The organism is Streptomyces sp. NBC_00459 (genome assembly GCF_036013955.1).
Lineage (GTDB): Bacteria > Actinomycetota > Actinomycetes > Streptomycetales > Streptomycetaceae > Streptomyces.
Genome location: NZ_CP107903.1, coordinates 3,144,484 through 3,259,826 on the forward strand (window position 1 = coordinate 3,144,484; position 115,343 = coordinate 3,259,826).

At 69.5% G+C, this 115,343-nt stretch carries 86 protein-coding genes and 4 tRNA genes (2 of these 90 only partly in view); 25 read left to right on the forward strand and 65 right to left on the reverse strand.

Annotated elements, in window-relative coordinates:
• The 5 genes from OHN74_RS13685 to leuS all read right to left on the reverse strand — a co-directional run.
• Nucleotides 1–1,777 carry the 5' portion of a ComEC/Rec2 family competence protein gene (locus OHN74_RS13685; RefSeq protein WP_327700112.1) on the reverse strand. 764 nt of this gene lie to the left of the window's left edge, so 1,777 of the gene's 2,541 nt are visible here — the first part of the coding sequence; the start codon lies at nucleotides 1,775–1,777; its stop codon lies beyond the left edge, outside the window.
• Between the two features lie 131 nt (nucleotides 1,778–1,908).
• On the reverse strand, nucleotides 1,909–3,036 hold the full coding sequence (locus OHN74_RS13690) for a ComEA family DNA-binding protein (RefSeq protein WP_327694849.1): 1,128 nt from the start codon (nucleotides 3,034–3,036) through the stop codon (nucleotides 1,909–1,911).
• A gap of 168 nt (nucleotides 3,037–3,204) precedes the next feature.
• Nucleotides 3,205–4,050, reverse strand: a complete 846-nt coding sequence (locus tag OHN74_RS13695) for a DegV family protein (RefSeq protein ID WP_327694850.1) — start codon at nucleotides 4,048–4,050, stop codon at nucleotides 3,205–3,207.
• Nucleotides 4,051–4,131: 81 nt separating this feature from the next.
• Entirely contained in the window at nucleotides 4,132–4,905 is a 774-nt protein-coding gene (locus OHN74_RS13700) for a hypothetical protein (protein ID WP_327694851.1), read from the reverse strand.
• A gap of 204 nt (nucleotides 4,906–5,109) precedes the next feature.
• Complete coding sequence (leuS, locus tag OHN74_RS13705; protein ID WP_327694852.1) at nucleotides 5,110–7,989, reverse strand: leucine--tRNA ligase; 2,880 nt, start codon at nucleotides 7,987–7,989, stop codon at nucleotides 5,110–5,112.
• A 489-nt stretch (nucleotides 7,990–8,478) separates the two neighbouring features.
• Here leuS and OHN74_RS13710 point away from each other — a divergent pair, with 489 nt between their 5' ends.
• The gene (locus OHN74_RS13710; RefSeq protein WP_327694853.1) at nucleotides 8,479–9,777 is read left to right on the forward strand and encodes a ferric reductase-like transmembrane domain-containing protein; all 1,299 of its coding nucleotides are present in this window, start codon (nucleotides 8,479–8,481) and stop codon (nucleotides 9,775–9,777) included.
• Nucleotides 9,774–11,393, forward strand: a complete 1,620-nt coding sequence (locus OHN74_RS13715) for an NADH-ubiquinone oxidoreductase-F iron-sulfur binding region domain-containing protein (protein ID WP_327694854.1) — start codon at nucleotides 9,774–9,776, stop codon at nucleotides 11,391–11,393. Before OHN74_RS13710 ends, OHN74_RS13715 begins: the two co-directional genes overlap by 4 nt.
• 149 nt (nucleotides 11,394–11,542) lie before the next feature.
• Here OHN74_RS13715 and OHN74_RS13720 read toward each other — a convergent pair.
• The 9 genes from OHN74_RS13720 to OHN74_RS13765 form a co-directional block, all read right to left on the reverse strand.
• A tRNA-Ala gene (locus OHN74_RS13720) sits at nucleotides 11,543–11,615 on the reverse strand.
• 98 nt (nucleotides 11,616–11,713) lie between these two features.
• On the reverse strand, nucleotides 11,714–11,947 hold the full coding sequence (locus OHN74_RS13725) for a hypothetical protein (RefSeq protein ID WP_044472114.1): 234 nt from the start codon (nucleotides 11,945–11,947) through the stop codon (nucleotides 11,714–11,716).
• Between the two features lie 465 nt (nucleotides 11,948–12,412).
• Nucleotides 12,413–12,485 (reverse strand) — tRNA-Ala (locus OHN74_RS13735).
• Between the two features lie 107 nt (nucleotides 12,486–12,592).
• Nucleotides 12,593–13,267, reverse strand: a complete 675-nt coding sequence (locus OHN74_RS13740) for a histidine phosphatase family protein (RefSeq protein ID WP_327694855.1) — start codon at nucleotides 13,265–13,267, stop codon at nucleotides 12,593–12,595.
• Entirely contained in the window at nucleotides 13,264–13,707 is a 444-nt protein-coding gene (gene rsfS, locus OHN74_RS13745; RefSeq protein WP_327694856.1) for a ribosome silencing factor, read from the reverse strand. The genes OHN74_RS13740 and rsfS overlap by 4 nt, the downstream gene beginning before the upstream one ends.
• A gap of 139 nt (nucleotides 13,708–13,846) precedes the next feature.
• Nucleotides 13,847–15,571, reverse strand: a complete 1,725-nt coding sequence (locus tag OHN74_RS13750) for an LCP family protein (RefSeq protein ID WP_327694857.1) — start codon at nucleotides 15,569–15,571, stop codon at nucleotides 13,847–13,849.
• A gap of 16 nt (nucleotides 15,572–15,587) precedes the next feature.
• Complete coding sequence (gene nadD, locus OHN74_RS13755; protein WP_327694858.1) at nucleotides 15,588–16,292, reverse strand: nicotinate-nucleotide adenylyltransferase; 705 nt, start codon at nucleotides 16,290–16,292, stop codon at nucleotides 15,588–15,590.
• Between the two features lie 66 nt (nucleotides 16,293–16,358).
• A complete protein-coding gene (locus tag OHN74_RS13760; RefSeq protein ID WP_198655517.1) occupies nucleotides 16,359–16,523 on the reverse strand; it encodes a hypothetical protein in 165 nt (54 codons plus the stop codon).
• Nucleotides 16,524–16,655: 132 nt separating this feature from the next.
• The gene (locus OHN74_RS13765; protein WP_203688916.1) at nucleotides 16,656–16,817 is read right to left on the reverse strand and encodes a hypothetical protein; all 162 of its coding nucleotides are present in this window, start codon (nucleotides 16,815–16,817) and stop codon (nucleotides 16,656–16,658) included.
• A 101-nt stretch (nucleotides 16,818–16,918) separates the two neighbouring features.
• On the opposite strand from OHN74_RS13765, the gene OHN74_RS13770 reads away from it, so the two are divergent.
• Entirely contained in the window at nucleotides 16,919–18,037 is a 1,119-nt protein-coding gene (locus tag OHN74_RS13770; protein WP_327694859.1) for a M48 family metallopeptidase, read from the forward strand.
• A 100-nt stretch (nucleotides 18,038–18,137) separates the two neighbouring features.
• On the opposite strand, the gene OHN74_RS13775 is transcribed toward OHN74_RS13770, so the two are convergent.
• The 5 genes from OHN74_RS13775 to proB form a co-directional block, all read right to left on the reverse strand.
• Nucleotides 18,138–19,208: an SCO2583 family membrane protein gene (locus OHN74_RS13775; RefSeq protein ID WP_327694860.1), complete on the reverse strand. Its 1,071-nt coding sequence runs from the start codon at nucleotides 19,206–19,208 to the stop codon at nucleotides 18,138–18,140.
• Between the two features lie 101 nt (nucleotides 19,209–19,309).
• Entirely contained in the window at nucleotides 19,310–19,918 is a 609-nt protein-coding gene (locus OHN74_RS13780; protein WP_443060391.1) for an SCO2584 family spore wall biosynthesis protein, read from the reverse strand.
• Nucleotides 19,919–20,098: 180 nt separating this feature from the next.
• The gene (locus OHN74_RS13785) at nucleotides 20,099–21,385 is read right to left on the reverse strand and encodes a glutamate-5-semialdehyde dehydrogenase (protein WP_327694862.1); all 1,287 of its coding nucleotides are present in this window, start codon (nucleotides 21,383–21,385) and stop codon (nucleotides 20,099–20,101) included.
• A 111-nt stretch (nucleotides 21,386–21,496) separates the two neighbouring features.
• Nucleotides 21,497–21,961, reverse strand: coding sequence for a hypothetical protein (locus tag OHN74_RS13790; protein ID WP_327700113.1), 465 nt, complete (start codon nucleotides 21,959–21,961; stop codon nucleotides 21,497–21,499).
• Nucleotides 21,962–22,159: 198 nt separating this feature from the next.
• Nucleotides 22,160–23,287, reverse strand: a complete 1,128-nt coding sequence (gene proB / locus OHN74_RS13795; RefSeq protein WP_327694863.1) for a glutamate 5-kinase — start codon at nucleotides 23,285–23,287, stop codon at nucleotides 22,160–22,162.
• A gap of 280 nt (nucleotides 23,288–23,567) precedes the next feature.
• On the opposite strand from proB, the gene OHN74_RS13800 reads away from it, so the two are divergent.
• Nucleotides 23,568–24,842 carry a phospholipase D-like domain-containing protein gene (locus OHN74_RS13800; RefSeq protein ID WP_327694864.1) on the forward strand — a complete coding sequence of 425 codons (1,275 nt, stop codon included), beginning with the start codon at nucleotides 23,568–23,570 and terminating at the stop codon, nucleotides 24,840–24,842.
• A 66-nt stretch (nucleotides 24,843–24,908) separates the two neighbouring features.
• Here the strand turns inward: OHN74_RS13800 and OHN74_RS13805 are convergent, their stop codons facing one another.
• From OHN74_RS13805 to OHN74_RS13865, 13 genes are all read right to left on the reverse strand, one after another.
• The gene (locus OHN74_RS13805) at nucleotides 24,909–26,969 is read right to left on the reverse strand and encodes a hypothetical protein (RefSeq protein WP_327694865.1); all 2,061 of its coding nucleotides are present in this window, start codon (nucleotides 26,967–26,969) and stop codon (nucleotides 24,909–24,911) included.
• Nucleotides 26,970–27,070: 101 nt separating this feature from the next.
• Nucleotides 27,071–28,573 carry a bifunctional cytidylyltransferase/SDR family oxidoreductase gene (locus OHN74_RS13810; protein WP_327694866.1) on the reverse strand — a complete coding sequence of 501 codons (1,503 nt, stop codon included), beginning with the start codon at nucleotides 28,571–28,573 and terminating at the stop codon, nucleotides 27,071–27,073.
• Between the two features lie 287 nt (nucleotides 28,574–28,860).
• Nucleotides 28,861–30,411, reverse strand: a complete 1,551-nt coding sequence (locus tag OHN74_RS13815; RefSeq protein WP_327694867.1) for an alkaline phosphatase D family protein — start codon at nucleotides 30,409–30,411, stop codon at nucleotides 28,861–28,863.
• A gap of 335 nt (nucleotides 30,412–30,746) precedes the next feature.
• Nucleotides 30,747–32,183 carry a GTPase ObgE gene (gene obgE / locus OHN74_RS13820; protein ID WP_327694868.1) on the reverse strand — a complete coding sequence of 479 codons (1,437 nt, stop codon included), beginning with the start codon at nucleotides 32,181–32,183 and terminating at the stop codon, nucleotides 30,747–30,749.
• 129 nt (nucleotides 32,184–32,312) lie between these two features.
• Entirely contained in the window at nucleotides 32,313–32,567 is a 255-nt protein-coding gene (gene rpmA, locus OHN74_RS13825) for a 50S ribosomal protein L27 (RefSeq protein ID WP_006374707.1), read from the reverse strand.
• 14 nt (nucleotides 32,568–32,581) lie between these two features.
• Complete coding sequence (gene rplU, locus OHN74_RS13830; protein WP_006374708.1) at nucleotides 32,582–32,902, reverse strand: 50S ribosomal protein L21; 321 nt, start codon at nucleotides 32,900–32,902, stop codon at nucleotides 32,582–32,584.
• A 221-nt stretch (nucleotides 32,903–33,123) separates the two neighbouring features.
• The gene (locus OHN74_RS13835) at nucleotides 33,124–33,705 is read right to left on the reverse strand and encodes a hypothetical protein (protein ID WP_327694869.1); all 582 of its coding nucleotides are present in this window, start codon (nucleotides 33,703–33,705) and stop codon (nucleotides 33,124–33,126) included.
• A gap of 69 nt (nucleotides 33,706–33,774) precedes the next feature.
• A complete protein-coding gene (locus OHN74_RS13840) occupies nucleotides 33,775–40,659 on the reverse strand; it encodes a polymorphic toxin-type HINT domain-containing protein (RefSeq protein ID WP_327694870.1) in 6,885 nt (2,294 codons plus the stop codon).
• A gap of 146 nt (nucleotides 40,660–40,805) precedes the next feature.
• Complete coding sequence (locus OHN74_RS13845) at nucleotides 40,806–44,474, reverse strand: LamG domain-containing protein (protein ID WP_327694871.1); 3,669 nt, start codon at nucleotides 44,472–44,474, stop codon at nucleotides 40,806–40,808.
• A 237-nt stretch (nucleotides 44,475–44,711) separates the two neighbouring features.
• A complete protein-coding gene (locus tag OHN74_RS13850; protein ID WP_327694872.1) occupies nucleotides 44,712–46,247 on the reverse strand; it encodes a VCBS repeat-containing protein in 1,536 nt (511 codons plus the stop codon).
• A 341-nt stretch (nucleotides 46,248–46,588) separates the two neighbouring features.
• Complete coding sequence (locus OHN74_RS13855; RefSeq protein ID WP_327694873.1) at nucleotides 46,589–50,422, reverse strand: Rne/Rng family ribonuclease; 3,834 nt, start codon at nucleotides 50,420–50,422, stop codon at nucleotides 46,589–46,591.
• A gap of 265 nt (nucleotides 50,423–50,687) precedes the next feature.
• On the reverse strand, nucleotides 50,688–51,500 hold the full coding sequence (locus tag OHN74_RS13860) for a TIGR03936 family radical SAM-associated protein (RefSeq protein ID WP_327694874.1): 813 nt from the start codon (nucleotides 51,498–51,500) through the stop codon (nucleotides 50,688–50,690).
• Nucleotides 51,501–51,548: 48 nt separating this feature from the next.
• On the reverse strand, nucleotides 51,549–52,796 hold the full coding sequence (locus OHN74_RS13865) for a hypothetical protein (RefSeq protein WP_327700114.1): 1,248 nt from the start codon (nucleotides 52,794–52,796) through the stop codon (nucleotides 51,549–51,551).
• A 110-nt stretch (nucleotides 52,797–52,906) separates the two neighbouring features.
• Here OHN74_RS13865 and OHN74_RS13870 point away from each other — a divergent pair, with 110 nt between their 5' ends.
• The 3 genes from OHN74_RS13870 (at nucleotide 52,907) to OHN74_RS13880 (ending at nucleotide 56,282) form a co-directional block, all read left to right on the forward strand.
• Nucleotides 52,907–54,268, forward strand: coding sequence for a serine hydrolase domain-containing protein (locus OHN74_RS13870; RefSeq protein ID WP_327694875.1), 1,362 nt, complete (start codon nucleotides 52,907–52,909; stop codon nucleotides 54,266–54,268).
• A gap of 41 nt (nucleotides 54,269–54,309) precedes the next feature.
• Nucleotides 54,310–55,086 (forward strand): methyltransferase domain-containing protein, encoded by a 777-nt coding sequence (locus OHN74_RS13875; protein ID WP_327694876.1) that lies wholly within the window; start codon nucleotides 54,310–54,312, stop codon nucleotides 55,084–55,086.
• A 236-nt stretch (nucleotides 55,087–55,322) separates the two neighbouring features.
• A complete protein-coding gene (locus OHN74_RS13880; protein ID WP_327694877.1) occupies nucleotides 55,323–56,282 on the forward strand; it encodes a hypothetical protein in 960 nt (319 codons plus the stop codon).
• A gap of 69 nt (nucleotides 56,283–56,351) precedes the next feature.
• Here OHN74_RS13880 and OHN74_RS13885 read toward each other — a convergent pair whose 3' ends face one another.
• From OHN74_RS13885 to OHN74_RS13935, 11 genes are all read right to left on the reverse strand, one after another.
• The gene (locus tag OHN74_RS13885; RefSeq protein ID WP_327694878.1) at nucleotides 56,352–58,274 is read right to left on the reverse strand and encodes a TIGR03960 family B12-binding radical SAM protein; all 1,923 of its coding nucleotides are present in this window, start codon (nucleotides 58,272–58,274) and stop codon (nucleotides 56,352–56,354) included.
• A gap of 107 nt (nucleotides 58,275–58,381) precedes the next feature.
• Entirely contained in the window at nucleotides 58,382–59,884 is a 1,503-nt protein-coding gene (locus tag OHN74_RS13890; RefSeq protein ID WP_327694879.1) for a CYTH and CHAD domain-containing protein, read from the reverse strand.
• A gap of 72 nt (nucleotides 59,885–59,956) precedes the next feature.
• Nucleotides 59,957–61,156, reverse strand: a complete 1,200-nt coding sequence (gene rodA, locus OHN74_RS13895) for a rod shape-determining protein RodA (protein ID WP_327694880.1) — start codon at nucleotides 61,154–61,156, stop codon at nucleotides 59,957–59,959.
• Entirely contained in the window at nucleotides 61,153–63,393 is a 2,241-nt protein-coding gene (gene mrdA / locus OHN74_RS13900) for a penicillin-binding protein 2 (RefSeq protein ID WP_327694881.1), read from the reverse strand. The genes rodA and mrdA overlap by 4 nt, the downstream gene beginning before the upstream one ends.
• A 110-nt stretch (nucleotides 63,394–63,503) precedes the next feature.
• The gene (gene mreD, locus OHN74_RS13905; RefSeq protein ID WP_327694882.1) at nucleotides 63,504–64,175 is read right to left on the reverse strand and encodes a rod shape-determining protein MreD; all 672 of its coding nucleotides are present in this window, start codon (nucleotides 64,173–64,175) and stop codon (nucleotides 63,504–63,506) included.
• Nucleotides 64,176–64,190: 15 nt separating this feature from the next.
• Nucleotides 64,191–65,135, reverse strand: coding sequence for a rod shape-determining protein MreC (gene mreC, locus OHN74_RS13910; RefSeq protein ID WP_327694883.1), 945 nt, complete (start codon nucleotides 65,133–65,135; stop codon nucleotides 64,191–64,193).
• Nucleotides 65,136–65,307: 172 nt separating this feature from the next.
• A complete protein-coding gene (locus OHN74_RS13915; protein WP_327694884.1) occupies nucleotides 65,308–66,327 on the reverse strand; it encodes a rod shape-determining protein in 1,020 nt (339 codons plus the stop codon).
• A gap of 362 nt (nucleotides 66,328–66,689) precedes the next feature.
• Complete coding sequence (ndk, locus tag OHN74_RS13920; protein WP_327694885.1) at nucleotides 66,690–67,103, reverse strand: nucleoside-diphosphate kinase; 414 nt, start codon at nucleotides 67,101–67,103, stop codon at nucleotides 66,690–66,692.
• Nucleotides 67,104–67,170: 67 nt separating this feature from the next.
• Nucleotides 67,171–67,533 (reverse strand): DUF4233 domain-containing protein, encoded by a 363-nt coding sequence (locus tag OHN74_RS13925; protein ID WP_327694886.1) that lies wholly within the window; start codon nucleotides 67,531–67,533, stop codon nucleotides 67,171–67,173.
• A 6-nt stretch (nucleotides 67,534–67,539) separates the two neighbouring features.
• Nucleotides 67,540–69,030, reverse strand: a complete 1,491-nt coding sequence (gene folC, locus OHN74_RS13930; protein ID WP_327694887.1) for a bifunctional tetrahydrofolate synthase/dihydrofolate synthase — start codon at nucleotides 69,028–69,030, stop codon at nucleotides 67,540–67,542.
• Nucleotides 69,031–69,203: 173 nt separating this feature from the next.
• Nucleotides 69,204–71,828 (reverse strand): valine--tRNA ligase, encoded by a 2,625-nt coding sequence (locus OHN74_RS13935; protein ID WP_327694888.1) that lies wholly within the window; start codon nucleotides 71,826–71,828, stop codon nucleotides 69,204–69,206.
• Nucleotides 71,829–71,964: 136 nt separating this feature from the next.
• On the opposite strand from OHN74_RS13935, the gene OHN74_RS13940 reads away from it, so the two are divergent.
• Nucleotides 71,965–72,921 (forward strand): hypothetical protein, encoded by a 957-nt coding sequence (locus OHN74_RS13940; RefSeq protein WP_327694889.1) that lies wholly within the window; start codon nucleotides 71,965–71,967, stop codon nucleotides 72,919–72,921.
• A 94-nt stretch (nucleotides 72,922–73,015) separates the two neighbouring features.
• On the opposite strand, the gene clpX is transcribed toward OHN74_RS13940, so the two are convergent.
• From clpX to OHN74_RS13965, 5 genes are all read right to left on the reverse strand, one after another.
• The gene (clpX, locus tag OHN74_RS13945; protein ID WP_327694890.1) at nucleotides 73,016–74,302 is read right to left on the reverse strand and encodes an ATP-dependent Clp protease ATP-binding subunit ClpX; all 1,287 of its coding nucleotides are present in this window, start codon (nucleotides 74,300–74,302) and stop codon (nucleotides 73,016–73,018) included.
• Nucleotides 74,303–74,485: 183 nt separating this feature from the next.
• Nucleotides 74,486–75,184 carry an ATP-dependent Clp protease proteolytic subunit gene (locus OHN74_RS13950; protein WP_055534822.1) on the reverse strand — a complete coding sequence of 233 codons (699 nt, stop codon included), beginning with the start codon at nucleotides 75,182–75,184 and terminating at the stop codon, nucleotides 74,486–74,488.
• A gap of 49 nt (nucleotides 75,185–75,233) precedes the next feature.
• On the reverse strand, nucleotides 75,234–75,842 hold the full coding sequence (locus tag OHN74_RS13955) for an ATP-dependent Clp protease proteolytic subunit (protein ID WP_189149023.1): 609 nt from the start codon (nucleotides 75,840–75,842) through the stop codon (nucleotides 75,234–75,236).
• 453 nt (nucleotides 75,843–76,295) lie between these two features.
• On the reverse strand, nucleotides 76,296–77,708 hold the full coding sequence (gene tig, locus OHN74_RS13960) for a trigger factor (protein ID WP_327694891.1): 1,413 nt from the start codon (nucleotides 77,706–77,708) through the stop codon (nucleotides 76,296–76,298).
• A gap of 215 nt (nucleotides 77,709–77,923) precedes the next feature.
• Nucleotides 77,924–78,000 (reverse strand) — tRNA-Pro (locus OHN74_RS13965).
• A gap of 141 nt (nucleotides 78,001–78,141) precedes the next feature.
• Between OHN74_RS13965 and OHN74_RS13970 the strand changes: the two genes are divergently transcribed.
• A tRNA-Gly gene (locus OHN74_RS13970) sits at nucleotides 78,142–78,212 on the forward strand.
• Nucleotides 78,213–78,304: 92 nt separating this feature from the next.
• On the opposite strand, the gene OHN74_RS13975 is transcribed toward OHN74_RS13970, so the two are convergent.
• From OHN74_RS13975 to OHN74_RS13985, 3 genes are all read right to left on the reverse strand, one after another.
• Nucleotides 78,305–78,499 carry a hypothetical protein gene (locus tag OHN74_RS13975; protein ID WP_006383514.1) on the reverse strand — a complete coding sequence of 65 codons (195 nt, stop codon included), beginning with the start codon at nucleotides 78,497–78,499 and terminating at the stop codon, nucleotides 78,305–78,307.
• Nucleotides 78,500–78,703: 204 nt separating this feature from the next.
• Nucleotides 78,704–79,177: an HD domain-containing protein gene (locus tag OHN74_RS13980; RefSeq protein ID WP_327694892.1), complete on the reverse strand. Its 474-nt coding sequence runs from the start codon at nucleotides 79,175–79,177 to the stop codon at nucleotides 78,704–78,706.
• Nucleotides 79,178–79,372: 195 nt separating this feature from the next.
• Nucleotides 79,373–80,551: a PP2C family protein-serine/threonine phosphatase gene (locus OHN74_RS13985; RefSeq protein ID WP_327694893.1), complete on the reverse strand. Its 1,179-nt coding sequence runs from the start codon at nucleotides 80,549–80,551 to the stop codon at nucleotides 79,373–79,375.
• A gap of 162 nt (nucleotides 80,552–80,713) precedes the next feature.
• Here OHN74_RS13985 and OHN74_RS13990 point away from each other — a divergent pair, with 162 nt between their 5' ends.
• Nucleotides 80,714–81,964 carry a GNAT family N-acetyltransferase gene (locus tag OHN74_RS13990; RefSeq protein WP_327694894.1) on the forward strand — a complete coding sequence of 417 codons (1,251 nt, stop codon included), beginning with the start codon at nucleotides 80,714–80,716 and terminating at the stop codon, nucleotides 81,962–81,964.
• A gap of 31 nt (nucleotides 81,965–81,995) precedes the next feature.
• Here the strand turns inward: OHN74_RS13990 and OHN74_RS13995 are convergent, their stop codons facing one another.
• Nucleotides 81,996–82,805 carry an Fpg/Nei family DNA glycosylase gene (locus tag OHN74_RS13995; protein ID WP_327694895.1) on the reverse strand — a complete coding sequence of 270 codons (810 nt, stop codon included), beginning with the start codon at nucleotides 82,803–82,805 and terminating at the stop codon, nucleotides 81,996–81,998.
• A gap of 168 nt (nucleotides 82,806–82,973) precedes the next feature.
• Complete coding sequence (locus OHN74_RS14000; protein ID WP_327694896.1) at nucleotides 82,974–83,459, reverse strand: ribose-5-phosphate isomerase; 486 nt, start codon at nucleotides 83,457–83,459, stop codon at nucleotides 82,974–82,976.
• A gap of 212 nt (nucleotides 83,460–83,671) precedes the next feature.
• Here OHN74_RS14000 and OHN74_RS14005 point away from each other — a divergent pair, with 212 nt between their 5' ends.
• Complete coding sequence (locus tag OHN74_RS14005) at nucleotides 83,672–85,126, forward strand: amino acid permease (RefSeq protein WP_327694897.1); 1,455 nt, start codon at nucleotides 83,672–83,674, stop codon at nucleotides 85,124–85,126.
• Between the two features lie 77 nt (nucleotides 85,127–85,203).
• Here OHN74_RS14005 and OHN74_RS14010 read toward each other — a convergent pair whose 3' ends face one another.
• The gene (locus tag OHN74_RS14010; protein WP_327694898.1) at nucleotides 85,204–87,258 is read right to left on the reverse strand and encodes a serine/threonine-protein kinase; all 2,055 of its coding nucleotides are present in this window, start codon (nucleotides 87,256–87,258) and stop codon (nucleotides 85,204–85,206) included.
• 230 nt (nucleotides 87,259–87,488) lie between these two features.
• Between OHN74_RS14010 and OHN74_RS14015 the strand changes: the two genes are divergently transcribed.
• A complete protein-coding gene (locus OHN74_RS14015) occupies nucleotides 87,489–88,211 on the forward strand; it encodes a hypothetical protein (protein ID WP_327694899.1) in 723 nt (240 codons plus the stop codon).
• 79 nt (nucleotides 88,212–88,290) lie between these two features.
• On the opposite strand, the gene OHN74_RS14020 is transcribed toward OHN74_RS14015, so the two are convergent.
• A complete protein-coding gene (locus OHN74_RS14020; protein ID WP_327694900.1) occupies nucleotides 88,291–88,866 on the reverse strand; it encodes a biotin transporter BioY in 576 nt (191 codons plus the stop codon).
• Nucleotides 88,867–89,431: 565 nt separating this feature from the next.
• On the opposite strand from OHN74_RS14020, the gene OHN74_RS14025 reads away from it, so the two are divergent.
• From OHN74_RS14025 to OHN74_RS14060, 8 genes are all read left to right on the forward strand, one after another.
• A complete protein-coding gene (locus OHN74_RS14025; protein WP_327694901.1) occupies nucleotides 89,432–90,718 on the forward strand; it encodes an ROK family transcriptional regulator in 1,287 nt (428 codons plus the stop codon).
• A gap of 291 nt (nucleotides 90,719–91,009) precedes the next feature.
• Nucleotides 91,010–92,077, forward strand: coding sequence for an ABC transporter substrate-binding protein (locus OHN74_RS14030; protein WP_327694902.1), 1,068 nt, complete (start codon nucleotides 91,010–91,012; stop codon nucleotides 92,075–92,077).
• Nucleotides 92,074–92,949 (forward strand): ABC transporter permease, encoded by an 876-nt coding sequence (locus OHN74_RS14035; protein ID WP_327694903.1) that lies wholly within the window; start codon nucleotides 92,074–92,076, stop codon nucleotides 92,947–92,949. Before OHN74_RS14030 ends, OHN74_RS14035 begins: the two co-directional genes overlap by 4 nt.
• Nucleotides 92,925–93,638, forward strand: coding sequence for an ABC transporter ATP-binding protein (locus OHN74_RS14040; protein WP_327694904.1), 714 nt, complete (start codon nucleotides 92,925–92,927; stop codon nucleotides 93,636–93,638). The genes OHN74_RS14035 and OHN74_RS14040 overlap by 25 nt, the downstream gene beginning before the upstream one ends.
• Before the next feature lie 207 nt (nucleotides 93,639–93,845).
• Complete coding sequence (locus OHN74_RS14045; protein ID WP_327694905.1) at nucleotides 93,846–95,210, forward strand: LLM class flavin-dependent oxidoreductase; 1,365 nt, start codon at nucleotides 93,846–93,848, stop codon at nucleotides 95,208–95,210.
• 23 nt (nucleotides 95,211–95,233) lie between these two features.
• Nucleotides 95,234–96,130, forward strand: coding sequence for a TauD/TfdA dioxygenase family protein (locus tag OHN74_RS14050; RefSeq protein WP_327694906.1), 897 nt, complete (start codon nucleotides 95,234–95,236; stop codon nucleotides 96,128–96,130).
• 149 nt (nucleotides 96,131–96,279) lie between these two features.
• Nucleotides 96,280–96,921, forward strand: coding sequence for a superoxide dismutase (locus OHN74_RS14055; RefSeq protein ID WP_327694907.1), 642 nt, complete (start codon nucleotides 96,280–96,282; stop codon nucleotides 96,919–96,921).
• Between the two features lie 225 nt (nucleotides 96,922–97,146).
• Complete coding sequence (locus OHN74_RS14060; RefSeq protein WP_327694908.1) at nucleotides 97,147–97,383, forward strand: hypothetical protein; 237 nt, start codon at nucleotides 97,147–97,149, stop codon at nucleotides 97,381–97,383.
• 22 nt (nucleotides 97,384–97,405) lie between these two features.
• On the opposite strand, the gene OHN74_RS14065 is transcribed toward OHN74_RS14060, so the two are convergent.
• Nucleotides 97,406–98,062 (reverse strand): DsbA family protein, encoded by a 657-nt coding sequence (locus OHN74_RS14065; protein ID WP_327694909.1) that lies wholly within the window; start codon nucleotides 98,060–98,062, stop codon nucleotides 97,406–97,408.
• Between the two features lie 136 nt (nucleotides 98,063–98,198).
• Here OHN74_RS14065 and pepN (OHN74_RS14070) point away from each other — a divergent pair, with 136 nt between their 5' ends.
• Both pepN (OHN74_RS14070) and OHN74_RS14075 read left to right on the forward strand, forming a co-directional pair.
• Nucleotides 98,199–100,805, forward strand: a complete 2,607-nt coding sequence (gene pepN / locus OHN74_RS14070; protein WP_327694910.1) for an aminopeptidase N — start codon at nucleotides 98,199–98,201, stop codon at nucleotides 100,803–100,805.
• Between the two features lie 334 nt (nucleotides 100,806–101,139).
• The gene (locus OHN74_RS14075) at nucleotides 101,140–102,210 is read left to right on the forward strand and encodes a hypothetical protein (RefSeq protein ID WP_327694911.1); all 1,071 of its coding nucleotides are present in this window, start codon (nucleotides 101,140–101,142) and stop codon (nucleotides 102,208–102,210) included.
• A gap of 90 nt (nucleotides 102,211–102,300) precedes the next feature.
• Here the strand turns inward: OHN74_RS14075 and OHN74_RS14080 are convergent, their stop codons facing one another.
• The 4 genes from OHN74_RS14080 to OHN74_RS14095 form a co-directional block, all read right to left on the reverse strand.
• A complete protein-coding gene (locus OHN74_RS14080) occupies nucleotides 102,301–103,464 on the reverse strand; it encodes a serine hydrolase domain-containing protein (RefSeq protein ID WP_327694912.1) in 1,164 nt (387 codons plus the stop codon).
• Nucleotides 103,465–103,661: 197 nt separating this feature from the next.
• Nucleotides 103,662–104,030 carry a hypothetical protein gene (locus OHN74_RS14085; RefSeq protein ID WP_327694913.1) on the reverse strand — a complete coding sequence of 123 codons (369 nt, stop codon included), beginning with the start codon at nucleotides 104,028–104,030 and terminating at the stop codon, nucleotides 103,662–103,664.
• Nucleotides 104,031–104,132: 102 nt separating this feature from the next.
• Nucleotides 104,133–105,896 (reverse strand): TIGR03767 family metallophosphoesterase, encoded by a 1,764-nt coding sequence (locus OHN74_RS14090; protein WP_327694914.1) that lies wholly within the window; start codon nucleotides 105,894–105,896, stop codon nucleotides 104,133–104,135.
• A 231-nt stretch (nucleotides 105,897–106,127) separates the two neighbouring features.
• A complete protein-coding gene (locus OHN74_RS14095) occupies nucleotides 106,128–106,586 on the reverse strand; it encodes an NUDIX hydrolase (RefSeq protein WP_327694915.1) in 459 nt (152 codons plus the stop codon).
• A gap of 286 nt (nucleotides 106,587–106,872) precedes the next feature.
• Here OHN74_RS14095 and OHN74_RS14100 point away from each other — a divergent pair, with 286 nt between their 5' ends.
• Nucleotides 106,873–110,181 (forward strand): S8 family serine peptidase, encoded by a 3,309-nt coding sequence (locus OHN74_RS14100; RefSeq protein ID WP_327694916.1) that lies wholly within the window; start codon nucleotides 106,873–106,875, stop codon nucleotides 110,179–110,181.
• A 74-nt stretch (nucleotides 110,182–110,255) separates the two neighbouring features.
• Here OHN74_RS14100 and OHN74_RS14105 read toward each other — a convergent pair whose 3' ends face one another.
• Both OHN74_RS14105 and OHN74_RS14110 read right to left on the reverse strand, forming a co-directional pair.
• On the reverse strand, nucleotides 110,256–111,077 hold the full coding sequence (locus OHN74_RS14105; RefSeq protein WP_327694917.1) for a hypothetical protein: 822 nt from the start codon (nucleotides 111,075–111,077) through the stop codon (nucleotides 110,256–110,258).
• A 1-nt stretch (nucleotide 111,078) separates the two neighbouring features.
• Nucleotides 111,079–111,609, reverse strand: a complete 531-nt coding sequence (locus tag OHN74_RS14110) for a sigma-70 family RNA polymerase sigma factor (protein ID WP_327694918.1) — start codon at nucleotides 111,607–111,609, stop codon at nucleotides 111,079–111,081.
• 405 nt (nucleotides 111,610–112,014) lie between these two features.
• On the opposite strand from OHN74_RS14110, the gene OHN74_RS14115 reads away from it, so the two are divergent.
• The gene (locus OHN74_RS14115; RefSeq protein WP_327694919.1) at nucleotides 112,015–113,034 is read left to right on the forward strand and encodes an aspartate-semialdehyde dehydrogenase; all 1,020 of its coding nucleotides are present in this window, start codon (nucleotides 112,015–112,017) and stop codon (nucleotides 113,032–113,034) included.
• 92 nt (nucleotides 113,035–113,126) lie between these two features.
• Here the strand turns inward: OHN74_RS14115 and OHN74_RS14120 are convergent, their stop codons facing one another.
• From OHN74_RS14120 to OHN74_RS14130, 3 genes are all read right to left on the reverse strand, one after another.
• Nucleotides 113,127–113,474 carry a type II toxin-antitoxin system PemK/MazF family toxin gene (locus tag OHN74_RS14120; RefSeq protein ID WP_327694920.1) on the reverse strand — a complete coding sequence of 116 codons (348 nt, stop codon included), beginning with the start codon at nucleotides 113,472–113,474 and terminating at the stop codon, nucleotides 113,127–113,129.
• Complete coding sequence (locus tag OHN74_RS14125; RefSeq protein WP_053741841.1) at nucleotides 113,461–113,691, reverse strand: ribbon-helix-helix domain-containing protein; 231 nt, start codon at nucleotides 113,689–113,691, stop codon at nucleotides 113,461–113,463. Before OHN74_RS14125 ends, OHN74_RS14120 begins: the two co-directional genes overlap by 14 nt.
• 69 nt (nucleotides 113,692–113,760) lie before the next feature.
• Nucleotides 113,761–114,273 (reverse strand): DUF1203 domain-containing protein, encoded by a 513-nt coding sequence (locus OHN74_RS14130; protein WP_327694921.1) that lies wholly within the window; start codon nucleotides 114,271–114,273, stop codon nucleotides 113,761–113,763.
• Between the two features lie 111 nt (nucleotides 114,274–114,384).
• On the opposite strand from OHN74_RS14130, the gene pepN (OHN74_RS14135) reads away from it, so the two are divergent.
• A protein-coding gene (gene pepN / locus OHN74_RS14135; RefSeq protein WP_327694922.1) for an aminopeptidase N crosses the window boundary here: on the forward strand, nucleotides 114,385–115,343 show its beginning. Its footprint extends 1,624 nt past the window's final position; 959 of the gene's 2,583 nt are visible here — the first part of the coding sequence; its start codon is at nucleotides 114,385–114,387; the stop codon falls past the right edge of the window.

Below are 115,343 nucleotides of genomic sequence, written 5' to 3' on the forward strand. Positions count from 1 at the left end.
GCGGCGGCCATCCCGTGATCACCCTGGTCAGCGGCGTCGGCCGCATCACCACCAGGAGCAGCAGTACCCCGCAGACCGCGCACCACCATGGATGCTTCAGCAGGCGCGCGCCGACGAACACGACCAGCACCACGCACAGCCCCAGCAGCAGCGCGCCCGGCCAGCTGCCCGGCCAGTCCACTCCCCCGCCGGGCAGTTCCGCTCCCGTACGGGCGATGTCCACGATCCATCCCGCGGGCCAACTCGCGCCCCAGGCCAGCATCCTGGCCACCGGCATCGCCACCGGGGCGGTGGCCAGCGCCGCGAAGCCCAGCACGGTGGCCGGGGCGACGGCGAACTCCGCGAGCAGGTTGCACGGGACCGCCACCAGGCTCACCCGCGCCGACAGTACGGCCACGACGGGCGCGCACACGGCCTGCGCCGCACCGGCCGCTGCCAGTGCCTCGGCCAGCCGCGGCGGCACCCCGCGTCTGCGCAACGCCGGGCTCCAGCGGGGCGCGAGGGTGAGGAGTGCGCCGGTGGCGAGGACGGAGAGCAGGAAGCCGTAACTCCGTGCCAGCCAGGGGTCGTACAGCACCAGCAGCAGAACCGCTGTCGCCAGGGCCGGGACCAGTGACCGGCGGCGCCCGGTCGCGAGGGCGAGCAGCGCGACGGAGCCGCAGGCCGCGGCCCGCAGCACACTCGGGTCGGGTCTGCACACGACGACGAATCCCAGAGTGAGTGCGCCGCCGAGCAGCGCGGTCGCACGGAGGGAGATACCCAGACGGGGTGCGAGACCGCGCCGTTCGACCTGCTGGGCAAGCGCGGGCGGGCCGACGAGCAGGGCGAGGAGGATGGTGAAATTCGCCCCGCTGACAGCCATCAGATGTGTGAGGTCGGTCTCCTTGAACGCCTCGTCGAGCTCGGGTGTGACGCGTGAGGTGTCCCCGACGACCAGCCCGGGCAACAGCGCCCGCGCGTCCGCAGGCAGGTCCTCGGTGGCATCCCGCAAGCCCGCGCGCAGCCGCCCCGCGAACCGCTGTGCCGCCGACGGCTCCCTCACCACCTCCGGCGCCGCCCGGTCCCGTACCCGCAGCACGGCCGCGACCCGGTCACCGCCCGTCAACGCGGGCACGAGCCGTCCGGTCACCCGCAGCCGTGTGGACGGCAACAGCCCCAGCCAGGGCGAACGCTCCGGCCCGTCCACCGCTTTCGCCGCCGCCCGGCCGAACGGTCCCGTCCTCTTCGGATTCGCGCCCGCGTCGACGGTCACGAGCACAGGTGTCCGCGTCACCACCGAGCTCCCGTCCGTCTCCTCGACGCGTCGGACATCGGCGTCGAGCAGTACGGCGGTCGGCAGGGCATGGGCGCCCTGGACGCGGGGCCGGGTGAGCCTCGGATCGGAGGTGACCTCCAACTCGGCCGTCACATGGGCGTACTGGCGCGCCAACCCCGGCACCGGCCCCCGCCGCAGATCTGCCCCGTGCAGCCCGGCGGAGACGGCGGCCGCGGCGACACAGAGCAGCACTGCAGCCACGGAAAACCGGGACCAGGTGCCCCACCGGGGCTCTCCCGCCGACGGGAGACCGGGTCGTCCGGAAGAACGGCGGACGAGCAGGAGCAAGCCCGCCACGACCGAACAGACGGCCGCGAAACCGGTGGCCCGACCGGGCGAGGTGTCCAGCGCCAGTGCCGCCGTCGCCCAGGCTGCCAGTGCGGGCGGCACCAACCGCAGGTCCGTCGGCCCTTCCTGCCGGGGATGGGCATCCCCCAGCCGTTTCCCCGAGGCCGCGTGCACGGACCGCCGGGCGCGAGGTGCTCGACGGGCGGGGGTGATCCGGTCGTCGAGCGTGCGGGACTCTTCTCGCGCGGGCCCGGCCACCTCATGCCCGGGCGGGCCTTCGGATTCCGATGTGTGCGGAAGACGGCTCATGGCTGCACAAGGTTTCGCAGATCGGCGAAGCGACGGTCGCCGATGCCGTTCACGTCGCGCAGCTCGTCCACGGACCGGTATCCGCCGTGCTGGGTGCGGTAGTCGATGATGTGCTGCGCCAGCACAGGGCCGACACCCGGCAAGGTGTCGAGCTGATCCGTGGTGGCCGTGTTCAACGAAACAGGCGCCGCCGGGCCGGCCCCAGCCCCGCCCATGGAGCCGCCCGCGCCCCCGCCACCCGAGCCCGCCACACCGCCCACGACCGCCCCCGCCCCCGGTACGACGGGCACGGCCCCTCCGACCACCACCTGTTCGCCGTCCACGAGGAACCGCGCGCGGTTGAGCCCGTCGGTCTTCGTACCGGGACGCACCCCGCCCGCGGCTCGCAGGGCGTCGGCGACCCTGGATCCGGCCGGCAGCCGATGAACCCCCGGCTCACGCACCTTGCCGCTCACGTCCACCACGATCTGGGCCCCGGCTGTTCCCACGACGCCCCGGGGACCGGCCGCGCCACCCGCCCGCACCGCCTCGAACGGAGCCGCCGCCCGCACCACCTCCGGCGCCCGTACCGGCTGGGCACGACCGGTCCAGAAGTGCTGTGCGGCGAGCACCGCGGCAGCGACCAGAACCACCGTGAGCGCCACCACGCTCCGCCGCTCCAGACCGCACCGCACCTGCAACCACACCGGCATGCGCTCCCGCACCGCAAGCCCGGCCCGCTCCTGCCAGAGCCCGGCGGCCGGACCGCCCACGGCACCGACGTCAGCAGCGCTACCGCTGTCCACGAGAGCAGTCGCGACGACGGTGTCCCCGCCGATGTCCGCACCCTCACCGGAAACCCCACGCCCGGCCGCCGGCCTCGGGAAGCGCGCCCTCTCCCCTCCGGCCACCACCTCCGCATCCCGCTCACCGCCCGGTGGCCCCTTCCCCAACTCCCTTCGTTCCAGTGCTTGTTCACCGAAGAGCACCTCCGCTCGCCGGCGGATCTCGTCGGCCGACGCCTGATGCTGCCGGTCCCGGCTGCGGGGCCGCCGGCGGCCGTGGCGGACGCGGCCGTCGGACATCGGGCCACGGCCCGGGCCGCTGGTCGGAGTGGTCGTGTGTGAACGTGATCGAAGTGCCATGCGCCGAGGATGGGGCAATCCACCACACTCGCGATGATCTTGCTCAATTCCGGTGGACAACCGGCCGGTTGTGGATAACTCCGTCACCCACACGGGTTCTGCGCACAAGCAGAGTCCCGTCCCAAGAGCCCCACAGGGCCCATGGAGGCCACAGGCCCACAGGGCACCTCACCGAGGCGAGACAACCACTCCGAGCAGCCCAGGCCCCGTATGAGCCCCGATCACCGCCCCGATCTCGCTCACATGCAGCTCGGCCAGCCCCGGCACCCGTTCCCGCAACCGGTCCGCGAGCGCCGCTGCCCGGTCGGGGGCCGCCAGATGGTGAACGGCGATGTCGACCTGCGCGCCGCCCGCCTGCTCGGCGACGATCTCCTCCAGACGGGCGATGGCCTTGGACGCCGTCCGCACCTTCTCCCGCAGCTCGATACGGCCGCCGTCCAGCTGCAGCAGCGGCTTCACGGCGAGGGCCGAGCCGAGGAGGGCCTGCGCGGCGCCGATCCGGCCGCCCCGGCGCAGATAGTCGAGAGTGTCGACGTAGAAGTAGGCGGACGTGCTCGCGGCCCGCTTCTCCGCGGCGGTGACGGCCTCGTCCACCGTGCCGCCCGCTTCCGCCGCCTCGGCCGCGGCCAGTGCGCAGAACCCCAGAGCCATCGCCACCATGCCGGTGTCCACCACCCGTACGGGCACCGGCGCCTCACGGGCCGCCAGGACAGCCGCGTCGTACGTGCCCGAGAACTCGGCGGAGAGATGCAGCGAGACGATGCCGGTGGCGCCGGACTCGGCGACCTTGCGGTAGGTCTCCGCGAAGAGCTGGGGGCTGGGGCGCGAGGTGGTGACGGATCGGCGCTTCTGGAGTGCCTGGGCCAGGGACCGGGCCGAGATCTCGGTGCCCTCTTCGAATGCCCGGTCACCGATGACCACGGTCAGCGGCACCGCGATGATGCCGTGGCGCTCCATCGTCCGCGGCGGCAGGTAGGCCGTTGAATCGGTGACGATCGCGACATGGCGGGACATGAGCTGGAGGTTACCTGCCGTAGCTCGTGGGCGGCAGGCCGCCCCTTTCACCTGCGACGGGACCGGAGTCGGCCCGCCGGATCAAGTCGTGCTCTCGGGACGGGGTTTCTTCTGCCAGGGGTAGACGGGCTGCTGGACCGGCGGCGTGATGGCCGGCCGGGTCTGTTCGGCGGCCCGGCGCGCGTCGGGGTTGTCCGGCCAGGTCTGCTGCGCCGCGGCGCCGTCGGCGACCGGGGCCTCGGGCCACGGCGGCGGAGCGGGCGTGGCAGTGGGAGTCGGCTCGGGTGTCGTCGCCGCAGGTGAGGGCTCCACCGTCGTCCAGTGCCGCAGGGCGCCCGCCTCGACGTCTATCTGAGTCCTCAGGGCGTCCAGGTCGTCGTCCGCGAAACGGGTCGCCCGGTCCCGGGCCGCCCAGCGAAGCGAGTCGGCCGCGTGCGTGATCTGGTCGGTGCGCTCGCGCAGGGCGGGCAGTCGCGCGACGAGCGTCGCCCGGTCGGGCTCGGACTCCAGGCGCTTCAGTTCGGCGTCCAGCTCGTGGCCGTGCGCGCTGAGCCGCTCGAAGAGGCCGAGGGACTCCTTGAGGGACTCGTCCTCGCCCACGCCCGCGTGCAGCGCGTCCTGCGTGGCACGCATCGACGTACGAAGCTTGAGTCTGAGCTGGGCCAGCTCGCTGGCCGGGCCCGGCTGGGCGTAGGTCTTGGCGCGCAGCGTGGTGTCCTCGACCGTGCGGCGGGCCTGCGAGATCGTCCGGTCGACGCCTCTCTTGGCGGCGCCGACGACCTTCACGGTCGCGTACACGCCCAGCACCACGAACAGCAGGAAGAGCAGGGCGACAACTGCGACAGCGGCTTCCACGACGCTCCTCCTCCTACCGGTCGCGGCCTTCGAGCCGCTCTTCAACGGTAAACGCAAAGGGCAGGCCCGGAGTTCCAGAAGAACCCCGAACCTGCCCGTAGGGGACTACCCCGAGCAGCCCGGCGGACCGCCCACGCCCACACCTGCTACGACACCCGTGCCGGCGCCAGTGCCTGTGCCCGCACCGGCGTCCGTGAGCCGGCCCTAGGCCGTGACGATGTTGACCAGCTTCGGCGCCCGCACGATCACCTTGCGGATCCCCGCGCCGGCCAGCGCCTCCACCACCTTGTCGTCACCCAGTGCCACCTTCTCCAGCTCGTCGTCGGAGATCGACGGCGAGACCTCCAGGCGGGCCTTGACCTTGCCCTTGATCTGCACGACGCAGGTCACGCTCTCGTCCACGACGTACGCGGGGTCGGCGACCGGGAAGTCCTGGTGGACGACCGAGTCGGAGTGGCCCAGCCTGCGCCACAGCTCCTCGGCGATGTGCGGGGCCAGCGGCGCGACCAGCAGTACCAGGGCCTCGGCGACCGGGCGCGCGACCGGACCGCCCGCCTTGGTCAGGTAGTTGTTCAGCTCGGTGACCTTGGCGATGGCGGTGTTGAACCGCAGGCCCTCCAGGTCCTGGCGGACGCCGTCGATCGCCTTGTGCAGGGCACGCAGTGCCGCCTCGTCGGCCTCGGTGTCGACGACGGTGACCTCGCCGCTGTCCTCGTCGACGACGTTGCGCCACAGCCGCTGCAGCAGCCGGTACTGGCCCACCACCGCGCGCGTGTCCCACGGCCGCGACACGTCCAGGGGGCCCATCGCCATCTCGTACAGGCGCAGCGTGTCCGCCCCGTACTCGGCGCAGATCTCGTCCGGAGTGACCGCGTTCTTCAGGGACTTGCCCATCTTGCCCAGCAGCCGGGAGACCTTCTCGCCCTGGTAGAAGTAGGCGCCGTCGCGCTCCTCCACCTCGGCGGCCGGGACGGCGATGCCGCGGCTGTCGCGGTACACGAAGGCCTGGATCATGCCCTGGTTGAACAGCCGGTGGAACGGCTCGACCGAGGAGACGTGCCCCAGGTCGAACAGGACCTTGGACCAGAAGCGCGCGTACAGCAGGTGCAGTACTGCGTGCTCGGCGCCGCCGACGTACAGGTCGACACCCCCGTGGGGCTGTCCCTCGCGGGGGCCCATCCAGTACTGCTCGATAGCCGGGTCGACCAGCTTCTCGCTGTTGTGCGGGTCCAGGTAGCGCAGCTCGTACCAGCAGGAACCGGCCCAGTTGGGCATGGTGTTGGTCTCGCGGCGGTACTTCTGCGGGCCGCGCCCGTCGCCCAGGTCCAGGGTCACGTTGACCCAGTCCGCGTTGCGGGACAGCGGGGTCTCCGGGGACGTGTCCGCGTCGTCCGCGTCGAAGGTGCGCGGCGAGTAGTCCTCGACCTCGGGCAGCTCCAGGGGCAGCATCGACTCGGGCAGCGAGTGGGCGACACCGTCCTCGTCGTAGACGATCGGGAAGGGCTCGCCCCAGTAGCGCTGGCGGCTGAACAGCCAGTCGCGCAGCCGGAAGTTGACGGTGCCGCGGCCGATGCCCTTGTGCTCCAGCCACTCGGTGATGCGCGCCTTGGCGTCGACGACGGCCAGCCCGTCCAGCGAGATGTCGCCGTTGGCCGAGTTGATGATCTTCGCGTCGTACGCCCCGAAGGCGTTGTCCCATGTCGAGGTGTCGGTGCCGCGCCCGTCGGTCGGCTCGACGATGCAGTGGATCGGCAGTTCGAAGGCGCGCGCGAACTCGAAGTCGCGCTGGTCGCCGCAGGGGACGGCCATGATCGCGCCGGTGCCGTAGCCCATCAGGACGTAGTCGGCGATGAAGACGGGGATCCGCTCGCCGTTGGCGGGGTTGGTCGCGTACGAGCCGATGAAGACACCGGTCTTGTCCTTGGCCTCGGCCTGCCGCTCGACGTCCGACTTCGAGGCGGCCTGGGCGCGGTAGGCGGCGACAGCCTCGGCGGGTGTGGCGTGGCCGCCCGTCCAGACGTCGTGGGTGCCCTCGGGCCAGGCGGCCGGGACCAGCTTCTCGACCAGCGGGTGTTCGGGCGCCAGGACCATGTAACTGGCGCCGAACAGGGTGTCCGGGCGGGTGGTGAAGACCGTGATGGCCTCACCGTCCACGGGGAAGTCGACGCGGGCGCCCTCGGAGCGGCCGATCCAGTTGCGCTGCTGCAGCTTGATGGCCTCGGGCCAGTCCAGCGCGTCCAGGTCGTTCAGCAGCCGGTCGGCGTAGGCGGTGATGCGCATGTTCCACTGGCGCAGCTTGGCCTTGAAGACGGGGAAGTTGCCGCGCTCGGAACGGCCGTCCGCGGTGACCTCCTCGTTCGCCAGTACGGTGCCCAGTCCCGGACACCAGTTGACGGGCGCCTCGGAGGCGTACGCCAGGCGGTACTCGCTCAGCACGTCGGCGCGCTCGATGGCGGTCAGTTCGTTCCACGCGCGCGCGTGGTCACCCGGTACGGCGCGCTCACCGCTCTCGAACCGGGCGATCAGGTCGGCGATGGGTCGGGCCGCGTCCGCCTCCTCGTCGTACCAGGAGTTGAAGATCTGCAGGAAGATCCACTGGGTCCACTTGTAGTAGTCCGGGTCGATCGTGGCGAAGGACCGGCGCTTGTCGTGGCCCAGGCCCAGCCGGCGCAGCTGGACCTTCATGTTCTCGATGTTGGCCTCGGTGGACACCCGGGGGTGCGTGCCGGTCTGCACCGCGTACTGCTCGGCGGGCAGGCCGAAGGCGTCGAAGCCCAGGGTGTGCAGGACGTTGTGGCCGGTCATGCGCTGGAAACGCGCGAACACGTCGGTCGCGATGTAGCCCAGCGGGTGGCCGACGTGCAGCCCCGCACCGGACGGGTACGGGAACATGTCCATGATGAACTTCTTGGGCCTGGCGGCCAGCTCGGGGTCGCCCGCCAGGTCACCGCTCGGGTTGGGGGCGGCGTACGTGCCCTCGGCGTCCCAGAAGTCCTGCCAGCGTGCCTCGATGTCGGCCGCCATGGCAGCCGTGTAGCGGTGCGGCGCTGCGACCTCGGCGGCAGCGTGGTTCGTCTCGCTCATGGTCCTCAAAGCTCCATCGATCGTCTCTGCCAGCGGCTGGAAATGAAAAATCCCCTCGCACAGGAGGGGACGCCGCGCCGATGCCGACCACGATTCGTCAGTGGTCGGGACTGATCAGCGCGGCTCACTAAGCAGAAGGCGTACGGCACGCATGGCGTCAGGGTACCGCAGCCGTCGAGCGGACCGCGACGGAGTTCCGCCGCTCGCGGCACCGCGTGCCACACCCGGGAAGAGTCCCGGAAGTCCCCACAGGACCCCCACACGACACACTCACGGCCCCCTCGGACCTCAGGGGGAAACGTGAATCGCCACACAGCAAAACCTGAACCAGGTTCAAAAATTACTTCGCGTAACAACCCCTATGGGACATCACAACGGCCTCACAGCCCTTTGGTAACAACGCAATAACTCAAACCTCGTACTCCTCGGTATGTCTCGACTTAGAGTTCGACGCGGGACCGCCTTCCCGAACCACTCGGAGTTGCCCCCATGAACCCTCGTAGTAACAGTTCGCTTCCCGGGACCGGCCGTTCGGCCTCCGGGATGGCGACCGCTGCCATGCTGCTGCTCATCCCCGTGGTCGTGCTGGTCGGAGGTGACGCGGTCCAGGACTTCCTCAACTTCGGCGCCGGCGTGCTGTCACTGGTCGCCCTCTCCTGCTCCGTGATCTGGGGCCTGGTCGCGACCGACCGGGTCTTCCTGAACACCCGTCAGCGGCTGATCGCACAGGCCGTGCACCGGACGACCGCCGTCTCCTCGGTCGCCTTCCTGCTGCTGCACGTCTCGGTCAAGCTGGCCCTCGACCACGTCACACTGATCGCCGCGCTGATCCCCTTCAGCCTCGGCGTCAGCGGCACCTCAGGTCTCATCGGCATGGGCTCCATGGCCGGCCTGCTCATGATCTTCACGGCCGTCACCGGCGCGCTGCGCAGCCGGTTCGCCTCCCCGGCTCCGGTCGCCGCGCGCTGGCGGGCGATGCACATGCTGGCCTACCCGGCCTGGTGCTTCGCGCTGATCCACGGCCTGTACGCGGGCCGCCAGGCGAAGCCCGTCTTCACGATCATGTACGGCCTGTGCCTGGCCGCGGTCATCGCGGCCCTGGCGCTGCGCTCGGCGCCCCGCCCCTTCAAGCGCAGGGTGGCCGCCCAGATCATGGCGATCCTGGGCTCCCAGGAGCGACCGGGTCGCGAGGGCCTGGACGCGAGCCGGGCACGCCTCGGGGAGTCCACCCTGCCGGGCTACGAGAACCAGTCCGCGGGCAGGCCCGCGCGCGGGGACTCCGGGATCCCCCCGCAGCGCAGCGCGCCCTCCGCGTCGCCGCTCTACGACGTTCCGGCCAGCCGCACCATGACCCCCGAACCCGCGCAGGACGGGTTCGCGGCGGCCTACCGTGCCGTGACACCGCCGCGCACGCAGGACTCGTACATGGACCAGACCGCGCGCATGGACATCCAGTCCACCGAGGCGATGCCGCGGATGGACGGCAGCACGTCGGGCAGCTGGCCGATCCCGTCCCCGCCGCCCGTGGGCGAGGCGCCCGTGTCGGCGTACGACCCGATGGCCGACACCGGATACAACATCCCGACCTATGGCAATCCGGGCACCGCCGCGTACGGCACGAGTGATATGTACAACACCGGTGAGTCGAATGCCGCCTATGGCACGTACAACGCGAACGACACGTACAACAGCGGTCCCGCCACTGATACAAACCCCGGTGCGCCCTACGACTTCGACGCACCGGGCTCGGGCGAACCTTGGAACGCGCCTTCCGGAGGCTTTAAGTGAACGAGGCTCTGCCCGACGTACCCGAAGTCCGCGTGGTCGGGCTTCCCCAGCTCACGTCGGGTTTCGACCTTGTCGAACGACTGGACCTGCCCATGCACCTCAAGGTGCATGGACCGCTCGAACCGATGGGCGGCGAGCAGCTCGCGCAGCTCGCCGAACGTATTTCACTGAAGGGCCGCGGCGGCGCGGGCTTCCCTTTCCACAAGAAGCTGCGGTCGGTCGCCGAGACGGCGATCCGCCGCGGTGTGCGGCCGGTCGTCGTCGTCAACGCGAGCGAGGACGAGCCCGCCTGCCGCAAGGACACGGTGCTCGTCAACCGTGCCCCGCACCTCATCCTGGACGGCGCTCTGCTGTGCGCGGAGGCCATGGGCGCCCGCACCCTCGTCATCGGGGTGACACGTGAATCCACCCAGCGTTCCATGGAGGCGGCTCTCGCCGAGCGTGGCCTCAACAACGGCCGCCGATCGGCCCTCCGCGCGCGCGTGCAGCGCAATCCGATCCGGATGGTCACCGGCGCCGCGGCCTCACTGATCCGTTCCATCGACGGCGGCCCGGCGATCCCGCCCGGCCGCAAGATCAGCGCCTCACAGAGCGGCGTCGGCGGCGCACCCACCCTGCTGTCCAACGCCGAGACATACGCCCAACTGGCGATCGCCGCCCGCATCGGGGCCGAGCGCTACTGCAACACCGGCCTGTACGACGAGCCGGGCACCGTCATGCTCACGGTCTCCGGCGCTGTCGCCCGCCCCATGGTGATCGAGGTGCCGACGGGTGTGCCGCTGCGGTACGTCCTGCAGCTGGCCGGCGCCCCGCCGGTCCCGCAGGGTGTGCTGACCGGCGGCTACCACGGCAAGTGGATCGACGCGGCGACGGTCAACGAGGCGATCGTCTCCCGCAACTCCCTGGACGCGGTGGGCGGCGCACTCGGCGCCGGCGCGATCCTGCCGATCAGCCAGGACACCTGCCCGCTGGGCGAGTCGCTGCGCGTGGCCCAGTGGCTGGCCGAGGAGAGCGCCGGTCAGTGCGGCCCCTGCTACCTCGGTCTGCCCGCCGCGGCGCGCGGTATGGCGGACATCCTCAACGGCGGCGGGCCGGCCGCCCTCGAAGCCGTCAAGCAGGTCGCCAAGTCCGTGAAACGGCGCGGCGCGTGCTCGCACCCGGACGGCTCGGCGATGTTCCTGGAATCGACCATCAAGGCGTTCACGGACGACCTCGCCGCCCACGTCCTCGGAAACGGCTGCGGAAGGCCCGTAGAAGGCGTTCTGCCGCTCTTCGAGGGCGGCCAGACGCCCACGGGCATCCCGGGCGGCCAGGGGGAGGAGGAGAGCGGCCCCAGCCGCCAGAAGATCTACGTCGACTGGACCCTCTGCCGCGGTCACGGCCTGTGCGCCGACATCCTCCCGGAGGTCTTCGAACTGGGCGCCGACGGCTTCCCGACCGTCGCGCAGGCGAAGGTGCCCCGGTACGCGGAGGCGAAAGCACTGCGCGCGGTGCGCCGCTGCCCGGCGCTGGCGCTGCGCCTAGAGGAGGACACCAAGGCATCGGCCCCCGACCGCCTGCCGGTCCTGTCCCAGCGCGGCGGCCGGGGCCGCCGCGCCCTCGGCAGCGGTCGCTGAGACACGCGAGAACGACCACGGCGGGCCACTCGGATCGATCGAGTGGCCCGCCGTCCGCGTTCCCCGTACGTGTGTCCTCCGCAGGCGGCTTCCCTCGCACAACGTCGAAGGCGGGCCATCCTGTTCGGATGACCCGCCTTCGACTTCTGTGGAGCTAAGGAGAATTGAACTCCTGACCTCCTGCATGCCATGCAGGCGCTCTACCAACTGAGCTATAGCCCCGCGCGTTCCACCGGGTTTCCCCGGCGGCGACGCCAACATTACCGGTCCCCCGGTGCAGCACCAAATCGTTTCCGTCCGCCCCAGCAGGGGTACCGGGGTCAGGCCGTGACGAACGAGTAGAACCGTTTGAGAGTGCAGTGCTCTTCGAGGAGCCGACCGTAGATCGGCTCGCCCTCCAGCTCACGATAGGTCTCGATCGGGTCGCCTTTTATGATCAGCGCCCGCGCGCATTCCTCGCACCAGTACTGGTAGTCATGGTTCACCGGCTCCATGTCACGGACAATGGGCGTACCACTGCCGCACCAGTCGCATTTCCTCCTGTGTGCACCCATCGATCAGCTCCAGCTGTGGCCGCAGGCCGTGCACACGTAGGAAACGCCACCGTTGTCACCGAGCACCTGGGCGACATGGCCGGAACCGCAGGAAGGGCAGCTGAGACGGGTTCTCCTGCCCCGTATGACTGCCGCTTCAGGGAGGTGACCGACCTCCCTGAGGATGCTCGCAGGCATCGCAACTCCCTCCCGTCGGGCCGCGCCCCCTTCCGGCCGTTTGATTCTGCCACGGACGGACCAATACGGTCAGCGACGCCTTCGTACCAGTCCGGACACGGCACCCACCGCAGCCGTCGCGGCCAGCGCAAACATGCATGTAAGAAGAGCTTCCGCAGAGGTATACGCCTCCGGGGCCCCAAGTGACTCAAGCCGGTCCAGGAAGAGTCTGCCGAAGTGGCGGGTGAACGACCAGAGCCCCGCTCCCGGAGGGGAGCGAGGCTCTCGTCACACGATGTTCTTGACCTGTGGAGCTAAGGAGAATTGAACTCCTGACCTCCTGCATGCCATGCAGGCGCTCTACCAACTGAGCTATAGCCCCTCGCGTTCCGCCCGGACCCGCGGGGCGAACAAGAAGAACTTTAGCCTGCGACCAGCCGGAAAGTGAAATCCGGGTCCCGGTCCCTGACGGGGTGCGGGGAGGGGCGCTCAGTCGTCGTCGCCGAGGACCGGTTCGGGCAGTGTGCCGGCGTTGTGCTCGAGGAGGCGCCAGCCGCGGGCGCCCTCACCGAGGACGGACCAGCAGCAGTTGGAGAGACCGCCGAGGCTCTCCCAGTGGTGGGACTCCAGGCCGAGCAGGCGCCCGATGGTGGTCCGGATGGTGCCGCCGTGGCTGACCACCACGAGGGTGCCGTCCTCGGGGAGTTTCTCGGCGTGCCGCAGCACCACGGGGGCTGCGCGGTCGGCGACCTCGGTCTCCAGTTCGCCGCCACCGCGGCGGACCGGCTCACCGCGCTTCCACGCGGCGTACTCGTCGCCGTGGCGGGCGATGATCTCCTCGTGCGTCAGCCCTTGCCAGACGCCCGCGTACGTCTCGCGCAGGCCCTCGTCGTGCGCCACCGTGAGGCCGGTGAGCTCGGCGAGTTCGCGTGCTGTGTGCGCCGCGCGCTGGAGGTCCGAGGCGACGATCGCGTCGGGCTTCAGGGAGGCGAGCAGCCGGGCGGCGCGGCGGGCCTGCCCGATGCCGGTCTCGGTGAGTTCGACGTCCGTGGTGCCCTGGAAGCGGCGCTCCACGTTCCACGCCGTCTGGCCGTGGCGCCACAGGATGAGGCGACGGCCCGGGCCCGGCTTGCGTCGGGCCCCGGCGGGCGCGGGGGCGGTCACCGGAGGCCTCCGAAGTCGGCGGTGTCCTCCTCGGCCCGAAGCTTGGCGTGCTCGGCGGCCTTGCCGCGGGTGGCCTTGGCGTCGGCGGGCAGCTCCAGCTCGGGGCAGTCCTTCCAGAGCCGCTCCAGGGCGTAGAAGACGCGCTCCTCGCTGTGCTGGACGTGGACGACGATGTCGACGTAGTCGAGAAGCACCCAGCGGGCCTCCCGGTCGCCCTCGCGGCGGACCGGCTTGGTGCCGAGCTCCTTGCTGAGCCGCTCCTCGATCTCGTCGACGATCGACTTGACCTGGCGGTCGTTGGGTGCGGAAGCCAGCAGGAAGGCGTCCGTGATCGACAGCACGTCGCTGACGTCGTAGGCGATGATGTCGTGCGCGAGCTTGTCGGCAGCCGCCTGCGCGGCGGCGGAGATGAGCTCGATGGAACGGTCAGTGGCGGTCACTACAAGGCTTTCGGTCGGCGGTCGGGAACCCGTGCGGGTTACCCAAGGGTCTCACGGACCGCCGACACCACCCCACGTCATTACCGGATCACACCCCGGGCACCCGCTCCGGGCCCGGGGTGTGCGCTCCGTAGCGCCGTCAGGACGCCGGCTCGTAGTCCTGGCCGAGGACCACGGACACGTCGGCGTTCGAGGAGACCGTGCCCTTCTTCACCGAACTCGTGGGCAGGCCCAGCGTCTTGGCGGCCTCGGTGGCGTTCTCCTTGTCGGCCGCGTCGGCATAGGTGACCTGGGACGTGGCGCGGGCGGTGTCGGCCGTACCGGCCTCCAGGAAGGTGAAGCCGCCGTTGAGGAGGACGACGCGGGCCTTCTCGGTGTCGCCCTTGTCGCCGCTGGCGTTCTGTACGGAGACACGGACCGCGGCGCCCTTGTCGGGGCTCTTGGCGGTGCCGCCGAGGACGGTCCTGACGATCGAGGAGCTGGCCTCGGTGCTCAGGGTGCCGTCGCCCCGGACGGGCAGCAGCGCGGTTTTGTAGTCGCCGCCCTTGGCGAGGTCGGCGAGCCGGGCGAGGAAGCTGCCGAGGTCCTTGTCGGTCAGCGAGGGGTCGAGGATCTGGGCCAGCGTCTGCACGGTGACCGTCGCGGCCTGGCTGTCGGAGGACAGCTTGCGCAGCACTCCCTGCATGACCTGCCCGAACCGCTCCAGCTGGGCGTCCTGGGCCTCGCCCGGGGCGAGATAGGTGGCGTAGGCCACGGCCATCTTGCCGCTGAGGGTCTGGGCCTCGCCCTTCTTCACCAGGGGCGCCGTGCCCTTCTTCCTGGCGTCCGGGTCGGGTACGTCGGCGTTGGTGTCGATGTCGATGTTGCCGACCAGCTCGACGAGGTTCTGCAGGTAGGGGGTGTCGAGCCGCCAGGTGCCCTCGATGTCGGTGCCGAGGACGGTGTCGAGCGCGTCGCGTGTCCCGGAGGAGCCGTCGTCGTCGACGGACTTGGCGAGCGTGGTCGTGGTGCCGTCGTCGTCGGTCAGGGCGAGGGAGTTGGGCAGCAGGACGGTGGTGCCCTGCTTGGTGGTGGCGTTGTCGACGAGCAGGACCGTGGAGGTGCCGCCCTTCTTGGTGTTGTGCAGGTGGACGACGACGACGTCCCGTTTCTGGGCCCCCGAGGCGGTCGCACCGCCCGTCCTGGTGTCCGCGGAGGACGTCCCGGGCAGCTTCCCCGCGTACCAGAGATAGCCGACCCCGCCCACCGCCACCAGGGCGAGGACGACGGCCAGGGCGACGACACGACCGCGGGCGCGGCGCTTGGCCTCCTCGCGGCGCTCGGTGCGGTTCTCGGTGAAGTTCAGCCAGTCGATGACGTCCTCGGAGTCACCGGTGGGCTCCTCGACGAAGGCGAACTGCTGGGTGCTGTAGTCGCGTTCGCCCTCGCCCTGCGAGCCCTCCTGGGCCTGCGCGACGTCGCCCTCGACGGGGCCGCCCTGCTGCGGGACGTATGCGGTCTGTTCGGCCTGCGCGGTCCGTGCCGCCGGCACCGGGGGCGCAGACTGCTCGGCGACCAGGGGCTGCTGCCCACTGCTCGCCGCCTGCCCGTAGGGGTCGTAGCCGGTGGCCGGGTTCCCGGCGCCGTACGGGTCGTACGACGGGACGGGCTGTTGCTGCCCGGTCGCGTACGGGTCGTAGCCGTATCCCTCGTACCCCTGCGTCTGGGGGGTCGGCTGCGCGTAGGGGTCGTACGGCTGCTGTTGTTGCTGGTACTGCTGCTGTGGCGGCGGCACCTGCTGGTACACAGGCCGGCCGTAGTCGTCGTAGCCGACGAGCTCGTACTGCTGGTCGCCGTCGTACCCGGAGTCGTATGGGTCGTTCACCGGTGCCCCTCTCGGCTCACTCGCCGCGGTACAGCTCGCGCTTGTCGATGTAGCGCACCACACCGTCCGGCACCAGATACCAGACCGGGTCGCCCTTGGCGACCCTCGCACGGCAGTCTGTGGACGAGATGGCCAGGGCGGGAACCTCGACGAGCGAGACACCACCCTCAGGGAGTCCCGGGTCGGTCAGGGTGTGGCCGGGCCGGGTGACCCCGATGAAGTGCGCGAAGGAGAACAGTTCGTCCGCGTCGCGCCAGGTGAGGATCTGGCCGAGCGCGTCGGCGCCCGTGATGAAGAACAGGTCCGTGTCGGGGTTGAGCGCGCGCAGGTCGCGCAGGGTGTCCGTCGTGTACGTCGGGCCACCGCGGTCGAGGTCGATGCGGCTGACCGAGAACTGGGGGTTCTCGGCGGTCGCGATGACCGTCATCAGGTAGCGGTCCTCGGCCGGCGACACCTTGCGGTCCGTCTTCTGCCACGGCTGTCCGGTCGGTACGAACACCACCTCGTCGAGGTGGAACTGCGCGGCGACCTCGCTGGCCGCCACGAGGTGTCCGTGGTGGATCGGATCGAATGTTCCGCCCATGACGCCGAGTCGGCGCTTGCCCGGGTTCGACGGGCCGTTGCCGGGCACGCGCCGGAGTCCCGGACGGTTCTCCGCGTCGCGCGCCGGACGGTCGCCGGCGCTGTTCGCCGGACCGGTAGGCATGTCCTGCTCTCCCATGCGGCAGACCCTACCGGCCCGACCTGAGGGCACCGGCCACAGCCTCCGGCCCCTTCGGGACCGGAATCAGCGGTCGCGGTTGAAGCGGGTGGTGATCCACAGCAGGAGCATCAGGATGAAGAAGGCGCCGCCACCTGTGAGGTAGGGGCTGAGGCTCTCGTGGTTGCCGCCGTGCTCCTCGCCCTCGGCTGCGAGGGTGACCAACTGGGCTGCGGTGCTGTGGAAGCTCATCTTCGGCAGGACCTATCCGGTGAGGGCGGGATAAAGACGTCGGCTCATCGTAAGCGTGCCCGTCGACGGGGATCACGCCGACTCCGCCGACAAGTCCGCGGGGAGGCGGGCAGGGGGAACTTCCGGCCCGTCTCAGTCGTCCTTCTGCCTGTACCCCCGCAGCAGGAACCACGCGGTCAGGATGCAGCCGAAGAACATGACGATCAGCACGACCCGGAGCAGATCGCCGGATCCCTGTTTCTCGGCGGCGCTCGCGGCCTCGTTGATCCAGTCGGTTACGGGGGTGTGGTCCATCGGATCGCTCCTTACGGTGTGCTGCCCCGCCACGGTATCTCCGCCTAGGCTGGGCCCCGCTCCGGGGGGCACATAGGGCAATCAGACGCATGGGGGAACACATGTCCGACGACAGCCATGAGAGCAACGGGCACGGACCGGAAGGCGGTCCGGACGCCCACGAGAACGTGCCCAGCAGACAGCGCACCCGCTTCCCGGGGATCTCCTCGCGGACCTACGAGCACCCGGCCGACCGCTCCGCGCTGGTCGCCCTGCGCAAGCTCAGCGGGTTCGACACCGTCTTCAAGGCGCTCAGTGGACTCCTTCCCGAGCGCAGCCTGCGGCTGCTGTTCCTGTCCGACTCGGTGCGCGTCTCGGACCAGCAGTTCACCCACCTCAACGCCATGCTGCGCGACGCCTGCGACATCCTGGACCTGGAGAAGGTCCCGCCGATGTACGTCAACCAGGACCCGCAGCCCAACGCGATGTGCATCGGTCTGGACGAGCCGATCATCGTCGTCACCACCGGCCTCGTCGAACTGCTCGACGAGGAGGAGATGCGGGCCGTCGTCGGGCACGAGGTCGGACATGCCCTCTCGGGCCACTCCGTCTACCGGACCATCCTGCTCTTCCTGACCAACCTGGCCCTCCGCGTCGCCTGGATCCCGCTGGGCAACATCGCGATCATGGCGATCGTCACCGGCCTGCGGGAGTGGTTCCGCAAGTCGGAGCTGTCCGCCGACCGCGCGGGTCTGCTCGTCGGCCAGGACCTCAAGGCCTCGATGCGCGGTCTGATGAAGATCGCCGGCGGCAACCACCTGCACGAGATGAACGTGGACGCGTTCCTCGCCCAGGCCGAGGAGTACGAGGCGGGGGGCGACCTGCGCGACTCCGTGCTGAAGATCCTCAACGTCCTCCCGCGCACCCACCCCTTCACCACCGTGCGCGCCGCCGAGCTGAAGAAGTGGGCGGAGTCCCGCGACTTCCAGCGGATCATGGACGGCCACTACCCGCGCCGCACGGAGGACAAGGACACCTCGGTCACCGGCTCCTTCCGCGAGTCGGCGGCGAGCTACGCGAGCAACGTCAAGAACTCCAAGGACCCGCTGATGAAGCTGGTCTCCGACATCGCGGGCGGCGCGGGCGACCTGGGCGGCCGGGTACGTAGGGGCTTCGGCGGCTCCTCGAACCCGACACCACCGCAGGACACCCCGCCGAACAACACATCTCCGGACGCCTGACCCGACCCGGGGCGCGGGGCTGTTGTCGATCTGCGGCTCCGCCGCGCGGGCGCGACCGGCCCCCGCCGGGCCCGCACCCGACAAACGACCGCCGCCACCCTCACACCTTCGGCTGCGCCCCGGCCGCCAGCGTCCCGCACAACGCCGTGGCACTGCCCGTCGCAAAGGGGTCCGTCCCGGCGGGGCCGCCCGTCTTCGCGGTCTGGCCGGCCAGCAGCGGCCTCAGGTAGCCGACGGAGTCCTCCGCGCAGGACAGCGGTCCGGCCTGGACGTAGGAGACGACCAGGCGGGCCTGGTGCATCCGCAGGTCGTCGCGGTCGAAGCTGAAGTGCAGCTCGCGCCGGACGGTGAACAGGGACGCCTTCGCCCGCTCCCCGGCGCCGGTCGGCCGCAGCGCGTACACGAAGGTGTGGTCAGCGACGACCTCCAGGGTCGCCGAGTCGGTCTCGGTGGCCCGCAGCGTGCCCCGTACCCTGATCTTGTCGTCGGCCAGCTGGGCGCGGGCGGGGTCGAAGCGCACCAGCCATCCGGTGGGCGCGTGCCTGCCGTCGGCGGCCGGGCGGTCGAAGCTCGCGTCGAACTGGTCGAGTTGGTCCGGATCGAGCATCACCCGCACGGCCCTGACCTCGCTGCCGGCGAGCACCGCCGGATAGAGCGAGGACTCCACTATGTAGTCCTTGGCGGCGGTCAGGGCGCTGACGACCTGACTGTCCGAGAAGTGCGCGGTGCGCCGCGTGGCGGGCAGCGCGATGCCCTCGGCACCTATGGAGAACTGGGCCGCCGGACTGTGCGCGAACAGTTGTTCGGGGTCGATCGCGCCGGGCACGGCGCCCTGTGGCGCGAGCGGGATCACGGTCATCCGCAGCGGCTCGGGGGTCAGCTCGGCGACCGGGCTCTCGTAGGGATTCCGTACGCCCATGTAGATCACGGTGCCGAAGGCGAGAGCGATCAGCAGGACGAGGATCAGCGCCTGCCTGGACAGCCCCCGGTGCAGGGGCTGGCGACGGCGTACGGCGGGCGCGTGGTCGTCCAGGCGCTCCTGGGCGGAGAACTCCTGGAGCCGGGCAGCGCGGACGAACGACTCGTCGAAGACGACGGATCGGTACTCGTCCTCGCCGCCACCAGGGGTGGCCTCGGGTGTCCCCTCAGGTGGGTCTCCTGGTCCGCCCATACCTTCAGAGTAGGTCTCCGGAAGGCTCGATAAACGCCCCGCTGCACCACAACTTCTGACAGGTTCTCACCAGGAAGAAACAGGGCACGGACAGGTTTGGGTCAGGGAGTCCGCGGGATCACCGAGACGGCTGGCCGGGAGTAGTCGGCCGAGGCCGAAGGGCTCGCTCCGCCGCTCTGCCCGCTGCCCTGTTCAACACCGGTCGAGGCGGGCGGCGGCACCTGCTCCTGACGGCTGGAGGACGCCCCCCGGTAGACCGCCGTGAAAGCCAGCGCGACCATGCCGATCCCCATGACGAGGGCGAGCATCCAGGCGACCGGGCGGTGCCATCGGGAGACCTGCTTGCCGTGCGTGCCCGGAGCGCCGTAGCGGCTCTCCAGGAACCGGGTGTCGTCCAGGTCGTCGAGATCGGGATCGTGGCCGAAATAGGCGGGGTCGTCGGGCCCGAAGCCGTCTTCGTAGCGCTCGTCGTCCCCTCTCGGGCCTCTGGCGTGCGACCGGCGCGCCTCGGCCTCGGAGGCCTCCGCTCTCGCCTGCGCGGCGGCCAGGAGGCGTTCGACGGCGGTCGGCTCGTGCACCACGGCCGCCCGTACGAAGGCCTCGTCGAAGACCACGGAGGCGAACTCTTCGTCCGACACCCCGCGGTCGTGGTCGTCGTCGGGCTCCCAGCCGTCAGGGAAGAACGGCGTGCCCCCCACGTCCTCCGGCACGGATCCAGAGTAGACCGGGGGTGTCATTTTGGGCAGACGATAGGGAAATTCAGCTACCGGATGAGACGCGTTCGAATGCCGCCGACCGCCGGCGCCCGCCTCGGCCGCCGGGGGCACAGCGCCGGGCGTACGTCCGCCGTCCGCCGGGCGCCCCGGCGGACGGACCCGCGATCATGGCTCTCAGCGGCGGATATGCCCGTCGCCCGTGACGATGTACTTCGTGCTGGTCAGCTCCGGCAGCCCCATCGGCCCGCGTGCGTGCAGCTTCTGCGTCGAGATGCCGATCTCCGCGCCGAAACCGAACTGACCGCCGTCGGTGAACCGCGTCGAGGCGTTGACGGCGACCGTCGTCGAGTCGACCAGTTGGGTGAAGCGGCGGGCGGCCTGCTGCGAGGTCGTCACGATCGCCTCCGTGTGCCCGGAGGTCCACAGCCGGATGTGCTCGACGGCCTTGTCGAGGGAGTCGACCACAGCGGCGGCGATGTCGTAGGACAGGTACTCGGTGTCCCAGTCCTCCAGCGTGGCCTCGACGACGGTCGCCTTGGAGTCCTTCGCGTACGCCAGCACCCGCGGGTCGGCGTGCACGGTCACCCCGGCCTCGGCGAGGGCGTCCAGGGCGAGCGGCAGGAACTCGGCGGCGATGTCCTGGTGGACCAGGAGGGTCTCGGCGGAGTTGCAGACGCTGGGCCGCTGGGCCTTGGAGTTGATCAGGATGTCGACGGCCATGTCGAGGTCGGCCTGGGCGTCGACGTAGACGTGGCAGTTGCCGACGCCGGTCTCGATAACGGGGACCGTGGACTCGGTGACGACGGTCTGGATGAGGGAGGCGCCACCGCGCGGGATCAGTACGTCGACCAGGCCGCGGGCGCGCATCAGCTCCCGTACGGACTCGCGGCCCTCGCCGGGCACGAGCTGCACGGCGTCGGCGGGCAGGCCGGCCCCGCCGACGGCGTCGCGCAACACCCGTACCAGGGCGGTGTTCGACTCGAACGCGGAGGACGAGCCGCGCAGCAGCACCGCGTTGCCGGACTTCAGACAGAGGGCGGCGGCGTCGACCGTCACGTTCGGGCGGGCCTCGTAGATGATTCCGACGACGCCCAGCGGGACGCGGACCTGGCGCAGGTCGATGCCGTTGGGCAGCGTGGAGCCGCGGACGACCTCGCCGACCGGGTCGGGCAGCGCCACCACGTCCCGGACGTCGGAGGCGATCGCCCGCACCCGCTCCGGGGTGAGCGTCAGCCGGTCGATGACCGTCTCGCTGGTGCCGGCCTCGCGCGCGCGGGCGATGTCCTTGGCGTTGGCCTCGACGATTTCGCTCGTACGGACTTCCAGCGCGTCCGCGATGGCGAGCAGCGCGTCGTCCTTCTCGGCCCGCGGAAGGGGGGCGAGGTCGGCGGCGGCGGCCTTGGCGCGGTAGGCGGCCTGTGTGACCGGGGACATCGAGTCGTACGGCGAAAGCGTGGTCATGAGGGAAGCGTAGTGCGCCGGACGGAACCGTCCACCGGCTATCCCAAACCCCGAGACAGGCCCCTGAGACCCCGCAAAACGGGCCGCCTCGGCGGGGCAGCCCAGTGGTGGTCAGAAGGGGTGGACGCCAACCGGGGTCGCCGGCAGCGGGCCGAACCCCTCGGCGATGCGGTAGTGGTAGGTCTCGCGGTCGATGACCTCCAGGCCGACGATCTCCCAGGGCGGCAGCTTCGCGGTCTGGCGGTGCTCGCCCCAAAGACGCAGGGCGACGGCCGCGGCGTCGTGCAGATCGCGGGCCTCCTCCCAGTAACGGATCTCCGCGTGGTCGTTGGCGTATCTGCTGGTCAGCAGAAAGGGATGGTCGTGGGCGAGCTGCTCCAGACCGCGCCGGACCTCCTTCAGCGGGGCCTCGGCGCCGGAGACGCTCAGCGTGACGTGCCACAGACGCGGCACATCCTTCGGCTCCTCGTACACCTCTTCGAAGCGGGCGCCCGCCGCGACACTGGTCAGGGCTCGCTCCTCGCCCACCTTGCGGGAGGCGGTTCCACCGCGGGACGCCGCCGCCCCAGGGCGCACTCGTCTCACGACGGCCTCCTTTACCCGATGGTCGTGCGGAATCTCCCTGAAACAGAGAGAAGCAGGTACGCACGCTTCATGGGGCACTTTTGCGGAACGTCCACCTCACGGCGGGCGGATTTGCGGGGCGTTCCCCCTGTTTTCGGCCTTTGCGGGACCGAAGTCGAAGAGAGGGGTCCAGGTGACGAGCCGCAGGTCCTAGGGGTTCAGGACGACGAGGTCGTCCCGGTGCACGACCTCGCGCTCGTACGCGGGGCCCAGTTCGCGGGCCAGTTCGCGCGTGGAGCGGCCGATCAGCTGGGGGATCTCCTTGGCGTCGAAGTTGACGAGCCCGCGTGCGACGGCGTGGCCCGCGCTGTCACGCAGTTCGACCGGGTCGCCCGCGACGAACTCGCCCTCGACGGCGGCGATCCCGGCCGGCAGCAGCGACTTGCGGCCCTGGACGACCGCGCGCACAGCACCGTCGTCGAGGGTGAGTGAGCCCTGCGGGGTGGAGGCGTGCTGGAGCCACAGGAGGCGGTCGGCGGAGCGCCTGCCGGTGGCGTGGAAGTAGGTGCCCGTGTCCCGGCCCGCGAGGGCGTCGGCAGCGTGCACCGCGCTTGTCAGGACCACCGGGATACCGGCGGCGGCGGCGATCCGGGCGGCCTCGACCTTGGTGACCATGCCGCCGGTGCCGACACCGGCCTTGCCCGCGCTGCCGATGTCGACGTGGGCGAGGTCGGCGGGGCCCCGCACCTCGGCGATCCGTGACGTGCCGGGCTTGCTGGGATCGCCGTCGTACACGCCGTCGATGTCGGACAGCAGGACGAGGAGGTCGGCGCGCACCAGGTGGGCGACCAAGGCGGCGAGTCGGTCGTTGTCGCCGAAGCGGATCTCGTCCGTGGCGACGGTGTCGTTCTCGTTGACGACCGGGAGGGCGCCCATCGCGAGGAGCTTGTCGAGGGTGCGCGAGGCGTTGCGGTGGTGTGCGCGGCGGCTGGTGTCGTCGGAGGTCAGGAGCACCTGGCCGACGCGGATGCCGTGGCGGGCGCAGGAGGCGGTGTAACGGGCGACGAGAAGGCCCTGTCCGACGCTGGCGGCGGCCTGCTGGCGGGCCAGGTCCTTGGGACGCCGACGCAGACCGAGAGGGGCGAGACCTGCGGCGATGGCTCCGGAGGAGACGAGAACGATCTCCTTCTCACCCCCGCTGCGGCTCTTGGCGAGGACGTCGACGAGCGCGTCGACCCGGTCGGCGTCGAGGCCGCCGGCCGCGGTGGTCAGCGACGAGGAACCCACTTTGACGACGATCCTGTGAGCCTCTGCGACGGCCTGCCTTGCCCCTGCCACCTGCGTTCTGTCCCCTCGGGTCGGTCCGGCTGCGCTGTTCTGCAATCTACATCTACGCGAACAGGGGTCGAAGGTGCGCATTTGTCCAGTGGGCGGACGGCGGATCTCACCGTCGTCCAGTACGGGCCGGGGTCGGGGTACGGGTCCGGCCCTTGCCGCGCCGGTCGATGATCAACCCGGTAGTGTCCCACTGTTCTCTCTGACAACATCCCCTCGATAGACGTCAGTTCGACGGTTCGATCACCCGCCGAACTGATCAGCGCTCTTCTCAGGGGGACTTGTGAATCTCGCGCCTCGCGCGTCAGCCCGTGGATCCAGCCGTCTCGCCGCGATCCTCGCCTCACTCTCGCTCGCAGCCGGGCTCCAACTCGGCCTGGCCGACGACGCGTCCGCCGCCGTCACCGCCGGGCCGGTCTTCAACAACCCGACCGGAACCGTCGCCGAACAGCGGGCCATCCGCACCCGGCTCCTCGACTACATCGGCCAGTCGCAGTCGGGCTCGTCGATCAAGGCCTCGGTCTACCACCTCTGGGACGAGGGCCTCGCCCAGGCCCTCGCCGACGCCCGTGGCCGGGGCGTCGCCGTGCAGGTGATGCTGGACGAGAGTTCCGTCAGCGACAACGACGACGACCCCTCGTACCCCGTCCTGTCGTCGGCCCTCGGTACGGATCTCACCCAGGACTCGTTCGTCGGACTGTGCCCGGTCAACAAGTCGTGCCTGGGCCAGCCCGCCCAGGGCGCGTCGATCAACCACAACAAGTTCTGGCTGTTCTCGCGGCTCGACGGCGCGTCCAACGTCGTCGTGCAGTCCTCGGCGAACATGACTCCGTCCAGCTACAGCCGCTTCTGGAACGACGCGTACGTCCTGCCGAACAACACGGCGATCTACACCGCGTACAGCAACTACTTCACCGAGCTGGCCGGCAAGGACTGGGCGAACTGGCAGTACAGCTCCACCACGAGCAGCCCGTACAAGGCGTACTTCTTCCCGCGCCCCGCCAACGACCCCTCCCCGGGCGACACCATCACCGCCGTCCTCGACAACGTCACCTGCACCTACACCGAGAGCGGCACGACGAAGCACACCAAGGTACGGGTCGGGATGTTCAAGCTCACCCGGCTGGCCGTGGCCCAGAAGCTGGTCGCACTGCAGAAGGCCGGCTGCCAGGTCGACATCGTCTACTCGGAGACGGACAGCGGCAGTTCCAGCGGCACCTGGGAGACCCTGCACGCCTCCGGCGGCCCGGCCCTGCGCTGCTACAACTGGGACGACGACGGCAACGCGAACACCGCCGCGCGCATCATCCACTCCAAGTACCTGCTGATCGAGGGCAAGTACGACGGCACGGCGAGCCAGAAGGTCCTGTGGACCGGCAGCCACAACTACAGCGGCCCGGCGCTCACCAAGAACGACGAGGCGCTCCTGAAGGTCGACAGCAACACCGACCACGACGCCTACGTCACCGCGTTCAACGCGGCCAAGGCAGCGGCGGTCCCCGGCACGAGCGACAACACGAACGCCTGCAAGGGCGTGACCACCACGCCCGAGACCTGACCGGACACGTACGAGAGGCCCGTCCCGAGGAGCGATCCTCAGGACGGGCCCCACCACTGCGGACTCTCAGGTCCGGGCAGCCGCCGCCTGCCGCTTCTGTCCCGCGTTGCGTGCCTCGGCCTTCACCGCGAGGTCCGCCGTCGCGGTGTTGAACTGCTCGATGGAGGGCGGCTCGTCGGGCCCGAGCAGATACCGCTTGAGCTCCGCGCGCTCACCGGCCAGCGGATCGGCCGCCGGGTCGCGCACCGCGTCCAGCAACTGCCCCAGTTCCCCGGCGCTGTTGCCGAGGATCACGGCGGCACGTACAGCGGTGTTCTGCCGCTTGAACTCCTCCGCGCCCAGTGCCGCCGAGTCCGTCACGGCGTACGGCTTGCCGCTCGCGATGAAGTCGGAGACCACGCTGGAGATGTCGGAGACCATCGCGTCGGACACGTTGAAGCAGTCGTACAGTCGTGGTTCGGCCCCCGTGACGACCCGGTGCTCCCCGGCGCCGAACGAACGCCAGTACGCGTCGTTCCACTCGGCGCGCAGCTTCTCGGTCTCCTCGTGCCGCTCCATGTCGACGACCCCGTCCCGGGTCGCCTCCGCCTCGTCGCCCTTCTCACCGGCGGGCCCGGCCAGTTCGGCGAGGCGCGCCTCGATACGCGCGAGGTCGGCCTTGGCCCGCGCCTGCTCTTCGGGGTCGCCCGGGAAGCGCGGGTCGGCGGCCCGCTCGACCGCGGCCTTCTCCACCAGCGCGGTGATCCGCTCGTGGGCGGCCCTGGCCTCGTCGCTGCGGGTGCCCGTGAAGGGATGCGGCTTGTACAGCACGCGGACGGGCGGGTCGGCCGACACCAGCTCGCGCACGATGTTCTCGCCGGCGAGGAGGATGGAGGTGTTGCCGGGATCGTCGTCCCAGCCTTCCCAAGTGGGGGCGTACAGAACGGTCGGGCAGCGTGCATCGGCGGCTCCGCCGCGGGGACCGCCGTCGGGCGCTCCCCGCGACCCGCGGATGGGCGCCAGTTGGGGCCGCCCGACCTCGACGATGTCCTCGTCCCGGACACCCACATCGGCGATCGCGTACCGGTCGCGCCCGGCCCGCCCGGCGACCCACACCTCGTCGTAGGCCTTGCTGAACGGGTTCACGCTCGCGATCTTGTCGCTGTCGCCGTGCCCGATGAAGACGTGCTTCATGGTCGGTACGCGCAGCAGGTGGATGTTCTTGCCGACGTTCGCCGCGTAGAGCGCGACCCGGACCGTGCGCAGGTCCAGGTTCATCAAGTGGATCCCGCCGGGCACACAGATGACGGGCACGGTCGTGGGAGCGAGGTTCTGCAGGATGACGCGTTCACGAAGGACGATCAGCGGCCGGGTGTCCAGCTGCTCCATCGTCTCCAGCCACATGTTGACCTGGTACGCCGAGTCCTTGGAGCCGGAGAAGTACAGCACCGTCTGCGGCCGGTACTCGCGCAGCCACGCGTCCGTCGCCGCGAGCACCGTCTCCGCGTCCGGCGGGATGCGGCGCCCCCGGACGTAGGGCGCGAGGGCGACCACGTAGAGGAACGCCAGGCCGAGGGTGACGCCGACGCCGGTCATTCCGTACACCGCCGAGCCGGTCTCGACGGTGACCAGGATGCCGGTCAGCGCGGCCAGGTCGAGGTGGAGCATCTTCTCGGTGGAGCGGTCCAGCAGGAAGCGCGGCGGGGCGTCGGGGATGGGGATGCGCGAGGCCAGGTCGACGTTGCGGGTGGCGACCGGCATCCGGCGGCGGTTGCGGATCAGCGTGATCAGGGCACCGTGCGGGGCCTGGAAGCCGTAGAAGGCGATGAAGCAGGCGATCGCCGCGTAGAAGATCATGCTTCGGGAGAGGTCCGCGCGCGCCAGCAGCAACAGCACGAGCAGTTCCCGGACCAGGAACCGGATGGAGACACCCGCCCGCACCTTGCTGAGGCGGTTGACCAGATAGCTGCCCCGGTGGTGCAGATAGTGGTCCGCCAGGTAGGTCACTGCGGCGGCGACGGCGAAGGCGGGCACGCTCGGGAGGAGCGCGGCCAGCATGAGACAGGGGAAGCCCAGCATCATGAGGACCGCCGCGGCCAACTCGGCCGGGCTGCCCACCCGGGCGACGCGAATTGCAGTGGAAATCAAGGAGAACCTGTATCTGGGAAATTACCCGGGACCGATCTGGAAAATACCCGGGAATTGTCTGGGTGTCTGTCCGGTGGTTTTTGTGGATCTGGTGTGCGCTTTTATGCCAGGTCGTCGTTCTGACGGTCGAGGACACTGGCGAGCGCCTGTTCGAAGCCGGAGGCCCGGCCGGCCACGGCCGTCGGGTCCTGCTGGCGGACGTCGATGACATGCCCGGTCAGCTCGGACAGCAGCACGTCCAGCGAGGTACGGGCGACCGCCTCGGAGGACAGCAGCGAACCCGCGGGCTCCTGGCCGAAGGCCTTCGTACGCATCGGGGTGGCCGTGCGCTCCGGGTTGACGCAGTTGACGCGGACGCCGTCGCCCGCCCACTCGTCGGACAGGGCCTGGGTGAGGTTCACCATCGCGGCCTTGGTGGAGGAGTAGAGGCTGTACTCGGCCCGGCCGCGCGTGTAGCTGCTGGAGGTGTACAGCAGCAGCTGGCCCTTGGTCTCGGCGAGGTACTTGTAGGCCGAACGGGCGATCTGCACGGGGGCCAGGTAGTTGACCTTCAGCGCTTCCTCGATGGTCGCGTTGTCGGTCTCGGCGAGCTTGCCGATGCGCAGAACACCGGCCGTGTTGATGACGTAGTCGATGCGCCCGGTCTCGGAGTACGCCTTGGACAGCGCGTCGTCGACCTCCTCCGGGTTCTCTACGTGCGTGCCGGTGGTCGAACGCCCGAGGGCGTACACCTTGGCGCCGTATCCCTCGGCCAGTGCGGCGATGTCCTTGCCGATGCCGTAGGAGCCGCCGAAGACGACGAGTGTCCGGCCGGTGAGCAGCTCGCGGTAGGCCTCCTCGCTCATCTGCTCGGGAGTGGCGGCGGAGGCGAGCTGGAAGAGCTTGTCGGCGATGAAGACGTCGACGGGCTGGGTGACCTTCATGTTGTACTCGTCGCCCGCGACGACGTGGATCGGCACGTCCGGCAGATACCTGAGGACGACCGAACAGTCGTCCGTGGCCTGGAAGTTGGGGTCGCCCGCCGCCACCTCGTAGGCCCGCCGGATGGTCGACAGCTTGAACGCCTGGGGCGTCTGACCGCGCCGCAGCCTCGATCGGTCGGGAATCTCGGTGATGAACTCACCGTCCTCGCCGTGCGTGCGCGTCACGATGATCGTGTCGGCGGAGGGAATGGCCACGTCGACGGCCTGGTACCGCTCAAGGGCGATCACGCAGTCGTCGATGACCCGCTGGGACAGCAGCGGCCGTACGGCGTCGTGGAACAGGACGTTGCGGTCCTCACCCTCGGCCAGGCCCTCCCCCAGGGCTTCGATGGCCCGCTCGGTGGTGTCGTTGCGCGTGGCACCGCCCTCGATGATCCTGACGACCTTCTTGAAACCGGCCTTGGCGACGATCTTCTCGACGTCCGCCACATAGCCGGGCGCCATCAGCACGATGACGTCGTCGATCGAATCCGCGTGCTCGAAAGTGCTGAGGGTGTGCTCGATGACCGCCTTGCCCGCGATCTTCAGCAACTGCTTCGGAATCGACAGACCCACCCGCTGACCGGTGCCGCCCGCGAGGACGACGGCGGTGGTGCGGGGCTTGTCTTTGCGCTGGGACACTGGCGACCTACCTCGGGGCAACGGAGAACCCTGAAATCGTCCCACCTGCCGTTACCGCAGTGCAAGGTGAGCGCCCTCCGCCGCATATGCGTGCGCAACCTGTCATTCACCCGGCACCCGAGGTCGAAGAAGGGACGCCCGAAGACAACGGAAGAGAGTCGGGGCCGTCGGCGGGAATTTCTGTGAGTAAGGGCACAGAAGTTCCGGTGAAGTCCCGGCAAAGTCAGGTGAAGTTCCGGCGCGGAATTTCAGGGATTCTCCGGGTGTCCGCAAGAGCCACCCCGTCCTCAGACCTGTCGTACTCCCGGTCTCCCGGCCTCGACGTGGAGCTTGGCGAGGGTCCGGGCGGCGGAGGTGGGCTTGGTCACGGTGTCGACGACCCGGACCTGGGCGTCGATTCCGGCGCGCCTGATGTCGAAGAGGTGGTAGCCGCGGTGGTTGTCGATGACCTTCCAGTGCGGGTTGTCGCCCTTGAGCGGGTCCCACTGCTTGTGGAAGGCGACGGGGTCCTGATCGCCGGCGCTGGATATGGACGTACCGACGAACTCGGAACCGACGACCGCCGAGCCGGGGTCGGCGAAGTCGCGCTTGAGATCGCTGATCATGGTGAGGTGCCGGTCGCCGGAGAGGACGACGGGGTTGCGCACCTTCGCGAGCTCGGCGAGCAGGGCGTTGCGTTCGGCCTGGTAGCCGTCCCAGGCGTCGTAGTACCAGAGCTTGCCGTCGCCGATCTTGAGGTCGGTCTCGGCCATCATGATCTGCGAGGCTATGAGGTTCCACCGGGCCTGCGACCCGTGCAGGCTGTTGAGCAGCCACTGCTTCTGCGCGGCGCCGAGCATGGTCATCGCCGGGTCCTGGGCACCGGCCTGGCTGGTGGCCTGGTCGCTGCGGTACTGCCGGGTGTCGAGCACGTTGAGCCGCACCAGCCGCCCGAAGTCGAGCCGCCGGTGCATCCGTATGTGGGGCCCGTTGGGCACGGCCGTGGCGCGTACGGGCATGTGCTCGTAGTAGGCCTGGTAGGCGGCGGTGAGCCGCGCGGCGAACGCCTCGGGGGACTGCTTGTCGGGGTCCTGCGGCACGTCACCGGCGAAGTCGTTGTCGACCTCGTGGTCGTCGAAGGTGACGACGAAGGGCGCGGCGGCGTGCATCGCCTTGAGGTGCGGGTCGCTGTGGTACTGGGCGTACCGGTTGCGGTACTGGACGAGGCTGAACGGCTCGCCGGTGCCCTCGTGCTTGCGTACGCCGGTGATCGCGGACGTCGACTCGTATATGTAGTCGCCGACGAAGACGACGACGTCCGGGTCCTGGGCGAGCATGTCGGCGTACGGCGTGAAGTAGCCGTGCTGCCAGTTCTGGCAGGAGGCGAGCGCGAGCCGCAGATGACTGCCGGAGACGAGCTGACGGGGAGCGGTACGGGTGCGCCCCACCGGCGAGAGCTGCCCACTGGTCCGGAACCGGTACCAGTACTCCCGGTCGGGGAGCAGCCCCCGGACATCGGCGTGCACACTGTGCCCGAGCTCGGGCCGGGCCCAGGCGTACCCGCGCCGCAGCTTCCGCCGGAACCGGGAGTCCTCGGATATCTGCCACTCCACGACCACGGGCCGGTTGGGCATCCCGCCGCCGTGGAGCGGATCGGGGGCGAGCCGGGTCCAGAGGACGACACCGTCGGGCAGGGGGTCCCCGGAGGCGACCCCGAGGCTGAACACCCCGGCGGGCAACGGGGTTTGCGCGGCCCGGGCGGTCCCCGCAAGCAGAAGCTGCCCGGACGCGGCGGCGCCGACGGTGGCGGCGCCAGTGGTCAGAAACCGGCGTCTGCCGGGCGAAACAGCCCCACTCATCGTCGAACTCCGTTGCCTGGGAGGCCTCTTGGACCTACGGAAGCTCCCACGACACGGCGAACAGGAGACCCCTGAGGAATGAATCAGAGGGAGATCATAGGAAACGGAGTTCGCAGGGCGGCAGGCGGGGTGGGGTCCTGACCTTGCCTGCCGGGCCCCTTCAGCCCGGGCCCGGCCATTTCAGCCCGTCTGGGGGTCCCCCCTCTGGGGGAGTTCGAGGACGAGGCCCCTTCAGGACCGAAGCGGGGGTCTGGGGGCGGCAGCCCCCAGGAACGGGATGGGACGGGTAGGGGCGGCGGGGGCGAAACACACCCCGGCGCCCCCGCCCAAACCCCCTAGAACGGCTCGAAGTCGTCGAACTCCTGCTGCGCCTCGTCCCGCTCCGCCTGCTGATCACGCCGCCTCTGCGCAGCGGGCCGCGGCACGTCGAGACGGTGGTCCTCGCCACGCCGGCCCAGCATCTCCGCCCCCGCCATGACCGTCGGCTCCCAGTCGAACACCACGGCGTTGTCCTCGGGGCCGATGGCGACGCCGTCACCCGACCGGGCCCCGGCCTTCATCAACTTGTCCTCGACACCAAGGCGGTTGAGCCGGTCGGCGAGGTAACCGACGGCCTCGTCGTTGTTGAAGTCGGTCTGGCGTACCCAGCGTTCGGGCTTCTCGCCCCGCACCCGGAACAGCCCGTCCTCCTCCTGGACGACGGTGAAGCCCGCGTCGTCGACGGCCTTCGGCCGGATGACGATCCGGGTCGTCTCCTCCTTGGGCTTGGCGGCCCGCGCCTTGCCCACGACGTCGGCGAGCGCGAACGACAGCTCCTTCAGCCCGATGTGCGCGACGGCGGACACCTCGTACACCTGGTACCCGCGAGCCTCCAGCTCGGGCCGCACCATCTCGGCGAGATCCAGACCGTCCGGCACGTCGACCTTGTTGAGGACGACGATCCGCGGCCGGTTCCCCAGCCCGCCGTACTGCTTCAGCTCCTCCTCGATCATGTCGAGGTCGGAGACGGGGTCACGCTCGGACTCCAGCGTCGCCGTGTCGAGCACGTGCACGAGCACACTGCACCGCTCCACGTGCCGCAGGAACTCCAGCCCGAGCCCCTTGCCCTGGCTGGCTCCGGGAATGAGCCCGGGCACATCGGCGATGGTGTAGACGGTCGCGCCGGCGGTCACCACACCCAGGTTGGGCACGAGCGTCGTGAAGGGATAGTCGGCGATCTTCGGCTTGGCAGCGCTGAGCACCGAGATCAGCGACGACTTACCGGCGCTCGGGTACCCCACCAGCGCCACGTCGGCGACCGTCTTCAGCTCCAGGACGATGTCCTGCAGCCCTCCGGGCACCCCGAGCAGCGCGAACCCGGGCGCCTTGCGCCGGGCCGAGGACAGCGCTGCGTTGCCGAGCCCTCCGCGCCCGCCCTCCGCGGCCACGTACGAGGTCCCGTGCCCGACCATGTCGGCGAGCACGTTGCCCTCCTTGTCGAGAACGACGGTCCCGTCGGGCACCGGCAGAACCAGGTCCTGCCCGTCCTTGCCCGACCGGTTGCCGCCCTCGCCGGGCTTGCCGCTGGTGGCCTTGCGGTGCGGGGAGTGGTGGTAGTCGAGCAGCGTGGTGACGGACTGGTCGACGACGAGGATCACGTCACCGCCGCGTCCGCCGTTGCCGCCGTCGGGCCCGCCCAGCGGCTTGAACTTCTCACGGTGGACGGAGGCACAGCCGTGACCTCCGCTACCCGCGGCGACATGCAGCTCGACGCGGTCCACGAAGGTGGTCATGGGATGTGCCTCCAGTTACGTACGAAAGTCTTCGGGCAGAGAACTACGAGCTCTCCGCACAGGTGAAACACGCGAAAGGCGGACCCGCTTCCCGTGAGGGAAGTGAGGTCCGCCTCGCGAAAGAACCGATCAGGCGACCGGAACGATGTTCACGACCTTGCGACCACGGTGGGTACCGAACTCCACCGCACCGGCGGCCAGCGCGAACAGCGTGTCGTCCTTGCCACGGCCGACGCTCGCGCCGGGGTGGAAGTGGGTGCCACGCTGGCGGACCAGGATCTCACCGGCGTTGACGACCTGACCGCCGAAGCGCTTCACGCCGAGCCGCTGAGCATTTGAGTCGCGACCGTTCCGGGTGGACGATGCGCCCTTCTTGTGTGCCATCTCTCCTCAGTCCCTTACTTCGCAGCCGCGGGGATCTCAGTGACCTTGATCGCCGTGTACTGCTGGCGGTGGCCCTGACGACGGCGGTAGCCGGTCTTGTTCTTGTAGCGAAGGATGTCGATCTTGACGCCCTTGTGGTGATCCACGATCTCGGCCTGGACCTTGATGCCGGCCAGGACCCACGGGTCGCTGGTCACAGCGTCGCCGTCGACAACGAGCAGGGTCGAGAGCTCGACCGTGTCGCCAACCTTGGCAGTGGAAATCTTGTCAACCTCAACGATGTCGCCGACAGCAACCTTGTGCTGGCGACCACCGCTGCGCACGATGGCGTACACGCGGATCTCACTCTCTCGCTCGGGAACGGCATCCCCGCAGTCCAGCCGCCCGGGGAACGAAACACGGGCGGCCTCTCCCGACCACCGAGGTACCGGTACCCGGGAGGAAGAGGTTTACGGGGATGTGGCACATCAGTCGACACGCCGAGGGTCAAGGCTACGGGGCCCGGCTTGAGGGGTCAAACCGGGCCCCGGAAGACGTCGGACGTCGTCGAGCGGCCCTAGCCCTGCGCCGCGGCGCGGAGCTGTCCCATGAGGGACCAGTAGACGGACCGGTCCGAGTCCTCCAGGTTCGAGATCTCGCCGTGTCCGCCGAGGAACAAGGGAGCCTTGAAGCCCACGCACCGTCGAGGCGGTACGGGAACCGGCTGCTCGGCGGTCCATTCCGTGTAGAGGTCCGCTCCGAGGAACGTGTCCGGGTCCTCGATGAACTCCGCGTCGAGAAGCTCCGGCAGCCCGCAGTCGATCTCGAAAGCCTCCCCCGAACCGACCTCGAACAGGAGGAAGGAGGCCTGGTTCGCCGTGCTGCGCACGAGATCCACCGCGTACTGGCGTCCCAGCCAGTCCTGGGCCACCGGCGCGATACGGCCTCGGAACTCGGGAAAGGCCTCAAGAATCAGCTGTGAGACCTCTTCGGCCTCGTCCGGAGTGTGCACGTAGAGAATGCCGTTTCCGAAGGACGAGCCCGCGCCGACTTGCAGGAGTTCGGTGTACCCGTCGAGCGTGACGAGCCGCTCATCACGGGCGGCGACCGCGGAGGGAGTGTTGTCCGGCGGATACTCCCTGAGGAAATTCTCGTACAAAGCAACTCCTGGTCGTGTGGGCGCCCGCCGTCGGCCCCGGGCGTTTCCGGGACCGACGGCGGGCCTCAACTAAGTCGCGTCACAGATCGTGACGCTGCATATCCGGGTGCCCATCGGCAAGTTCTTGATCCTGGCTGCGATCTGTGCCCCGAGGCTGCTGTTCACACTTCCGTCGAGCGGTCCCATATTACCGAGCGTATCCGTGCCGCCCAACTGCAGATCTTGCAGGTGGTCACCGTGGTAGCCATCGGGGACGTCCGTGCCGGCCTTGCGGAGCCGGCCCGCCGCGGATCCCTTCTCGATACGCACCGACTTCGTCTTCACCAGCTTGCCTTCCTCGGCGAGCTGGTTCAGGTGGGCGACCTTCGCGTCGGCCTGGGCCCGCTGCGTATCGTCCCAGCCTTCCTTGTACACGAGCTCGAGCGTCTCGCAGTTGTGCACGAGTACCGGCGTCGAACCGACGGACACGTAGTAGGAGTGGATCCCCGTGACCGTGAGGTCGTGGGTGCGCTGGCGCTTCTCGAAGGAGCGCACGCCCGTCAGTTCGACCGTGGCTCCGGACGGAGTGCGCAGCGTCATGCCGGGCTCGAGGTCGCCCGCCTTGATCCACTCACCCTCCGACGCCACCCAGAACGGATGCGTCGTGGTCGCGATCAGAGCCTCCGGCTTACCGGAGGGGCCCTTGATCGTGAGGTCGGCGAAGGCCTTGTCGTCCTCCGTGACGATGGTGCCCGCGATCTCGCGGACCGTCGTCTCGCCGGTCTTCGGGTCGGTGACGACGACCTTGTCGCCGAGCTTCACCTTCTCGATGGCCTTGGTGGAGCCGTCGGCCAGCAGAACCTTGGTACCCGGCAGGAAGCTGTGGCACTCGGGTTCTTCGGTCTTCTTCCGTTTCTTGAGTGCCTCCGCGGCCTTCTTCCTGACGTCCGCCAGCTTCTCCGTCGCCTTGGACAGCCCGAGCTTCGCCCGGCCCACCGCCTTGTTGGCGTTCCACAGGCTCTTGGCGCCGCCGATCAGGTCCCCGACCAGGCCGGTGACCCGCTTGGCGAGTTTGATGCCCTTGGCCCAGTTCCACGGCGCCCCGTACTTGGCGAGGATCTTGCCGGCCAGGCCGCCCGCGAAGCTGCCCGCGATGTTGAGCAGGGTCTCGCCGCAGGAGCCGACGTCACCGGTGGAAATGCAGTCCAGGGCCGCGTCCACACCGAGGATGTCCCGGGCGATCTTGACCAGGGCCTTGCCCGCGGACTTGATGCGCTGCTTGGCGGCGGACTGCTGCTGTTGCGCCGCCCCCACGTCGCTGGACGCCTTGCTCACGTCCGACTGCGCCTTGGCGACCTCCGGGTCCGTGTTGGTGACGGGGACGCCACCACGGCACTCGATCAGACCTTCCCGGCATTCAGGGACGATCATGCCGCTGGGGTCGGCGTGCGTGACCGGGGAGTTGTTGGCGTAGGCATAGCCGTTGATCTGCTGCGGCTGGGTGTAGTCGATGATCGGGTCGACGGATATGAACTTGCCGATCGCCGAGTCGTACTCCCGCGCCCCCAGGTGGGTCAGGCCGGTCGAGGCGTCGATCGTGCCGCCGACGTAACCCTTCTCACCGGGCCAGGCCCCGGTCTTCTCGCCCCGGTCGACGCCGAAGGGGTCGAAGCGCCGCTGGGAGATCGCGCCCGTCGCGGAGTCGATCGCCACTTCGCCCGTGCCATGGTGGTCGGATGAGACGAAGGACGTCTTCGCCGCGGTACGCACCGCGACGGTCTGGCCCGCGTACTCGTAGTAGCGGGTGGCCTCCTTCTTGGTGCCGTCGGCCGACAGCTTCAGCTCGGTGCCGGGCAGGTAGACGGTCGTACCGGAGGGGTCCTTTCGCTGCACCCGGCTGCCGCCCGCGTCGTACAGGTAGGTCGTTTCCGAACCGCTCGCCTCGGTGACCTTGCTCAGCGCACCGGAGTCGTCCCAGACAAGGATCTGCGCGTCACCGCCGATGGTGCGCTTGGTGGTGTTGCCCATGGCGTCGTACTCGTACGACGACTGCTTCGCCCCGGTCGGGGTCTGCTCGGTGATCTTGGTGACCTGGTGCGGTCCGTCACCGAGCGCGCCCGCGCCGCCGTACTCGTAGCTGCGGGTGATGTTGTTCGCCGCGTTGAGCGAGGTGTCGTGGTTGATCTCGGAGGTGCGGTTGCCGATGGCGTCGGTCTCGTACGACTTCCAGTACGGAGCCGGACCGCCCAGCGCGCCCGAACCCGCGGCAGCGGTGCACGCCGAGGGGCCGGTGCCGTCCACCGGAGTCGTGGAACCACGGGTTCCGGAGCCCGCCGCGGTCGTCGCGGTGGCCGCCGGGGTCCAGGCGTCCTGCAAGCGCTGACGGCTGTCGTAGGCGAAGCACTGCAGGTCCGGCGAGGCGGAGTTCGCGGTGTCCGCGATCGACAGAACGTTGCCCGCCTGGTCGTAGGAGTAACGCGAGTCCTTCGCCGGGGCGGTCGCGCCGTAGACGTCGACCACCGAGCGGGTCAGCCGGTCGGTGCCCGTCTCATAGCTGTAGGTCTGCCAGACCTTCTTGCCGCTGCCGCCCGCGAACAGCTCCAACTGCTGGAGTTGGCTGTTCTTGCCGTAGACCGTGTTGGTGACGTACGAGTTGGCGGTGCCCGTCATCGTCATCGGACGCTGCAACGCGTCGTACGTGTAGGTCAGCGCCTCCGCCGGAAGGTCGCCGATGGCCGGCAGGCCAGTGGTCTGCAGCGTGCCGTCCCGGTTGTAGGTCTGCGAGTAGACGTACGTGCCGGCCAGGGACCCCTGGGATGCGGGGACCTGGTAGGCGGTCTTCAGCGGGCGGTAGAACTCGTCCATCGACTGGACGGCCGTGGCGAAGTACTCCGTCGGCGAGACGTAGCTGAGCGTGCCGTAGACCTGGCCCAGCCAGCCGGCCTTGTCGTACCTCGTCTCCGTCAGCTTCGTGCCCGTGTCGGCGTCGCCCAGCCAGGTCGTGCTGACGCGGCTGAGTTTGTCGTAGACCGTGGTCGACTTCTTGTCTCGGCCGTCATAGGTGACGACCGGCCGGTCCAGTTCGTCGTACTCCGTGCGCGACGTGCCCGCGTCCGGGTCGATCGACTTGGTCTTGCGGCCCAGCTGGTCGTACTCGTAACGCCACACGTTGCTCTTGGCGTCGGTGACCGTCTCCAGCAGACCGGCCACGTTGTACGTGTACTTCGTCGAGTCGTACGCCACACCCACGCCCGGCGAGGCGCCGCGGTAGTGGCGGATCTCGGCGAGGTTGCCCTGACCGTCGGTGACCGTCGTGGTGGGCACGCCGCCGACCGGCGGGTCGACATGCGTCAGCTCGCCGTCGTACGTGGTCGTGGTGCGCCACTGCTCGGCGCCGGAGACGGCGGAGATCTGGGCCGTGCTGCGGCCCAGGCCGTCGTACTCCAGCAGGCTCTGCGCGCCGACCTGGCTGTTGCTCACCAGCAGCAGTTCGTCGGACGCGGCGCCGGAGGCGTTGTAGGTCGTATTGGTCTTCTTGACGTTGCCCGTGCCGTCGAACCATGTGTCGGCGACCATGCGGGTGCCGTCCGGACCCTCGGTCTGGATCTGACGGGAGCGCAGCAGGCTGTCGTACAGCTGGTACTCGGCGCCGTAGGTTCCGTCGTTCTCGATCTTCTCCGTCTTGATCGCGGTGACCTTGTCCTTGCGGACGTTGTACGAGTACTTGATGCTCGGCGTCTGCGTCGAGGCCCGGTCCGGCAGCCACACCGAGGTCAGACGGCCCAGGGCGTCGTAGGCCAGGTCCGTCCGCTTGCCGTTCGGGTCCGTCTGGCCCGTCGACATGCCCCAGGCGGGGACGTAGTCGGTGATGGTGTTGTGCCCGAGGGCGTTGGTGACGGTCGTCCTGGTCAGCAGGCCGTTCGTCTCGGCGTAGACGGTCTTCGTCTGGTCCGACGTTCCGTACTGCTTGGCGTCCTTCTGTGTCAGCGGCCGACCGTAGGCGTCGTAGGTCGTGGCACCGGTGATCTGGTAGGTCGCCGTGGTGCCGTCGTGCGACGTCAGCCGCTCGGTCCTGGTCGCGTCGCCCTTGGTGGGCGCCGCGCCGAACGCGCCGTCGTCATAGGAGGTGCGTTCGTCGGCCAGGACCTGTGTCCTGCGGTCGGGCGTCGTGGCGCACTTGACGGACACGACCTCGCTGCGGGCAGGCAGCGACAGGATGTTCTTCGCCGTGTTGTCCGCGTAGGTGGTGCGGGTGCAGGTGTCGTCCTTCGTGGTGGAGACGTCGCCCTGGTCGTCGACGGTCAGGACGCGGCCGGTGCCGTTCGCCGTGTCGTACGTCGTGGTGGACTTCGTCTCGCTCCAGGTGCCGTCGGACTTCAGGCTGAAGCCGCGACCGGTCTGGGGACGCACGATGACCGCGTTGCTGGTTCCCCAACTCTGTTTCTGGGTCGCGGTGTTGTACTTGACGGGCGTACTGATCGTCTTTCCGACCAGCTTGGTGCCGTCGTAGGTGGCGACCTCCAGCTCCTGGCCGGTGAACTCCTCGGAGTCCGTGTACGACGCTCCCGTGGAGTCCTTGACCGTCACCGAGCGTGTGCCGCCGGCGGGATTCGCGTCACCGTCCATGCCCTGCATGAACGTGTAGTCGACCCGGGTCTTCTGCTGGTCGGCGGTGCCGCTGGTGACCTTGACCTTGCCGTAGCCCTGCCAGCCGCCCCAGGTCAGGTACTTGGTGTCGGTGATGCCGTCCGGCTTCGCCTTACGCCAGGCCGCGTCACCCTGGTAGTCGTAGCGGGTGACCATGCCGTCGCTGCCGCCGGTGCGGTCGGTCTCGATGACCGCGGAGACGACGTACTTGTGGAACCAGTCCGTGATCGGGTCGACGTAACCGGGCGGGGCCCACTTCACGGGGTAGCAGCGCTTGGTCGACTCGCCCGGTGTGGGCAGGGTGGCCTTGGTGCAGTCGGTCGCGGCGTAGGTGACGTCGAGCTGGGCGCCCGTCTCGCTGAGGACCATCGACAGGCGGAAACGGTGGAACGGCGCGATGTTGTCGCCGATCGCGTCCACCCGGTTGGCGAGCTGCTCGCCGAACAGGTCCACGGAGGGCAGCTTGATCGCCGTACCGGCGCGGCCCTCGTGCTCGATCTTCGACAGCCACAGCGTCTTGGAGTCGTCACCGTTGTCGGTGAACAGGTGGGTGAGTGTCCAGGCGTCCACGTCCGAGTAGGTCGTGGCGTCCTTGCGCATCTGCGTGACGACCGACGTCAACCGCTTGGTCGTGAAGAAGGTCTGGACCGGCGAGGTGCACTTCGTGCTCGCCTTGCACTCCTGGTCGACCGGGACGTCCGGCCACTGGGCGGCGTTCGCCTTGGTGCGCTTGCTCTCCGCGCAGTCGAAGTCAGCGGTGGGCAGGCAGCGTTCGGCGGTGTTGAGGACGATCCGCGCCGGGGCCTTGGCCGCGTAGACCTGACCGTCGCGCTGACCGTAGTCGATGCGCTTGAGGTAGCCACCGCGGTGGTACGCGGTGCCGTTGACGTCCGTCTTCCCGTTGAGCGCGTAGTAGTTGGTCTCACGCTCGTAGAAGTAGGACATCACGTTGCCGTGACTGTCCTTGACGTAGTCCAGGCTCCAGCGCCAGGCCTGCTGGCAGTGGGCGCTGGTGAAGGTGGCGTTGTAGCAGGGCTCACCGGAGTCGTCGCCGAAGACCGGGGCGGTCCAGACCGAGTTGGTCTCCTCGTTCCCCGTCGCCCAGCCCGGAAGGCGGTTCTGGCCGAAGTAGTACTCCGTGCCGTCCGAAGTGGTGATGCGCCAGTACTCACCGTCGTTGTCGCCGTTGGTGGCACTGGTCAGCTTCTCGACCTTGCTGCCGTCGTCGGACGACATGTGCCACTTGCCGGTGGTGTCGTCCTTGACGAGCTCGCCGGAGGAGCCGTTGAGCATGACCGTGGCGTTCTCGAACGCCCAGCACTGCTCACCGGAACCGTCGTGACCGTCCTCGGAACAGGGCTTGTAGCGGCGCTCGATGTAGCCGGGGTCGTAGGAGAAGCCCTCACCGATCCACGAGCCCTGGTTGTTGGTGGCCGAGGTCCGGCCGTCCGCCGACTGGGACGAGTAGCCGAGGCCCACGGTGGGCGTCAGACCGCCCGGGGTCGGCACCGACCGGAAGGGGTAGTTCCAGTTGAACGCGCCGGAGGAGGTGGCGACGCTCCAGCTCGACGAAGGCGCGAGGGCCGTGGCCTTGTACGTGCCCTGGGCGCTGGACGGTCCCGCGGCCACGGCGACCAGGGAGGTCGCCTCACCCGCCATGGTGGAGACGCCGTCGGCGGGCGCCGGGGCGGCGGTCACGTCGGCGGAGACGGTGCCCGTCTTCACGTCGTTGACGGTCGGCAGCACCTTGGGCTGCTCCGGGCACTCCTTGCTGCCCGGCACGGCCACCGTGGCACAGGCCGGCAGCTGGACCAGTCGGAGGCGGGAGGCGTAGGAGCCGCCGAAGCCCTCGGCGAACTCCGAGTAGTCCACGGTCAGCCGGACCTTGGCGGCCGTCTTCTCGCCGTCGGCACGCTCGACGCCGAGGAGAACACCGGCGCCGAGCTGCCCGGCCCGCTTCGGGTCGAGAACGTCGACGCGGACCTTGTCGGCGGCCTGCGCCGCCCTGACCTTGGCCTTGGCGCTGCCGACCTTGACCGGCAGGCCGCCCGCCTCGGTCGCGGCAGCCGCGCCTACGGCTATCTCGGCGCCGCCCTGCTCGGGCCACACCGCCTTGTCGAGGCCCTTGACCGCGGCCTTGCGCGCCGGGTCGGAGGGGCGGGACTTCGCTTTCGCGTCGGATCCCTTGGCGGGATCCCCGTCGTCCTGGACGCCGGGGCGGCTGGTGCGGCCCCGGTCGCCGTCGTCGAGCGCCAATGCCTGGACCGACGAAGCCGAAAGCGCGAGCGAAAGCCCGATCACTGTGGCGACGATCGTCTGTCTGGGCATACGGCGGCTCAGTGAGCGGCCACGGAAGAACATCCGGCAACTCCCTGATCGTAGGAAGGTCATGAAGGGAAGGTCATGAAAGGAAGAGGCGTTACGGGTGTGCCGGGCCTACGACAGGCCCGGCACACCACCTGTGTGACGGTCGGTCACATGTCGGTGACGGCCGTCAGCGCGGCCATCTGCTGCACCGCGACCGGGTCGGCCGCGCCGCTGTACACACGGACCTCGTCGATCGCGCCGGCGAAGTACTCGCTCGCCCCACGCAGCGAACGGCCCACCTGGAGACCGCCGGTGGCGGACCACAGGGTGTTGTCCGTGCCGTAGGCACCGGCGACGAGCTGGCCCTCCACGTACAGGCGGATCGAGTTGGCGAAGGCGTCGTAGACCACCGCCAGGTGCTGGCCGGAGCCGCCGGTGTCGGGCAGTTCCTGGTCGTCGGTGAAGGTGACGACCGAGGGGGCTGCCACGTCGGTCTTCGCCACGGCCAGCTCCCACTGGCCGGTGGTGGCCTGGTAGCGGACCTGGACGCGGTTGGTGTTGGCGCCCGGCAGGGACAGCACCGTCTGGGACTTCTCCGGGTCCAGCGAGGTGAGCTGGGCGCGGGCGGTGACGGTGAAGCTGGTGTTGCCGGTGACCGGGGCGGTCGCGGTGGACGCGTAGTCCCCGTCGCCGTCCAGGACGAGGTTGCCGTCGCCGACCAGGGCCGCGGTGTCGAACAGCGGGTCGGCCGGGCGGTAGATGGAGGCGTTGCCCGCGAGGGTCAGGGCCTGGCCGCCGCCGGTCTCGGTGACCGAGCCGTTGGTGGCCTGGTCCAGCTGCCAGTAGCCCTTGCGGTCCGGCTTCACGGTCATCAGCTCGGCGACCTGGGCCGTCGGCAGGACCCGGTCGAAGACGCGGACCTCGGCGAGGTCACCGGCGAAGTTGTCGCGGTAGCCGCTCTTGGCCGTGGACCGGCCGATCTGCAGCGGACCGTACGACTTCCAGGTGGAGCGCCGGGTGGTGGCGGCCTTCAGGTCCTTGTTGATGTAGAGCTGGAGCTGCGGGCCGCCGCTCTTCTGCGCGTCGTACACACCGGTCAGCAGGACCCACTGGTCCTTGACCACGGAGACCCCGGTGGAGACGGCCTTCCACTCGCCGAGCGAGTCCACGTCGGTGACCGGGACGGAGAACTTCCAGGTCTGCGCGGAGGCGTCGTAGCCGAGGGTGAAACCGGGCTCGCCGGTGCCGTCCTGGCTGATTACCGTCATGTTCCTGTCGAGCGCGGTGGGCCGCACCCAGGCGCTGACGCTGAAGCTCTTGGCGGAGTCGAGCACGGTCTCGCTGGTGTCGAGGTAGGACTCGGCGGTGCCGTCGAAGCGGGCCGCCTTGTCGGCCTTCCCGCCGGGGCCGTCCACACCGAAGGCGACCGTGGTACCGGCGGTCGCCGAGAACTCGCCGCTCTCGTCGTGCGCCTCGGTGTCACCGACCTGGTCGGCCAGGTTCCACTGGGCGACGACCGGCTTGCCCTCGCTCACCAGGAAGTCGTACGGCGTGCTGCTGGCGTGCGCCGCCTTGTCGATGGCGACCACCTCCAGCACCTGGCGTCCGGAACGGGTCGGCATCCACTGGACGGAGACCGAACCGCCCGCCGCGGCCGGGGTGAGCGTGGTCATCGCCGCGCCGTTGAAGGAGTACTGGTACTTGACGACGTCGTTGTCCGGGATGGCGTCGTTCGGGTTCGGCGAGAAGGTGAAGGTGCCGTAGGTGCCCACACCGTCGCGGTAGACGGTGTCGGACGGGTACTGCTTGGAGTGCACGAGCGGCTTGCCCGGCCACGTCTTGTCGTAGACGAACTCGCAGCGCTGGGCCGGGTCCCCGGCCGAACTCCACGGGCCGTCACCGTCACCGTCGTTGGCGCGTGCGCTCCAGTAGATGACGGTGTTCTGCGGGATCAGCGACTTGACGGTGTGCTCGAACTTGGTGTTCGCGGTCGGGGCGAGCGCTTCCTTGGTCGTGAAGAGGTACGAACCTGGTGTGGTCCCGCCCCACTCGACCTTGAACTCGACCCGCACCTTGTCGGTCTGGCCGTTGCCGTGGTCCGGGTCGCTCGCGATGGCCATGAGCTTCGGCGGCACGTCGGTGGTCGGACGGCTCGCGCCCCACTTGCAGACGCCACCGGGGTCCGTGGACATGTCCGACGTCTTGATCTGCCGCGGCAGGTTGTTGTACTTGATCGACAGATACGCGTTGCCGCAGATCCGCTTCCACTCGGCGAAGCGGGACTCGTCGGTCGCCCGCAGACCCAGCGTCATCGAGTTCCAGCCACCCGTGGCAGCCGCCTGGACCTCACTCGTCAGCTCGGGGTTCTTCTCCTTGCTGCTCTCGAAGTGCAGGTTGGCCTGGCTGGAGCAGGAGGTCGGGGAGATCGCCTTGTCGACCGTCCCGATGTGGTCGTCCCAGTCGTCCGAGGTGTTCGACCAGTTGCTCGACGAGTTGAGGCTGTAGTTCGCGCCGCCGATCCGGTAGAGCCTGATGGGCTCGGCGGTCGGCGTGGCACTGTAGATGTGCTCCACCCGCGCCGAGAACGTCGCGCCCAGGATCTGCTTCCCCTTGTAGAAGGCGAGCGGCATCGTGAACATCACGCGCCGGGTGCCGACCCCGTTGCAGGAGACCGGGTTGTAGTCCGTCGGGCACTTGCCCACGCCCGCACTGCCCGAGTACTTCCAGTCCTGCTCGGTGGGCATCCCCGACATGACACCGGTCCAGGAAGTGCGCGAAGTGGTGCGCTGGATCGGGTCGATGACGACCGGGAAGACCGTGCCCGCGCCCGTCAGGAGCTTCTGGTCGGGGACGAGGCTCAGCCTGCCCTTGCCGACCTCGACGCCCAGCGGGGCCACCCGGCCACCGCCACCGGGACCGTCGAGAGCGGGCTCGGGAGCCGCTTCCGGGCCGGCGACGGCGCCCGCATCAGGCGCACTCGCCGTCGCCGACTCCAGCGCACCCGCCGTCGCCGACTTCAGCGCCTTCGCGACCGCCTTCGGCCCCTGCTCGCGCGCGGCACTCTCCTCGACCGCGGCCGAGTCCCACATCGCGGGCTTGCCGGCCTGGAAGACGGTGCCGCCGACGACCGCGTCCTCCGCGAGGATCGCGCCGGTCGCGTCCTCGGCGACCTTCAGACCGTCGGTGGTCATGCCCAGGTCGAGCCGGGCCAGCCGGGAATCGGCCGCTGCCTCGGGCGTCTTGACGACGATCAGATGGCCGAAGCCGTCCGCCTCCGCCCGTACGGTCAGGTCGACGCCGGGCAGGACCTCGGCGTAGGTGGCGGTGTCGCCGTCGATGCTGGGCGCGGGCAGCTTGCCGTACGGCCAGGTCAGGGCGAACTCACGGCCCGCCCGCCGCATCGTGACGAACGGCTTGTCCGCTTCTCCGGCGGAGAACGCCAGGTCCACGGTGGCGGCCTTCGGCCCCCAGGTGCCGTCGGCACGCTTCACGAGCGCCGGGTCGACGGAGACCCACTTGCCGCCCTGGACGGTGCGGACGGGCTCGGTGTACTCGCGGGCGGTGAAGGTGCCGTCGGGCTCCGCGAAGATCTCCCGGCGCTCCGAGCGCAGTCCGATCACCTCGGCCCGCTTGCCGCTCTCCTTCGCGACCGCCATGGCCTGCTGCTCGGTGACCAGCGGCTGGTCGGCCGCGACCGGCGCCGGTGCCGATGCCTCCGGTGCGCCGCCCGGCAGGGCCGCCAGGGTCCCGGCCGTCACCGCGCCGGTGACGGCTGCCGCGACTGCGGCGCGCAGCACGAGGCCACGCCGTATCGGTTTGGGTCTGTCTGCGGACACGCGTCCACTCTCCCGTCGATTCATGTCTGTCTGGGAAGTCAAGGAACCGCAGGCACCGGGCCGTCACCACGAAGGGGAGGCCCTGCCATGAGAAGCCGTGCCTGGCGCGGCTGTTGAGGGTGCGGTGATGGCGCGGCGGCCGGCCGTCTCGAAGCCGGTCGCCCCTTCCGAGGCCGGTCGCCCCTTCCAAGGCCGGTCAGCCCTTTCGAAGCCGATCGGGCCGCCGCGCGGGCGTCGTCAGCGGACGGTCGTCCCGAAGGCCACGCCGGTCGCCGGGAGGCCGCCCTCGCCGGGCTTGATCGTCACCGTGGGTGCGCCGCCGGAGGCCACGTTCCAGGGGAAGCCGTGGACCCCGCGGGCCTCGGCGGGGCCGTAGGGCATGCCGACGTACAGCAGCGAGGGGGTGGCGCCCAGGGAGAGGCCGGCGAGCTGGCGCGAGGCGGGGGTGCCGGGAATGCCGTCGCCGGGCTCGATCCACTGGTCGGAGGCACCGGGCGCGCCGACCAGCGGGACGATCTGGACGCCGCCCTTCTCCGCGTGCTCCTCGGCCGACTCCTCGCCCGGAACGCCGATCGCGAGCCGGGTGGTGGTGGCGGTGGAGGTGGCGCTCGGGGAGGAGTTGACGGCGGCGAGCCGCTTGCCGAAGAAGTCACCGGCCTCGGACTCCTGGCCCACGTCGGCCGTGTTCTGGTCGATCCAGTCGGTCTCGGTGAAGGTGCCGTTGGCGGCGAGCTTGAACACCTGGACGGCGCCCGCGTCGACGGTGGTCGACAGGTCCTCGCCGGGCACACCGACCGCGATCAGCGACTCGGTGGTGGAGGTGGCGCCGGAGGCCCGGTACGGCACCATGGCGAGCGCGGCGCCGAACTGGTCGTCCACCTCGGGTGCGCCGGCGATCACGTCCTGGTCCTGGCCGAGGCCGCCGAGCGGCTTCGGGGAGTTGGAGGTGAGCGCGTGGCTGAAGAAGCCGACGCCTCCGGCAAAGGGGACGGTGCCGAGGGCCTCGCCGGGCGTGCCGACCGCGAAGTGGGTCGGCGTAGCGGCGAGCGTGCTGCCGAAGCGGTCGTCCTGCTCGGCCGTGCCGGACACGGCGCCCGCGGTCTCGGTGTTCTGGCTGACGAAGGCGACGGTCTGCGCGGTGCCGCCGACGTAGTAGAAGCCGCCCGCGTCCTCGACGGTGCCGATGGACTCGCCGGGGTCGCCGATCAGCAGATACGGCGCGCCGGCGGAGGTCTTGCCTGCGGCGAGCGAGTAGCCGACCCAGTCCTCGGTCTCGGTTCCGCCGCCCAGGGGCTTGTCGGTGCCCTGGTAGAACTCCTTCACCGGCTTGGTACCGGCGTTCAGCCCGCTCGTGGAGCCGTACAGGAGGTGGACGAACCCGGCGTCGGCCACGGTGCCCATGTCCTCGTACGGCGTACCGATCACCAGGTCGCTGCACCCGTCGAGGTCGGCGTCGTAGACGGCCAGCGCATAGCCGTACTGGTCGTTGACCTCGGGTGCGCCGGGCACGTTGTCCGGCTCCTGGGAGACGGTGAGGGTGCCCTTGCCGCCGCCGTAGACGACATGGACCTCACCGGCCTTCGCGGCCCCGCCGACGGTCGCCTCCGGGTCGGCGATCGCCGTGTCCCGGATGCCGTCCCCGTTGAAGTCCGACTCGACCCCGGACGGACACGCGACCGCGGCGACGGCCGGCGTGGCGGCGGCCCCGAGTCCCCAGACCAGCAGCGTCCCTGTCACTGCTGCGGCAGCGCTGTGCCGCCACCTTCCGCGCATGGTGAACACAGTTCTGCCCCCGCAGTAAAGAGTGCTTAAAGAAACGACACCAGATCATTGCCGCGCGTGACATGCCCACACAAGAGATCGCCTGACAGCTGGGTCATGACAAGAATCACGGGAATCGGAATGTCATTTCCATAGGCTCTGACATATGCCAAACGGGAGGGCTTCCGTCCGGTTCATCCAGGAACAGGCGTGTTTGCCAACGCCTCTCCGCCCCGGGCAGCAGCAACCGGAGGCACAACGAAGAGGCGCGGGACACGGGATCCAGTCGGATCCGGGTGTCCCGCGCCTCTTCGTTCGCAGCTCTCTCAGAGGCCGCGGCGGAAAGAACCGGGTCAGTCCTCCGTCGTGCCCGAGCCGGCGGGCGCCGACTGCTGCGCCGCCGCCGTCTTCTTCGACACCGTCTTCTTCGCCGTGACCTTCTTGGCGGCCGTCGTCGTCTTCTTGGCAGCCGTCTTCTTCACCGCGGCGGTCTTCTTCGCGACGGTCTTCTTGGCCGTGGTCGCCTTCTTGGCGGCGGTCTTGCGCGCCGTCTTCTTGGCGGGAACCGCGTCCTCGGCCTCGGCCGCTTCGGCAGGCGCCGGAGCCTCGGTGGCCGACGGGACGACCACGACGGCCGCCTCCGCGGACGAGGTGGGCGCGGTGGCCTTGCGCACGGCACGTCGCCGCGGCCGGGCCGGAGCCGCACTCTCGGTCGCCACGGCCACCGCGGTGTCCGCGGGGACCTCGACCGGAGCCGGAGCCGCCACGGGCTCCACAACCGGCTCGGCGACGATCGTCGTCACCACGGTCTCGGCCACAGCCTCGTCGGCCGCCTTCGGCGAACCGGCCGGAGCCGACACCTTGCGGGTGGCCCGCCGACGCGTACGTCCCTTGGGGGCCGCGTCGTCCTGCACCGCGACCGGAGCCTCGGCAACCGGTGCTCCGGCAACCGGCGTCTCGACGACCGGATCCTCGACAGCCACGGGCTCGGTGTGAGCCACGGCCTCGGGAACCGTGACCGGAACCGTGTCCGCGACCACCGAATCCTCGGCTGCGAGGTACTCGGCCGTACGGGCCTCGGCACCACGTCCGCGAGCGCCACGGGACTCGGTCCTGGGCGCCCCCGCCGGAGCAGAGGCCCGCCTGCCGGCACGCCGCCTCGAACGGCCGCCGCGGCCGGCCGCGGCCTCCGCCTCGGCAGCGCTGTTGTACAGCTCCTCGTCGGGCTCGTAGACGGGCGCCGACAGCGCGACGGGCGCAGCGACCTCGGCTGCGACCTCGGCCTCGGTCTCGATCTCCTCGATGACCTCGACTTCGTCCTCGGCCCCGTCCAGAAGCACATCGTGCTCGTGCGTGTGGTCGAGACCCTGCTCGTGCTCGGCGCCGCCGCGGCCGCGCTTCTTGCGCTTGCCGCCGCCTCCGCTGGAGGTCGGCTGCTCCATGTGCACGATGACACCGCGCCCGTTGCAGTGGACGCAGGTCTCGGAGAAGGACTCCAGGAGGCCCTGTCCGACCCGCTTACGGGTCATCTGGACCAGGCCCAGCGAGGTGACCTCCGCCACCTGGTGCTTCGTACGGTCGCGGCCCAGGCACTCCAGCAGGCGCCGCAGCACGAGATCCCGGTTCGACTCCAGGACCATGTCGATGAAGTCGATGACGACGATGCCGCCCAGGTCACGCAGCCGCAGCTGGCGCACGATCTCCTCGGCCGCCTCCAGGTTGTTCCTGGTGACCGTCTCCTCCAGGTTGCCGCCCTGGCCGGTGAACTTGCCGGTGTTGACGTCGACGACGATCATCGCCTCGGTCTTGTCGATCACCAGCGAACCACCGCTGGGCAGCCACACCTTGCGGTCCAGCGCCTTGGCGAGCTGCTCGTCGATGCGGTACGTCGCGAAGACGTCGACCTCGGAGGTCCACTTCGACAGCCGGTCGACCAGGTCCGGGGCCACGTGGGACACGTAACCCTGGATGGTCTGCCAGGCCTCGTCACCGCTGACGATGACCTTGGTGAAGTCCTCGTTGAAGATGTCGCGCACGACGCGGACGGTCATGTCCGGCTCGCCGTACAGCAGAGTCGGCGCGTTGCCGCTCTTCGACTTCTTCTGGATGTCCTCCCACTGCGCCTGGAGCCTCTCGACGTCACGGCGCAGCTCGTCCTCGCTCGCGCCCTCGGCGGCGGTGCGCACGATGACGCCCGCGTCCTCGGGGACGATCTTCTTGAGGATGGTCTTCAGACGCGCGCGCTCGGTGTCGGGCAGCTTGCGGCTGATACCGGTCATCGACCCCTCGGGGACGTAGACCAGGTAGCGGCCGGGAAGCGAGACCTGGCTCGTGAGGCGGGCGCCCTTGTGGCCGATCGGGTCCTTCGTGACCTGCACGAGCACCGGCTGGCCGGACTTCAGCGCGCTCTCGATGCGCCGCGGCCCGTGGGCCATGCCCAGCGCCTCGAAGTTGACCTCACCGGCGTACAGGACGGCGTTGCGCCCCTTGCCGATGTCGATGAACGCGGCCTCCATGGAGGGCAGCACGTTCTGGACCTTGCCCAGGTAGACGTTGCCGACGTAAGAGGTCGACTGCTCCTTGTTGACGTAGTGCTCGACGAGCACGTTGTCCTCAAGAACACCGATCTGGGTGCGGTCGCCGTACTGGCGTACGACCATCACGCGTTCGACGGCCTCGCGGCGGGCCAGGAACTCGGCCTCGGTGATGATCGGAACGCGTCGGCGCCCCTGCTCACGGCCTTCCCGGCGGCGCTGCTTCTTGGCCTCCAGGCGCGTGGAGCCCTTGATGGACTGCACCTCGTCGCTCGGGTGCTCGTCACGCTTGGCGCGCGGCTCACGGACCTTGACGATCGTGCGCTCGGGGTCGCCGTCGGCGAGCACCGGCTCGCTCTCGCCGGAGGAGTCACCGGCACGACGCCGGCGACGGCGCCGACGACGGCTGCTGGCGGAACCGGAACCGCCCTGCTCGTCGCGCTCGTCCTCCTCGGCGTCCTCGTCCACCTGGTCGGCGGCGTCCGCGGTGTCCTCTTCGGCTCGCGCGGCCTGCTCACCGGTGTAGTCGTCGTCACCCGAGTCGCTGTCGGAGTCGGCGGACTCGCCCCGGCGCCTACGACGGCCACCGCGGCGGCGGCGCCGGCGCGAACCGGGGCCCTCCTCGCCGTCGTCGTCATCGGTGTCGGCGTCGCCGGTGGACTCGTAGGCGTCGTCGACACCTTCGGCCTCCTCCGGCTCCTCGACCACGACGGGCGCGGCGGCCACGGGCTCCTCGTCGCCGCCCCGGCGACGGCGCCGACGGCGCGGCGCCTGCTCCTCGACGACGGTCTCGGCGACCGGAGCGGCCTCGACGGCCTCTTCCTGAATTTCTGCTTCTTCGACTTCGTCGGCCGCCTCGGCTGCAGCCGCTGCGGCGGCCCGCTCGGCGGTCTGGAACATCGGCTCGGTGAAGACGGGCGCCTGGAACACGGCGACCGCGGGACGCGCAGGACGCCGCCCACCCTCGCTCTCGCCGTTCTTGACGGCGGGCGCGGGCGCGGAGAACCCGACGGCGGCCTTACGGGCGACCCGGCGACGCCCACGACGCGGCGCGGCGTCCTCGGCGTCAGCGGTCTCAGGCTCAGCCGCCACCTCGGCCTCGGTGGTCTCCGCAACCTCTGCGACAGGCGCGGGTGCCTCTTCCACCGGGGCGGGAGCGGGAGCCTCCGGGGCGACGGCCTCGGTCTCGGCGGCGGGCGTGGCGACCCGGCGGGTGGCCCGACGACGGGCACGTGGAGCAGGCGCGGCCTCCTCCACGACGGCGGGGGCCTCGGCGGCCACACTCTCCTCGTCGCTCTTCTCGCCCTGCTCGCCGCTCTCCTCGGCAGTCGGGGCGGATACGGCGGTCGCGGCAGGCGCACCGGCGGGCGCGGACGCGCGTCGGGTGGCCCGACGACGCGTACGAGGAGCGGGCGCTGCCTCGTCCTCGGCGTTCCCGGCGGGCTGGTCGATCTCTGTGGCCCTGTCGGCCTCTGCGGCCGGTATGGCCGGCGCTGTGGTCTCGGCCACAGCGGCGGCATCGGCCCCGGCGACAGGCGGTCCCGCGGGGCGGGACGCCGCGCGGCGCCGACGGCGCGGCGGCAGGGTGTCGCTGGGGGTGTCGTGTGCGGAACCCTCAGTGGGCTCCGAAGCGGTCTCGGTCGGTTCGAGCATGCGGGCGGTTCTCCCGTCAGGCTCCCGGGCGCCGCGCACCTGGTCCGGCTTGGGTGCCGGTGACGTCCGCGGCTCGCGCACTGCGCGGTGCCGCCGTCCGGGGCGCGGGCGCCGCACGGGAGCTCTCTGTGTCCTGTCTCGCCGGTTCCGTAAGCCATGTTGCGTACGGCCTGGCGAAAGTCTTGTGGTCGGTGCGCTGCCCGACCCAGGTGGCTCCCGAGTCCGAGGGCGGCGCTACGACGTGCGTCCCTTCGCGGGACCTTCCTTACGCCGGTGCCTGCGACGCGGCGGCAGTCGGAGTGGCCATGGAGAGGGCCACCGCTGCCTCGCGGTCGGGCGCGAGCGGGTCGGTCACCGTGCCGGTCTCTTCATCGAACAGCCCCTGCGCCAGCCTGGTCACCCCTACGGGGACCGGCGGCGCCAGGTCGGCCACGGCGCGAAGACCGGACAGAACGTCGTCGGGTCGAACAGCAGGCGTCACGTGCCGAACAACCAGCCGCAGTATCGCACAGGGCTGGTCCGTCGGCCTATCAGCCTGTGGACTGTGCGTCTCAACACGTGTCTCCGCACCTGTCCCAACGCCTGCTTCACATGCCTCAAGGCCCTCGACCGGACCTCGGGCATCGAAGGTTCTCATGCCGTTCTTGGCGAGGCGCTGGACCTCGACGGTCTCGGCGGCGTTGAAGATGTCGACGGCGCGGCGCGCGTCCTCGGGCGCCACACCCTCCAGACGCAGCTCCCATACGGAAGCCGTGAGCCGGTCGGCGAGCCCGGAGGTCCGGGCCTCGACCGCGTCGACGATGTCGAGCCCGGTGGGCAGCGACTCGTCGAGCAGCTCACGCAGCTTGTCGGGATCGCGCGCTTCGGTGAGCGCGATCTCCAGGTACTCCGCCTCACTGCCCGTGCCGGTGGCTGCGGCATTGGCGTACGACACCTTCGGATGCGGCGTGAACCCCGCCGAGTACGCCATAGGCACCTCGGCACGGCGCAGGGCACGCTCGAAAGCGCGCTGGAAATCACGGTGGCTGGTGAACCGGAGGCGGCCACGCTTGGTGTAGCGCAGTCGGATGCGCTGCACCGCGGGTGCGGGCGGCGGGCCTTCGGGCTGTCGCTTGCCCAGTGTCGCTCAGTCCTTCGTGAGTACGGTCTTACTGCTACCAAGAGTACGTCCGTCGGCGCTTCCTGGTTCCCGCCGGGGCACCGGGACCGCTTGCGGACGCTCCTTGCCCGAGTCCCCGAAGAGCATCCGGCGGAAGTCGGCGCGCGCCTGCCGTGCCGAGTCGCGCGCCGCGGCCAGCGCCTGCCTGGTGACCCTGCCCACACTGCGCGCGGCCTCGGCGGCGGGCCGCAGAACGGCGTCCCGTACGACGTGGCCGACGGGCGTCAGCACGGACCGGTACGCCCAGCGCACGGGCTCCACGAAGATCCACCGAAGGAGGGTCCCCAGGAACCGTCCGACGGTGAGCGAGATGTGCCCGGCGATGCGCCAGGCATGCCCGAGCGCGGCACCGACCTCGCGCCCGATCACGACGAGGAGCCGTCCCACGGGCGTCAGGACCCAGCGCCACAGCGCGAGCGCCGGAAGCACGAGGAGCAGGCGCAGCACCCAGTGGAGAACGAACCCGATCCCGGTGATCACCATGGCGACCAGCCACCCGACCCCGGCGATCACCATGCCGCCGAGCCATCCGATCCCCCGGGCACACCAGGCGATCGCCCTCCCGACCGGCGTGAGGACCCACGCGTACAGCCACTGGGCGGGTACGACGACCAGGTACCGCACGAGCCACGCGACGACGCCGTACACCCCGAGCCCGACGGCGGCGATCGCCGCCCCGAGCCCCCTGAGCACCCACAGCACCCCGTGTCCCGCAGGCGTGAGCACGCGCGCGTAGATCCACCCGAGCCCGGCACCGATCCCCCGGAACACCCACAGCACCCCGTGCCCCACAGGCGTCAGCACGCGCGCGTAGATCCACCCGAGCCCGGCACCGATCCCCCGGAGCACCCAGACGATCCCCTGGCCGAGAGGCGTCAGTACATGCCGGAAGAGCCACACGAGCGGGACGACGACGAGGACGTTCCCGAGCCAGCCGAGCGCCTTGGCGAGGGGCACGACGACGTACCGCCACAGCCCGACGAACGGCCAGACGAAGACGGCCCGCGCGACCCAGGCCAGCGCCCGCCCGAGGGGTCGCAGCACGGCGTCCTTCAGAAGGCGCCCGCCGGCGACGAGCCCGTCCCACACCATGCGCACCGGCACGACCAGCACAAGCACCACGATGCGCACCGGGATGCGAATCGCGACGACGAGACACCCTTCGGGCTGCCGCTCGGGCTGCCGTGCCTCGGCGGCCGGTTTCTCCAGATCCATACCGACGTAGACGCACCAACCCCCTGTCCGGATGCGGTGTACCCGAAAAGTGATCAGGATGAGGGACATCGACCGTAAACCTACGACTTGAGTGCTGCCAGAATGCCCGGATGCCGAACGCGCTGAACGGGCTGGCCGAGTACTGCACTTCGACCCTGGACGAGCACGACTGCCCGTCCGTCTCGGTGGCCGTCGTCGAACACGGCGAAGTGGTCCTGGCCGAGGCATACGGCCTCGCGGACGTCACCGCGGCCCGCCCGGCCACCTCCGGAACGGCCTACGCCCTGGCCTCGATCACCAAGCCCATGACCGCGACGGCGATCTGCGTCGCGGCCGACGAGGGCCTGCTGGATCTGGACGCCCCCGTACCCGTACCGGACGACCACGGGTGGCCGGACCCGACCGTCCGCCAACTCCTCCGGCACCGTGGCGGCTTCGGTGCCCACTACGACTTCCACTACGACGTCCACTGTGCGGGCCCCGGGAGCGGCGACCGGATCGACGCGACCCCGTACGCGTTCCTTCACCGCCCCCCGGACACCGCCTTCGAGTACGCCAACCTCGGCTACCGGGCCCTGGGCCGGCTGCTGGAAGCGGCGACAGGCCGGGATCTCGCGGACTTCGTACGGGAGCGGGTGTTCGAGCCCCTGGATCTATCCGACCTCCACCTGGGCCCCGTCCACCCCGGCCCGGCTCCCCGGGCGACGCGCTACACGACCGACGGCCGCGCCTACCCGCCGTACTGCGACACCAGTCACCCCGGCGCGACCCTGGGCTGGGCCCCGGCCGCCCAACTGGCGCTCTTCGCCCAGTCGTACGACCGTCTGCTGAAACCGGAGACGGCGACGGCGGTCCGCGAGGCGAGTCCGGTCAACCCGAGCCTCGGATACGGGCTCGGCTGGTGCCTTTCGCGCGGTGCCGGTCCCCTGGTGCAGAGCCACGGCGGCGGTATGGGCGGAGTGGCGGCGATCGTCGTGACCGTGCCCGAGCAGCAGTTGTCGGTGTCGGTACTGACCAACAGCACCGACAAGACGGCCCGCGACAAGGTCACCCACCACATCCTCGACAGGCTCGTCCCCGGCTTCTCCCCCGAGTCGATCAACCCCTTCGCGGCCGACCCCGTACGCCCTCTGCGGCTCCCGACGCCCCACTGGCGGGGCTCGATCAACACCCCGGAGGGAGACATCCCGCTGTCGCTGACGCTCTCCCCGGAGGACGACCGGGCCCACCTGCACCTGAACGGCGAGAGCGCGGAAGCCCGGGCGAGCGCATCGAGGGCCTGGGCACTCCAGGCGACCTTCCCCCTGCAACTCCCCACCGCGGACGCCCGGATCAACAGCCCGGCCCTGTCATTCCACCTCCGCCACGACAACGGCGGCCTCACCGGCGTGGCGCGGGCCTGCAAGCCGGGTGACACGGATGGCCTGTTGGGCAACCTCCTCACGCACACCTGCCGACTGCAACCCCGCTGAACCCACTTGGCGCCCGGCGCGCGGCTGTTTGACTGACACCCATGTCGAACACTCTCGGTGTACCCACGCCCGACCAGGCGACCTACATGCTGCGCGCCGCGTCCGAGGACGCCGGCCGGACGTACAAGCGGCGACTGCTCGACCTACTGGACCTCCGCCCGGGCCACACCGTCCTCGATGTGGGCTGCGGCCCCGGCACCGACCTGCCCGCCCTCGCGGAACGGGTCGGCGCGAGCGGCCGGGTGATCGGGGTGGACCAGGACCCGACGATGCTGGCGACGGCCCGCGAACGCACCGCCGCCGTGGACACCGTGGAGATCCGGGAGGCGGACGCCCATGCCCTGCCCGTCGCCCCCGGGACAGTGGACCGCGCCAAGATCGACCGAGTCCTCATGCATGTGCGGTCCCCCGCCGACGTGCTGGCCCAACTGCACACCGCCACCCGCCCCGGTGCCCTGGTAGGCCTGGTGGAGCCCGACTGGGACACTCTGGCGGTGGACTCGGAGGACCTGGAGACGAGCCGCGCGTTCACCCGCTACACGACCGAGAGGGTGGTCCGTCACGCCACTGTCGGCCGCGGCCTCGCCCGCCTGGCGGTCCAGGCCGGCTTCCGCATCGAGACGACGATCACCAGCGCTCCGCTCTTCACCGACTTCGCGCACGGTGACCACACCCTGGGACTGGGTCGCAACATGCAGCAGGCCATCGCGGAGGGCCACATCGACCGGACGCGGGGCGAGGCATGGTTCGCCGGTCTCGCCCACGGGCCCTTCCACGCCTCGTTCACGCTCGTCATGGTGGTCTGCTCCCCACCTTGACGGCGGGCGGACGGCCCGGGGCACCACGGGGGCCCGTCCGCCAGCGGGTCTGCATTCACGGTGCCGACGTGTAACCCATCCGAATGCACCGATTAGTCCTATACGTTGATAAACGCACGACTTTCCGTCCGCACTGCGGCTCCGCGCACCCCACTCCGGTAAAGCTCCCCTTCGTGTTCGGGACATCCCGAACCGGTCGAGGCAAGTCAAGGCAAGTCGACGCAAGGAGCACACCGATGAGTCCTGAAAACAGGACGCGTTCGCTTCTCGGGCCGCTGGCACGGGACAGGTTCAAGAAGGCCGGAATGGTGGCCTCACTCGCACTGGTCCTGGCCGCGAGCGTGGCCGCCCCGGCGACGGCCGCAGCGCGCAGCGTGGGCGACCACACCGCCCGAGCGAGCCACTACAGCGGCGGCGACAAGGACAAGTGCAAGAAGCAGCCCTCCAAGCACCGCGCCGCCTCGACCGCCCAGGGCGGCAAGGACAAGTGCCAGGGCCCGACCGGCCCGACGGGTCCGACGGGTCCGACGGGTCCGACCGGACCAACCGGACCGACGGGACCGACGGGACCCGCCGACGGTGCCACGGGCCCAACCGGCCCGACGGGACCCACTGGAGCGACAGGCGCCACGGGCGCCACAGGTGCCACAGGTGCGACGGGTGCCACCGGCCCCACGGGCGCTACGGGACCCACTGGAGCGACAGGCGCCACGGGCGCCACAGGCGCCACAGGTGCCACAGGTGCGACGGGTGCCACCGGCCCCACGGGCGCTACGGGCGCGACCGGCGCCCCGGGCCCCTGCTCCGAGGTCGACACCTACCACCCTCAGGGCAACGTCGAGTACCAGGCCGCGTTGACGGCCGACGGACGCTTCTACGCGGGCATCCGCGACCTGACGGGCAGCACCGCCAACCCCATGCTGTGGACCGACCTCAGCACCCACGACGGCTACCCCGCGGGCGGCGCGGCGGGCGTGCCGTGCGGTGCCTCCGTAGGCGAGCACCAGGCGTCGGGCGGGATCCAGTTCGGCCTGATCACCACAACAGGCCGGGTCTACGAACTCACCTGCCAGTTCGACAACAACGGCCCCGACCCGGCGATCCTGCAGTGCGGCACCAACGCCGGCAACCCCTGGGCCGAGATGAACAGGCGCCCGGCCCCCAACGCCGTCAACGGCGGAACCGTGGTCCCGTAACGACCACACGCAAAGGGGTGTCCGAAGGGTCATCGACCCACCGGACACCCCTTGCGGCACCTCAGGCCACTACTTCACCGTCAGTGGCAACAGCTTGACACCCGTAGGTCCGATTTGGATGGAAGTGTCCATCTGCGGGCACACCCCACAGTCGAAGCACGGTGTCCACCGGCAGTCCTCGACCTCTGTCTCGTCGAGGGAGTCCTGCCAGTCCTCCCACAGCCAGTCCTTGTCGAGGCCCGAGTCGAGGTGATCCCAGGGCAGGACCTCCTCGTACGTGCGTTCACGCGTCGTGTACCAGTCGACGTCCACCCCGAAGTCGGGCAACGTCTTCTCCGCACAGGCCATCCAGCGGTCGTACGAGAAGTACTCGCGCCAGCCGTCGAAGCGGCCGCCGTCCTCGTACACCGCGCGGATCACCGCACCGATACGCCGGTCGCCGCGTGACAGCAGGCCCTCGACGATGCCGGGCTTGCCGTCGTGGTAGCGGAAGCCGATCGAGCGGCCGTACTTCTTGTCGCCGCGGATCTTGTCCCGGAGCTTCGTCAGGCGCGCGTCAGTCTCCTCGGCGGAGAGCTGCGGGGCCCACTGGAACGGGGTGTGCGGCTTGGGCACGAAGCCGCCGATCGAGACCGTGCAGCGGATGTCGTTCTGGCCGGAGACCTTGCGGCCCTCGGCGATCACGTTCATCGCCATGTCGGCGATCTGGAGGACGTCCTCGTCGGTCTCCGTCGGCAGACCGCACATGAAGTACAGCTTCACCTGGCGCCAGCCGTTGCCGTACGCCGTGGAGACGGTCCGGATGAGGTCCTCCTCGGACACCATCTTGTTGATGACCTTGCGCATGCGCTCGCTGCCGCCCTCGGGCGCGAACGTCAGACCGGACCTGCGGCCGTTCCTGGTCAGCTCGTTGGCGAGGTCGACGTTGAAGGCGTCCACGCGGGTGGAGGGGAGCGACAGGCCGATCTTGTCCTCCGTGTAGCGGTCCGCGAGCCCCTTCGCGATGTCGCCGATCTCCGAGTGGTCCGCCGAGGACAGGGAGAGAAGGCCGACCTCCTCGAAGCCGGTCGCCTTCAGGCCGCGGTCCACCATCTCGCCGATGCCCGTGATCGACCGCTCCCGCACCGGGCGCGTGATCATGCCGGCCTGGCAGAAGCGGCAGCCGCGCGTGCAGCCGCGGAAGATCTCGACCGACATCCGCTCGTGGACGGTCTCCGCGAGCGGGACCAGGGGCTGCTTGGGGTAGGGCCACTCGTCGAGGTCCATGACCGTGTGCTTGCTGACCCGCCACGGGACACCGGACCTGTTCGGCACGACGCGGGCGATCCGGCCGTCCGCCAGGTACTCCACGTCGTAGAACGCCGGGATGTAGACGCTGCCGGTCTTCGCGAGGCGGAACAGGACCTCCTCGCGACCGCCCGGGCGGCCCTCCGCCTTCCAGGCGCGGATGATCTCCGTCATGTCGAGGACGGCCTGTTCGCCGTCGCCGATGATCGCCGCGTCGATGAAGTCCGCGATCGGTTCCGGGTTGAAGGCCGCGTGGCCGCCGGCCAGCACGATCGGGTCGTCCAGGCCGCGGTCCTTGGACTCCAGCGGGATGCCCGCCAGGTCCAGCGCCGTCAGCATGTTCGTGTAGCCCAGCTCCGTGGAGAAGGACAGCCCGAACACGTCGAAGCCCTTCACGGGCCGGTGACCGTCGACCGTGAACTGCGGGACGCCGTGCTCCCGCATCAGCGCCTCAAGGTCGGGCCAGACGCTGTACGTGCGCTCGGCGAGGACGCCCTCGCGCTCGTTCAGCACCTCGTAGAGGATCATGACGCCCTGGTTGGGCAGTCCGACCTCGTACGCGTCCGGGTACATGAGCGCCCAGCGGACGTCGCAGGAGTCCCAGGGCTTGACCGTGGAGTTCAGCTCACCGCCGACGTACTGGATCGGCTTCTGCACGTGCGGGAGCAGAGCTTCGAGCTGCGGGAAAACCGACTCGACAGGCATCGCGGCGTAACCTTCGTGAGCTGACGGGGATGACCACCAAGCGTAACCCGCCCGGAGGACTCCCCCGCCCGCCAGAAATCCGGCGCCGACCACACAGGGCAATACCGCTAGACCTCCATCGCCGCCTTGATCGCCTTCCACTCCTCCGGCAGCGTCTCCTCCACCCTCGCGGCCCGCCGTTCCTCGCGCCCGTACAGCAGCCCGTACGTGAAGGTGTCCTCCCCCGCCGCGTGTGCCACGGCGGACAGCTCGCCCAGGGTGGTGCGGACCATGACGCTGTCCTGGTGGTCGCCGAGCAGGCCCTGGAGGGACTTCATCGACCTGGCGAGCGCCTTGGCCGGGCCACCGAGGGCGGGGGTCGCCGTCTCGGCCGCGTAGCGGGTGCGCTTGACCTTCTTGCGGGCCTCGTGCAGGCCGAGGTCACGGTCGGCGCCGGACGGCTGTTCCATGGCCTCCCCGACCAGCGCTGACACCTTCGCGAAGTCCTTGCGTACGGCCTCGGCGAGCACCTTGGACGGTGTCTTCGCCGCCGCCTTGAGCACCGGGGGCTCGGCGACCACCGCGTCCAGGGTGTCGAGGAGCGCCAGATAGCGCGCCGAGTCCAGCACGCCGAGCAGTCGGCGGCGCGCTCCTCCGTACTCGGCCTTGGACCAGGCGCCCAGCCGGTCCCGGACGGGGCCGTGGAGGAGGGTGGGGGCCAGTTCGTCCAGGACCGTGCCCAGTCGTTCGGCCAGTACCTCGTGGTCTCGGCCCACACCCAGCTCGGCGGCGAGCCACTTCAGCTCGTCGCCGATCGGGTCGGTGACCTTCCGGTCGAGGACCGTGCGGAAGGACTTGAAGGTGCTGCGCAGACGGCGGGTGGCGACCCGCATGTCGTGCACGGACTCCTCGGCGTCCTGGCGCACGGCCGGGTCGAGGTCGAGGATGGCGTCCCGCTGGGCGCGGACGTAGGCCAGGACGTGGTCGCCGGCGGTGACGGGCTCGGCGGGTTCGTCCTTCGGGCGCGGGTGTCCGCCCTTGGTCTCCGCCAGCGCCCGGGCCAGTTTCGACGTGGACTTCGACGGCCGTACACCCGCCTTGCGCAGGCGTTTCTCCACCTTGTCCAGGATGGCGGGGTTTCCGCCGTCGGCGAGCTCGACCTCGATCTCGGTCCACTGGGCGGTGCCCTCGCCGCCGAACAGCCGGTCCGCCCGTACGGTGTCCACGCTGACCTCGGCCAGTTGCCGGCCGTCGGCGTCGACGAGGTCGCGCAGGTCCCGTGTGGAGCGCAGCCGCACCACGGGGACGAGCTGGCCCTCGCGGATCCGGGCGCGGACCAGGCCGGTGAGTTCGTCGGGGACGGTGTCGGAGAGCGGTACCTGGATCTCGTCCCGGATTCCCGGGGCGACCGGGAGTTTCAGGTGCCAGCCGGCGTCGGAGCCGCCGGTGCGGCGGCGCAGCGTGACCGACGCGGCGGCCAGGCGCAGGTCCGAGGTGTCGTAGTAGGTCGCGTCCAGTTCGGCGGTGCCCTTGTCGATGACGTCCGCGACGACGGCGACGCCCGTCAGGTCGGGCAGTCCGCTGTCGTCGGATTCGTACTTTCGCTCGATTTCCCGCTTTGTGTCCGCCATGAATTGAATCTAGTCACGATTCGGCGACGAGGGCAGCCCCCGAGGTGCGTGCCTGCACCTCTTGGGGCTGATCTAGGCCGACATGGGTCGCTGCACCCTGATCGACTGCAACAGCCCCACCGCCACCCACACGGCGAACATCGACGATCCTCCGTACGACACGAAGGGCAGTGGCAGACCGGCGACCGGCATGATTCCCAGGGTCATCCCGATGTTCTCGAACGCCTGGAAGGCGAACCACGCGATGATCCCGGCGGCGACGATCGTGCCGTACAGCTCGGTCGTCTCCCGGGCGATACGGCAGGCGCGCCACAGGACGACGCCCAGGAGCACGATGATCAGGCCCGCGCCGACGAAGCCGAGCTCCTCCCCCGCGACCGTGAACACGAAGTCGGTCTGCTGCTCCGGGACGAACTGGCCCGTGGTCTGGGAGCCGTGGAACAGCCCGGTTCCGGTGAGGCCGCCGGACCCGATCGCGATCCTCGCCTGGTTGGTGTTGTAGCCGACCCCGGAGGGGTCCAGCTCCGGGTTGGCGAAGGCGGCGAAGCGGTTGATCTGGTACTCGTCCAGCACACCGAGCTGCCAGATCAGGACCGCGCCGAGGGCGCCCGTGCCGAGCAGACCGAAGATCCAGCGGTTGGAGGCGCCGGAGGCGAGCAGCACACCGAGCACGATGATGACCATGACCATGACCGACCCGAGGTCGGGCATCAGCATGACGATCATCATCGGTACGGCGGCCAGCCCCAGCGCCTGGAGGACCGTGCGGTGGTCGGGGTAGAGCTTGTCGCCCGCGTCGACCCGGGCGGCCAGGAGCATCGCCATCCCCAGGATGATCGTGATCTTCACGAACTCCGAGGGCTGGAGCGAGAAGCCGCCGCCGAGCACGATCCACGCGTGGGCGCCGTTGACCGTCGCGCCGAGCGGGGTCAGCACCATGAGGATCAGGAAGACCGAGAGGCCGTACAGGATCGGCACGGCGTTGCGCAGGTTGCGGTGGCCGAGCCAGACCGTGCCCATCATCAGACAGAACCCGATGCCGGTGTTCATGAGGTGCCTGATCAGGAAGTAGTACTGGTCGCCCTGGTTGATCTCGGTGCGGTTGCGGGTCGCCGAGTAGACCAGGATCGCGCCCATGAAGGACAGCGCGAGTGCGGACAGCAGTATCGGCCAGTCCAGTCTGCGGGCCAGCGAGTCGCGGGCCAGCAGACGGGACAGGGACGAGCGTTCGGGGCCGTAGCCGGAGACGGAGAAGGTGTTCCCGCCGGTCATGAGGTCCTCCTCCTCGTACTCCGCCCGCGCCGGCGGTGGGCCCGGTTGGTGCCCGTCCGTTCGGACGCGACCGTGGCCGGCGGGAGCTGGCCGCCCGCGAGAGCGAGCGTCTCCTCGGTGGCCTCCTTCGGCGGCACGTACGGCTTGATCTTCGGGGCGTCGATCGAACCGTCCGACTCGATCTTCGGCAGGCTCTTCTGCGGGGTGGGCAGCAGCGCCTTGCTGTTGTCGATCTTGCCGTCCGGGGAGACCCCGTACAGAGCCTCGTATATCTTGCGGACGGCCGGACCGGAGGCTCCGGAACCCGTACCACCCTGGGAGATCGTCATGACGATCGTGTAGTCCTTGGTGTACGTCGCGAACCACGAGGTGGTCTGCTTGCCGTAGACCTCGGCCGTACCCGTCTTGGCGTGCATCGGGATCTTGTCCTGCGGCCAGCCGCCGAACCGCCAGGCGGCCGAACCGCGGGTGACGACTCCCTCGAAGGCACCGTCTATGTCCTTCAGGGTCGCCTTGCTGATCGGCAGTCTGCCGTGCGACTTGGGCGCGATCGCCTGCACGGACCTGCCGTCGGCGCTGACGATCGCCTTGCCGACCGTCGGGTCGTACAGGGTGCCGCCGTTGGAGATCGCCGAGTAGATCGTCGCCATCTGTATCGGCGTGACGAGGATGTCGCCCTGCCCGATCGAGTAGTTGACGGAGTCACCGGCGCGCATCAGGTTGCCTTCGAGGCAGTTCTCGTACGCGATCTGCTGGGCGTACGAGCCGCCCTTCTTGCCGTACTTGCACCAGGAGGCCTTGTTGGCCTTCCAGTACTCCTGCTTCCACTTGCGGTCCGGGACGCGGCCGGCGACCTCGTTCGGCAGGTCGATGCCGGTCACTGCGCCCAGGCCGAACTTGTGGGCGGTGGTGTAGAACCAGTTCTTCGCGTTCTTGTTCGGCTTCAGACCGCCGTCCTTCGCCCATTCCTCGTGGGCGAGGCGGTAGAAGACGGTGTCGCAGGAGACCTCGATGGCGCGGCCGAGGCTGATCGGGCCGTACCCCTTGGACTCGTAGTTCTTGAAGACCTGGCCGCCGATCGAGTACGAGCTGGAGCAGTCGTAGCGCCCGTCGAAGGGGTAGCCCGCGTTGACGGCGGCCGAGGTGGAGATGGCCTTGAAGATCGAGCCGGGGGCCGCCTGGCCCTGGATCGCCCGGTTGAGCAGCGGGTAGTTGGAGTTCTTGCCGGTCAGCTTGGCGTAGTCCTTGGCGGAGATGCCGCCGACCCAGGCGTTCGGGTCGTACGTCGGGTTGGACGCCATGGCGACGACCCGGCCCGTCTTGGCCTCCATGACGACGACCGCGCCCGCGTCGGCCTTGTAGTTCTCGCTGGTGTTGTCGTCGTAGTCGTCGCGGGCTTTCTTCATCGCGTCGTTCAGCTCGTACTCGGCGACCCGCTGGACCCGGGCGTCGATGCTGGTGACGAGGTTGGAGCCGGACTGGGCGGGGTCCGCCTCGGCGGTGCCGATGACGCGGCCGAGGTTGTCGACCTCGTAGCGGGTGACGCCGGCCTTGCCGCGCAGCTCCTTGTCGTACTCCCGTTCAAGACCGGAGCGGCCGACCTGGTCGGAGCGGAGGTAGGGCGAGTCGGTGTTCTGCGCCTTGGTGATCTCCTCGTCGGTGACCGGGGAGAGGTAGCCGAGGACCTGGGCGGTGTTGGAGCCGCCGGGGCCCGCGTAGCGGCGCACTGCCTCGGGCTCGGCGGTGATGCCGGGGAAGTCCTCGGAGCGCTCGCGGATCTGGAGGGCCTGGCGGGCGGTGGCCTCGTCGGTGATGGGGATCGGCTGGTAGGGCGAGCCGTTCCAGCAGGGCTGGGGCGTCTTGGCGTCGCACAGCCTGACCTTGTCCTTGACGTCCTTGGGCTTCATGCCCAGGACCCCGGCGAGCTTGGTGAGGACGGCGTCACCGTCGTCCTTCATCTTCAGCAGCTCGGTGCGGGAGGCGGAGACGACGAGGCGTGTCTCGTTGTCCGCGATCGGCACCCCGCGCGCGTCGAGGATCGACCCGCGTACGGCGGGCTGCACGACCTGCTGGACATGGTTGCCGGACGCCTCCTTGGCGTAGGCGTCCCCCTCGCGGATCTGGAGGTACCACAGGCGGCCGCCGAGGGTACCGAGGAGGGAGAGGACGAGGATCTGGATGACGACGAGACGGATCTGGACGCGTGGCGTCCGGCCGGTCTCGGGAATGTTGGTCACTGGTGCTGCCTCCGCCTCTCAGTACGCGTGCGGGACACGGACGTATGAGGCATACGAGTACACGGTCGAGCTGTGAGTGTCGGTGCCGGGGGCCGTCGGCCGGCGTGCGGTCACAGGCGCTTGACCCCCTTGATCCGGCCGGCGCGGGCTGCCTTCGAGCGGACCGCCTTCATCTTCAGGCCGCCGCGCTGGCTGCCGATGCGCAGGCCGGTGCCGGAGGAGAGCCAGCCCGAGGCGATGTCGGCCTTCTTGGCCGAGGAGTTGGCCTCGGCGAGCGGGTCGTTCTCCGCTCTGCGGGCCAGGAACATGATGCCGGGGACCACGAAGGGCGCGAGCAGCAGGTCGTACAACGCGGCCGTGAACAGCAGGCTGCTGAGGCCGACGTGGCGGGCGGCGGTGTCGCCGACGAGGGCGCCGACACCGGCGTACAGCAGGGTCGTGCCGACGGCGGCGGCGACCACGACGGCCATCGGGCCGGTGGCCGACTTGAGCCGGCCGTTCTCGGGTTTCACGAGACCGGCCAGATAGCCGACGAGGCACAGCACAAGGGCGTAGCGGCCGGCCGCGTGGTCGGCGGGCGGGGCGAGGTCGGCGAGGAGTCCGGCGCCGAAACCGACGAGGGCGCCGCCGACATGGCCGTACACCAGGGCGAGGCCGAGGACGGTCAGCAACAGCAGGTCGGGGACGGCGCCCGGGAGGTGAAGGCGGGCGAGGACGCTCACCTGGATCACCATGGCGACGATCACCAGGGTGGCGGAGAGGAGCATCCGGTTGAAACGCATGGGAGAGTTCAGCTCCTACTGCTCTTGCTGGAACTGGCCGTCGGCCGCGGACGCGGACGGAGTCACCGTCACGGTGACCGTCGGCGTGGGGGTCGGCCTCGGCTTGGCCGGGAGGACGGTGTCGCGCGGGTCGGTGCGCGGGGCCTCGACGACGACACCGACGATGTCGAGCTTGGTGAAGCCGACGAACGGCGTGACGTAGATCGTGCGGGTCAGGTCGCCGCCCGAGGGATCGACCCGGGAGACGAAACCGACGGGTACGCCGGGCACGAACGGCTTGTCGGCCTGTGAGCCGAAGGTGACGAGCCGGTCGCCCTTGCTCACCTTGGCCTTGCCGTTGAGGAGCTGGACGCGCAGCGGCCGGTCGCCCTGCCCGGAGGCGAAGCCCAGTTCGTCGCTGCCCTCCATCCGCGTGCCGACGGTGAAGTCGGGGTCGTTGGCGAGCAGCACGGTCGAGGTGCCGGGGCCGACGGTGGTGACGCGGCCGACGAGTCCGTCGCCGTTCAGGACGGTCATGTCGCGCTTGACGCCGTCGTTGGCGCCGATGTCGATGGTGACCGTCCAGGAGAAGCCCTGGGCCGCTCCTATGGCGATGACCTCGGCGCCCTTGATGCCGTACTGCCCGGCGCCGGCCGACTTGAGCATCTTGTCGAGCTGGCCGAGGCGGCTGCGGTTGCGGTCGTCGCTGCCGAGACGGGCCTTTAGGGCCGCGTTCTCCTTCTCCAGCGTGGCGAGCCGGTCGTGCCGGTCACCGGAGTCGCGTACGGCGGAGACCGCGTCGCCGACCGGGTCGACCACGGTGGCCACCCCGTCCTCGACCGGGCCGAAGACGGCGGCCGCGGCCTGCCGGGCACCGTCGACCGGCGAGTCCTCCCCACCGCGGATGTCCACCGTGATCAGCGCGAACGCGATGGCGATCAGCAGCACCAGGAGCAGCCGGCTCTCTCGTGTGTCCCTCACGTGCGGCGGCGTGCCTTCCTCAATAGAGTTTTTTTGGGGCAAAAGAGTTGGGGCGAAAAGAGTCGAGGCAGAAAGTCGGGCAGAAGAGTTGTTTGGGGGAGCTTATGCCTCTATACCAACGATCCGCCGTACGAGAGGAGATCATCTCGTACGGCGGAATCGAAGAGTTACGTCATCTGCGCGGCTGGGCGTCCAGTACCTGCTGGAGCGCCTCGAACTCCTCCACGCACTTGCCGGAGCCGAGCACCACGCTGTCCAGCGGGTCCTCGGCGATGTGGATGGGCATGCCGGTCTCACGGCGCAGCCGCTCGTCGAGCCCGCGGAGCAGCGCCCCGCCGCCGGTCAGAACGATTCCGCGGTCCATGATGTCGCCGGACAGCTCGGGCGGGCACTTGTCGAGGGTGGTCTTCACGGCGTCGACGATCGCGTTGACCGGTTCTTCGATGGCCTTGCGTACTTCGGCCGCGGAGATCACGACGGTCTTGGGCAGCCCGGAGACAAGGTCCCGGCCGCGGATTTCGGTGTGTTCGTCGTTGTCGAGGTCGTACGCCGAACCGATCGTGATCTTGATCTGTTCGGCAGTCCGCTCGCCCAGCAGAAGGGAGTACTCCTTCTTGATGTGCTGGATGATCGAGCTGTCCAGTTCGTCACCCGCGACGCGGATGGACTGGGCGGTGACGATGCCGCCGAGGGAGATGACCGCGACCTCCGTGGTGCCGCCGCCGATGTCCACCACCATGTTGCCCGTGGCCTCGTGGACCGGCAGACCGGAACCGATGGCCGCGGCCATGGGCTCCTCGATGATGTGCACCTGACGCGCGCCGGCCTGGGACGAGGCCTCGATGACGGCGCGGCGCTCGACGCCCGTGATGCCCGAGGGCACACAGACGACGACACGGGGACGGGCGAGATACCGCCGCTTGTGAATCTTCAGGATGAAGTAGCGCAGCATCCGTTCGGTGATCTCGAAGTCGGCGATGACGCCGTCCCTGAGCGGGCGCACGGCAACGATGTTGCCGGGCGTCCGACCGATCATCTTCTTCGCTTCCGATCCGACCGCGAGAATGCCACCGGTGTTGGTGTTGATCGCGACGACGGACGGCTCGTTGAGTACGATCCCGCGACCCCTGACGTACACCAGCGTGTTGGCGGTCCCGAGGTCGACAGCCATGTCACGGCCGATGAACGACATTGAGTTCCCCATCAGGATTCGTCTGGCCTTCCCAAGTGAAGCGTGTGATGGCTCTGCTTTGGGGCGGCGAAGTGGGTGCGGTGACGTGAAGGCTTACATCGTAGTCGCGCCTGCACGAACACCACGCGAGGGTCTTCGCCATTGTCAGCATGCGATGTGCCGTCTCGCTTCTGGAGACGGGCGTTCGGGGGTAGGCGTTCCCCCGATCGGCACGCATATGCCGGAGGACGGCCGGTTTTCGACGGCCGTCCCAGGTCAGGCATCCGAGTGAGGTGACGGTCCCTCAGGAAACATGCGAACAGAAACTGCGCAAGAATTTCACCGGCCGTACGCCGATGCCCGCCGCCCGGTATCGGGACGGATCAGCCGCGGCCGGGGAAGAAGATCTTCAGCTCGCGCTCGGCCGACTCCTCCGAGTCGGAGGCGTGGATGAGGTTCTCGCGCACGATCACGCCGTAGTCACCGCGGATCGAACCGGGGGCGGCGGCGATGGGGTCGGTGGGTCCGGCGAGCGCCCGCACACCCTCGATGACCCGGTCGCCCTCGACGACGAGCGCGACGACGGGGCCGGAGGCCATGAACTCGACGAGCGGCTCGTAGAACGGCTTGCCCTTGTGCTCGCCGTAGTGCTGCTCCAGCGTGTCCTGGTCCAGCGTACGCAGCTCAAGCGCGGTGATCCGCCAGCCGGCCTTGCGCTCGATCCGGCCGATGATCTCGCCGGTCAGGCCGCGACGGACGGCGTCGGGCTTGAGGAGGACGAGGGTGCGCTGAGTCACGAGGGTGGCTCCATTCGGGTCACGTGTGTGCGGTTGTCAGAGGCTACAGGGCCGGTCCGAGCGGGTGTCACGCAGCGTCAGGACTGGTACCGGCCGACTGGGTCTGCGCGGCGAAACGGGCCTTCGCCTCGTCGATCTTCCGCCCGTAGTGCACGGACGCCCACCACAGCGCGGCGAACATCACGCCCATGAAGAACATGGTCGGCACGATGAAGCCGGACGCGATCAGCGCGATCTGCAGGGCCCAGCCGAGCTGCACCCCGCCGGGCCGGGTGATCACACCGCAGAGCAGCACACACAGCAGCATGGCGATGCCGCTGACCGTCCACACGGTGGACATGGCCAGGTCGGGGTCCTTCATGGCGACGAGACCGGCGAAACCGATCAGGAAGACCTCGCCGATCAGGGTCGAAGCACAGAGCGTACGCACGGAAGGTCAGCCCCTCCCCAGGAGCAGTCGGGTCTCGCCGACCGTGATGACGGAGCCGGTGACGAGTACCCCGCCGCCCGAGAACTCCCCGTCCTCCTCGGCGAGGGTGATGGCGGCCTCCAGGGCGTCGTCGAGACGCGGCTCGACCTGGACCCGGTCGTCGCCGAAGATCTCGACGGCGATGGCGGCCAGTTCGTCGGAGTCCATCGCGCGATGGCTGGAGTTCTGCGTGATGACGACCTCGGCGAAGATCGGCTCGAAGGCTTCGAGCACCCCGCGTACGTTCTTGTCCGCACTCGCTCCGACCACACCGATGAGCCGGCTGAAGTCGAAGGCCTCGCCCACGGCCTCGGCCGTGGCCCGTGCGCCCGCCGGATTGTGCGCGGCGTCCAGCACGACGGTGGGCGAGCGCCGTACGACCTCCAGCCGCCCCGGGGACGTCACCGCGGCGAACGCCTTGCGCACGGTGTCGATGTCGAGGGGCTCGGGCCGCTGGGTGCCGACGCCGAAGAACGCCTCGACGGCGGCGAGGGCGACGGCCGCGTTGTGGGCCTGGTAGCCGCCGTGCAGCGGCAGGAAGATCTCCTCGTACTCCCCGCCGAGCCCGCGCAGCGTCAGCACCTGGCCGCCCACGGCGACCGTCCGGCTGACAACCCCGAACTCCAACCCTTCCCTGGCCACCGTGGCGTCCACCTCGACGGCCTTCTTCAGCAGCACCTGGGCCGCGTCGACCGGCTGCTGGGCGAGGATGACCGTCGCGTCCTGCTTGATGATCCCGCCCTTCTCGACGGCGATCTCACCGGGTGTCCCGCCGAGCCGGTCGGTGTGGTCGAGATCGATGGGCGTCACTACGGCCACATCGGCGTCGATCACGTTGGTGGCGTCCCAGCTGCCCCCCATCCCGACCTCGACGACGGCGACATCGACGGGGGCGTCGGCGAAGGCGGCGTACGCCATGCCGGTCAGGACCTCGAAGAAGGAGAGCCGGAACTCCTGCTGGGCGTCGACCATCTCGACGTACGCCTTGATGTCGTCGTACGTCTCCACGAACCGCTCGGCGGAGATCGGCGCCCCGTCGAGGGTGATCCGCTCGGTGATCGACTGAACGTGCGGCGAGGTGTACCGCCCGGTGCGCAGATCGAAGGCACCGAGGATGGTCTCGATCATGCGGGCGGTGGAGGTCTTGCCGTTGGTGCCGGTGATGTGGATCGAGGGGTACGCGCGCTGCGGCTCCCCCAGCACGTCCATCAGCGCGGCGATACGGCTGACGGACGGCTCCAGCTTGGTCTCGCCCCAGCGCGTGGCGAGGTCCGCCTCCACCGCGCGCAGCGCCTTGTCGACCTCGGGGTCCTGGGGCCGGCCCGGCACGTCGGCGGATGCGGGTGCGGCTCCGCCTGCGGTGCGGAGGGTGCGGCTGCCGGCCTCGATGACCGCGAGGTCCGGGTCGCGGTCGGTCTCGGCGTCGATGATGTCGTCGAAGGGGTCGGTGTCGCTCACGGGGGTCAGTCTACGGACGGGGACTGACAGGGTGCCTACGGAGTGGGGTGGTGGGGGGTTCGTTGGCGGGTGCGGGGCTCGTTGTGGCTGGTCGCGCAGTTCCCCGCGCCCCCAAGAGCACACGGGCCCCCGGGGATCACATGTCCCCGGGGGCCCTCGCGCCCTACAAACGCCTACGCCTGCGGCAGGCTCTCCAGCTGGGCCTGGATGCGGGTGATGTCCTCGTCCGCCTTTGCCAGGCGGCCCTTGATCTTGTCCACCACCTGGTCCGGGGCCTTTGCCAGGAAGGCCTCGTTGCCGAGCTTGGCCTCTGCCTGCTGGCGTTCCTTCTCCGCTGCCGCGAGGTCCTTCGCGAGTCGCTTGCGTTCCGCCTCGACGTCGATCGTGCCGGAGAGGTCGAGGGCGACGGTGGCGCCGGCGACCGGGAGGGTCGCGGTGGCGTGGAAGCCTTCCTCCTCCGGCTGGAGGCGGAGGAGCTGGCGGATGGCCGCCTCGTGCGCGGCGAGCGCGGTGCCGTCGAGGGTGAGTCGGGCGGGGACCTTCTGACCGTCCTTCAGGCCCTGGTCCTTGCGGAACCGGCGGACCTCGGTGACGACCCGCTGGACCAGCTCGATCTCCTTCTCGGCGGCCTCGTCACGGAAGCCACTGTCGGTCGGCCAGTCGGCTGTGACGAGGGTCTCGCCGCCGGTCAGCGTCGTCCACAGCGTCTCGGTGACGAACGGGACCACCGGGTGCAGGACCCGCAGCATCACGTCGAGGACCTCGCCGAGGACACGGCCGGAGACCTTCGCCTGCTCGCCGCCCGCGAAGAACGTGGTCTTCGACAGCTCGACGTACCAGTCGAAGACCTCGTCCCACGCGAAGTGGTACAGCGACTCGCTGAGCTTGGCGAACTGGTAGTCGTCGTAGAACGCGTCGACCTCGGCCACGGTCTTGTTGAGCCGGGACAGGATCCAGCGGTCCGTGGCCGACAGCTGCTCCACGGGCGGGAGTTCGCCCTCGACGGTGGCGCCGTTCATCAGGGCGAAGCGCGTGGCGTTCCAGATCTTGTTGGTGAAGTTGCGGGACGCCTGAACCCAGTCCTCGCCGATCGGCACGTCCGCGCCCGGGTTGGCGCCCTTGGCGAGGGTGAAGCGGACGGCGTCCGAGCCGTACCTGTCCATCCAGTCGAGGGGGTCCACCGCGTTGGGGTTGGACTTCGACATCTTCTTGCCGAACTCGTCGCGGACGAGACCGGTCAACGCGATGGTGTGGAACGGGACTTCGCCGTCCATCGCGTACAGGCCGAACATCATCATCCGGGCGACCCAGAAGAAGATGATGTCGTGGCCGGTGAGCAGGACATCGGTCTTGTAGAACTTCTCCAGGTCCGGGGTCTGCTCCGGCCAGCCGAGCGTGGAGAACGGCCACAGGCCGGAGGAGAACCAGGTGTCGAGGACGTCCTCGTCCTGCGTCCAGCCCTCGCCGGTCGGCGTCTCGTCGTCGGGTCCGACGCAGCGGACCTCGCCGTTCGGGCCGTACCAGACCGGGATGCGGTGGCCCCACCACAGCTGGCGCGAGATGCACCAGTCGTGCATGTTGTCGACCCAGTCGAAGTAGCGCTTCGACATGTCCTGCGGGTGGATCTTGACGCGGCCGTCGCGGACCGCGTCACCGGCGGCCTTGGCGAGCGGCTCGACCTTGACCCACCACTGCATCGAGAGCCGGGGCTCGACGGTCGTCTTGCAGCGCGAACAGTGGCCCACCGAGTGGACGTACGGCCGCTTCTCGGCGACGATCCGGCCCTGCTCGCGCAGCGCGTTGACGATCGTGGAGCGGGCCTCGAAACGGTCCAGGCCCTGGAACGGGCCGTGGACGGTGATGATGCCGCGCTCGTCCATGACCGTCATCGACTCCAGGCCGTGGCGCTGGCCGATGGCGAAGTCGTTGGGGTCGTGGGCCGGGGTCACCTTGACCGCGCCGGTGCCGAACTCGGGGTCGACGTGCGTGTCCGCGACGACCGGGATCGTGCGGTTGGTCAGCGGCAGCTTGATCTGCCTGCCGATGAGATGCGCGTACCGCTCGTCGTCCGGGTGGACGGCGACGGCCGTGTCGCCGAGCATCGTCTCGGCACGGGTCGTCGCGACGACGACCGTGTCCTCGCCCTCGCCGTACTTGATGGAGACGAGCTCGCCGTCGTCGTCCTGGTAGTCCACCTCGATGTCCGAGATGGCCGTCAGACAGCGCGGGCACCAGTTGATGATGCGCTCGGCGCGGTAGATCAGCTCGTCGTCGTAGAGCCGCTTGAAGATGGTCTGGACGGCCTTGGACAGCCCCTCGTCCATGGTGAAGCGTTCACGCGACCAGTCGACGCCGTCACCGAGGCGCCGCATCTGCCCCAGGATCCGGCCGCCGTACTCCTCCTTCCACTGCCAGACCCGCTCGACGAACTCCTCGCGCCCGAGGTCGTGCCGCGACTTGCCCTCCTCGGCAAGCTGCTGCTCGACCTTGTTCTGGGTGGCGATGCCGGCGTGGTCCATGCCGGGGAGCCAGAGCGACTCGTAGCCCTGCATGCGCTTGCGGCGGGTCAGGGCGTCCATGAGCGTGTGCTGGAAGGCGTGGCCCAGGTGGAGGGAGCCGGTGACGTTCGGCGGCGGGATGACGATGGTGTAGGCGGGCTTGTCGCTCTTCGCGTCGGCGGCGAAGTAACCCCGGTCCACCCAGCGCTCGTACAGCTTCCCCTCTACCTCGGCCGGCGCGTACTGGGTCGGCAGTTCGGTGATGGGCGCGGTTGGCTGCTGCTGAGCGTTCTCGGTCACCCGGTCAGTTTAGAGGCGTCACCACCGTGTCCCGAAACACGTTTCTTTCGTAACGGTGGGACACCCGGGGCAACTCGGACGGCCGGCCTGCGCGAGGATGTCAGGAACACATAAGCATCTGGAGGGGAACCCAGAGATGAGCCACAACCAGCCGGGTCCGTACGGCGGACAGCCGCAGCAGCCCGGACCGTACGGGCAGCCGGCTCAGCCGGGTCCCTACGGCCAGCCGCCCCAGGCACCTCAGGGCCCTCCGACGGCTCCCCAGCCGGGCTACGGCTACCCGCAGCAGGCGCCGCCGCCACAGCCCGGCTACGGCTACCCCCAGCAGGCTCCCCCGCAGCCCGGTTACGGCTATCCGCAGCAGCCCGACACGTTCGTCCAGCAGCAGCCGTACGGCCAGGCCCCCTACGGGGTTCCGCAGCCGCCGAGCGGCGGCAAGAAGAAGACGGGGATCATCATCGGGGCGGTGGCCGTCGTGGCCGCCATCGCCGTGGGGGCGTACTTCGTGCTGAGCGGCGGTTCGAGCGGCGGCTCCGACATCGCCGACGACGGCGCGCACAAGCTGACGACGCCGGCGACCGTGCTCGACGGCGCGTACAAGAAGAGCGGGAACTCCGAGACCGGCGGGATGAGCGCGGACGAGATCAAGGACGCCGAGACCTGGGGGGTGCAGAACCCCAAGGACGTCAGCGCCATGTACGCCTCGGGCGAGGGCCTCACCGCCAAGAGCGTGATGTTCTCCGGCGTGTACGGCACCATCGACGACCCGGAGAAGGTCGTCGACGCGATGTTCGCCCAGATGAAGAAGGAGTCGGCGAAGAGCACGTCCGCAGATGACGGCAAACTCGTCGGCAGCCCGCAGGAGGTCACGCCGGTCGGCTTCGACAACGGCGTCATGAAGTGCCAGGAGATCGAGAGCACCCAGTCCGGCACGACGACGAAGATGCCGTTCTGCATCTGGGGCGACCACAGCACGCTCAGCTACGTCCTGTCGTACGACCTCGCCGCCATGGCCACCGGCAAGTCCTCCACGATCGCGGAGGCGGCCGACCTCGCCGCCAAGTTCCGCCAGGACGTGCGCGTCAAGGCCTGACACGCCTCGACGGCGAACCCAACTGCGGAGGGGCCCCGGTCTGTTGACCGGGGCCCCTCCGCAGTTGTCTCGATTCCCTTGCCCTGCCGTGCGGTTACGCCGTCTTCTGCTCCCCCGGGCCGCGTCCGCGCGCGTCCCTCGGGATCAGGGTCGGGTTCACGTTCTTCAGGACGACGTCCACCGTGATGACGACGCGGGCCACGTCCTTGCGGGACGGGACCTCGTACATCACCGCCTGGAGGACCTCCTCCATGATGGCGCGCAGGCCGCGGGCGCCGGTCTGGCGCAGGATCGCCTGGTCGGCGATGGCCTCCAGCGCCTCGCGCTCGAAGTCCAGCTCCACGCCGTCGAGTTCGAAGAGGCGCTGGTACTGCTTGACGAGGGCGTTGCGCGGCTCCACCAGGATCTGGAGAAGGGCCTCGCGGTCGAGGTTGTGGACCGACGTGATGACCGGGAGACGGCCGATGAACTCGGGGATCATGCCGAACTTCACCAGGTCCTCGGGCATGACGTCCTCGAAGCGGTCCTTCGCCTCCAGCTCCTTCTTGGAGCGGATCGTGGCGCCGAAGCCGATGCCCTTGGCGCCCGCACGGGACTCGACGAGCTTCTCCAGGCCCGCGAAGGCACCGCCCACGATGAACAGGACGTTCGTCGTGTCGATCTGGATGAACTCCTGGTGCGGGTGCTTGCGTCCGCCCTGCGGCGGGACGGAGGCCGTCGTGCCTTCGAGGATCTTCAGCAGTGCCTGCTGGACGCCCTCGCCGGACACGTCACGCGTGATCGACGGGTTTTCACTCTTACGCGCGACCTTGTCGATCTCGTCGATGTAGATGATTCCGGTTTCGGCCTTCTTGACGTCGTAGTCCGCCGCCTGGATCAGCTTCAACAGGATGTTCTCGACGTCCTCGCCGACATACCCCGCCTCCGTCAGCGCCGTCGCGTCGGCGATGGCGAACGGGACGTTCAGCATGCGCGCCAGGGTCTGCGCGAGGAGGGTCTTGCCGGAGCCCGTGGGGCCCAGCAGAAGGATGTTCGACTTGGCCAACTCGATGGCGTCGTCACGGTTCTGCCCGGCGCTGTTCTCACCGGCCTGGACCCGCTTGTAGTGGTTGTACACCGCGACGGACAGGGCCTTCTTGGCCGACTCCTGACCGACTACGTACCCCTCGAGGAACTCGTAGATCTCGCGAGGCTTGGGGAGTTCCTCCCACCTGACCTCGCTCGTCTCCGCGAGTTCTTCCTCGATGATCTCGTTGCAGAGATCGATGCACTCGTCGCAGATGTACACACCGGGGCCTGCGATGAGCTTCTTGACCTGCTTCTGGCTCTTGCCACAGAACGAGCACTTGAGCAGATCGCCGCCGTCACCGATGCGTGCCACGGTGTGCTTCCCCTTCGCCTGGGAGACGCCTAGGTCCAGCGGCTCCTGGTGCTGCCTTATGTCCGACGGTACCTTGCCTGGCCCCTCGTTCGGGCCCCCCTTGGCGCGGTTCACTTTGTCGTGCTCCGAGTCAAACCGTGCCAAGGGGCGGCAGACGCCACAGCTTCTGCGTCCACCAGTACGTCAGCGGACGCTGGCGTTGTTCATTTTCCGAGTGGAAATGATCTGATCGATCAGGCCGTACGCCAGCGCGTCCTCGGCCGTGAGGATCTTGTCGCGCTCGATGTCCTCGCGGATCTTCTCGATCGGCGTGGTGGAGTGCCTGGCCAGCATGTCCTCCAGCTGAGCACGCATCCGGAGGATCTCGTTGGCCGCGATCTCCAGGTCGGAGACCTGCCCGCGACCGGTCTCGCTGTACGGCTGGTGGATCAGCACGCGCGCGTTGGGCAGCGCCATGCGCTTGCCCGGCGTACCGGCCGCGAGGAGGATCGCGGCGGCGGAGGCCGCCTGGCCCATGCAGACCGTCTGGACGTCCGGCTTCACGAACTGCATCGTGTCGTAAATGGCCGTGAGAGCCGTGAAGGAGCCACCGGGGCTGTTGATGTAGACCGAGATGTCCCGGTCGGGGTCCATCGACTCCAGGCACAGCAGCTGTGCCATGACGTCGTTGGCGGAGGCATCGTCGATCTGCACGCCGAGGAAGATCACGCGCTCCTCGAAGAGCTTCGCGTACGGGTCGTACTCACGCACGCCCTGCGAGGTGCGCTCGACGAAGCGCGGGATGACGTAGCGGGATTCGGCGGCGGGACCGGTGTACTGGGCCTGAGCGGCCTGGGCCGCCCTCGTACGGTCGTAGAGGCCGCTGCCGGGGAAGTCGTTCACGGTGTCTCCTGAAAGGGGCTTAGGCGGGGGCTGGAGGGCGTCGGGGCGCTTACGCCGCTGTGCCGCCGCCGCCCGGGATGCCTGCGGCCGTGGCGATGACGTCGTCGATGAGGCCGTACGCCTTGGCCTCCTCGGGGTCGAACCAGCGGTCGCGGTCCGAGTCCCGGGTGATCTGCTCCATGGTCTGGCCGGTGTGCTGCGCGGTGAGCTCGGCCATGCGCTTCTTGGTGTGCAGCAGCCGCTCGGCGTGGATCTTGATGTCCGACGCCGAACCCGCGAGGCCCGCGGAGGGCTGGTGGATCAGGATCTCGGCGTTCGGCAGGGCGAAGCGCTTGCCGGGCGTACCCGCGCTGAGCAGGAACTGGCCCATCGAGGCGGCGAGACCCATGGCGATGGTCATCACGTCGTTCTTGATGAACTGCATGGTGTCGTAGATCGCCATGCCGGCCGTGATCGAACCGCCCGGGCTGTTGATGTAGAGGTTGATGTCCTTGTCCGGGTCAGCGGCGGCGAGGAGCAGCAGCTGCGCGGTGATCTTGTTCGCGATGTCGTCGTCGACCGGCTGGCCGAGGAAGATGATCCGCTCGTTGAGCAGCCGGTTGTAGACCTGGTCGCCGAGGCCACCGCCGATGGAAGGCTCGCCGGCGGCGGAAGGCATCAGATTCGTCACGTCGTATCCACCTGCTCGTATTACGACGGCGCCGGGCCGTCTCACGTGTTCTGCCGGGGCGTGGGGCTGTCCGGCCGTTTTCGGGGACTCCCCTGCCCTCGTATTCATGGACCCTAACGCGCGGGTCCCTCCAGGGAATCCCGGGAAAGGAACTGTTCGCTGTGAGCGCATGCGCTCCGCTGGGTTGAGCAGGGTTTCCGGTGTGGGTCGGCTGTGCGGTGGCCGGGGTTTCGGTGGGCGTCACGGGGCTCCCGCCCCGGGCCCCGGGTGCTTCTCGCCGTGGCTCCGCCGGGAGTGGGCGGATGGTGGTCCGTCGTGGCTTGTCGCGCAGTTCCCCGCGCCCCTATGGGGCGCGTCCCCGTGGGCGCGGACGGCAACGGGCCCCCGGGGACCGAAGTCCCGGGGGCCCGCCTTGTGCGTGTTTCAGAGGTGCCGGGGATTTCAGGCCTCGGGCTTCTCCTCCGGGGCTTCGGCGGCCTCGGCCTCGACGGCCGGGGTCTCCTCGGTGGCGGCCTCGGCCGTCTCCGTGGTCTCGTCCTCTTCCTCGTCGTCGAGGTCGATGATCTCGCCGTTGGTGTCCTTGACCGTGGCGGCCTCCACGACGACCGCGAGGGCCTTGCCGCGGGCGACCTCGCCGACCAGCATCGGGACCTGGCCGCCCTCGACGACCGCCTGGGCGAACTGGTCGGGGGACATGTTGGAGGAGGCGGCGCGCCGCATGAGGTGCTCGGTGAGCTCCTCCTGGTTGACGTTCAGCTTCTCCTTGTTGACCAGCTCGTCGAGGACGAACTGGGTCTTGATGCCCTTGACCGCGGCTTCCTTGGTCTCGGCGTCGAACTCCTCGACCGTCTTGCCCTGGATCTCGAGGTACTTCTCGAGGTCGAGGCCCATCTGGCCGAGCTGGTGGTGCTCCAGGTTGTGCTTACGGGTGTTGATCTCGTCCTCGAGAAGCTTCTCGGGGACGGGCACCTCGACGAGCTCCAGCAGCTTCTCCAGGACGCGCTCCTGGGCCTGCGTGGCCTGGTCGTACTGCTTCATGTTCTCGAGGCGCTTGCGGCTGTCCGCGCGCAGCTCCTCCAGGGTGTCGAACTCGGAGGCGAGCTGGGCGAACTCGTCGTCCAGGGCCGGGAGTTCACGGGCGGCGACCTGGGTGACCTTGACGGTGACCTCGGCCTCCTTGCCGGCCGCGGAGCCACCCTTGAGCTCGGAGGTGAAGGTGGCCTCGCCACCGGCCTCCACGCCCGTCACGGCGGCGTCGACGCCTTCCAGCAGCTCGCCGGAGCCGATGGTGTAGGAGACGCCGGTCGCGACGCCGTCCTCCAGCACCTCGCCGTCGACCTTGGCCTCCAGGTCCAGCGTCACGACGTCGCCGTCCTCGGCGGCACGCTCGACCGGGGAGGTGGAGGCGAAGCGCTCACGGAGCTGCTCGACCGACTTGTCGATGTCCTCCTCGGTGACCTCGATCGCGTCGACCTCGACCTCGATGCCGGAGTAGTCCGGGATCTCGATGGTCGGGCGGACGTCGACCTCGGCGGTGAAGTTCAGCGTCTCGCCGTCCTTCAACTCCGTGATGTCGACCTCGGGCTGGCCCAGGACGTTGAGCTCGGCCTCGTTGACCGCGTCGGTGTAGAACTTCGGGAGCGCGTCGTTGACCGCCTCCTCCAGGACCGCACCGCGGCCGAACCGCTGGTCGATGATGCGCGCCGGGATCTTGCCCTTCCGGAAGCCCTTCACCGTGACCTGCTGGTTGATCTTCTTGTACGCCGCGTCGAGGCTGTCCTTGAGCTCCTCGAAGGGCACCTCGATGCTGAGCCGAACCCGGGTCGGGTTCAGGGTCTCCACGGCGCTCTTCACGGTTCGGTCTCCTTGGGGGCTGACTTCTTGGGGTTCTACTGAGGGGTTCTGCTGATTGTCCTGCTTGCCGGACGCGGCGGAGCCTCAGCGGATTCGCGGCCCTTGAGGGACGTAAACAACGCAGACACACGGGCGCGCAGTCTGCATAGTAGCCGCAGGCGGTACACGCCCCAAAAGGTGATCTTGAAGATGATCCTGCCGGTGGTCCGGCACGATGGTCGGGGTGGCGGGATTTGAACCCACGGCCTTCCGCTCCCAAAGCGGACGCGCTACCAAGCTGCGCCACACCCCGTCTGGTGCGACACGTAGGGTACATGCCCGCAGGCTACGTCGTTGCCGCATTTCAGGAGCGGAAACAGGGTGTGCGTCGAGGGGCCCCGAACCGCTACGATGCTTTCTGTGCCGCGGTCACGCTGACCTGCGGCGCACGCGTGCGGGCGTAGCTCAATGGTAGAGCCCTAGTCTTCCAAACTAGCTACGCGGGTTCGATTCCCGTCGCCCGCTCTCTCTCGCCGCCGGCCCGGTTCCTCGGAACCGGGCCGGTCGCGTTTCCCGCGGCGGCCGGACCCTGTGGCCTGCGAGGTCTGCCACTGCGGTCAGAACTGGATCTCGTTGATCGTGTCCGCTATCGAGTTCAGGAAGCGTTGGATGTCGTCCGCCATCCCGGTCGAGGCGAGGAAGAAGCCGAAGAGGATGGCGACGACCGCCGGGCCCGCCTTGATCGTGCCTCCGCGAATCAGCACCACCAGGATGATTCCCAACATCAGCACCACTGACAACGAAATGGCCACACTGATCACACCCTATGGTCGGTCCGCTCTACCGGCCCAGGGATGCTTTCCCTCGCACCCCCGCCAGATCCATCGTGCCACCAACGAGGCCGCCGTATGCGGCCGGTGACGCATCATCGACCCCACGGGACCGATTTATCCGCACAGAAAACCAAGAGCGCATAAATCTGTTCTTTATGCGCGATTAGACTGACATTTGCGACTCTAGAGGCCAAGCAGTGCGCGCATTTTGGCGTATTTCTCGGCCAGGCGGGCGCGGGTCGGGGCGTCCAGTACCGCCAGGCGGGCCGGGTCCGCGTTGTGCGCCAGGTCCGCCTCCTTGACCAGGAGCGCGCCCGGGGTGTCGAGGATGCGCCGGGCGTACGCCTCGGGGGCCTCCCCAGCACGCTTGGTGACGGCCAGCACGATGTCCTTCGTGCGGCGGGACAACTCGGCCTTCTCCAGCCACTGTTCGGACAGTGCGTCGTCCTCCACGGCGTCGTGCAGCCAGGCCGCCGCGATCTGCTCGTCGTCGCCTCCACGCTCGCGTACGCCCTCCGCGACGGCCTGGAGGTGCTCCGCGTAGGGGCGGCCCGCCTTGTCCGTCTGCGCGGCGTGTGCGGCTCGGGCGGTGGCCTCTACTTCGGCCAGGGGCAGGGGTGTTGGGGGCGTTTGGGGGTTCGGTGGGTTTCGGGTCATCCGGTCAGTGTGGGGCTCTGGCGGGCCGGAGGGTTTCGGGGGGCGTCCGGCAAAGCGGGCGTTGACGGTTTCTTGGTGCCTTCTTGGCCCTCGCGTCGAACGGGCTACGGGTGTGGGTGTGAGTGTGGGGGCGGGCCGGCGCCTGAGGGGTAGCTGGTGGGCGGCAGACCCCGGGGGGGGGTGGGAAACGTCGGGTCAGATCGTTGCCTGGGCCGTGGGGCCCTCTCGGCAGACCAGGAGGAGGGCCCTGTCGTCGTTCACGTCCTTGGCGACCGCCTCGATGAGGTGCCAGGCCGCGCCGTGGAAGCCGCCGGCGACGTAGCGGTCGGCCTCGCCCGTCAGGCGGTCGATGCCCTCGACGATGTCCCGCTCCGACGTTTCGACCAGGCCGTCCGTGAACAGCATCAGCACGTCCCCGGGGCGCAGCGACCCCTTCACGGGGTCGAACTGGGCTCCGTCGTACACGCCCAACAGCGGCCCCTCCGCTGCCTTTTCCTCCCAGCGGCCCGTGCCCGCGCTGAGCTGGAGGCCCGGCGGGTGGCCGGCCGAGAAGAGTTCGTAGTCGCCCGAGTCCAGGTCCAGGACGAGGTGGATCGAGGTCGCGAAGCCCTCGTCCCAGTCCTGGCGGAGGAGGTAGCCGTTCGCCGCCGGGAGGAAGGCGTGGGGCGGCAGTGAGCCCAGCAGGCCTCCGAAGGCGCCGGACAGCAGGAGGGCTCGGGAGCCCGCGTCCATGCCCTTGCCGGAGACGTCCGTCAGGACGACCTCCATCGTGCGGCCCCCGTTCGTACGGGCCGCCACCACGAAGTCGCCCGAGAACGACTGGCCGCCCGCCGGGCGCAGCGCCATCTCCCGGTGCCAACCCTGGGGCAGCTGCGGCAACTTGCTCTGGACGCGGATGCGTTCACGCAGGTCGAACAGCATCGTGCCGCCGCGTCGCCAGGGGACCCCGACCCTGCTGCGGAACTGCGCGATCAGCAGGCCGAAGAATCCGCAGGCTGCCACCACGAGGACCACACCGGGGGTGACCCGGGAGGGGCCTTCCGTGTACGGGCCCAGCTTCACCGACTCCACGATGAGTGCCGTCGCCGCCGCCGCGTACAGGCCGAGCAGGCTGGCCGGGCGCAGCAGGAGGCCGCCCGCGACGATCGGGAGGACGAGCGCCGACGGTGAGCACCACACCGAGTTGGCGAGGGTCGTGGCCGCGATGATCGGGATCATGATGAGCAGACCGGCGAGCGCGATCCAGTCCGAGCCGTCGCCCCGGAAGTAGTCCACGGCGGATCTGCGCAGGCCGGTGCGGACCCGGTGAAGCTGCTTCTTCATCCGGGCCGTGAACGTCTCGGCCTCCGCGCGCCGCTCTCGTCCTGCTGCCATTAGTTCGGGACCCTATCCATCGGACCAGCTGCTTGGCACGGGAGGTCCCACTTGTCCCCCGTCCGAGCTTCAACTTCACAGTGAAACCCACCGGAGGCCGGTCCGAGGCCACGAGGGAGAAATTCCCTCGCTCGTCCCGCATTGCCCTGGTAGTCATGGTCTATGACGACCTCCAGAACCTCCGACGCGACCGACCTGCGGGTACTTCGGCCCGACGACTGGGATCAGTGGTACGACAACCTGCTCCGCGCCTTCGGCGGAATGCCGGAGTCCGCCGAGGAGCGGGAGTTGTGGAAATCACTCACCGAGTACGACCGTTTCGTGGGCGTCTGGGACGGTGACGCGTGTGTGGGCAGTGCGGGTGCCTTCACTTTCCGGGTAACCGTACCGGGTGGTGCCTCCGTGCAGGCGGCGGGCGTCACGATGGTCGGCGTCGCCGGCACGCACCGCAGGCGCGGGGTGCTCACGTCGATGATGCGGCGTCAGCTGGACGACGTACGGAGCTGGGGCGAGCCGCTGGCCGTGCTCACGGCGTCCGAGCCCGCCATCTACGGGCGGTTCGGGTACGGGGCCGCCACCTACTCGCTGACCTTCGAGATCGACACGACGCGGGTGCGGCTGGAGGTGCCGCCCGGCGCCGATGACGTACGGCTGCGGTATGCCGTACCGGCCGAAGCCCTCGACGCCTGTGAGGCGGTGTACGCGCGGCGGGTGCCGGAGCGGCCCGGGATGCTGGCGCGGATGCCCGGCTGGGAGCGCGTGATGGTGCTCGATCCGGAGAGCGAGCGGGACGGTGCGTCGCCGTTGCAGTGCGTCGTCGCCGAGCGGGGCACGGATGTCGTGGGGTTCGCCCGGTTCCGGATCAAGCCCGACTGGGATGTCACCGGGTCCAACAGCTCGGTTGTCGTCGAGGACGTGGAGGCGCTCGATGCCGCTTCGCACGGGGCTCTGTGGCGGTTCCTGTTCGGGATCGACCTGACGTCGAAGATCGTCGCGCGCGGGCGGCCGGTCGAGGAGCCGTGGCATCACATGGTGTCGGACATCCGGCGGTGCGCGCTGCGCAGGCGGGACGCGCTGTACGTACGTCTGGTCGACGTGGGGGCCGCGTTGGAGGCGCGGACGTATCAGACGCCGGTGGATGTCGTGTTCGACGTCGAGGACGCGTTCTGTCCGTGGAACTCCGGGCGGTGGCGGCTGACCGGCGATGCCAAGGGTGCCGTGTGCCGGCGTACGGAGGACGCGGCTGATCTCGCGCTGTCCGTACGGGAGTTGGGGGCCGCCTATCTGGGCGGCGTGCCGTTGGCCGGGCTGGGGGCCGCCGGGCGGGTGCGGGAGATCCGGCAGGGGGCGCTGGCCGAGGCCTCGGTGGCGTTCGGGTCGGTGGTGGAGCCCTGGCTGTCCCACGGGTTCTGAGTCCGGGCCCCCGGGTACCGTGCGTGGTCCTCTACCCGCGCTGGCAGGTGGGGCACCAGAAGAGGTTGCGGGCAGCGAGGTCGGCGGTGCGGATCTCGCCGCCACAGACGTGGCAGGGCAGGTTGGCCCTGCGGTAGACGTAGACCTCACCGCCGTGGTCGTCGACGCGCGGCGGGCGGCCCATCGCCTCCGGGGTGTGCTCCGGGCGGACGGTGTCGATGCGGTTGTTGCGCACGCCCTCGCGCATGAGGGCGACCAGGTCGTTCCAGAGCGCGTTCCACTCGGCGGGTGTGATGTCCCTGCCGGGGCGGTACGGGTCGATGCCGTGCCGGAAGAGGGCCTCGGCGCGGTAGACGTTGCCGACGCCCGCGATGACCTTCTGGTCCATGAGGAGGGCGGCGATCGTCGTACGACTGCGGCTGATGCGGGCGTAGGCCGTGCTGGGGACCGCGTCACGGCGGAGGGGGTCCGGGCCCAGGCGGTCGTGTATCGCCTGCTTCTCGGTGTCCGTGATGAGGGCACAGGTGGTGGGGCCCCGGAGGTCCACGTACGCGGTGTTGTTCGCGAGTCGGAGGCGGACCGTGTCCGTGGGAGGCGGGGCGGGGGCGTCGCCGAAGTCGACCTTGCCGAAGAGGCCCAGGTGGATGTGGACCCAGTCGGCTTCGCGGAAGCGGAGGAAGAGGTGTTTGCCGTGGGCGTCGGTGTGGGTGAGTTCCGCGCGGTCGAGGAGGGCGGCGGCGTCGGAGAACTTGCCCTGGGGGCTGGTTACTTGGGGTGCTGTGCGTAGGAACGCGGCGCTGTAGTCCTGGGCCAGGCGGTGGATCGTGTGCCCCTCAGGCACGGGTGCTCCTTCTTTGTCCGCGGGTGGGTGGGGGTTGCTGTGGGGGTGTTTTCGCCCCCGCCGCCCCTACCCGTCCCATCCCCTGGGGGCTGCGCCCCCAGACCCCCCTATCGCGCTGAACGCGCTCGTCCTCAAACGCCGGACGGGCTGGAGAGTGCCGGCCGGAGGCTAGTCCTGCGGGTGGTGTGCCGGGATCGCAGGCAGGTCGCCTGTCGTCTCGTACGCCGACAGCATGTCGATGCGGCGGATGTGACGGACGTCCTCCGAGAACGGCGTCGCCAGGAACGTCTCCACGAACTTCGTCGCCTCGTCCTGCGTGTGCATACGGGCGCCCACCGCCACCACGTTGGCGTTGTTGTGCTGACGGCCCAGCGACGCGGTCTCCTCGCTCCAGGCCAGCGCCGCGCGCACGCCCTTCACCTTGTTCGCCGCGATCTGCTCGCCGTTGCCCGAGCCGCCGATGACGATGCCGAGGGCGTCCGGGTCGGCCGCCGTGCGCTCCGCGGCGCGGAGGCAGAAGGGCGGGTAGTCGTCGAGGGCGTCATAGATGTGGGGGCCGCAGTCCACGGGGTCGTGGCCGGCCTCCTTGAGCCACTCGACGAGGTGGTTCTTGAGTTCGAAGCCCGCATGGTCGGAGCCGAGGTACACGCGCATGGTCCGAGTGTGACATGTCTGTTTCGGGGAAGCAGCGTCGGGGGTTGATCGCGAAAAGCAGTGGCAACACCACGAAACCTCAAGAAAACCTCAAGTAACGATCTGGATTCAAAGGTTCACCAATCTCTTTGCCTCCGATTCACTGGACCGACCGTTTACGCCGTCCCCAACCGGCGCGCTTACCCGTTCACCCGGCGCAAAGGAATTCCCCCATGACCTCGCAGCCGCCCTCCGGTCTTCAGGCCGGACTCAAGAACCGACATCTCTCGATGATCGCCATCGGCGGTGTCATCGGGGCCGGGCTCTTCGTCGGTTCCAGCTCCGGTATCCGTACCGCCGGGCCCGGCATCCTTCTCTCGTACGCCCTCGTCGGCACGCTCGTCGTGCTGGTGATGCGGATGCTCGGCGAGATGTCCGCCGCCAATCCGACCTCCGGTTCGTTCTCCGCGCACGCCGACCGGGCGCTCGGGCGCTGGGCCGGGTTCTCCATCGGCTGGCTGTACTGGTTCTTCTGGGTCGTCGTGCTCGCCGTGGAGGCGACCGCCGGTGCCACCATTCTCGAAGGGTGGGTCCCCGCCGTACCGCAGTGGGCCTGGGCGCTCATCGTGATGATGGTGCTGACCGCCACCAACCTCGTCTCGGTCGGTTCCTACGGCGAGTTCGAGTTCTGGTTCGCCGGTATCAAGGTCGTCGCCATCAGCGCCTTCGTCGTCATCGGCGGGCTCGCCGTGTTCGGCGTGCTGCCCGGTGTCGACAGCGACAAGGCGGGTCTCTCCAACCTCACCGACCACGGCGGTTTCCTGCCCAACGGGCCCGGCGCCATCCTCACCGGCGTGCTGCTCGTCGTCTTCTCCTTCATGGGGAGCGAGATCGCCACGCTGGCCGCCGGTGAGTCCGAGGACCCGCAGCGGGCCGTCACCAAGTCCACCAACAGCATCATCTGGCGGGTCGGCGTCTTCTATCTCGGGTCGATCTTCGTCGTCGTCACCCTGCTGCCGTGGAACGACCCCTCGATCAAGGAGAAGGGCTCGTACGTCGCCGCCCTCGACTCCCTCGGTATCGCGCACGCCGGCCAGATCATGAACTTCATCGTGCTGACCTCGGTGCTGTCGTGCCTCAACTCCGGGCTCTACACGGCCTCCCGCATGGCCTTCTCGCTCGGGCAGCGCGGTGACGCGCCCAAGGCCTTCGCGCGGACCACCTCCCGTGGCGTGCCGCTCGCGGCGATCATCGCCTCGGTCGTCTTCGGGTTCGTCGCCGTCTTCTTCAACTACAAGTTCCCCGACTCGGTCTTCCTCTTCCTCGTCAACTCCTCCGGCGCCGTCGCCCTGTTCGTCTGGCTGGTCATCTGCTTCTCGCAGCTGCGCATGCGGAAGATCATCGAGCGCGAGTCCCCGGAGAAGCTCGTCGTGCGGATGTGGCTGTACCCGTATCTGACCTGGGCGACCGCCGCCCTCATCGTGTTCGTCCTCGGCTACATGCTCACCGACACCGAGCACGACGGGCGCGAGACGGTGCTGCTCTCGCTGCTGGTGGCGGCCGTTGTACTCGCCATCGCCGTCGTCCGGCAGAGGACCGGGCGCGGATCGGCTGCCGTCGACGGCCGTCCGGGCACGCACACTGTCGATGACGGCGACGATGTCAACGACGTCGTCAAGGTCGGCTGACGCTGACTCCGTAGGTTCAACACGCAAGATCGATGCGTTGGTTCGATGCGTAGTGGCTTGAGTGGTCGGGGAGTTGTTCACAGGACGGTGAACGACTCCCTGACCTGTTCGTAGGTCCGTACCGCCTGCTCCTCGATGTCCTGGTGGTACCAGGTGCTGATCTGGTACGACTTCCCCTCCACGTCGAAGCCGAGCAGCCTGGCGTGCCAGTGGATGCCGTCCAGGGTGAAGGTGTACTCCCAGACGACCGCCGGGTGATCCTGGTACGTCGTCTCCGCGAGGCTGATCTTCGTGTAGTCCTGGCCCTGCCGGGCGTTGCGCTCGGACTCCTCCCAGGTCTCCAGCAACTCGCCTCGCGCGAGGGAGGACTTGGCGAGGAGTTCCTGTTTGCCGTCGGGGGACGTGTAGTGCACCTCGGCGCCCGTCTTCACGTCCCGGCGCCAGCCCTCGGGCGTCGCCCACGCGTATCCGCCCGCCTCCTCGTGCGCGCCGGGCGGCAGGCTGCGCGGGCGGTAGGTGCCCTCGACGGTGGGTTCGGGGGAGCTGGGGGTGGGGGTGGGAGTGTCCGACTGCGGGGTCGAGGGCGCATACGAGGCCGAGGCTTCGCGCGATGATCCGGGCGTCGCCTTGTTCTTGTCGCCGGGTGATCCTGCCGTCGCCGCCAGGACCAGCCCGACCACAACGCCCGCGGTGACCACACCCGCGGCCACCATGCCCATACGGCGCCGGCCCCGGTCACGACCTCGCCGGGGGTCGTACGGGACCGCGGGGCCCGGCAGTTCGCCGGGCGGCATTCCCGGTGGTGCCGCTGTCCGCGTGGCCGTCGGGAGGGCGGCCGCATGACTCGGACCCGGCCGCCTCTCCGTCACCGCCTGCGCGTGTGCGAGGCCCTGCGCGTTGCCCTGCCCTCGGATCAGGGAGATCCCGGCCCTGCGCATTCCGCCGGGGCCCGGTGGCGGGGCCACCGGCCGGGCGGGGATCGCCGAACCGACCTCGGATCGCATCTCGGAGGGGACTTCGGTGGAGGCGTTGGAGGCCTCGGGGGACGGGGTTCCCAGGACCGGGGTGGCCGTCGTACGTGCGGTGGGCACCGCGTCCGTCGGCGTCGATGAGGGCTCGGGGTCCCGCTGCTCCCCCTCCGGTTCCTGCGGTTCCTTCGGTGACTCCGGTTCCTGCGGAGGCTGCTCACGTGGCTCCCGCGCGGCCCTTACCAGCGACGCGTCCAGGTACGCGGGTGTCTGTGCGTCCTCGTGCGCCTGTACGGGAGTCGGGGGCGCCGTCTCCGGGCGCGCGGTCGGTATCTCCGGCGTCCCGAAGGTCTCCGGGTCCCTCTCCTCCCGCTCCTGCCTGTCCTCCCCGTGTTCCTCCTCGGGGGGCGGTGCCGGAAACGCCACCGGCCGCAGGACCCGCTCCACGTCCTCCAGTGCGGGCCTGGCCGACGGTTCCTTCTCCAGGAGGGCGGCCAGGATGTCGTGCAACGGGCCTGCCGCAGCCGGGAGTTCGGGGTCCTCGTACAGGACCGCGTGCAGAGTCGCCAGGGTCGTTTCGCGGGAGAACGGGGAGCGGCCTCCCAGCGCAGCGCAGAGTGTCGCGCCGAGCGACCACACGTCGGACGGCGGGCCCTGGTGCTGGCCCGACACGCGCTCCGGTGCCATGTAGTCCGGGGAGCCGACGAGCATCCCGACCATCGTGAGGGCCTTCGCGTCCTGGATGGCGGCGATGCCGAAGTCGGTGAGGACGACCCGTCCGTCGCGTCGTTCCACCAGGACGTTGCCCGGTTTGATGTCGCGGTGCAGTACGCCCCCCGCGTGCACCTGGCGCAGCGCGGAGACCAGGCCGAGGCCGAGGCGGGCCGTGTCTGCCGGGCCCAACGGGCCGTCCTGGACCAGGAGTTGTTCGAGAGAGCGGCCGTCGACCAGCTCCATGACGATCCACAGCCGTTCACCCTCGTCCACTACGTCGTACACGCGCACGACGTTCGGGTGGTCGATCCGGGCCGTCGCCCTGGCCTCGCGGAGTGTGCGTTCGCGGCGGGTTCGGGTGTCCTCCGCGTCGAGTCCGTCGATCCGCATTTCCTTGACGGCCACCGGCCGGTCGAGCATTTCGTCGACGGCCCGCCACACCCGCCCCATTCCCCCCTGTCCGATACTTTCGACCAGCCGATATCGGCCCGTCACCACCAGACCTGGAGCACCGCCGCCCATATTCCCCCGCAATCCCCTGCACCCCCTCAACGCACGCCCCACCAGAACCACAATGGTCACACTTTGTGCCGTACCAGCATAGTGGCGGTAAATCTTGTGGTACCTCTTCATGGACTGCGAATTCAGGCGCAGTCCAGGGGGATCCAAGGGGGACGAACATGAGTTCTGGTCGAACGACGGCCATCGCGGGATCGCTGCTCACGGCATCTTTCTCGGCCGTGATGATCCTTTCCTTCTCCGCCGGCGCGGATGACCAGGGGCCCGCAAGCAGCAAGGGGGGAAAGGCCGTTGACGCGGCGCCGACGGGCGTCAAGTTGACCACCCAGTTGCCCGAGAGCATCTCGGTCGACAACAGTTCGAAAGAAACAGCTCTTACCGCCACGGTAAAGAACGAGGGGAGCAAGGACAGCGGCGACATCAGGCTTTTGGTCGTCGGATTCGACGGTATGACGGTCAAGAACGTTCAGGGCTGTTCGGAGATTGCCGAAGGGGATCTCCCGGAGGGTTCGAACAGCGGTTTCAACTGTGCCGTCGGCAATCTCGCCGCCGGTAAGTCGAAGTCGTACGACGTCGACGCGACGTTCGATCTGGGCAAGACCGGAAAGATCTGTCTGCCCGTCCAGACGGCCGACAGTTCGAAGACGTTCTGGCAGCAGGGCCCGGTCCCGTTCGGTACGAACAACCCGTCACCGAACGCCCCGGCCACTCCCCTGCTGCTCGGCACCGACAACAAGCCGGTGGCACCCGGCGGCGACGAACTGCCGAGGACCGGCCCCGCGCGCGACCTGCTCCCGCTCGGCGGCGTCGGCGCGGCGCTGCTGTCCGCCGGGGCGGCGGGCATGTGGTGGTCGCAGCGGCGGCCCCGGCAGCCGCAGGGCTGAGCGGGCCGGAAAGCGGAAGATCCGGGATGCCGTGTGCGGCATCCCGGATCTCGTCAACAGCCAGCCATCCGTACGGAGTTCAGCGGTCGAGGAACTTCCAGGCCGTCGGCAGTACGCCCATCGCCAGAGCCGCCTTCAGGGCGTCGCCGATCAGGAACGGCGTCAGGCCGGCGGCGATCGCCGCGCTCACGCTCATGTCGGCCGCGAGTGCGAGGTACGGGACGCCGATCGCGTAGATGATCGCCTCGCCGAGCAGCATCGTGCCCGCCATGCGCGGCATCGAGCGGTCGGCGCCGCGGCGGGCCAGGGCGCCCACGGCGGCGGACGCGAGCAGCATGCCGAGGATGTAGCCGAAGGACACCGACATACCCGAACCACCCTCCGCGAACCACGGCACGCCCGCCAGACCCGCCAGGGCGTAGACGACGAGGGCGGCGAGGCCGCGGCCGGCGCCGAGTGCGGTGCCGACGAGGAGCGCGGCGAAGGTCTGCCCGGTCACCGGCACCGGCGAGCCGGGCACGGGGACGGCGATCTGGGCGGCGATCCCGGTGAGTGCGGCACCGCCGAGCACGAGCGCGGCGTCCCGGACGCGGGAAGCGGGGAGCAGGTCGGCGAGGACCTGGCCGGGGCGGGCGGGGGCGACGGCGGTTGCCATGGGGGACTCCGCGGGGACGTGGGCGGCAAGGGACTTTGTGACGCTATCCCAGCGCCCTCGGGCCGATCACCGTCAGTGCTCGACAAAGGGGACGACGGCGACTTGGTGGGCTCCGGACAAAGGATGGAGGTTACACCCGGTACGGCGTGACGCCGGTCACTGAGGTGAGGTGGTGTGGGCTACGGGGGCACGGCGGGCGGCCTCTGTAGAGTTCCGCCAATCCGGCCGCAGGCCTGTGCATCTCCCGGACCCGGTCCGGGGAGGGGGGCGACCCCTGCTCGGCCCCGGCCGGTACCCCTGCCCTGACATGTGCCGTCTCGCCCGTCGGTCACCGTCTGTGCAGCGTCGGCCCGTTTTGCTAGCTTCGAGCTCATGGTCGCCCAGTCCCGGTACTTCTCGTCGCGTCGCTATGTCGACCTGCGACGCGTGGGCACGGCCACCTGTCGCCGCCCCGGGTGAGGCGGCTCCGGCGCGCCTCGCTCCACAGGACCCCCCGGGCCTTCATGGGCCCCCGAGTCCTCACGAGACGGCGCAGTGTCGGACCAGTTCCCCGAGGATGATCGCCATGCCCCGTGCCGCGGCACCCACCCTTGTTTCCCCCTCTCCCTCCCCCTCTCCTTCATCTCGCAGTTCCTCTCCTCGTACCTCCTCTCCTCGTACCTCTTCCTCTCGCACCGCGCCGTCCCGCGTGCCCCGTGCCGCCGATTCCGACCGGCGCAGGACGAGCGCGAGTGTCGTGCTGCGGTCCGTGCTGGAGCACGGGCCGGTGGCGCGCAGCACGATCGCCAGGCTGACCGGGCTGTCACCGGCGTCGGTGACGGACTACTGCGCACGGTTCACGGAACTCGGCCTGATCCACGAGGAGTCGGTGCCCCGGCGGTCGAACGGGGTGGGGCGTCCGCACGTCCCCGTCGACGTGGACTCCTCCGGGTTCGTGGTCGCCGGTGTGCATGTGGCGGTGTCGTACACGACGGTCGCGCTGCTGGATCTGCGAGGTCGGGTGGTGGCCCGGCGCGAGCTGGAGCACGAGCACACCGATCCGGGGCGGGTGCTGGCGCGGGCCGCCGAGGGGCTGCGGGCGCTGCTGGACGGCGCCCCCGGCCGCCGGGCCCTCGGTGTCGGCGTGGCCGTCGGTGGCTGGGTGGACCGGGAGTCCGGGACCGTCGTCGAGCACCCGATGCTGGGCTGGCGGGACGTGGCCGTGCGTGACGTGCTCCGTGCCCGCACCGGACTGCCGGTCCATGTGGACGGGCACGCACGGGCGTTGGTCAACGCGGAGCGGCTGTTCGGGCCGGCGCGGGGCAGTGGAAGTGTGCTGCACCTGTTCGTCGGCAACGTGGTCGACGCGGCGTTCGCGACCAACGACGAGGTGCACCACGGACCGCGCTCACAGGCCGGCGCCATCGCCCATCTGCCGGTGCCGGGCGGTACGGAGGTCTGCGACTGCGGGCGTACGGGCTGCCTGCAGGCGGAGTTGAGCGAGCGGACGCTGTGCCGGCGGGCGCGGGAGGCGGGTGTCGTCGACACCACGGACTCCCTCCGGGTGGTCGCGGCGGCGGCCGGGGGCGACCAGGCCGCCGTGGGGCTGCTGGTGCGGCGGGCGAGTGCCGTGGGGCGGGCCACGCGGCTGCTGCTCGACGTGCTGAATCCGGAGACGGTGGTCGTGACCGAGGTCGGGATCATTCACCGGGAGGACTGCCTCGCGGCGCTGCGTGAAGGGGTCGGCGCGGAACGCGCGGCCTCTGTCGTGCCGACCAGTTTCCCGGATTCGGTACTCGCGGTGGCGGGCGGTTCGGTGGCACTCGATGTGCTGTACCGGGATCCGTTGGCCGCTTCACCTCCGGCTATTTAATTCAGAAACTCCGAATGTTGACAGGGACCACGCGTGACCTGGAACATCTTGCTCATGAGCCCTTTCGTGAGCTGTCGCACCCTCTGTTGCTGACACGTCGCCACTGTTGCTGACACGTTGCCACGTGTGAAGCGCTCATTTCCTTCTGTGCTTTCCGCACGCTCCGCGCCTTCCGCGCCCCCTGTTCTTCCTGCCTCTCCTGCTCTTCCTTGCGTGAATTCTGTTTTCCGGGTCTCCTCCTGCCTCGAATTCCGCATGCGTTCATGCCTTCCGAACTCACGGAGTCCTCCCATGCCTTCTTCTCCCGTGCCGGGTGTCGACCGACGGCTCTTCCTCACCTCCCTCCTCGGTGCCGCGGCGGGCGTCGCCGGGTTGAGCGGCTGCGCGAACAGCAGTGCCGCCGCCGATTCCAAGGGCGCCTCGACCGCTCCGCTCGCCGACAGGGTCCCGGCCGGTACGAGCCTGAAGATCTCCTCGTATTCGGGCACCCAGCAACTGCAGTTCAAGCTCGGCAAGTTGGGAGATCTGCCCTTCAAGGTGTCGAGCTGGGAGAACATCTCCGCCGGTCCCGATGTCATCAACGCTTTCCGCTCGGGTTCCCTCGACCTCGCCAACAACGCGGGCATTCCGCCGATCCAGGCGCATTTCCAGGGTTACGACGCGAAGATCGTCGCGATCAACATCACCCGCAAGCCGAACTATCTCTTCGCCACAAAGCCCGGCAGCGACATCCGGTCGGTCGCGGACTTCAAGGGCAAGAAGCTCGCCTTCTCGCAGGGGCAGGCCCAGGGTGTCGTCCTCCTTCGGGCGCTGGAGAAGGCCGGGCTCGCGTACGACGAGGTCAAGCTCGTCCCGCTGACCAGCAACCAGTTCTTCACCGCCCTGCAGTCGGGCCAGGTGGACATCGCGCCGCTGGCCATCGCCCAGGCGCCCGCGTACTTCCAGCAGTACGGCGCCAAGGGTGCCCGCAGCATCGACACTGACGTGGTCGACCTGCTCAGCCTGCTGTGGGCGCCGGTCTCCGTGCTGAACGACCCCGCGAAGGCCGCCGCGGTCGCCGCGTACATCCCGTACTGGGCCAAGGGCCTGGTGTGGACGTACGAGAACCCCGACATCTGGAACGAGGAGTTCTACGTCAAGACGCAGAACCTGACCCTCCCCCAGGCACAGGCGATCACCGAGCTCGCCAACAAGCCGCTGTTCCCGCCGAGTTGGGCCGAGGCGATCAAGTGGGAGCAGGAGACCGCCGATCTGCTCGCGGAGGGCGGATTCGTGAAGAAGTTCGATGTGAGCTCGCTCTTCGACCACCGCTTCGAGGGCATCGCGGCGAAGTCCGTGGCTGCGGAGTACCAGCGGTGACCGCCGTGACCACGAGCGCCTCCGCCGGCACCGCGGCCCCCGCATCCCCCGCGCCCGTCGCGGCCACCGAGGAGAGCGGCTCCCAGGTCCGCAGGCGGCGCCGTCTCTCACCGGGCAGGCGTCTGCCGGCCGCGCCGCTCGTCGGCCCGGCCCTCGTCCTCGCCCTGTGGGCCGCCGCCTCCGCCGCCGGACAGCTCGACCCGGCCGCGATCCCGGCGCCCTGGACCGTGCTCAGGACCGGCGTCCATCTGTGGACCGACGGGACCCTGCCGAACGACATCCTGACCTCGCTGCGGCGGGCCGCCTCCGGCTTCGCGATCGGGCTGGTCGGCGGTGTCCTCCTCGCCCTGGCCGCCGGGCTCAGCCGGGTCGGCGAGGCGCTGATCGACGGGACGGTCCAGCTCAACCGGGCGATCCCGGCCCTGGGTCTGATCCCGCTGTTCATCCTCTGGCTGGGCATCGGCGAGACGTTCAAGGTCGCGATCATCGCCATCGTCGTCTACATCCCGATCTACCTCAACACACATGCCGCGCTGTCCGGCATCGACAGCCGTTTCGTCGAACTCGCCGAGGTGCAGGGGCTGTCGAGGTTCCAGTTCGTCCGGCAGATCGTCGTTCCCGGTGCGCTGCCCGGATTCTTCGTGGGACTCCGGCTCGGCGTGACCGGCTCCTGGCTGGGGCTGGTCGTCCTGGAGCAGATCAACGCCACCAGCGGACTCGGCTACATGATGTTCCAGGCCCAGAACTACGGCCAGAGCGACGTCATCCTGGTCGGCCTGGTCGTCTACGGCATCTTCGGCCTGGCGTCCGACAGCGCGGTCCGTCTCATCGAACGGAGGGTGCTGTCATGGCGCCGCACACTGAGCAACTGACCCGGTCCGCCGTCCGACTCCGGGGCCTGACCCGGTCGTTCGCCGGGCGCAAGGTCCTCGACGGAATCGACCTCGACATTCCGGCCGGGCAGTTCACGGCCCTGCTCGGGCACAGCGGCTCCGGCAAGAGCACCTTGCTGCGGGCGGTCGCGGGCCTCGATCACGAGGTCGAGGGCAGTGGTCAACTCACCGCGCCCGAACGGGTCTCCGTGGTCTTCCAGGACTCACGGCTGCTGCCGTGGCGGAGGGTACTGGACAACGTACTACTGGGGACGGACGGCAAGGAGGCTGCCGCGAAGGGCCGGGAGGCTCTCGCGGAGGTGGGTCTGAAGGGGCGGGAACGTGCCTGGCCCAGCGAGCTGTCCGGCGGGGAGGCGCAGCGGGCCGCGCTGGCCCGGTCGCTGGTCCGCGAGCCCGAACTGCTGCTTGCCGACGAGCCGTTCGGGGCGTTGGACGCGCTGACGCGCATCAAGATGCACGCGTTGCTTCGGGAGTTGTGGCGCAGGCATCAGCCGTCGGTGCTGCTGGTCACGCACGACGTGGATGAGGCGATCGTGCTGGCGGATCGGGTGCTGGTGCTGGAAGAGGGGCGGATCGCGGTCGACCTGGTCGTCGATCGCGAACGGCCGCGGGACGAGTACCGGCGGGTGTTGCTGGGGGCGCTGGGGGTGACGTCCGACGTCCGGTGAGTGCCCTTGTCTCGCCCCCGCCGCCCCTACCCGTCCCATCCCTCCCCCAGAGGGGGGACCCCCACTGGGGGCTGCGCCCACAGACCCCCCAACGGCCCTGAACGGGCCTGAACGGGCCTCGTCCTCAACCGCCGGACGGGCTGAAATGCCCGGCCCGGCGCTCGTAAGCCCTCCTGGCACCTGTCCAAAGCAAAGGACACAACACCCATGACCCGCCAACTCCACCTCAACGCCTTCCTCATGACCACCGGACACCACGAAGCCTCGTGGCGGCTCCCGGAGAGTGACCCGTACGCCCATGTCGAGCTGGACCACTACGTGCGGCTCGCCCGGATCGCGGAGCGAGGCACCTTCGACTCGCTGTTCCTGGCCGACAGCCCCCAGCTGTGGGGCAGCGTGGGGCAGCGGCCCGCGGGTGCCCTGGAGCCGCTCACCCTGCTGACTGCCCTGGCCACGGCGACCACGCACATCGGCCTGATCGCGACCGCCTCGACCTCCTACAACTCCCCCTACAACCTGGCCCGCAAGTTCGCCTCGCTCGACATCATCAGCGGGGGCCGGGCCGGCTGGAACATCGTCACCACCGCCGGTGCCGAGGCCGCCCGCAACTTCGGTCTCGACGCGGAACCCGCCCACGCCCAGCGGTACGCCCGGGCAGCCGAGTTCCTCGACGTGGCTCTCAAGCTCTGGGACAGCTGGGAGGACGACGCGATCGTCGCCGACAAGGCGGCCGGCGTCTGGGGCGACGACGCGAAGGTCCATCCGCCCCAGCACCAGGGGACGTACTTCAGCGTCGAGGGCGCCCTCAACGTGCCGCGCTCGCCCCAGGGTTACCCGGTGCTGGTGCAGGCCGGGTCGAGCGAGGACGGCAAGGCGTTCGCGGCCCGGTACGCGGAGGCCGTGTTCACCGCCCAGCAGACCATCGAGGACGCGCAGGCCTTCTACGCCGACCTCAAGTCCCGTACGGCGGCGGGCGGTCGCGACCCCGACCACATCAAGGTGCTGCCCGGCATCGTCCCGGTGCTCGGTTCCACGGAGGCCGAGGCGCTGGCGAACGAGCAGGTCCTGGAGGACCACATCGTGTACGCGCACGGCGTGGGCAACCTGGAGAACCTGCTGAAACTCCCCGCCGGGACACTGGAGTTGGACGCCCGGCTGCCGGCGGACCTGCCGCCCGAGAGCGCGATCGAGGGTGCCAAGAGCCGCTACACGCTCGTCGTCGAGCTGGCCCGGCGCGAACGTCTCACCGTGCGGCAGCTCATCGGGCGGCTCGGCGGCGGGCGCGGGCACCTCACCTTCGCCGGTACGCCCGAACAGGTCGCCGACGAGATCGAGACCTGGTTCACACGGGGTGCCGCCGACGGCTTCAACATCATGCCCGCGGTCCTGCCCTCCGGGCTCGAAGCCTTCGTCGACCACGTCGTCCCGATCCTGCGCGCCCGCGGTCTGCTCCGCGGTGAGTACGGGCCGCGCCAGACCCTGCGGGAGCGCTACGGCCTCCCGCGTCCCGCGAACCAGTACGTCAGCCCCGCCTCCGCATCCACATCCGCGTCCGCACCCGCCCTCGTCTGACGACCCCTGAAAGGAACCCGCACATGTCCGGCATCGAAATCCAGAAGGTCACCGCGAACATCGGCGCCCGCGTATCCGGCGTCGACATCTCCAAGCCGCTCGACGAGGAGCAGGTCGCCGCCCTCCGCGAGGCCCTCAACACCCACAAGGCACTGGTCTTCGACGACGTGAATCTCGACGACGAGGGCCAGCAGGCCTTCGTCCGTCAGTTCGGCGAGCTGACCACCGCCCACCCGACCGTGCCGTCCGTCGACGGCGCCGCGAACGTCCTGCCCGTCGACAGCGAGCGGGGCCGCGCCGCCAACCACTGGCACACGGACGTCACCTTCGTCCTCAACCCGCCGCAGGCCAGCACCCTGCGCAGCATCACCGTCCCGCCGTACGGCGGCGAGACCCTGATCGCCAGCTCGGCCGCCGCCTACCGTGATCTGCCGGAGCCACTGCGGCAGTTGGCCGACAACCTGTGGGCCGAGCACACCAACGACTACGACTACGCGGTGCCGGACGAGGCGCTCGACGAGGAACTGGCCGCCCAGCGCGCCCAGTTCACGTCCATCACGTTCCGCACGGCCCATCCGGTCGTCCGCGTCCACCCGCTGACCGGCGAACGCGGGCTGTTCATCGGCGGGTTCGCACAGCGGATCGTCGGTCTGTCGGTCACCGAGTCCCGCAAGATCCTGGACCTGCTCCAGGCCTACGTCACCCGCCCGGAGAACATCCTGCGCCACCGCTGGTCGCCGAACCAGCTCGTCCTCTTCGACAACCGCATCACCCAGCACTACGCCGTCGACAACTACAACGGCCTGCCGCGCCGTCTGCACCGGGTGACCATCGCCGGTGACATCCCGGTCGGCATCGAGGGCAAGGAGAGCTACTCGATCGCCGGGGACGCCTCGCACTACACGTCCGTCGCCGAGTAGGCCGTCTGCTCCCCTGCTCCCTCCCGTCGCTTCCCCCGATCCCTCCCGCCCCTCACGGAAAAGACCCTCGTGCGACACACACGAGGGTCTTTTTGTTGCTAGCGTGTAGTTGCAAGCAATGTGCAATAAGAGGTCGAGGGGACCCCCGCATGCCCGTCTACACGCTCCCTGAGCTGCCGTACGACTACTCCGCGCTCGCGCCCGTGATCAGCCCCGAGATCATCGAGCTGCATCACGACAAGCACCACGCGGCGTATGTGAAGGGCGCCAACGACACGTTGGAGCAGCTCGCGGAGGCGCGCGACAAGGAGTCGTGGGGGTCGGTCAACGGCCTGGAGAAGAACCTCGCCTTTCATCTCTCCGGCCACATCCTGCACAGCATCTACTGGCACAACATGACGGGCGACGGTGGCGGTGAGCCCCTGGCCGCCGACGGCGTCGGTGAGCTCGCGGACGCGATCACCGAGTCGTTCGGCTCGTACGCGGGCTTCAAGGCGCAGCTGACCAAGGCGGCGGCCACGACCCAGGGTTCGGGCTGGGGCGTTCTCGCCTACGAGCCGCTCAGCGGACGGCTGATCGTCGAGCAGGTCTACGACCACCAGGGCAACGTCGGCCAGGGCGCCACCCCGATCCTGGTCTTCGACGCCTGGGAGCACGCCTTCTATCTCCAGTACAAGAACCAGAAGGTCGACTTCATCGACGCGATGTGGGCCGTCGTCAACTGGCAGGACGTGGCGAAGCGCTACGAGGCCGCCAAGTCCCGCACGGATGTACTGCTGTTGGCGCCCTGAGCAGCAGACGCTCCGACTGCCCCGACCGCTCCTCCCGCGCTGACCGCGGTGAAGCGTCCTGCCTCGTGATCGTCTTCTCACCGAACGCGACGGCAGGCGGAATGACGGGAGACCCCCGCGAGGACATGACTCGCGGGGGTCTCCCCATATCCCCTGCCCCAGGCCTACTCTCGTGGGGCCGGGGCGTCAGAGCCACCGGGGGCTCGACACACCCAGGGGGATCAGATGGTGTCCATGCGGTGCGTCAACTGCGGAGACACGGTCCAGGTTTTCCGCAGGCTCACCCAGGCGGAGAAGCCGTACGTCGAGCAGCAGAAGCCGAAGCACACCCGCCTCGGCGCCTACTACCGGTGTTCCCGCGACGGCTGTCTGCGCTTCCAGCGGCGGGGGAACCACAAGGACGGCGGTTCCTTCCCCGAACCGGAAGCCAAGGACCAGGCCAAGGACCAGATCAAGGACTGAAGGACCGGACGCCCTACGGGTTCTACAGGTTGCTGAAGTCCGGGCCCGCCGTCCGCGAGCGCTTGATCTCGTAGAAGCCGGGGACCGAGGCGACCAGGAGGGTGCCGTCCCACAGTTTGGCGGCCTCCTCGCCCTTCGGGGCCGGGGTGACGACCGGGCCGAAGAAGGCGATCTGCTCGCCGTCGGCGCCGGGGACCGCGATCACCGGGGTGCCGACGTCCTGGCCGACCTTGGTGATGCCCTCCTTGTGGGAGGCGCGCAGTTCGGCGTCGAACTCGAAGTTCTCCTGCTCGGCGTAGTCGATCAGGTCGGCGGGCAGGCCGACGTCGGCCAGGGCGCCGGCTATCGCTTCGAGGGTCGGGCCGTCGCCGTTGTTGTGGATGCGCGTGCCCAGGGCCGTGTAGAGGGGGCCGAGGATGTCGGCGCCGTGCTTCTGCCAGGCCGCCGTGACGACCTTCACCGGCTGCCAGGCCTTCACCGCGAGCATCTCCCGGTACTCCTCGGGCAGCTCGTCGAGCTTGTCCTCGTTGAGCACCGCCAGGCTCATGATGTGCCAGCGGACCTCGATGTCACGGACCTTCTCGACCTCCAGGATCCAGCGGGAGGTCATCCAGGCCCAGGGACAGAGCGGGTCGAACCAGAAGTCGACGGGGGTCTTGGTCGAGCTCGTCTCGGACATGGGTCTCCTAGTGAAAGATGCGCTTTCCCCAGGCAACACATCCCCGCCACCATTGCATTCCCGGGTGCCCGGTACCAGTGGTGCGTGGCAGGATCGGTGCTGGTCGGCCGTACTGAAGACAATCGAGGAGTGTTCCGTGCCCGGTGAGAATCTGTCCCGCGACGAGGCCCGGGAACGGGCGGCACTGCTGTCCGTCGACGGGTACGAGGTGTTCCTCGACGTGCGGTCCGCCCTGGGTGACCAAGGCAGCACGGGTGACACGGGCAGGAACGGCGCCGGCGGGGCTCGGACCTTTCGGTCCGTGACCACGATCCGGTTCCGGTGCGCCGAGCCCGGTGCCGCCAGTTTCGCGGACCTCATCGCGCCCGGTGTGACCGCCGTCTCCCTCAACGGACGGGATCTCGACCCGGGGGCCGTCTTCGACGGCACGCGCATCCTCCTGGAGGACCTCGCCGCGGACAACGAGCTGATCGTCGACGCCCAGTGCGCCTACTCCCGCACGGGAGAGGGCCTGCACCGCTTCGTCGACCCCGAGGACGGCGAGGTCTATCTGTACACGCAGTACGAGCCCGCCGACTCCCGCCGCGTCTTCGCCAACTTCGAGCAGCCCGACCTGAAGGCTCCCTTCCGGTTCGAGGTGCGGGCGCCGGAGGAGTGGGTCGCGTGGAGCAACGGGGTCGGGGAACTCGTCGACGGCGTGTGGCGGTTCGCCGAGACCAAGCCGATCTCCACCTACATCACCACGATCCTCGCCGGCCCGTACCACTACGTGACCGACTCGTACTCCCGTACGTATCCCGACGGTACGACCCTCGACATCCCGCTCGGCGCCATGTGCCGCAAGGGTCTCGCCCCCTACTTCGACTCCGACGACGTCTTCCTCGTCACCAAGCAGGGGCTGGACTTCTTCCACGACCACTTCGACTACCCGTACCCCTTCGGGAAGTACGACCAGGCCTTCGTCCCCGAGTACAACCTCGGCGCGATGGAGAACCCGGGGCTCGTCACCTTCCGCGAGGAGTTCATCTTCCGCGGGAAGGTGACACAGGCGGCGTACGAGCGGCGGGCGAACATCGTCCTGCACGAGATGGCCCACATGTGGTTCGGCGACCTCGTCACGATGGAGTGGTGGGACGACCTCTGGCTCAAGGAGTCCTTCGCCGACTTCATGGGCGCCTTCTCGCTCGTCGAGGCGACCCGTTTCACCAACGGCTGGGTCACCTTCGCCAACAACCGCAAGGCCTGGGCCTACCGCGCCGACCAGCTCCCCTCCACCCACCCCGTCACGGCCGACATCCGCGACCTGGAGGACGCCAAGCTCAACTTCGACGGCATCACCTACGCCAAGGGCGCCTCCGTACTCAAGCAGCTCGTCGCCTATGTGGGACCGGACGCGTTCCTCGAAGGCGCGCGGCGGTACTTCAAGCGGCACGCCTACGGCAACACACGCCTCGGCGATCTGCTGTCCGTGCTGGAGGAGACCAGCGGGCGGGACATGGCGTCCTGGTCACGGGCCTGGCTGGAGACCGCCGGGGTCAACTCCCTGACCCCTGCGGTGCTGTTGAGCGCGGACGGGCTGATCACCGAGCTGGCCGTGATCCAGGAGGCCGCCGAGTCGCACCCCGACCTGCGGCCCCACCGGGTGGCCGTCGGCCTCTACCGGCGTTCCGCGGACGGGGTGTTGGAGCGGTACGCGCGTGCCGAGGCCGATGTCGACGGGCCGCGCACCGTGGTCGGCGAGCTGGTCGGGAGTGAGGCCCCCGACCTCGTTCTCGTCAACGACGACGACCTGACGTACTGCAAGATCCGGTTCGACGAAGGCTCGCTGGCGACGCTGCGGGCGCACCTCGGTGACATCACCGACCCGCTCGCCCGCGCCCTGTGCTGGTCCGCGCTGTGGAACCTGACGCGGGACGCGCTGATGCCGGCCCGGGACTTCGTCGACCTCGTACTCCGGTTCGCGGGGCGCGAGTCGGACATCGGCGTCCTCCAGATGCTGCACGCGTGGGCCAACTCCGCGCTCACCCACTACGCGGCCCCCGACTGGCGGGCGACCGGCGAACGCCTGCTCGCCGAGGGCGCGTTGAAGGAACTGCGGCTCGCCGAGCCGGGCAGCCAGCACCAGCTGACGTGGGCCCGCTTCCTGGCCGCCGTGGCGTCGAGCGAGGCCGATCTCCAGCTGCTCCAGGGGCTGTTGGAGGGCACGGCGAAGATCGACGGCCTCGACGTCGACCAGGAACTGCGGTGGGCGTTCCTGGAGCCGCTGACCTCGCACGGCGTCGCCGACGAGAAGACGGTGGCCGCCGAACTCGCCCGCGACGACACGGCGTCCGGCAAGCGCCACCAGGTCCGCTGCCTCGCCGGCCGCCCCTCGGCCGCCGTCAAGGCACAGGCGTGGGCCCAGGTCGTCGAGTCGGACGCGCTGTCCAACGCCCTCGTCGAGGCCACCATCTCGGGCTTCGTCCAGGGCTCTCAGCGGGACCTGCTGGCGCCGTACGCGGAGAAGTACTTCGCGGTGATCGAGCGGACCTGGGCCGACCGCTCGATCCAGATCGGGATGGACGTCGTACGCGGTCTGTTCCCGTCCCTCCAGGACTCGCCGGAGACCCTGGCGGCGACGGACGCGTGGCTCGCGGACCACGCGGACGCGGCACCGGCCCTGCGCCGCCTGGTCCTGGAGGCCCGGGACGACCTGGCACGGGCGCTGCGGGCGCAGGCCTGCGACGGGGCGGCGGTGCGGTAAGAGGTATGGGTGCGTTGTCGGGTGCGGGTCCGGTGGGGGCTGGTCGCGCAGTTCCCCGCGCCCCTGAAAAGCAGGGGCTGCGCCCCGTGCTTTTCAGGGGCGCAGGGGCCGTGTCTTTGTCTTTGGGGGCGCGGGGAACTGCGCGAGAAGCCCCACCGGACCCGCACCCACGACCCCACCGTTACCGAACCCGGCTACTCACCCCCGTAACCCCCGGAGGGACCAGCGCCTTTCGGCACTCGAACGCTTGCACTTTAGGGCGAGCTTGTCCGGAATTGTCGACAGGCGTGTAACAGCGGTTAGGGGACGGATCGGACGCGGGAAAGCCGGAGTCATGACCCACAACACCCCGCTCTCCCCGAGCACCCGCCCCCTCCGCCACCTGCCGCACGTACAGCGCCGGGTGCTGACCGCCGCGCAGCTGCGGGCGAACGGCGTCGCCACCGCCGAGGCGAACGAGCAGTGCCGGCCCGGTGGACCCTGGCAGCAGATCCTGCCGGGTGTGTTCCTGCTGCACCCGGGCCCGCCCACCAGCGAGGAGCGGTTGCACGCGGTGCTGCTGTACGCGGCGAAGGAGCGGACGGCGACGGGGATCCCGGCCCAGCCCGACTCCGAGGAGCCGTACCGGGAGCGTGGCCGTCCGGTCTACGGCGAGGCCGTGATCACCGGCCTCGCCGCGCTCGCCCTGCACGGTTTCTCGTCCGCGCCGCCGCTGCTGTCCCTGGACGCCTTCGACGTCCTGGTGCCCCGGCTGCGCCGACTTCGCTCGACGGGCTGCGTCCGCATCCTCCGCTCCTCGGCGCTGCCCACACCCGAGCTGATCGACGGGCTGCCGGTCGCACCGGTCGCCCGTGCCCTCGCCGACGCGGTGGCCGGACTCACGGACGCGGGCGCCGTACGCCGGCTGCTGACCGACGCGGTGCGCGGCGGTCACTGTGAACCGGCAGCGGTGGTACGGGAGTTGAACCAGGGCAGGCTGCTGAGCCGGCCGCATGTCGTGGACGCCGTCGACTCCCTGCTCGCCGAGGGCCGGGCGATCGCGGAGGACCGGCTGTACCGGATGGTGCGCGAGTACGGCCTCCCGGACCCGGTCTGGAACGTCGATCTGCGCCTGCCCGGCGGCCCGCACCTCGGCGGCCTCGACGCCTACTGGCCCGACCAGGCGGTGGCGGTGGAGCTGGACACCCGCACCCCGCTCCCGGGCCACCGGCAGGAGGACGACGCGCTCTGGTCGGAGTACGCCCGTAAGCGCGAGCATCTGGAGCGGCTGGGCATCACGGTCGTCCACATCACGCCGCGCAAGCTGCGCGAGGCGATCGACCAGCAGGCGACCGTCGTACGTACGGCTCTGATGGCGTCGGGGGACCGCGAGCCGGCGGCGTATGTCGTGGTGCTGCCCCGGTAGTGACGGACCGGGCGGTACCAGGAGGGGAGAGGAGGGGCCGCCGGGCGACCGGGGGCCCCTCCTCATGTGTCCCGTGTTCCTTGCTCGCCCCTACTTCGTCCCGCAGTACTCCGCCTCGACGACCTTCACCGGGTCGCCGCTCCAGTCGCCGTTGAAGTTGAAGGCGAGGGAGTGCTTGCCGTCGGCCGTGGTGACCGCCACCGAGCTCGAACCGTGGATGCCGCCGCTGTGGCCCCAGACGGTGACCCCGCAGCTCAGCTCGTTCTCGATGAGTCCGAGCCCGTAGCGTCCGTCCACGGCCGCGGCGGCGACGGTCGTCCTCATCTCGGCGAGTTGCTCGGCGGGCAGGACCCTGCCGCGCAGCAGCGCCGAGTAGAAGCGGTTCAGATCACCGGAGTTGGAGATGATCTCGCCCGCGGCATTGGCGACGGAGGGGTTCATCTCGGTGACGTCGTAGATCTTGCCGGTGGTGTTCTCGGCGAGCTGCGAGTAGGCACGGCTGCTGGGCCGGGGGACGGTGGCGTCCGTTCCGGGCATGTACGTCCCGTGCAGCCCGAGCGGCTCGATCACGCGCCGACGGACCTCGTCGCCGTACGAGTTGCCGGTCACCTTCTTGATGACCATGCCGGCGATCGTGTAGTTGGTGTTGGAGTAGCCCCAGTCGGTGCCCGGCGCGAACTCGGGCCGATGCCCCATGGCGATCTTGACGATCTCGTTCGGGGTCCAGGTGCGGTACCGGTTCTTGAAGAAGCCCTCCGGGAGGAAGACGTCGCTCTGGAGTTGCTCGTCGTCGGTGTAGCTGAAGATGCCGCTGGTGTGGTTGAGGAGCTGGCGGAGGGTGATCCTCCGTCCGTCGTGGCCGTTGCCGCGGACGACTCCGGGCAGCCATTCGTCGACGGTGTCGTCGAGCGACACCCGTCCCTCGGCCTCCAGTTGGAGCAGGACGGTCGCGATGAAGGTCTTCGTGATGCTGCCTGCCCGGAAGCTGTCCTCGGTGCTGCGCGGCTGCTTGGTCCTGAGGTTGCCGACTCCCGCGGTCGCCTTCCAGACGCCGTGGCGGTCCTTGGCCTGAAGGACGACACCGGGTACGCCGTCCTTGACCGCGGCGTTCATGGCCTGGCGGGTGGCCTCGTGGCCGCCACCCCGTTCGGCCGGTGCCGCCACGGCGGGCGCCGCGAACACGCCTGCCGCTACGGCGATCGCGGCGGCCGTCCCCACGAGCCTCTTGCTGCCCGTCCTCCTGCTGACTGACATCCCGTTCCCCCTCGCACCGGTCCTGACCGGTTGTGGCTGTGCATGGCCCTCGGCGCGTCCTCACCGAGCGGCGGTCGGGAGGAGGGACACGGCAGGTGGGGCCGAGGTTGAGAGGGACGGAATGGTTGAGCGCTTATCGGCCTTTGAACTCGCCCCGGAGAACGCCTGGTTCACATCCTCGTACAGCGATACGGGTGTCACTCACCTCTACGAGGACCCCGCCGCCAGGACCTGAACAGCTGACGGACGCCGCGTCGGCGCGAGAACCCGGTGCGGCGTCGCTCCCACTCCCGGCGGACGTCGAAAATCATCTTCTCCAGGGCGGCGTCCTCCCCCTCCGGGGCCCACTCGACGGCCATCCCGCCCAGGATGTCCTCCAGGTCCGCGTCGGCGACCCAGAAGTCGTCCGTACGCAGATCCTCCGCCGCCCAGAGACGCGGATCGTCGCTGATGTAGAAGGCCCAGAAGTCGTCGATCTCGACAGCGAGCAGAAGGTACGCACCCGTGTACTCGCCCCCGCCGATCCGGCCGACCCTTCCGTTCAGCGGCCACTCCGCCCGGTTCACAGGTACCGCCTCTCCTGAATCAGCTTCCGCGACTCCTGGCCCAGGGAGACAAGCCTCCCACGGAGTCACCGTCGGTTCCGGTGCCGCCGAACTCCTGCCCGGTCAGCCCTTCTTCAGCACCAGCTCCACGTTCCGGTCCCCCGCGTCCCCCGAGAGATCCATCCGTGCCCCCGGCGCGTTGAAGGACAACTCCCGGTACAGGGCCGCCAGTCCCGTCTGTGACAGGTCCGCGTAGTCCGTCCGGTGCGGTGCCGCCGACTCCACCATCGTCGTGAACAGCGAGATCGTGCCGTCGTTGTTGTCCACCAGCTCGATGACTCGGGCCAGTTGGGGGAAGTCGATGTGTGACGCCGTGGAGATCTCCCAGAACGAGCGGTTGTCCGGGGCCGCGTGCGCGGTGACGACGTTGCGGTGGATGTGTCCGTTCACCCAGGCCAGGACGTTGCGGTGGCTGGCGAGGAGGGCCACGACGTCCGAACCGTCGTAGCGCTTTTCGTCCGGGTGGGCCGGGTCGCGGTGGGTGTTGGTCATCGACTCGCTGGTGTGGTGGCTGAAGACCACGACGTACGAGTCCTTGTGCTCCTGCAACGTCCGGTGCAGCCAGCGCAGTTGGGCCGCGCCGATCGAGCCCTGGTAGTGGCCGCCCGGGTCGGTGGTGTCGATGCTGATGCCGACGACGTCGTCCGAGATGCGGAAGGTGTAGTACTGGGTGCCGGCGTCGAGGTTGGCCGTCGAGTAACCGTGGCCCACCGGACCCACGCCCGCGTACGCCGGGTCCAGGTGCGCCTTCAGATAGTCCGCCCGGGTGAACGGGGCCCTGCTCTCGTCCGGGGTGACCGGGCGCAGGTCGCGCGCGTGGGCCTGGATCAGCTCCCGGAAGCGGATGCCCCTCGGGTCGTCGGAGCTTCTGATCTGGTCCTGGAGGGCCTTGCTGCGTGCCGTCGGCAGATCCATCAGCTTCTTGCCGCCGACCGCGAAGTCGGTGAGGAAGGGGTCGCTGTGGGAGGCGTAGCAGCCGAGGGGCAGGGAGTCGTGGTTGCCGACCGTCGAGTACCAGGGCAGGTTCAGGCCGGGGCTGCGCACCTCCCGGATCGCCGCGTCGAGGAAGCCCTCGATGTGCGGGAAGCCGTGCTGCTTGTCGGAGTCGCGGGTGGCGGAGTCCGGCTGCCAGTAGAGCGGGAGTCCGCTGTTCTGGACGCCTTCGTAGTGGCGCGGGTCCCCGGTGTTCGGCGTCATCCGGCCGCCGCTCATCACCTTCATGAACCACTCCAGCTCGGAGCGCGCGTTGTTGTCCGTGTTGTCGCCGGTGGTCATCACGAAGTGCAGCGGGGAGCCGGTGACCGGGGCTCCGCGCAGGGCGTTGATCCGCTCGACCAGTGAGGTCGCGCCCTGCACCGACAGCGCCTCGTGCGGGCGCCAGGCGTGCCGGTCGGCCGAGCGCATGTACTCCAGGCGCAGCGGGTGCTGTACGTCGGTCAGGTGCAGGTCCGTGAACTGGACGAAGGCCGCCATGGTGGTCCGGCGGGCGGCACGGCCGGAGCGGGGTTCGGCCAGTTCGCTCCGTACGACCCGCTGCCAGGCCGGGCCGTCGCCGAGCCGCCGGTAGCCGCCCGCGCCGAGGGGCGCGGAGACGGTGTCGAGCGTGGTGCCCCGGACGGACGGGGCGAGGGCGGCCGGCGCCGCCCGGCGGGACACGGCCACCGGGCCCTCGGCGGGTGCGGCTTCGGTCACGGTGGCGGCCTGGCTGTCACTGGGCCGCATCCCGTAGCCGACGCCCGCCGAGACGGACACCGCCCCGGCCGCGGCGAGTACCGTACGTCGATTGAGCCCGTGCGTGGAGCTTGCGACAGAGCGTGTGCGCGACATGGCGCGGTCTCCCCGAGTGCGAACGCGTCGGAAGTGGTCACGGGTGATCGCAAGTGCGAACGTCCCGCTCACTCTGGATGCTTGGCACCGGGGATGACCTGCGCGTGAACGAGGCTGCAACGCGCGACGCCGATCTCCGTACGTCGATCTTGGGCCACCTCGCCCGTTCACGACCGCACGGCGAACGGCCCGGAGTCGGTCACTCCGTGTTCATCTGACGGGGTAGGTGAGCTACTCGCCCGCCTGCGCGACCCTCCCCGTGACCGGCCGCTCCCGCCACAGCTCCAGCCCGACGATGACCGTCCGCGCCCTCCGCAGTCCCGCCACCGCGTCCAGGTCGTGCCAGGCGGCGAGGTCGGTGGAGCCGTTCGTCTCCGGGCGGAGTTCGCCGCCGGTGACCACGCCCTCGTAGACCAACGCCACACCCTGGTGGTCCACCGGGCGCCACCGGCGGTGGGTGAAGGTGCGGCGGCGGGAGTCGATGCCCAGCAGGCCCGTCACGTCGATGCGGTAGCCCGTCTCCTCCATGAGCTCGCGGCGGACCGTGTCGTACGGATCCTCGCCGTGCTCCATGCCGCCGCCCGGCAGCACCCACTCGTGGCCGCCCCCGTCGGCGGGGCTACGGGCCAGCAGGATCTGTCCGTCGCGGACGACGACGGCGTACGCGGCGACCCGCAGCGTCTTACGCATAGGGGGACGCTAGCGCGCGGGTCGGGAATGTTCAGGTGGATTGTCTCCGGACGACGACGGGTAGACGTAGAACGCCGAGTACAAAGCGCCGCGATTCGGACTCCATCCAGCCAAAGCGCATCGCGGGTTTTCCCCACTCGTTCATATAGTTTCGGTCAACCATCCCCAAACATCCGCCCCTTAGGTAAAGCTATGTGATCGTCCGGGGTCATATTCCGGACGCTCTTGGCCAAGGTCGATCAACTCGGCCGCTCAACGCACGCTCCTTTACCTACAAGGGATGCCGATGACCCTCACCCCTCAGCGCGAACCGATCTCGGGCGCGAGACGTGTGGCGCGCATAGCCGTCGCCGCCGGACTGGTGGCCGCGCTCTCCGCGGCAGGGCCCATACCCATGGCCTTCTCCGCGGACTCGGCGACGGACGCGGCCCCGGCCGACGGCGCCGTCAAGTCGGCACACGACAAGCTCGGTTCCGACGACGCCGAACTCCTCTCCGAGGCCAAGGCCGACGGCGACAAGACCGTCACGATGATGATCGCGACCGCGCCCGGCAAGACCGAGCAGGTCGCCGCGCAGCTGGACGCGGTCCAGGGCGGCCTCGTCGGCCGGACCTTCGACAAGGTCGGCTACGTCCGCGCCTCCGTCCCGACCGCCAAGGCCGACGCGGCCATCGCCGCCGCCGCCAAGCTCTCCTCCGTCCACGGGATCGACCTGCGTCAGGACATCCCGCTGGACGACCCGACGCCGAGTGCCGACACCGCCTCCGCCCCCCAGGCGCGTGCCACCAAGACCTACACGGCGCCCGACAAGAACACGCCCGCCGTGAACCCGTACAACCCGTCCTTCGAGACGGGCGCCGTCGACTTCGTGAAGAAGAACCCGAAGGCGGACGGCCGGGGCATCACCATCGGCATCCTCGACTCCGGTATCGACCTGGCGCACCCCGCGCTGCAGAAGACCACCACCGGCGAGCGCAAGATCGTCGACTGGGTGACGGCCACCGACCCGGTCTCCGACGGCGACGGCAGCTGGCTGCGGCAGACGAGGGTGGTCTCCGGCCCGGCCTTCTCCATCACCACGGCCAGCCAGGGCACCGAGAACTTCACGGCGCCGGTCGGCGAAGCCAAGTTCAGCTACTTCTCCGAGGCCGTCACCGCCGGCGGCGACCAGCTCGGTGACGTCAACCGCGACGGCGACAAGACCGACGTCTGGGGCGTGCTGTACAACGCCGCCGCCGGCACGGTCACCGTCGACGTGAACGACAACCACGACTTCACCGACGACACGCCGATGAAGGCCTACAAGGACGGCTACCAGGTCGGCTACTTCGGGACGGACAACCCGGCGACCGACGTCGTCGAGCGCATCCCGTTCGTCGTCGAGATCCGCAAGGACGTCGTCTACAACGCGGCCGGCGCGAAGGCCGACTACGCGAACATCGGCATGATCTCGTCCGAGCACGGCACCCACGTCGCCGGTATCACCGCGGCGAACAGCCTGTTCGGCGGCAAGATGAACGGTGCCGCGCCCGGCGCCAAGCTCGTGTCGTCCCGCGCCTGCGTCTTCGGCCCGGGCTGCACCAACGTCGCGCTGACCGAGGGCATGATCGACCTCGTCGTCAACCGTGGCGTCGACATCGTCAACATGTCGATCGGTGGCCTCCCGGCCCTGAACGACGGCAACAACGCGCGCGCCGAGCTGTACACGCGTCTGATCGACACGTACGGCGTCCAGCTCGTGATCTCGGCCGGCAACTCCGGCCCCGGTGCCAACACGATCGGTGACCCCGGTCTGGCCGACAAGGTCATCTCGGTCGGCGCGTCCATCTCCAAGGAGACCTGGGCGTCCAACTACGGCTCGATCGTGTCGAGGAAGTACGCGATGCTGCCGTTCTCCTCGCGCGGCCCGCGTGAGGACGGCGGCTTCGCGCCGACGATCACCGCGCCCGGCGCCTCGATCAACACCACGCAGACCTGGCTGCCCGGCTCCCCGGTCGCCCAGGCGGGCTACACCCTGCCGGCCGGCTACTCGATGCTCCAGGGCACCTCGATGGCGTCCCCGCAGGCCGCCGGCGCCTCCGCGCTGCTGCTGTCCGCCGCCAAGCAGAAGGGCATCGCCCTCTCCCCGGCCAACCTCCGCACGGCCCTGGCCACGCACGCCGACCACATCGAAGGTACGCAGGCGTACGAGGAAGGCGCCGGCCTCATCAACATCGTGGACGCGTGGAAGGCCATCACGGCCGGTGCCACCGCCCTCGACTACACCGTCAAGGCCCCGGTCGACACCGCGCTCGACCAGGCTCTGAAGACCCCCGGTTTCGGCACCGGCCTCTACGACCGCGAAGGCGGCCTCAAGCTCGGCGTCAGCAAGACGTACGACGTCACCGTGACGCGTACGTCCGGTCCCGCCAAGGCGATCCGGCACGACCTGCGCTTCAGGAACAACACCGGTGGCACCTTCAGGATCGCCGGCAAGGAAGACGTCAGCCTGGCGCTGAACAAGCCGGTCACCGTCAAGGTCGTCGCGAACTCGAAGACGGCCGGCATCAAGAGCGCGATCCTTGAGGTCGACGACCCGCAGACCGAGGTCGTCGACAAGCAGATCATGACCACGGTCGTGATCTCGAAGCCGGTCAAGTACACGTTCTCCGCGTCGGGCTCGGTCCAGCGCAACAGCACCAAGTCCTACTTCCTGACCGTTCCCGAGGGCGCCAAGACCCTTGAGGTCGCGATCAGCGGACTGGCGGCCACCAGCCAGACCCGGTTCATCTCGATCCACCCGTACGGTGTCGCGGTCGAGGACACGGGCACGCCGTACTGCTACAGCAACTACCCGAACACCAACGGCTGCGCGCCCGACGTGCGTTCGTACCCGAACCCGCAGGCCGGTGTCTGGGAGGTCGAGGTCGAGTCGCGCCGTACGTCGCCGCTGCTCGACAACCCGTACAAGCTGGACGCCACCGTCCTGGGCGCGACCTTCGACCCGGACGTCGTGACCGTTCCCGAGGCCAAGGTCGGTACGCCGATCGCCGCCTCCTGGAAGGTGACGAACAACCTCGCCGCGGTCGACGGCAAGCTGGCCGGCGGTCCGCTCGGCTCTTCGCTGAACGCCCGTCCGACCATCGCCGAAGGTGAGACCCAGACGACCACGGTCGAGGTGCCCGCGGGCGCCGCGTCCCTGGACGTCGCCATCGGCAACGTCTCCGACACGGCCGCCGACCTCGACCTGGTCGTGTACAACGCGGCCGGTACCGCGGTCGGCACCTCCGCCGACGGCGACTCGGAGGAGGCGGTCTCCATCGCCTCGCCCGCCGCCGGCACGTACACCGTCGAGGTCATCGGCTACGCGGTCCCGGCCGGCTCGACGGCCTACGACTACCAGGACGTCTTCTACTCGGCCGCCCTGGGCTCCATCCAGGTCGCCGACTCCCCGGTGAAGCTCGGCACGGGCGCCTCGACGACCGTCTCCGGCAACATCGTCGCCTCGGCGCCCGCACCTGCGGGCCGTGAGTTCTTCGGCCAGGTGTCCCTGGTGAACGCGCACGGCACGGTCGCCGGTATCGGCAACGTGAAGATCGAGAAGGTCACGCCGTAGCGGTAGGCACGACCGAAGGGCGGGCGTCCGGTACCTGGTACCGGGCGCCCGCCCCTTTTCGGTTCACTCGCGGTTCAGTCGCACGGCAGGGTGCGTGATTTCGGCAACGCCGCCGTGATCCAGTCCCGTTGGGCGGCGATCTCCTTCTCGTCGGTGGTCCAGGTGTCGGGGGACGCGGCGCCCGTCGGAATGCCGATCAGGGTGTGGTCGCCCACGGTCAGCCGGGGGTCGACCTCCTGGTCCATCACGAACGTCACCTCGGCCGGGCCCTTGTCCGGCTTGTAGTAGCGGGCCACACGCAGGGTGATCCGGTCCTGGTCGGCGCCCGGTCCGGGGTCGACGGCGATGACCGTGCCCTCGACGACCAGACGGGCGCAGGAGAGGTATCCGGCGGGGCTCAGCGCACCCGCGTCGGCACCGTCCTTGGCACCCGCGCCGCTCCCGCTGTCCGGGTCGAGCGAGTAGGAAGGCACGGCGCCGGAGTCGGCCGACGAGGTCGTCGCCGCGTCGTCGGTCCCCTTCCCGGCCTGCGAGAGGAGCCACCCCGCCCCCGTGACCAGGGTCCCCGCGGCGGTCACGGCGGCGACACCGAGGGCGAGGGTGCGCAGCGGACGCCAGTACGGCCGTTCCCGCACCGGGACGCGGACCGGCTTCGGCGCCGACTCGCGTGCGGGCCTTCGTACCGCCCCCGATTCCGCCCCCGATTCCGTCTCCGTGCGTACCTGCGACGCCAGTGCGCCGCCGATGAGCCCCAACTGCTCGCGCAGCAGCGCCACATCGGCCGCCGCCGACCAGTGCTCGGCCATGAAGTCGGCGTCCGTGAGTGCCTCTTCGGGCAGCGGATCGTCCGTCAGTGCGGCCATCAACGCGTCCACGCCGTCGTATTCGGCGGCCATGTCACACCACCTCGTCCTCGTGCAGGCGGGTGCGCAATGCCCGTACCGCCGTGTGCAACCTGCTCTTGACCGTGCCCTCCGGGATGCCCAGTTCCTCGGCGATCCCGCGTACCGGCAGGTCGGCGTAGAAGCGAAGGACCAGCACCTGGCGCTGGGGGTCGGGCAGGTCGTCGAGCCCTCGGGCCACGGCGAGGGAGAGCAGGCTCGTCTCCTCGCCGGAAGGGTGGGCCACCGGCTGGCGCAGGGAGGCCAGCCGTTCCCCCAGCCGTTCCTGGCGGCGCTTGGCCCGGTGCCAGTCCATGGCGAGGTTGGAGGCGACGACCGCCGCCCACGCCGACACGTCACGCGGTGCCTCGTGTCCGTTCGCGGTGCGTTCCAGCAGCCGCAGGCGGACCTGCTGTACCCCGTCCAGCAGGTCCGCCTGCGGCACGCCGCCGAGCGCGAGCACCGCCCTGACCCTGCGCTCCTGCGCCGGGTCCAGCGGGTCGCCGTGTTCGTCCTCCTGGACGCGCCGGGCCTTTCTGCGCAGCACAAGCACCCCTCCCCCTCGCCGCGTTTCTTCTACGACGCCGAGGGCGCCCAGAACGTTCGGCCGCGGCGGAGAGGTACGTCACACCGTTATCGAAGCGAGACTCCGGCCCCGCCCGGCCCCGGTCGGCCCGGGCCCGCACAGCTTGCGCCCGACGGTCCCTGTCGGGCGGGTTTCTCCAGCTCAGGATGGGTGCGGCCGGACAATCGCAACCGCGCGCCGACCCTGTTCCGTCCCATTCCTCGGGCCGGCCAGGCAAAGGATTGGACATGGTGCCCGGGGTGGGACGCATGATGGAAATGTCTCGGCCGGGTAGTACGCGCGTATACGTACGAGCCACCGGACGCAGATGTGGCAGCAGCCGCAGTAGCCGCAGTGGTCGTGGGACAGCGAAACAAGGGAGTCGTCGTGAGGGTCGGAATCGTCGGAGCCACCGGTCAGGTCGGCACGGTCATGCGCAGGATCCTCGTCGAGCGCGAGTTCCCGGTCAGCGAGCTGCGGCTGTTCGCGTCGGCGCGGTCGGCAGGGTCGGTCCTCGACGGTGTGACGGTGGAGGACGCGACGACGGCCGACTACACCGGCCTCGACATCGTGCTGTTCTCGGCGGGCGGCACGACCTCGAAGGCGCTGGCCGAGAAGGTCGCCTCGCAGGGTGCCGTCGTGATCGACAACTCCTCGGCGTGGCGCCGGGACCCGGACGTACCCCTGGTCGTCTCCGAGGTGAACCCGCACGCCATCGTCGACCGCCCCAAGGGCATCATCGCCAACCCGAACTGCACCACGATGGCCGCGATGCCGGTCCTGAGGCCGCTGCACACGGAGGCGGGCCTCGAAGCGCTGGTCGTCGCGACCTACCAGGCGGTGTCCGGTTCGGGTGTGGCGGGTGTGGCGGAGCTGCACGGGCAGGCGCAGAAGGTGGTCGCCGACGCCGACAAGCTGACGCACGACGGTTCGGCGGTCGACTTCCCCGAGCCGCAGGTGTACAAGCGGCCGATCGCGTTCAACGTGCTGCCGCTGGCGGGCAATGTGGTGGACGACGGTTCGTTCGAGACGGACGAGGAGCAGAAGCTGCGCAACGAGTCCCGGAAGATCCTGGAGATCCCGGGGCTGAAGGTGTCCGGTACGTGTGTCCGCGTGCCGGTGTTCTCGGGGCACTCGCTCCAGGTGAACGCACGGTTCACGCGGCCGCTGTCGGTGGAGCGGGCGACGGAGCTGTTGGCGGGGGCGCCCGGTGTCGTGCTGTCGGACATCCCGACCCCGCTTCAGGCGGCCGGGCAGGACGCGTCGTTCGTGGGCCGGATCCGCGTGGACGAGACGTCGGAGAACGGACTCGCGTTCTTCGTCTCCAACGACAACCTGCGGAAGGGCGCCGCACTGAACGCGGTGCAGATCGCGGAGCTGGTGGCGGTGGAGCTGAGCGGTAAGTAGCCGCCCCGCGCGGTAGGAATGGCGACACTACCGCGAGTACGACTCAGGGGGTGCCCACCGGCTACCGGTGGGCACCCCCTTCGCGTAGGGACTCAGAGTGCCAGGTGCCGCCGCAGCGCCACGTCGATCTCGGCCATCCGCTGCCGGGGTACGGAGCCGATCGCGCGCAACAGCCTCTCCGGCGCGAGGGCCCGTACCTGCTCGCACTGGACCTTGGAGTCCTTGGGCAGGCCACACTCCGCCGCGGGCAGCAGCACCTGGAAGGGGTACACCCGCGAGGTGTTCGACGTCAGCGGCACGAGCGTCACCACGCCCTGCTTCGTCCGGGCCACCGCGGCATTGGCCGCGTCGTTCGAGACGACAACGGCCGGACGCGCCTTGTTGGCCTCGCTGCCGCGTGCCGGCTCATAGTCGACCAGGTAGATGTCACCGCGCTTCATCGGTGAGCCCGTCCGCCGAGAACTGATCCCAGAACGCCGCGTCCTCACTGCCGTCCCATTCGGCGAAGGCCTCCGCGTACTCCTCCTCCAGCCGAGCGGCGCGCAGGAGTTCGATGGCGTCGTGTATCACCGCGGATCGCGACGCCGCCTCTGTTCTCTGCGCGTACTCGTCGACGAAGGAAACGTCCTCCTGAGGCAGGCTCACACTGATCTTCATACCTCCACGGTAACAGAGTAGGAAAATATAGGCACTATTAGTACTACCGTTCGCCCCTTCATCCCCACCTCAGCCCCTCCCCACCTCATAGAGAAAGCACCCGTACTCCACCGCCCGCACATGCACGACAGCCACCCCCGGATCAGCGAACGCCTCCCCGAAGGCCTCCTCGTCCACCACCTCCACCAGCCGCCCCCCGACGATCCGCCCCTCCCGGTCGTACCGCCGCAGCACCCGCCGGGTCCCCGCGAACGGATACCCCTCCCCCACCGCCGGCCCGGGGCATGCCCCGGCCTCCGCGTGGATGAAGACCGGCCCCTGCTCGTCGTACGCCCCGGGGTCGGCCCCCGTCTCCGCCGCCCACCGCCGCAGCGGGGCGTAGGAGACGAGGGCGACGCGCTCCCCCGGGGTGCTGTGGCGCAGACAGCAGCGGAGCGGCGAGCCGCCCTCGGTGTCGGTCTCGGGAACCAACTCGCGTCCCGCATCGTCAGCAGAACGCAGCCTCTTGAGGATCAGAGGACCAATGGGGCGTACGGCGTACGTGATGCGTGCTTTCGCGCGTGTTGTCGTGTGCGTCGTCATGGCTCCACGTTCGCGCCTGTCCACCCCGCCCACCGGCGGGTTCCGGACATCGCGTCGGCCGCGGATCCCATGGAAGGATGGCGCAACCCACACATACGAGGAGATGACCGCGTGCCTGGCACAAACCTGACCCGCGAAGAGGCGCAAGCGCGGGCGAAGCTGCTCACCGTTGACTCGTACGAGATCGAGTTGGATCTCTCCGGCGCACAGGAGGGCGGCACCTACAGGTCCGTGACCACGGTGCGCTTCGACTCCGCCGAAACCGGCGCGGAGTCCTTCATCGACCTGGTGGCCCCGGCCGTACACGAGGTCACCCTCAACGGGGACGCTCTCGACCCCGACGAGGTCTTCAAGGATTCCCGGATCGCGCTGCCGGGGCTGCTCGCGGGGCGCAACGTGCTGCGTGTCGTCGCCGACGCCGCCTACACCAACACCGGTGAGGGCCTGCACCGGTTCGTCGACCCCGTCGACCAGCAGGCCTACCTCTACACCCAGTTCGAGGTGCCGGACGCCCGCCGCGTGTTCGCGTCGTTCGAGCAGCCGGACCTCAAGGCGACCTTCCAGTTCACGGTGACCGCGCCGTCCGGCTGGACCGTCATCTCCAACTCGCCGACGCCCGAACCCAAGGACGACGTCTGGCGCTTCGAGCCGACGCCCCGTATCTCCACGTACATCACCGCGCTGATCGTCGGGCCGTACCACTCGGTCCACAGTGTGTACGAGGCGGACGGGCAGACCGTTCCGCTCGGCATCTACTGCCGGCCCTCGCTCGCCGAGTTCCTCGACTCCGACGCCATCTTCGCGGTGACCCGGCAGGGCTTCGAGTGGTTCCAGGAGAAGTTCGACTACGCGTACCCGTTCAAGAAGTACGACCAGTTGTTCGTCCCCGAGTTCAACGCCGGTGCCATGGAGAACGCGGGCGCGGTCACCATCCGCGACCAGTACGTGTTCCGGTCCAAGGTGACCGACGCCGCGTACGAGACGCGCGCCGAGACGATCCTGCACGAGCTCGCGCACATGTGGTTCGGCGACCTCGTCACCATGGAGTGGTGGAACGACCTGTGGCTGAA

What these genes read in the sequence shown, in the direction of transcription:
- OHN74_RS13690 (WP_327694849.1), bottom strand. Translation starts at nt 3,036, where the DNA reads ATGGCACTTCGATCACGTTCACACACGACCACTCCGACCAGCGGCCCG.
- OHN74_RS13695 (WP_327694850.1), bottom strand. Translation starts at nt 4,050, where the DNA reads ATGTCCCGCCATGTCGCGATCGTCACCGATTCAACGGCCTACCTGCCG.
- leuS (WP_327694852.1), bottom strand. Translation starts at nt 7,989, where the DNA reads ATGAGCGAGACGAACCACGCTGCCGCCGAGGTCGCAGCGCCGCACCGC.
- OHN74_RS13710 (WP_327694853.1), top strand. Translation starts at nt 8,479, where the DNA reads ATGAACCCTCGTAGTAACAGTTCGCTTCCCGGGACCGGCCGTTCGGCC.
- OHN74_RS13725 (WP_044472114.1), bottom strand. Translation starts at nt 11,947, where the DNA reads ATGGGTGCACACAGGAGGAAATGCGACTGGTGCGGCAGTGGTACGCCC.
- nadD (WP_327694858.1), bottom strand. Translation starts at nt 16,292, where the DNA reads ATGGGAGAGCAGGACATGCCTACCGGTCCGGCGAACAGCGCCGGCGAC.
- OHN74_RS13760 (WP_198655517.1), bottom strand. Translation starts at nt 16,523, where the DNA reads ATGAGCTTCCACAGCACCGCAGCCCAGTTGGTCACCCTCGCAGCCGAG.
- OHN74_RS13765 (WP_203688916.1), bottom strand. Translation starts at nt 16,817, where the DNA reads ATGGACCACACCCCCGTAACCGACTGGATCAACGAGGCCGCGAGCGCC.
- OHN74_RS13770 (WP_327694859.1), top strand. Translation starts at nt 16,919, where the DNA reads ATGTCCGACGACAGCCATGAGAGCAACGGGCACGGACCGGAAGGCGGT.
- OHN74_RS13775 (WP_327694860.1), bottom strand. Translation starts at nt 19,208, where the DNA reads ATGGGCGGACCAGGAGACCCACCTGAGGGGACACCCGAGGCCACCCCT.
- OHN74_RS13785 (WP_327694862.1), bottom strand. Translation starts at nt 21,385, where the DNA reads ATGACCACGCTTTCGCCGTACGACTCGATGTCCCCGGTCACACAGGCC.
- OHN74_RS13815 (WP_327694867.1), bottom strand. Translation starts at nt 30,411, where the DNA reads ATGAGTGGGGCTGTTTCGCCCGGCAGACGCCGGTTTCTGACCACTGGC.
- obgE (WP_327694868.1), bottom strand. Translation starts at nt 32,183, where the DNA reads ATGACCACCTTCGTGGACCGCGTCGAGCTGCATGTCGCCGCGGGTAGC.
- rpmA (WP_006374707.1), bottom strand. Translation starts at nt 32,567, where the DNA reads ATGGCACACAAGAAGGGCGCATCGTCCACCCGGAACGGTCGCGACTCA.
- OHN74_RS13840 (WP_327694870.1), bottom strand. Translation starts at nt 40,659, where the DNA reads ATGCCCAGACAGACGATCGTCGCCACAGTGATCGGGCTTTCGCTCGCG.
- OHN74_RS13850 (WP_327694872.1), bottom strand. Translation starts at nt 46,247, where the DNA reads ATGCGCGGAAGGTGGCGGCACAGCGCTGCCGCAGCAGTGACAGGGACG.
- OHN74_RS13855 (WP_327694873.1), bottom strand. Translation starts at nt 50,422, where the DNA reads ATGCTCGAACCGACCGAGACCGCTTCGGAGCCCACTGAGGGTTCCGCA.
- OHN74_RS13865 (WP_327700114.1), bottom strand. Translation starts at nt 52,796, where the DNA reads ATGGATCTGGAGAAACCGGCCGCCGAGGCACGGCAGCCCGAGCGGCAG.
- OHN74_RS13870 (WP_327694875.1), top strand. Translation starts at nt 52,907, where the DNA reads ATGCCGAACGCGCTGAACGGGCTGGCCGAGTACTGCACTTCGACCCTG.
- OHN74_RS13875 (WP_327694876.1), top strand. Translation starts at nt 54,310, where the DNA reads ATGTCGAACACTCTCGGTGTACCCACGCCCGACCAGGCGACCTACATG.
- OHN74_RS13880 (WP_327694877.1), top strand. Translation starts at nt 55,323, where the DNA reads ATGAGTCCTGAAAACAGGACGCGTTCGCTTCTCGGGCCGCTGGCACGG.
- OHN74_RS13885 (WP_327694878.1), bottom strand. Translation starts at nt 58,274, where the DNA reads ATGCCTGTCGAGTCGGTTTTCCCGCAGCTCGAAGCTCTGCTCCCGCAC.
- OHN74_RS13890 (WP_327694879.1), bottom strand. Translation starts at nt 59,884, where the DNA reads ATGGCGGACACAAAGCGGGAAATCGAGCGAAAGTACGAATCCGACGAC.
- rodA (WP_327694880.1), bottom strand. Translation starts at nt 61,156, where the DNA reads ATGACCGGCGGGAACACCTTCTCCGTCTCCGGCTACGGCCCCGAACGC.
- mreD (WP_327694882.1), bottom strand. Translation starts at nt 64,175, where the DNA reads ATGCGTTTCAACCGGATGCTCCTCTCCGCCACCCTGGTGATCGTCGCC.
- OHN74_RS13915 (WP_327694884.1), bottom strand. Translation starts at nt 66,327, where the DNA reads ATGTCGTTCATCGGCCGTGACATGGCTGTCGACCTCGGGACCGCCAAC.
- OHN74_RS13940 (WP_327694889.1), top strand. Translation starts at nt 71,965, where the DNA reads ATGAGCCACAACCAGCCGGGTCCGTACGGCGGACAGCCGCAGCAGCCC.
- OHN74_RS13955 (WP_189149023.1), bottom strand. Translation starts at nt 75,842, where the DNA reads ATGCCTTCCGCCGCCGGCGAGCCTTCCATCGGCGGTGGCCTCGGCGAC.
- OHN74_RS13980 (WP_327694892.1), bottom strand. Translation starts at nt 79,177, where the DNA reads ATGACCCGAAACCCACCGAACCCCCAAACGCCCCCAACACCCCTGCCC.
- OHN74_RS13985 (WP_327694893.1), bottom strand. Translation starts at nt 80,551, where the DNA reads ATGGCAGCAGGACGAGAGCGGCGCGCGGAGGCCGAGACGTTCACGGCC.
- OHN74_RS13990 (WP_327694894.1), top strand. Translation starts at nt 80,714, where the DNA reads ATGACGACCTCCAGAACCTCCGACGCGACCGACCTGCGGGTACTTCGG.
- OHN74_RS14000 (WP_327694896.1), bottom strand. Translation starts at nt 83,459, where the DNA reads ATGCGCGTGTACCTCGGCTCCGACCATGCGGGCTTCGAACTCAAGAAC.
- OHN74_RS14005 (WP_327694897.1), top strand. Translation starts at nt 83,672, where the DNA reads ATGACCTCGCAGCCGCCCTCCGGTCTTCAGGCCGGACTCAAGAACCGA.
- OHN74_RS14010 (WP_327694898.1), bottom strand. Translation starts at nt 87,258, where the DNA reads ATGGGGCGGGTGTGGCGGGCCGTCGACGAAATGCTCGACCGGCCGGTG.
- OHN74_RS14015 (WP_327694899.1), top strand. Translation starts at nt 87,489, where the DNA reads ATGAGTTCTGGTCGAACGACGGCCATCGCGGGATCGCTGCTCACGGCA.
- OHN74_RS14020 (WP_327694900.1), bottom strand. Translation starts at nt 88,866, where the DNA reads ATGGCAACCGCCGTCGCCCCCGCCCGCCCCGGCCAGGTCCTCGCCGAC.
- OHN74_RS14025 (WP_327694901.1), top strand. Translation starts at nt 89,432, where the DNA reads ATGCCCCGTGCCGCGGCACCCACCCTTGTTTCCCCCTCTCCCTCCCCC.
- OHN74_RS14030 (WP_327694902.1), top strand. Translation starts at nt 91,010, where the DNA reads ATGCCTTCTTCTCCCGTGCCGGGTGTCGACCGACGGCTCTTCCTCACC.
- OHN74_RS14040 (WP_327694904.1), top strand. Translation starts at nt 92,925, where the DNA reads ATGGCGCCGCACACTGAGCAACTGACCCGGTCCGCCGTCCGACTCCGG.
- OHN74_RS14045 (WP_327694905.1), top strand. Translation starts at nt 93,846, where the DNA reads ATGACCCGCCAACTCCACCTCAACGCCTTCCTCATGACCACCGGACAC.
- OHN74_RS14050 (WP_327694906.1), top strand. Translation starts at nt 95,234, where the DNA reads ATGTCCGGCATCGAAATCCAGAAGGTCACCGCGAACATCGGCGCCCGC.
- OHN74_RS14055 (WP_327694907.1), top strand. Translation starts at nt 96,280, where the DNA reads ATGCCCGTCTACACGCTCCCTGAGCTGCCGTACGACTACTCCGCGCTC.
- OHN74_RS14060 (WP_327694908.1), top strand. Translation starts at nt 97,147, where the DNA reads ATGGTGTCCATGCGGTGCGTCAACTGCGGAGACACGGTCCAGGTTTTC.
- OHN74_RS14065 (WP_327694909.1), bottom strand. Translation starts at nt 98,062, where the DNA reads ATGTCCGAGACGAGCTCGACCAAGACCCCCGTCGACTTCTGGTTCGAC.
- OHN74_RS14075 (WP_327694911.1), top strand. Translation starts at nt 101,140, where the DNA reads ATGACCCACAACACCCCGCTCTCCCCGAGCACCCGCCCCCTCCGCCAC.
- OHN74_RS14080 (WP_327694912.1), bottom strand. Translation starts at nt 103,464, where the DNA reads ATGTCAGTCAGCAGGAGGACGGGCAGCAAGAGGCTCGTGGGGACGGCC.
- OHN74_RS14090 (WP_327694914.1), bottom strand. Translation starts at nt 105,896, where the DNA reads ATGTCGCGCACACGCTCTGTCGCAAGCTCCACGCACGGGCTCAATCGA.
- OHN74_RS14095 (WP_327694915.1), bottom strand. Translation starts at nt 106,586, where the DNA reads ATGCGTAAGACGCTGCGGGTCGCCGCGTACGCCGTCGTCGTCCGCGAC.
- OHN74_RS14100 (WP_327694916.1), top strand. Translation starts at nt 106,873, where the DNA reads ATGACCCTCACCCCTCAGCGCGAACCGATCTCGGGCGCGAGACGTGTG.
- OHN74_RS14105 (WP_327694917.1), bottom strand. Translation starts at nt 111,077, where the DNA reads ATGGCCGCCGAATACGACGGCGTGGACGCGTTGATGGCCGCACTGACG.
- OHN74_RS14120 (WP_327694920.1), bottom strand. Translation starts at nt 113,474, where the DNA reads ATGAAGCGCGGTGACATCTACCTGGTCGACTATGAGCCGGCACGCGGC.
- OHN74_RS14125 (WP_053741841.1), bottom strand. Translation starts at nt 113,691, where the DNA reads ATGAAGATCAGTGTGAGCCTGCCTCAGGAGGACGTTTCCTTCGTCGAC.
- OHN74_RS14130 (WP_327694921.1), bottom strand. Translation starts at nt 114,273, where the DNA reads ATGACGACGCACACGACAACACGCGCGAAAGCACGCATCACGTACGCC.